The 113,672-nt window shown below is 72.8% G+C and carries 99 protein-coding genes, 2 tRNA genes and 1 riboswitch (1 of these 102 running past the window's edge); of the genes, 59 read left to right on the top strand and 42 right to left on the bottom strand.

From position 1 onward, the window contains the following. The 4 genes from AC07B0_RS08000 to AC07B0_RS07985 form a co-directional block, all read left to right on the top strand. Positions 1-2,188 carry the 3' portion of a UPF0182 family membrane protein gene (locus tag AC07B0_RS08000; protein ID WP_356874663.1) on the top strand. 695 nt of this gene lie to the left of the window's left edge, so only the last 2,188 of its 2,883 coding nucleotides appear in the window; its start codon lies beyond the left edge, outside the window; it ends in the stop codon at positions 2,186-2,188. Positions 2,189-2,240: 52 nt separating this feature from the next. Continuing rightward, positions 2,241-2,314 (top strand) — tRNA-Met (locus AC07B0_RS07995). A 246-nt stretch (positions 2,315-2,560) separates the two neighbouring features. After that, positions 2,561-4,408, top strand: coding sequence for a sel1 repeat family protein (locus AC07B0_RS07990; RefSeq protein ID WP_478897305.1), 1,848 nt, complete (start codon positions 2,561-2,563; stop codon positions 4,406-4,408). Between the two features lie 85 nt (positions 4,409-4,493). Continuing rightward, positions 4,494-4,567: transfer RNA gene (locus AC07B0_RS07985), tRNA-Met, on the top strand. Positions 4,568-4,693: 126 nt separating this feature from the next. Here AC07B0_RS07985 and AC07B0_RS07980 read toward each other — a convergent pair. Next, entirely contained in the window at positions 4,694-5,110 is a 417-nt protein-coding gene (locus AC07B0_RS07980; RefSeq protein WP_356874502.1) for a Fur family transcriptional regulator, read from the bottom strand. Positions 5,111-5,240: 130 nt separating this feature from the next. Between AC07B0_RS07980 and AC07B0_RS07975 the strand changes: the two genes are divergently transcribed. Continuing rightward, positions 5,241-6,710, top strand: a complete 1,470-nt coding sequence (locus AC07B0_RS07975; RefSeq protein WP_469376769.1) for a catalase — start codon at positions 5,241-5,243, stop codon at positions 6,708-6,710. A gap of 85 nt (positions 6,711-6,795) precedes the next feature. Here AC07B0_RS07975 and AC07B0_RS07970 read toward each other — a convergent pair whose 3' ends face one another. Together AC07B0_RS07970 and hisN are read right to left on the bottom strand one after the other, a co-directional pair. Next, complete coding sequence (locus AC07B0_RS07970; RefSeq protein WP_281210524.1) at positions 6,796-7,188, bottom strand: CBS domain-containing protein; 393 nt, start codon at positions 7,186-7,188, stop codon at positions 6,796-6,798. Positions 7,189-7,355: 167 nt separating this feature from the next. Then, positions 7,356-8,159, bottom strand: coding sequence for a histidinol-phosphatase (gene hisN, locus AC07B0_RS07965; RefSeq protein ID WP_469376771.1), 804 nt, complete (start codon positions 8,157-8,159; stop codon positions 7,356-7,358). Positions 8,160-8,282: 123 nt separating this feature from the next. On the opposite strand from hisN, the gene AC07B0_RS07960 reads away from it, so the two are divergent. Then, positions 8,283-8,879 (top strand): TetR/AcrR family transcriptional regulator, encoded by a 597-nt coding sequence (locus AC07B0_RS07960; RefSeq protein WP_467290367.1) that lies wholly within the window; start codon positions 8,283-8,285, stop codon positions 8,877-8,879. Here the strand turns inward: AC07B0_RS07960 and AC07B0_RS07955 are convergent. The 4 genes from AC07B0_RS07955 to AC07B0_RS07940 form a co-directional block, all read right to left on the bottom strand. Further along, positions 8,845-9,168 (bottom strand): DMT family transporter, encoded by a 324-nt coding sequence (locus AC07B0_RS07955; protein WP_030011402.1) that lies wholly within the window; start codon positions 9,166-9,168, stop codon positions 8,845-8,847. The genes AC07B0_RS07960 and AC07B0_RS07955 overlap by 35 nt on opposite strands. A gap of 103 nt (positions 9,169-9,271) precedes the next feature. Further along, positions 9,272-10,282, bottom strand: a complete 1,011-nt coding sequence (rsgA, locus tag AC07B0_RS07950; RefSeq protein ID WP_356874492.1) for a ribosome small subunit-dependent GTPase A — start codon at positions 10,280-10,282, stop codon at positions 9,272-9,274. 8 nt (positions 10,283-10,290) lie between these two features. Beyond that, a complete protein-coding gene (gene aroA, locus AC07B0_RS07945) occupies positions 10,291-11,634 on the bottom strand; it encodes a 3-phosphoshikimate 1-carboxyvinyltransferase (RefSeq protein WP_356874490.1) in 1,344 nt (447 codons plus the stop codon). Between the two features lie 53 nt (positions 11,635-11,687). After that, complete coding sequence (locus AC07B0_RS07940) at positions 11,688-12,401, bottom strand: M50 family metallopeptidase (RefSeq protein ID WP_467290370.1); 714 nt, start codon at positions 12,399-12,401, stop codon at positions 11,688-11,690. A 53-nt stretch (positions 12,402-12,454) separates the two neighbouring features. Here AC07B0_RS07940 and AC07B0_RS07935 point away from each other — a divergent pair, with 53 nt between their 5' ends. The 8 genes from AC07B0_RS07935 to def all read left to right on the top strand — a co-directional run bounded on the left by AC07B0_RS07935 (position 12,455) and on the right by def (position 20,123). Beyond that, the gene (locus tag AC07B0_RS07935) at positions 12,455-13,270 is read left to right on the top strand and encodes an SOS response-associated peptidase (protein WP_356874486.1); all 816 of its coding nucleotides are present in this window, start codon (positions 12,455-12,457) and stop codon (positions 13,268-13,270) included. A 72-nt stretch (positions 13,271-13,342) separates the two neighbouring features. Continuing rightward, positions 13,343-14,005: an alpha/beta hydrolase family protein gene (locus tag AC07B0_RS07930; RefSeq protein WP_467290373.1), complete on the top strand. Its 663-nt coding sequence runs from the start codon at positions 13,343-13,345 to the stop codon at positions 14,003-14,005. Positions 14,006-14,331: 326 nt separating this feature from the next. Then, on the top strand, positions 14,332-14,976 hold the full coding sequence (locus AC07B0_RS07925) for a sigma-70 family RNA polymerase sigma factor (protein WP_266576354.1): 645 nt from the start codon (positions 14,332-14,334) through the stop codon (positions 14,974-14,976). Continuing rightward, positions 14,973-15,275 (top strand): mycothiol system anti-sigma-R factor, encoded by a 303-nt coding sequence (gene rsrA, locus AC07B0_RS07920; RefSeq protein ID WP_030225838.1) that lies wholly within the window; start codon positions 14,973-14,975, stop codon positions 15,273-15,275. The genes AC07B0_RS07925 and rsrA overlap by 4 nt, the downstream gene beginning before the upstream one ends. Before the next feature lie 173 nt (positions 15,276-15,448). Continuing rightward, positions 15,449-17,041, top strand: a complete 1,593-nt coding sequence (locus AC07B0_RS07915; protein ID WP_469376777.1) for an HD-GYP domain-containing protein — start codon at positions 15,449-15,451, stop codon at positions 17,039-17,041. Beyond that, entirely contained in the window at positions 17,038-18,330 is a 1,293-nt protein-coding gene (locus AC07B0_RS07910) for an HD-GYP domain-containing protein (protein WP_469376779.1), read from the top strand. Before AC07B0_RS07915 ends, AC07B0_RS07910 begins: the two co-directional genes overlap by 4 nt. 104 nt (positions 18,331-18,434) lie before the next feature. Then, entirely contained in the window at positions 18,435-19,430 is a 996-nt protein-coding gene (locus AC07B0_RS07905; protein WP_356874477.1) for a tetratricopeptide repeat protein, read from the top strand. A 57-nt stretch (positions 19,431-19,487) separates the two neighbouring features. Next, on the top strand, positions 19,488-20,123 hold the full coding sequence (gene def, locus AC07B0_RS07900) for a peptide deformylase (RefSeq protein WP_356874475.1): 636 nt from the start codon (positions 19,488-19,490) through the stop codon (positions 20,121-20,123). Between the two features lie 223 nt (positions 20,124-20,346). On the opposite strand, the gene AC07B0_RS07895 is transcribed toward def, so the two are convergent. After that, on the bottom strand, positions 20,347-21,312 hold the full coding sequence (locus AC07B0_RS07895; protein WP_356874473.1) for a helix-turn-helix domain-containing protein: 966 nt from the start codon (positions 21,310-21,312) through the stop codon (positions 20,347-20,349). 82 nt (positions 21,313-21,394) lie between these two features. On the opposite strand from AC07B0_RS07895, the gene AC07B0_RS07890 reads away from it, so the two are divergent. Continuing rightward, positions 21,395-21,619 (top strand): hypothetical protein, encoded by a 225-nt coding sequence (locus AC07B0_RS07890; protein ID WP_356874471.1) that lies wholly within the window; start codon positions 21,395-21,397, stop codon positions 21,617-21,619. Positions 21,620-21,701: 82 nt separating this feature from the next. On the opposite strand, the gene AC07B0_RS07885 is transcribed toward AC07B0_RS07890, so the two are convergent. The 6 genes from AC07B0_RS07885 to AC07B0_RS07860 form a co-directional block, all read right to left on the bottom strand. Further along, positions 21,702-22,718, bottom strand: coding sequence for a ribonucleotide-diphosphate reductase subunit beta (locus AC07B0_RS07885; RefSeq protein ID WP_356874469.1), 1,017 nt, complete (start codon positions 22,716-22,718; stop codon positions 21,702-21,704). Continuing rightward, on the bottom strand, positions 22,718-25,111 hold the full coding sequence (locus AC07B0_RS07880) for a ribonucleoside-diphosphate reductase subunit alpha (RefSeq protein WP_478863320.1): 2,394 nt from the start codon (positions 25,109-25,111) through the stop codon (positions 22,718-22,720). Before AC07B0_RS07880 ends, AC07B0_RS07885 begins: the two co-directional genes overlap by 1 nt. A 163-nt stretch (positions 25,112-25,274) precedes the next feature. Beyond that, a riboswitch (cobalamin riboswitch) is annotated at positions 25,275-25,408 on the bottom strand. A 41-nt stretch (positions 25,409-25,449) separates the two neighbouring features. Next, a complete protein-coding gene (locus tag AC07B0_RS07875) occupies positions 25,450-25,962 on the bottom strand; it encodes a GNAT family N-acetyltransferase (protein WP_469376783.1) in 513 nt (170 codons plus the stop codon). 112 nt (positions 25,963-26,074) lie between these two features. After that, positions 26,075-26,272, bottom strand: coding sequence for a CstA-like transporter-associated (seleno)protein (locus AC07B0_RS07870; RefSeq protein ID WP_469376943.1), 198 nt, complete (start codon positions 26,270-26,272; stop codon positions 26,075-26,077). 23 nt (positions 26,273-26,295) lie between these two features. After that, positions 26,296-28,548, bottom strand: coding sequence for a carbon starvation CstA family protein (locus tag AC07B0_RS07865; RefSeq protein WP_356874461.1), 2,253 nt, complete (start codon positions 28,546-28,548; stop codon positions 26,296-26,298). A 130-nt stretch (positions 28,549-28,678) separates the two neighbouring features. Further along, positions 28,679-29,443, bottom strand: coding sequence for a GntR family transcriptional regulator (locus AC07B0_RS07860; RefSeq protein WP_356874459.1), 765 nt, complete (start codon positions 29,441-29,443; stop codon positions 28,679-28,681). A 289-nt stretch (positions 29,444-29,732) separates the two neighbouring features. Between AC07B0_RS07860 and AC07B0_RS07855 the strand changes: the two genes are divergently transcribed. The 4 genes from AC07B0_RS07855 to AC07B0_RS07840 all read left to right on the top strand — a co-directional run bounded on the left by AC07B0_RS07855 (position 29,733) and on the right by AC07B0_RS07840 (position 34,623). Beyond that, on the top strand, positions 29,733-31,022 hold the full coding sequence (locus AC07B0_RS07855) for an extracellular solute-binding protein (protein WP_356874457.1): 1,290 nt from the start codon (positions 29,733-29,735) through the stop codon (positions 31,020-31,022). A gap of 192 nt (positions 31,023-31,214) precedes the next feature. Continuing rightward, the gene (locus AC07B0_RS07850) at positions 31,215-32,234 is read left to right on the top strand and encodes a carbohydrate ABC transporter permease (protein WP_356874455.1); all 1,020 of its coding nucleotides are present in this window, start codon (positions 31,215-31,217) and stop codon (positions 32,232-32,234) included. A 77-nt stretch (positions 32,235-32,311) separates the two neighbouring features. Next, positions 32,312-33,130, top strand: a complete 819-nt coding sequence (locus tag AC07B0_RS07845; protein WP_356874661.1) for a carbohydrate ABC transporter permease — start codon at positions 32,312-32,314, stop codon at positions 33,128-33,130. Positions 33,131-33,138: 8 nt separating this feature from the next. Beyond that, the gene (locus AC07B0_RS07840) at positions 33,139-34,623 is read left to right on the top strand and encodes a glycoside hydrolase family 3 protein (protein ID WP_469376788.1); all 1,485 of its coding nucleotides are present in this window, start codon (positions 33,139-33,141) and stop codon (positions 34,621-34,623) included. A gap of 124 nt (positions 34,624-34,747) precedes the next feature. Here AC07B0_RS07840 and nagB read toward each other — a convergent pair whose 3' ends face one another. Beyond that, positions 34,748-35,533, bottom strand: a complete 786-nt coding sequence (gene nagB, locus AC07B0_RS07835; protein WP_469376789.1) for a glucosamine-6-phosphate deaminase — start codon at positions 35,531-35,533, stop codon at positions 34,748-34,750. Positions 35,534-35,853: 320 nt separating this feature from the next. Beyond that, the gene (locus AC07B0_RS07830; protein WP_356874449.1) at positions 35,854-36,615 is read right to left on the bottom strand and encodes an SDR family oxidoreductase; all 762 of its coding nucleotides are present in this window, start codon (positions 36,613-36,615) and stop codon (positions 35,854-35,856) included. Positions 36,616-36,700: 85 nt separating this feature from the next. Here AC07B0_RS07830 and AC07B0_RS07825 point away from each other — a divergent pair, with 85 nt between their 5' ends. Together AC07B0_RS07825 and AC07B0_RS07820 are read left to right on the top strand one after the other, a co-directional pair. Further along, positions 36,701-37,294 (top strand): TetR/AcrR family transcriptional regulator, encoded by a 594-nt coding sequence (locus AC07B0_RS07825; RefSeq protein WP_478897299.1) that lies wholly within the window; start codon positions 36,701-36,703, stop codon positions 37,292-37,294. Between the two features lie 480 nt (positions 37,295-37,774). Next, complete coding sequence (locus AC07B0_RS07820) at positions 37,775-39,244, top strand: sensor histidine kinase (protein ID WP_478897297.1); 1,470 nt, start codon at positions 37,775-37,777, stop codon at positions 39,242-39,244. A gap of 218 nt (positions 39,245-39,462) precedes the next feature. Here the strand turns inward: AC07B0_RS07820 and AC07B0_RS07815 are convergent, their stop codons facing one another. Together AC07B0_RS07815 and AC07B0_RS07810 are read right to left on the bottom strand one after the other, a co-directional pair. Further along, positions 39,463-39,720, bottom strand: coding sequence for a WhiB family transcriptional regulator (locus tag AC07B0_RS07815; protein WP_004937597.1), 258 nt, complete (start codon positions 39,718-39,720; stop codon positions 39,463-39,465). Positions 39,721-40,039: 319 nt separating this feature from the next. After that, positions 40,040-41,005, bottom strand: coding sequence for a diacylglycerol/lipid kinase family protein (locus tag AC07B0_RS07810; protein WP_356874442.1), 966 nt, complete (start codon positions 41,003-41,005; stop codon positions 40,040-40,042). An 84-nt stretch (positions 41,006-41,089) separates the two neighbouring features. Here AC07B0_RS07810 and AC07B0_RS07805 point away from each other — a divergent pair, with 84 nt between their 5' ends. Further along, entirely contained in the window at positions 41,090-41,569 is a 480-nt protein-coding gene (locus AC07B0_RS07805) for a hypothetical protein (RefSeq protein ID WP_467290400.1), read from the top strand. A 20-nt stretch (positions 41,570-41,589) separates the two neighbouring features. On the opposite strand, the gene AC07B0_RS07800 is transcribed toward AC07B0_RS07805, so the two are convergent. From AC07B0_RS07800 to AC07B0_RS07790, 3 genes are all read right to left on the bottom strand, one after another. Then, complete coding sequence (locus tag AC07B0_RS07800) at positions 41,590-42,579, bottom strand: RNA polymerase sigma factor SigF (protein ID WP_356874657.1); 990 nt, start codon at positions 42,577-42,579, stop codon at positions 41,590-41,592. Positions 42,580-42,590: 11 nt separating this feature from the next. Next, the gene (locus AC07B0_RS07795; RefSeq protein ID WP_008741530.1) at positions 42,591-43,004 is read right to left on the bottom strand and encodes an ATP-binding protein; all 414 of its coding nucleotides are present in this window, start codon (positions 43,002-43,004) and stop codon (positions 42,591-42,593) included. 214 nt (positions 43,005-43,218) lie between these two features. Next, complete coding sequence (locus AC07B0_RS07790) at positions 43,219-43,479, bottom strand: UBP-type zinc finger domain-containing protein (RefSeq protein WP_469376793.1); 261 nt, start codon at positions 43,477-43,479, stop codon at positions 43,219-43,221. 55 nt (positions 43,480-43,534) lie between these two features. Between AC07B0_RS07790 and AC07B0_RS07785 the strand changes: the two genes are divergently transcribed. Further along, entirely contained in the window at positions 43,535-45,118 is a 1,584-nt protein-coding gene (locus AC07B0_RS07785; RefSeq protein ID WP_478897295.1) for a Na+/H+ antiporter, read from the top strand. Positions 45,119-45,170: 52 nt separating this feature from the next. Here AC07B0_RS07785 and AC07B0_RS07780 read toward each other — a convergent pair whose 3' ends face one another. From AC07B0_RS07780 to AC07B0_RS07765, 4 genes are all read right to left on the bottom strand, one after another. Beyond that, complete coding sequence (locus AC07B0_RS07780; protein WP_467290403.1) at positions 45,171-46,064, bottom strand: 1-aminocyclopropane-1-carboxylate deaminase/D-cysteine desulfhydrase; 894 nt, start codon at positions 46,062-46,064, stop codon at positions 45,171-45,173. Positions 46,065-46,088: 24 nt separating this feature from the next. Further along, positions 46,089-46,679, bottom strand: a complete 591-nt coding sequence (locus AC07B0_RS07775; RefSeq protein ID WP_356874433.1) for an N-acetylmuramoyl-L-alanine amidase — start codon at positions 46,677-46,679, stop codon at positions 46,089-46,091. A gap of 182 nt (positions 46,680-46,861) precedes the next feature. Continuing rightward, entirely contained in the window at positions 46,862-48,058 is a 1,197-nt protein-coding gene (locus tag AC07B0_RS07770; RefSeq protein ID WP_478897293.1) for a globin domain-containing protein, read from the bottom strand. Between the two features lie 170 nt (positions 48,059-48,228). Next, the gene (locus AC07B0_RS07765) at positions 48,229-48,687 is read right to left on the bottom strand and encodes an RrF2 family transcriptional regulator (protein ID WP_478897291.1); all 459 of its coding nucleotides are present in this window, start codon (positions 48,685-48,687) and stop codon (positions 48,229-48,231) included. Positions 48,688-48,923: 236 nt separating this feature from the next. Here AC07B0_RS07765 and AC07B0_RS07760 point away from each other — a divergent pair, with 236 nt between their 5' ends. The 4 genes from AC07B0_RS07760 (at position 48,924) to AC07B0_RS07745 (ending at position 52,776) form a co-directional block, all read left to right on the top strand. Beyond that, positions 48,924-50,330: a family 2B encapsulin nanocompartment shell protein gene (locus tag AC07B0_RS07760; protein ID WP_356874427.1), complete on the top strand. Its 1,407-nt coding sequence runs from the start codon at positions 48,924-48,926 to the stop codon at positions 50,328-50,330. Continuing rightward, positions 50,330-51,376 (top strand): family 2 encapsulin nanocompartment cargo protein polyprenyl transferase, encoded by a 1,047-nt coding sequence (locus AC07B0_RS07755; protein WP_356874425.1) that lies wholly within the window; start codon positions 50,330-50,332, stop codon positions 51,374-51,376. Before AC07B0_RS07760 ends, AC07B0_RS07755 begins: the two co-directional genes overlap by 1 nt. A 119-nt stretch (positions 51,377-51,495) precedes the next feature. Further along, positions 51,496-52,089, top strand: a complete 594-nt coding sequence (locus tag AC07B0_RS07750; RefSeq protein ID WP_467290409.1) for a GNAT family N-acetyltransferase — start codon at positions 51,496-51,498, stop codon at positions 52,087-52,089. Positions 52,090-52,191: 102 nt separating this feature from the next. Continuing rightward, entirely contained in the window at positions 52,192-52,776 is a 585-nt protein-coding gene (locus AC07B0_RS07745) for a dihydrofolate reductase family protein (RefSeq protein ID WP_356874421.1), read from the top strand. 259 nt (positions 52,777-53,035) lie between these two features. On the opposite strand, the gene snpA is transcribed toward AC07B0_RS07745, so the two are convergent. Continuing rightward, positions 53,036-53,701: a snapalysin gene (gene snpA, locus AC07B0_RS07740; RefSeq protein ID WP_356874419.1), complete on the bottom strand. Its 666-nt coding sequence runs from the start codon at positions 53,699-53,701 to the stop codon at positions 53,036-53,038. A gap of 207 nt (positions 53,702-53,908) precedes the next feature. Here snpA and AC07B0_RS07735 point away from each other — a divergent pair, with 207 nt between their 5' ends. The 3 genes from AC07B0_RS07735 (at position 53,909) to AC07B0_RS07725 (ending at position 57,231) form a co-directional block, all read left to right on the top strand. After that, positions 53,909-54,841 carry a LysR family transcriptional regulator gene (locus AC07B0_RS07735; RefSeq protein WP_356874417.1) on the top strand — a complete coding sequence of 311 codons (933 nt, stop codon included), beginning with the start codon at positions 53,909-53,911 and terminating at the stop codon, positions 54,839-54,841. 568 nt (positions 54,842-55,409) lie between these two features. Further along, positions 55,410-56,327: a DUF4097 family beta strand repeat-containing protein gene (locus AC07B0_RS07730; protein WP_356874415.1), complete on the top strand. Its 918-nt coding sequence runs from the start codon at positions 55,410-55,412 to the stop codon at positions 56,325-56,327. A gap of 1 nt (position 56,328) precedes the next feature. Continuing rightward, a complete protein-coding gene (locus tag AC07B0_RS07725) occupies positions 56,329-57,231 on the top strand; it encodes a PadR family transcriptional regulator (RefSeq protein WP_356874413.1) in 903 nt (300 codons plus the stop codon). 10 nt (positions 57,232-57,241) lie between these two features. On the opposite strand, the gene AC07B0_RS07720 is transcribed toward AC07B0_RS07725, so the two are convergent. From AC07B0_RS07720 to AC07B0_RS07705, 4 genes are all read right to left on the bottom strand, one after another. After that, positions 57,242-57,802, bottom strand: coding sequence for a Clp protease N-terminal domain-containing protein (locus AC07B0_RS07720; protein WP_469376798.1), 561 nt, complete (start codon positions 57,800-57,802; stop codon positions 57,242-57,244). Continuing rightward, entirely contained in the window at positions 57,802-58,011 is a 210-nt protein-coding gene (locus tag AC07B0_RS07715; protein WP_042818984.1) for a helix-turn-helix domain-containing protein, read from the bottom strand. The genes AC07B0_RS07720 and AC07B0_RS07715 overlap by 1 nt, the downstream gene beginning before the upstream one ends. A gap of 62 nt (positions 58,012-58,073) precedes the next feature. Further along, on the bottom strand, positions 58,074-59,036 hold the full coding sequence (locus AC07B0_RS07710; RefSeq protein ID WP_356875725.1) for a zinc-binding dehydrogenase: 963 nt from the start codon (positions 59,034-59,036) through the stop codon (positions 58,074-58,076). A gap of 151 nt (positions 59,037-59,187) precedes the next feature. Further along, on the bottom strand, positions 59,188-60,390 hold the full coding sequence (locus tag AC07B0_RS07705; protein ID WP_478897287.1) for an NAD(P)-dependent malic enzyme: 1,203 nt from the start codon (positions 60,388-60,390) through the stop codon (positions 59,188-59,190). 525 nt (positions 60,391-60,915) lie between these two features. Here AC07B0_RS07705 and AC07B0_RS07700 point away from each other — a divergent pair. The 3 genes from AC07B0_RS07700 to AC07B0_RS07690 are packed head-to-tail and all read left to right on the top strand — an operon-like array spanning position 60,916 to position 63,610. Then, complete coding sequence (locus AC07B0_RS07700) at positions 60,916-61,866, top strand: ABC transporter substrate-binding protein (RefSeq protein WP_356875721.1); 951 nt, start codon at positions 60,916-60,918, stop codon at positions 61,864-61,866. Positions 61,867-61,895: 29 nt separating this feature from the next. Next, positions 61,896-62,846: an amino acid ABC transporter permease gene (locus AC07B0_RS07695; protein WP_467290421.1), complete on the top strand. Its 951-nt coding sequence runs from the start codon at positions 61,896-61,898 to the stop codon at positions 62,844-62,846. An 11-nt stretch (positions 62,847-62,857) separates the two neighbouring features. After that, entirely contained in the window at positions 62,858-63,610 is a 753-nt protein-coding gene (locus tag AC07B0_RS07690) for an amino acid ABC transporter ATP-binding protein (RefSeq protein WP_356875750.1), read from the top strand. 129 nt (positions 63,611-63,739) lie between these two features. Here the strand turns inward: AC07B0_RS07690 and AC07B0_RS07685 are convergent, their stop codons facing one another. Beyond that, a complete protein-coding gene (locus AC07B0_RS07685; protein ID WP_478897285.1) occupies positions 63,740-64,510 on the bottom strand; it encodes a class I SAM-dependent methyltransferase in 771 nt (256 codons plus the stop codon). Positions 64,511-64,601: 91 nt separating this feature from the next. Between AC07B0_RS07685 and AC07B0_RS07680 the strand changes: the two genes are divergently transcribed. Then, complete coding sequence (locus AC07B0_RS07680) at positions 64,602-65,231, top strand: CGNR zinc finger domain-containing protein (RefSeq protein ID WP_356875717.1); 630 nt, start codon at positions 64,602-64,604, stop codon at positions 65,229-65,231. Here the strand turns inward: AC07B0_RS07680 and sodX are convergent. Continuing rightward, entirely contained in the window at positions 65,135-65,554 is a 420-nt protein-coding gene (sodX, locus tag AC07B0_RS07675; protein WP_356875715.1) for a nickel-type superoxide dismutase maturation protease, read from the bottom strand. The genes AC07B0_RS07680 and sodX overlap by 97 nt on opposite strands. 173 nt (positions 65,555-65,727) lie before the next feature. Between sodX and sodN the strand changes: the two genes are divergently transcribed. The 3 genes from sodN to AC07B0_RS07660 all read left to right on the top strand — a co-directional run bounded on the left by sodN (position 65,728) and on the right by AC07B0_RS07660 (position 68,176). Continuing rightward, complete coding sequence (gene sodN / locus AC07B0_RS07670; protein ID WP_030709803.1) at positions 65,728-66,123, top strand: superoxide dismutase, Ni; 396 nt, start codon at positions 65,728-65,730, stop codon at positions 66,121-66,123. 172 nt (positions 66,124-66,295) lie between these two features. After that, the gene (locus AC07B0_RS07665) at positions 66,296-67,549 is read left to right on the top strand and encodes a helix-turn-helix domain-containing protein (protein ID WP_478897283.1); all 1,254 of its coding nucleotides are present in this window, start codon (positions 66,296-66,298) and stop codon (positions 67,547-67,549) included. Between the two features lie 126 nt (positions 67,550-67,675). Continuing rightward, positions 67,676-68,176 carry a hypothetical protein gene (locus AC07B0_RS07660; RefSeq protein WP_478897281.1) on the top strand — a complete coding sequence of 167 codons (501 nt, stop codon included), beginning with the start codon at positions 67,676-67,678 and terminating at the stop codon, positions 68,174-68,176. 127 nt (positions 68,177-68,303) lie between these two features. Here AC07B0_RS07660 and AC07B0_RS07655 read toward each other — a convergent pair whose 3' ends face one another. Then, positions 68,304-68,489: a DUF6104 family protein gene (locus AC07B0_RS07655; RefSeq protein WP_030190019.1), complete on the bottom strand. Its 186-nt coding sequence runs from the start codon at positions 68,487-68,489 to the stop codon at positions 68,304-68,306. A gap of 138 nt (positions 68,490-68,627) precedes the next feature. Here AC07B0_RS07655 and AC07B0_RS07650 point away from each other — a divergent pair, with 138 nt between their 5' ends. The 7 genes from AC07B0_RS07650 (at position 68,628) to fxsT (ending at position 83,325) form a co-directional block, all read left to right on the top strand. Beyond that, positions 68,628-70,712: a VMAP-C domain-containing protein gene (locus AC07B0_RS07650; RefSeq protein WP_478897279.1), complete on the top strand. Its 2,085-nt coding sequence runs from the start codon at positions 68,628-68,630 to the stop codon at positions 70,710-70,712. A 106-nt stretch (positions 70,713-70,818) separates the two neighbouring features. After that, a complete protein-coding gene (locus tag AC07B0_RS07645; RefSeq protein ID WP_356875707.1) occupies positions 70,819-71,844 on the top strand; it encodes an AAA family ATPase in 1,026 nt (341 codons plus the stop codon). A gap of 6 nt (positions 71,845-71,850) precedes the next feature. After that, positions 71,851-77,094 (top strand): SAV_2336 N-terminal domain-related protein, encoded by a 5,244-nt coding sequence (locus AC07B0_RS07640; protein ID WP_478897277.1) that lies wholly within the window; start codon positions 71,851-71,853, stop codon positions 77,092-77,094. Positions 77,095-77,168: 74 nt separating this feature from the next. Next, positions 77,169-77,369, top strand: a complete 201-nt coding sequence (fxsA, locus tag AC07B0_RS07635) for an FxSxx-COOH cyclophane-containing RiPP peptide (protein WP_356875702.1) — start codon at positions 77,169-77,171, stop codon at positions 77,367-77,369. A 97-nt stretch (positions 77,370-77,466) separates the two neighbouring features. Then, complete coding sequence (locus tag AC07B0_RS07630) at positions 77,467-78,732, top strand: FxsB family cyclophane-forming radical SAM/SPASM peptide maturase (RefSeq protein WP_469376816.1); 1,266 nt, start codon at positions 77,467-77,469, stop codon at positions 78,730-78,732. After that, complete coding sequence (locus AC07B0_RS07625) at positions 78,729-80,198, top strand: HEXXH motif domain-containing protein (RefSeq protein WP_478897275.1); 1,470 nt, start codon at positions 78,729-78,731, stop codon at positions 80,196-80,198. The genes AC07B0_RS07630 and AC07B0_RS07625 overlap by 4 nt, the downstream gene beginning before the upstream one ends. A gap of 124 nt (positions 80,199-80,322) precedes the next feature. Further along, entirely contained in the window at positions 80,323-83,325 is a 3,003-nt protein-coding gene (fxsT, locus tag AC07B0_RS07620; RefSeq protein WP_356875696.1) for an FxSxx-COOH system tetratricopeptide repeat protein, read from the top strand. A gap of 75 nt (positions 83,326-83,400) precedes the next feature. Here fxsT and AC07B0_RS07615 read toward each other — a convergent pair whose 3' ends face one another. The 4 genes from AC07B0_RS07615 to AC07B0_RS07600 all read right to left on the bottom strand — a co-directional run bounded on the left by AC07B0_RS07615 (position 83,401) and on the right by AC07B0_RS07600 (position 90,003). Then, entirely contained in the window at positions 83,401-87,300 is a 3,900-nt protein-coding gene (locus AC07B0_RS07615) for a multifunctional oxoglutarate decarboxylase/oxoglutarate dehydrogenase thiamine pyrophosphate-binding subunit/dihydrolipoyllysine-residue succinyltransferase subunit (protein ID WP_467290439.1), read from the bottom strand. 258 nt (positions 87,301-87,558) lie between these two features. Beyond that, entirely contained in the window at positions 87,559-88,689 is a 1,131-nt protein-coding gene (locus tag AC07B0_RS07610) for a HAMP domain-containing sensor histidine kinase (RefSeq protein ID WP_467290441.1), read from the bottom strand. Further along, the gene (locus tag AC07B0_RS07605; protein WP_356875690.1) at positions 88,686-89,426 is read right to left on the bottom strand and encodes a response regulator transcription factor; all 741 of its coding nucleotides are present in this window, start codon (positions 89,424-89,426) and stop codon (positions 88,686-88,688) included. Before AC07B0_RS07605 ends, AC07B0_RS07610 begins: the two co-directional genes overlap by 4 nt. Before the next feature lie 214 nt (positions 89,427-89,640). Continuing rightward, positions 89,641-90,003, bottom strand: a complete 363-nt coding sequence (locus tag AC07B0_RS07600) for a hypothetical protein (RefSeq protein WP_469376820.1) — start codon at positions 90,001-90,003, stop codon at positions 89,641-89,643. A 363-nt stretch (positions 90,004-90,366) separates the two neighbouring features. Between AC07B0_RS07600 and AC07B0_RS07595 the strand changes: the two genes are divergently transcribed. The 5 genes from AC07B0_RS07595 to AC07B0_RS07575 all read left to right on the top strand — a co-directional run bounded on the left by AC07B0_RS07595 (position 90,367) and on the right by AC07B0_RS07575 (position 96,677). Beyond that, entirely contained in the window at positions 90,367-91,686 is a 1,320-nt protein-coding gene (locus tag AC07B0_RS07595; protein WP_469376822.1) for a glycosyltransferase family 39 protein, read from the top strand. 113 nt (positions 91,687-91,799) lie between these two features. Beyond that, entirely contained in the window at positions 91,800-92,702 is a 903-nt protein-coding gene (locus tag AC07B0_RS07590; protein ID WP_469376824.1) for a sulfurtransferase, read from the top strand. A 96-nt stretch (positions 92,703-92,798) separates the two neighbouring features. Beyond that, the gene (locus AC07B0_RS07585; RefSeq protein WP_469376826.1) at positions 92,799-93,563 is read left to right on the top strand and encodes a DUF4097 family beta strand repeat-containing protein; all 765 of its coding nucleotides are present in this window, start codon (positions 92,799-92,801) and stop codon (positions 93,561-93,563) included. Positions 93,564-93,701: 138 nt separating this feature from the next. Continuing rightward, positions 93,702-96,098, top strand: a complete 2,397-nt coding sequence (gene lon / locus AC07B0_RS07580; RefSeq protein WP_356875680.1) for an endopeptidase La — start codon at positions 93,702-93,704, stop codon at positions 96,096-96,098. 126 nt (positions 96,099-96,224) lie between these two features. After that, positions 96,225-96,677 (top strand): MarR family winged helix-turn-helix transcriptional regulator, encoded by a 453-nt coding sequence (locus AC07B0_RS07575; protein WP_467290453.1) that lies wholly within the window; start codon positions 96,225-96,227, stop codon positions 96,675-96,677. A 55-nt stretch (positions 96,678-96,732) separates the two neighbouring features. Here the strand turns inward: AC07B0_RS07575 and AC07B0_RS07570 are convergent, their stop codons facing one another. Beyond that, positions 96,733-97,506 carry a protein phosphatase 2C domain-containing protein gene (locus AC07B0_RS07570; RefSeq protein ID WP_469376829.1) on the bottom strand — a complete coding sequence of 258 codons (774 nt, stop codon included), beginning with the start codon at positions 97,504-97,506 and terminating at the stop codon, positions 96,733-96,735. A 377-nt stretch (positions 97,507-97,883) separates the two neighbouring features. On the opposite strand from AC07B0_RS07570, the gene AC07B0_RS07565 reads away from it, so the two are divergent. From AC07B0_RS07565 to AC07B0_RS07545, 5 genes are all read left to right on the top strand, one after another. After that, a complete protein-coding gene (locus AC07B0_RS07565; RefSeq protein WP_469376831.1) occupies positions 97,884-101,114 on the top strand; it encodes a sensor histidine kinase in 3,231 nt (1,076 codons plus the stop codon). Further along, positions 101,111-101,587 carry a roadblock/LC7 domain-containing protein gene (locus tag AC07B0_RS07560; RefSeq protein WP_356875672.1) on the top strand — a complete coding sequence of 159 codons (477 nt, stop codon included), beginning with the start codon at positions 101,111-101,113 and terminating at the stop codon, positions 101,585-101,587. The genes AC07B0_RS07565 and AC07B0_RS07560 overlap by 4 nt, the downstream gene beginning before the upstream one ends. After that, positions 101,584-101,967, top strand: coding sequence for a DUF742 domain-containing protein (locus AC07B0_RS07555; RefSeq protein ID WP_356875670.1), 384 nt, complete (start codon positions 101,584-101,586; stop codon positions 101,965-101,967). Before AC07B0_RS07560 ends, AC07B0_RS07555 begins: the two co-directional genes overlap by 4 nt. Next, a complete protein-coding gene (locus AC07B0_RS07550; protein WP_356875668.1) occupies positions 101,948-102,571 on the top strand; it encodes a GTP-binding protein in 624 nt (207 codons plus the stop codon). The genes AC07B0_RS07555 and AC07B0_RS07550 overlap by 20 nt, the downstream gene beginning before the upstream one ends. A gap of 114 nt (positions 102,572-102,685) precedes the next feature. Continuing rightward, positions 102,686-103,930: a styrene monooxygenase/indole monooxygenase family protein gene (locus AC07B0_RS07545; RefSeq protein ID WP_356875666.1), complete on the top strand. Its 1,245-nt coding sequence runs from the start codon at positions 102,686-102,688 to the stop codon at positions 103,928-103,930. Here the strand turns inward: AC07B0_RS07545 and AC07B0_RS07540 are convergent. From AC07B0_RS07540 to AC07B0_RS07530, 3 genes are all read right to left on the bottom strand, one after another. Further along, positions 103,897-105,135, bottom strand: a complete 1,239-nt coding sequence (locus AC07B0_RS07540; protein ID WP_469376834.1) for a C40 family peptidase — start codon at positions 105,133-105,135, stop codon at positions 103,897-103,899. The two genes, AC07B0_RS07545 and AC07B0_RS07540, sit on opposite strands and share 34 nt — an antisense overlap. Before the next feature lie 1,187 nt (positions 105,136-106,322). Then, positions 106,323-106,769 carry a hypothetical protein gene (locus AC07B0_RS07535; protein ID WP_469376836.1) on the bottom strand — a complete coding sequence of 149 codons (447 nt, stop codon included), beginning with the start codon at positions 106,767-106,769 and terminating at the stop codon, positions 106,323-106,325. Continuing rightward, positions 106,769-107,158 carry a DUF6325 family protein gene (locus AC07B0_RS07530; protein WP_356875660.1) on the bottom strand — a complete coding sequence of 130 codons (390 nt, stop codon included), beginning with the start codon at positions 107,156-107,158 and terminating at the stop codon, positions 106,769-106,771. Before AC07B0_RS07530 ends, AC07B0_RS07535 begins: the two co-directional genes overlap by 1 nt. Positions 107,159-107,271: 113 nt before the next feature. Between AC07B0_RS07530 and AC07B0_RS07525 the strand changes: the two genes are divergently transcribed. Together AC07B0_RS07525 and AC07B0_RS07520 are read left to right on the top strand one after the other, a co-directional pair. Beyond that, positions 107,272-108,639 (top strand): FtsW/RodA/SpoVE family cell cycle protein, encoded by a 1,368-nt coding sequence (locus AC07B0_RS07525; RefSeq protein WP_478897270.1) that lies wholly within the window; start codon positions 107,272-107,274, stop codon positions 108,637-108,639. After that, entirely contained in the window at positions 108,636-110,096 is a 1,461-nt protein-coding gene (locus tag AC07B0_RS07520; RefSeq protein ID WP_478897269.1) for a penicillin-binding transpeptidase domain-containing protein, read from the top strand. The genes AC07B0_RS07525 and AC07B0_RS07520 overlap by 4 nt, the downstream gene beginning before the upstream one ends. Positions 110,097-110,142: 46 nt before the next feature. Here the strand turns inward: AC07B0_RS07520 and AC07B0_RS07515 are convergent, their stop codons facing one another. After that, positions 110,143-111,249 (bottom strand): ferritin-like domain-containing protein, encoded by a 1,107-nt coding sequence (locus tag AC07B0_RS07515; protein WP_478897267.1) that lies wholly within the window; start codon positions 111,247-111,249, stop codon positions 110,143-110,145. A gap of 169 nt (positions 111,250-111,418) precedes the next feature. On the opposite strand from AC07B0_RS07515, the gene AC07B0_RS07510 reads away from it, so the two are divergent. From AC07B0_RS07510 to AC07B0_RS07500, 3 genes are read left to right on the top strand one after another with little or no spacing between them, the layout of a single operon-like run. Continuing rightward, positions 111,419-112,348: an AurF N-oxygenase family protein gene (locus AC07B0_RS07510; RefSeq protein ID WP_356875652.1), complete on the top strand. Its 930-nt coding sequence runs from the start codon at positions 111,419-111,421 to the stop codon at positions 112,346-112,348. Between the two features lie 23 nt (positions 112,349-112,371). Continuing rightward, positions 112,372-113,085 (top strand): TetR/AcrR family transcriptional regulator, encoded by a 714-nt coding sequence (locus AC07B0_RS07505; protein ID WP_356875650.1) that lies wholly within the window; start codon positions 112,372-112,374, stop codon positions 113,083-113,085. 10 nt (positions 113,086-113,095) lie between these two features. Beyond that, the gene (locus tag AC07B0_RS07500; protein WP_356875648.1) at positions 113,096-113,362 is read left to right on the top strand and encodes a hypothetical protein; all 267 of its coding nucleotides are present in this window, start codon (positions 113,096-113,098) and stop codon (positions 113,360-113,362) included. The last annotated feature ends 310 nt before the right edge of the window (positions 113,363-113,672 follow it).

Raw genomic sequence — 113,672 nt, 5'->3', positions numbered from 1 at the left:
CGCGTACTGGCTCGACCGGTACGGCCTCGCGGTGAAGTCCAGCGACTTCAAGGCCGCCGACAACTGGACGGGCCTGCGCTACGTCGACGCGAACGCCTACCTGCCGGCGAAGACCATCCTCGTCGCCATCGCGGCGATCTGCGCGGTGCTCTTCTTCGCCACCCTGTGGCGCCGCACCTGGCAGCTGCCGGTCATCGGCTTCGGCCTGATGGTCCTCTCGGCGATCCTGATCGGCGGGCTGTACCCGGCGATCGTGCAGAAGTTCCAGGTCCAGCCGAACGAGCAGGCCAAGGAATCGCCGTACGTCGAGAAGAACATCAAGGCCACGCGCGACGCCTACGGGATCGCCGGGTCCGAGGTCAAGGACTACCCGGGCGTCCCGCAGACGGACGACCGGACCAAGCTGCGGTCGGTGGCCGACACCACGGCCAGCGTCCGCCTCCTCGACCCGAACATCGTCTCCCCGGCCTTCCAGCAGCTCCAGCAGGTCAAGGGCTACTACGGCTTCCCGTCCACGCTCGCCGTGGACCGGTACAGCGGCCAGGACACGGTCATCGGGCTCCGCGAGCTGAACATCGGCGGCATCCCGAAGAACAACTGGATCAACGACCACTTCAAGTACACGCACGGCTACGGCGTGGTCGCGGCCAAGGGCACCACGGTCAAGGACGGCGCCCCCGACTTCACCCAGGCCGACCTGCCCTCCAAGGGCATGTTCGGCACGGACTTCGAGCAGCGCATCTACTACGGCGAGCAGACGAAGCAGTACTCGATCGTCGGCGGCCCGCAGAAGGAGCTCGACTACTCGGACGACAACGGCGAGAAGGAGACGAGCTACAAGGGCGGCTCCGGCGTCAACCTCGACAACCCGGTCAACCGCGCCGCGTACGCCCTGGCCTTCAACGAGCCGCAGATCCTCTACTCCGGGGCCATCGGTGACGGTTCGAGGATCCTGTACAACCGCACGCCCAAGGAGCGCGTCGAGGCGGTCGCCCCCTGGCTGACCATCGACGGCGCCCCGTACCCGGCCGTCATCGGCAAGCGGGTCGTCTGGATCGTCGACGCGTACACGACCACCAACGGCTACCCGTACGCCTCGCGGACCACGCTGGGCCAGAGCACCGCGGACTCGCTCACCAACAGCCAGCGCGCGGTGGTGGCCCAGGAGAACCAGGTCAACTACATCCGCAACTCGGTGAAGGCCACCGTCGACGCGTACGACGGCACGGTCAGCCTGTACCAGTGGGACACCGAGGACCCGGTCCTCAAGACCTGGATGAAGGCCTTCCCGGGGACGGTCAAGACCAAGAGCGAGATCTCCAAGCCGCTCATGGACCACCTGCGCTACCCGCAGGACCTCTTCAAGGTCCAGCGCGAGCTCCTCACGCGGTACCACGTCACGGACCCGCAGACCTTCCTCAGCGGCAGCGAGGCCTGGGCCGTCCCGGACGACCCGACCACCAAGGCCGGCACGGCGGTTCCGCCGTACTACCTGTCGATGAAGATGCCGGGCCAGCAGGAGAAGGACCAGGTCTTCTCGCTCACCACGACGTTCACGCCGAACGAGCGGCCCAACCTGAGTGCCTTCATGGCGGTCAACGCCGATCCGGGAACCCCGGACTACGGCAAGATCAGAATCCTGAAGATGCCGACGAGCAAGCCGCCGGACGGCCCCGGACAGGTGCAGAGCAAGTTCCAGTCCGAACCGAAGATCGCCGAGTCGATCCGCCTCCTGCGCGGTGGTGACTCGGAGATCGAGTACGGCAACCTGCTCGCGGTGCCCCTCGACGGCGGCATGCTCTACGTGGAGCCCGTCTACGTCCGCAGCTCCGGGCTCAAGTACCCGCTGCTGCGCAAGGTGCTGGTGACCTACGGCGGTCAGACGGCCTTCGAGGACACCCTGGAGAAGGCGCTCAACGTGGTCTTCGGGGCGGCCGCCCCGACCCCGCCGACGACGCCGACGAACCCGACCCAGCCCGGCGACGGCACGGCGCAGCCGCCGGCCGTCACGGACCCGACGGTCAAGGCGGCCCTCTCCGACGCGCAGAAGGCCGTCGAGGAGGCCGACAAGGCCATGAAGGCCGGCGACTGGTCCGCCTACGGCAAGGCCCAGGACGACCTGGAGGCGGCGCTGAAGCGGGCGATCGACGCGGAGGCGAAGCTGACGGCGCCCAAGCCGGGCGGCTGACCCGAACGCGGTAATGGCCCCGTCCCGCGTCGTGATACTGTGGTTTCACCGACGCGGGGTGGAGCAGCTCGGTAGCTCGCTGGGCTCATAACCCAGAGGTCGCAGGTTCAAATCCTGTCCCCGCTACTGAAGACGAAGGCCCGGATCCAATGGGATCCGGGCCTTCGTCGTGTCCGGAGCGGAGTCCGGAGTGGCGTGCGGGGGGCCGTGAGGGGGGACACGGGGGACACGGGGTCACTGGGGCGGGTGAGTTGGGGTAGGAGCGTGTTTGACTTGTCTCTCTGTGGGCATGTCGACAAAACGCTGTAGTGACCTCACTGGCTGCGACATACCAGGTGTACGCGGGTAGCAGGTGATGCGACGATGGGATTTATGGGGGACAGGTCAACTCTGCTGGAGACAGGGCGGTTTGTGAGGGCGGAGACCGAGTCGGTCACGGAAGCCGGTGGGGCGGCTCAGGTCGTTAACGCGCACAACGCACTGACCGATGCGGCGTTCACGGAAGAAGCGTTCGGAGAGGCCGAAGGGGCCACCGACGCCGAGCTCGAGGCACGCCACCGGGTGGCGGCCGACAAGGGCGACCCCGGAGCCATGAGCGTGCTCGGGGCCCTCCTGCTGCGCCGCGGCGACCTGGCCGGGGCGGAACCCTACCTGCGCGGCGCCACCGGGGAAGGGGACCGCGCCGCCGCGAACAACCTCGGAGTCCTCCTGCACCAGCGCGGCCACCCCGACGAGGCCGCCGGCTGGTGGCGCGTCGCCGCCGTCGCCGGATCCGCCCCCGCCGCGCACGCCCTGGGCCGCCACTACCGCGAGCGCGGGGACGAGCCCGCCGCCGAGTACTGGATGCGCCAGGCGGCGGAGTCCGGCCACGCCCTGGGCGCGTACGGGCTGGCCGACCTCCTCGAACACCGCGGGGACAAGGGAGTGGAGCGCTGGTTCCGGGCCGCCGCCGAGCAGGGGCACCGCGAAGCGGCGTACCGGCTGGCGCGCCACCTTCGCAAGGGCGACCCCAAGGAGGCCGAGCAGTGGTACCGCCAGGCCGCCGCGCGCGGCCACCGGCGGGCCGGCCTGCACTTGGGCGCCCTGCTGGAGGCGCGGGGCGAGCTGAAGGAGGCCGGCCGCTGGTACCTGAGCTCGGCGAAGCAGGGCGAGGCCCGGGCGGCCTGCGCCCTCGGCTTCCTGCTGCGCGACGCCGGGGACGAGGAGAACGCGGCGACCTGGTGGCTCCGGGCCGCACAGGACGGCGACGGCAACGCCGCGAACGCGCTGGGCGCGCTGCACGCCGCGCGGGGGGAGACCCAGACCGCGGAACGCTGGTACCGGGCCGCCATGGACGCCGGCGACCAGAACGGGGCGTACAACCTCGCCCTGCTGTGCGCCGCGCAGGAGCGGACCGCGCAGGCCGAGCAGTGGTACCGCCGGGCCGCCTACGCCGGGCACCGGGAGGCGGCCAACGCGCTCGCGATCCTGCTGCTCCAGGGCGGGGACGCGGCCGGGGCCGAGCCCTGGTTCTCGAAGGCGGCCGAGGCCGGCAGCGTGGACGCGGCCTTCAACCTCGGGATCCTCTTCGCGAGCCGGGACGAGGACCGCACCGCGCTGAAGTGGTACGAGCGGGCTGCCGCGGCCGGGCACACCGACGCGGCGCTCCAGGTCGGGATCGCCCTGGTGCGGGACGGCGCCGAGCGGGCCGCCGAGCGGCACCTGCGCTGCGCGGCGGGCGGCGGCAGCGCCGAGGCCGCCTTCCGGCTGGCCTCGCTGCTGGAGTCGCTGGCCCCGCCGCCGGAGCCGGTGGCCCTCGGCGAGCCGGCGGGCGGAGCCGCGCGCACCGAGAGCGAGGAGTGGTACGAGCGGGCCGCCGAGCAGGGCCACCGCCGGGCACAGGTGCGCGTCGGAATGCTGGCCGCCGCCCGGGGCGACCTGGCGGTGGCGGCCCGGTGGTACCGGGAGGCGGCCGAGGCCGGCTCCCGCAACGGCGCCTTCAACCTCGGGCTGCTGCTGGCGCGCGAGGGCAACGAGCCGGAGGCCGCCCTGTGGTGGACCCGCGCCGCGGTGGCCGGCCACGGCCGGGCCGCGCTGCGGCTGGGGCTGCTCGCCGCCCGCCACGGGGACCTCGCCGAGGGGCAGAAGTGGTGCGTGCGGGCCATGGAGCTGGGCCCGGCGGAGGTCTCGGAGCGGGCGGCCCGGCTGCGCGACGCGCTGGCCGAGGAACTCTCCGCCTGACCCGGGCCCGGTCCGGGCCCCCGGGGGGAGCCCGTTAACGGATTTGCATCTGCCGTCGGCCTCCCCGTACAGTGGGGTTTACCGACGCGGGGTGGAGCAGCTCGGTAGCTCGCTGGGCTCATAACCCAGAGGTCGCAGGTTCAAATCCTGTCCCCGCTACTGAAGGCCCGAGGCCCGGATCCCATGGATCCGGGCCTCGAGTCGTTTCCGGATGCCAAGCGGCAAAAAATGACGGCCGGGGGTTCCGCCCCCGGCCCGTCCTCGCGTTCCCGCCCGGTCGCGCGGCTACGCGCCCGCGCAGTTCGGGCACACCCCGCGGTACGTCACCTCGACCGCCGAGACCACGAAGCCGAAGCGCTCGCCGGCCGGCAGGTCGGCCAGCGGGTCGCCCGCCGGGTGGACGTCGCGGATCGCGCCGCACTGGGCGCAGACCAGGTGCTGGTGGGGGCGGTGGGCGTTCGGGTCGTACCTCTTGGCGCGCCGGTCCGTCGACACTTCCAGGACCTCGCCGAGGCTCACGAGCTCGCCCAAGGTGTTGTAGACCGTGGCTCGAGAGATCTCGGGCAGTTTGGTCACGGCGCGCGCGTGCACCTCGTCTGCCGTCAGGTGAACGTGGTCACCGTCGAGCACCTCGGCGACGACACGGCGCTGGGCCGTCATGCGCCAGCCGCGTCCGCGGAGTCGTTCCAGCAGGTCACTCATGGACGCCAGCCTAACAGCGAGGCGCTTCGGTGTAGATCCCGAACCGGTGTGGAATTGGATGCTTACTTGACTTAGACAAAGTCCATCGTAGGATCGTGTACGGCAAACACCAAGGACAGGACCAGCAGTAATGACGCAGGAGGCGCACGTGACGCAGGGACCGCTCACCACGGAGGCCGGGGCTCCGGTCGCCGACAACCAGAACAGTGAGACCGCCGGTATCGGCGGGCCGGTCCTCGTCCAGGACCAGCTGCTGCTGGAGAAGCTCGCCCACTTCAACCGCGAGCGCATCCCGGAGCGCGTGGTGCACGCCCGCGGCGCCGGCGCCTACGGCACCTTCACCCTCACGCGTGACGTCTCCCAGTGGACCCGGGCCAAGTTCCTCTCCGAGGTCGGCAAGGAGACCGAGACCTTCCTGCGCTTCTCCACCGTCGCCGACAGCCTCGGCGGCGCCGACGCCCGCCGTGACCCGCGCGGCTGGGCGCTGAAGTTCTACACCGAAGAGGGCAACTACGACCTCGTCGGCAACAACACCCCGGTCTTCTTCATCCGGGACGCGATCAAGTTCCCCGACTTCATCCACACCCAGAAGCGCGACCCCTACACGGGCTCGCAGGAGCCCGACAACGTCTGGGACTTCTGGGGCCTGTCGCCCGAGTCCACGCACCAGGTGACCTGGCTGTTCGGCGACCGGGGCATACCGGCGTCCTACCGCCACATGAACGGCTACGGCTCGCACACGTTCCAGTGGAACAACGGGGCCGGCGAGGTCTTCTGGGTCAAGTACCACTTCAAGACCGACCAGGGGATCAAGAACCTCACCCAGGCCGAGGCCAACGCCCTCGCCGGTGAGGACCCGGACTCCCACCAGCGCGACCTGCGCGAGTCCATCGAGCGCGGCGACTTCCCGTCCTGGACCGTCCAGGTCCAGATCATGCCGGCGGCCGAGGCGGCGGAGTACCGCTTCAACCCGTTCGACCTCACCAAGGTGTGGCCGCACGAGGACTACCCGCCGATCGAGATCGGCAAGCTGGAGCTCAACCGCAACCCGGAGAACGTCTTCGCCGAGGTCGAGCAGTCCATCTTCAGCCCGGCGCACTTCGTCCCCGGCATCGGTCCCTCCCCGGACAAGATGCTCCAGGGCCGTCTCTTCGCGTACGGCGACGCCCACCGCTACCGGGTCGGCATCAACGCCGACCACCTGCCGGTGAACCGTCCGCACGCCACCGAGGCGCGCACCAACTCCCGCGACGGCTTCCTGTACGACGGCCGTCACAAGGGCGCGAAGAACTACGAGCCCAACAGCTTCGGCGGCCCCTTCCAGACGGACCGCCCGCTGTGGCAGTCCTCCGCCGTCACCGGCGGCACGGGCAACCACGCCACGCCCTCGCACGCCGAGGACAACGACTTCGTCCAGGCGGGCAACCTCTACCGCCTGTACTCCGAGGACGAGAAGACCCGTCTGATCGAGAACCTCTCCGGCTTCATCGCCAAGGTCTCGCGCGACGACATCGCCGAGCGGGCGATCGACAACTTCCGCCAGGCGGACGGTGACTTCGGCAAGCGGCTGGAAGCCGCGGTCCAGGCCCTTCGCGGCTGACTGACCCGCTTGTCGTAGCAGGCCGTCGGGCCGGAACTCCCAGTCGGGGTTCCGGCCCGACGGCCGTTTCGCGTACGGGCGCCGGTCAGGCGGGCACCGTCCGCCGGGCCGGCGCCCAGCAGCGGACGACGTCGCGGACGGACACGATGCCCACCGGGCCGCCGTCCTCCAGCACGATCAGATGGCGGAAACCGCCGTGCACCATGGCCTCGGCCGCTTCCCGCAGGGTGGCGTCCGGGGTGCAGAAGACCACGTTGTTGGTGGTGTGCGCGCCCACGGACTCCCGGTCGGGATCGTGACCGGCGCCGAGGGAGTTGAGGATGTCGCGCTCGGTCAGGATGCCGATGCCGCTGTGGTCGGGATCGAGGACGACGGCCGCGCCGACGCGCCGGCCGGACATCAGGCAGGCCGCCTGACGGAGGGTGTGCGCGGGTCCGAGGGTGAGGATCACGGTGCTCATGGCGTCGCGGACGAGCATGAAGAGAGCCACCTCCTGGGTGAGTCCCCGCGCTTGGGTGGGTGCTCCGGTGAGGCACTCCTAGAGAAATGCTTCACAAGCGCACAAGCGGGGGGATTCTCAGATTCCCACGGGGGCGGGGGCCCAACAAGGGGGCGCGCTCGGCGCACTCACCCGCGCGCGGAAGGTCAGGCGCGCGGCCGGAGCAGGCCCAGCATCTCCTCGTGGAGCAGGCCGTTGGAGGCCGCGGCGTTCCCGCCGTGCACCCCCTCCGCCCCGTCCAGGCTGGTGAAACGCCCGCCCGCCTCCTCGACGACGACCGCGAGGGCGGCCATGTCCCACAGGTTCAGCTCCGGCTCGGCGCACAGGTCCAGCGAGCCCTCCGCGACCATCATGTACGGCCAGAAGTCGCCGTAGCCCCGGGTGCGCCAGCACGCGCGGGTCAGGTCCAGGAAGCCGGGCAGCCGGCCCTGCTCCTCCCAGCCGCTCAGCGAGGAGTAAGCGAAGGAGGCGTCGCCGAGGGTGGCGACCTTCGACACCCCGAGGGGGGTGGTCTCGCCGAGCGCGCCGCCCGCGAAGGCACCCGAACCCTTCGCCGCCCACCAGCGGCGGCCCAGTGCCGGGGCGGAGACCACCCCGACGACCGGCCGGAACACCCCGTCGGCGCCCTCGGTCGTGAGGGAGATCAGCGTCGCCCACACGGGAACCCCGCGCACGTAGTTCTTCGTACCGTCGATCGGGTCGACGACCCAGCGGCGCGGGCCCTCGCCCTTGAGGCCGTACTCCTCGCCCAGGATCGCGTCGGAGGGCCGCGCGGCCAGGATCCCGGCCCGGACGATCTCCTCGGCGGCGGTGTCCGCCTCGCTCACCGGGGTCATGTCGGGCTTCGTCTCGACCGCCAGGTCGAGGGCGCGGAACCGCTCCATCGTGGCCGCGTCGGCCGCGTCGGCGAGTTCGAGGGCGAGGCGCAGGTCATCGTCATACTCGGGCATGCCCGAACAGTATCGACACTCCCGCGGACCGGCGAACGGGTCCCACAGTGCGGCCGGGAGGCGCCCTTGACAGGACCTGGCGCCCCGTCAACTCTGGCGGGAGAGGCCATGGGGGGAGCGACGATGCCGGCAGCCCGGGAGTCCCTGCTGCGAGCGGCCGAAGCCGCCCTGTCCGCGCACCCCTGGCCGGCCGTGCGGATGACCGAGGTCGCGGCCGTCGCCGGGGTGTCCCGGCAGACCCTCTACAACGAGTTCGGCGGCAAGGCCGGCCTCGGCCGCGCCCTGGTGCGCCGCGCCGCCGACCGGTACCTCGACGGCGTGGACCGGGCGCTCGCCCCCGAGGGGCCCACGGCGCCGGCCGCGGAACGGCTCGCGGCGGTCGCGGAGTGGACCGTACGGGAGGCCAGGGCGCAGCCCCTCGTACGGGCCCTGCTGACGGGATGCTGGGACGGGGCCCTGCCGTCGCCGCCCACGATGGGGTTACGGCCGGGGCAGCCGGCGCTCGGGCCCGCCGAGCTGGTCCGTACCGTCCGGGACCGGGCGGCGGCCGCTCTCGCGCCGGAACCGGCGCAGCGGTGCGAGCTCGTCGTACGGCTCGCCCTCTCCTACGTCCTCGCCCCGGGGGAGGACGACGCCGGCCCGGGGCGGCTGCTGCCGCTCCAGGGAGCCGCGCCCGGTACGCCGCTCAGTGGGCCGAACCGGACAGCTGGAGCCCGATGACCCCCAGGATGACCAGCGAGATCGAGACGAGTTTCAGAGTGGAGACCAGGTCCCCGAGGAAGACCATGCCGTAGATCGCGGTCCCGGCCGCACCGATGCCGGTCCACACCGCGTACGCCGGGCCGACGTCCAGCTTCTTGAGCGCGAGCGTCAGCAGGCCGAAGCTGCCGAGCGCGAAGCAGGCGAAGGCGACCGTCGGCCACAGCCGGGTGAACCCGTGGGACAGCTTGAGGCAGACCGCGAAACCGGTCTCCAGGAGTCCGGCGACCACGACCAGCAGCCACGCCATGGCTTGTGCCTCCCCGCGTCACGTGACGTCCTGTCACTTGGTGCGATGAGCATTTATCCCGATGTGACCCCTGGTAAACCAGTGCCGGCCCCGCCGGACGGGGTCAGTCGCCCTCGCGCCGCTCGCGCGTCTGCAGCAGCCGCCGCAGCGAGTACAGGCGTGCCGGGTCGGCGTGGCCGCCCTCCACCCACGCGTCGAGCGCGCAGTCCGGCTCGTCGTGGCTGCACGCCCGCGGGCACTCCTCCGTCCCAGGCACCAGGTCCGGGAAGGCCAGGATCACCCGGGACGGATCCACGTGGTGCAGGCCGAAGGAACGCACGCCCGGGGTGTCGATGACCCAGCCGTCCCCGGAGGGCAGCGGCAGGGCCAGCGCGGAGGTCGTGGTGTGCCGGCCGCGGCCCGTGACCGCGTTGACGCGGCCGGTGGCGCGCTGGCGGCCCTCGGCGACCAGCGAGTTCACCAGGGTGGTCTTGCCGACGCCCGAATGGCCGACGAAGGCGGTGATCCGGCCGTTCAGGCGCTCGCGCACCCGCTCCGCCGCGTCGCCCGTCGCCAGCTCCTCGCGGTTGGTGACGACGTAGTTCAGGCCGAAGGTGGAGTAGATCTCCAGGATCTTGTCGGCGGACGTCAGGTCGGACTTGGTGAGGACGAGCAGCGGCTCCAGCCCGGCGTCGTACGCGGCCACCAGGCAGCGGTCGATCATCCGGGGCCGGGGCTCCGGATCGGCCAGCGCCGTGACGATGGCCAGCTGGTCGGCATTGGCCACGACCACCCGCTCGTACGGGTCGTCGTCGTCCGCGGTGCGCCGCAGGACGGACCTGCGCTCCTCGATCCGCACGATCCGGGCGAGGGTGTCCTTCTTGCCGGACAGGTCGCCGACGATCCAGACCCGGTCCCCCACCACCGCGGCCTTGCGGCCCAGTTCGCGCGACTTCATCGCGTGCACCGTGCGGTCCTCGACCAGGCAGGTCAGCCTGCCCCGGTCGACGGTGAGGACGAAGCCCTCCGAGGCGTCCTCGTGCTTGGGCCTGATGTTCGTCCGCGGCCGGTTGCCCTTGGGGTTCGGGCGCTGGCGGATGTCGTCCTCGTCGGTGTGCTTGCCGTACCTGCGCATGACGGGCCCTACGCTCCCGCACCCGTTCCGGCGAGCATGTCCGTCCACATCTTCGGGAAGTCCGGCAGGGTCTTCGCGGTCGTCGCCACGTTCTCGATCTCCACGCCCTCCACGGCCAGGCCGATCACCGCGCCGGCGGTCGCCATCCGGTGGTCGTCGTAGGTGTGGAAGACGCCGCCGCGCAGCGGACGCGGACGGATGTGCAGGCCGTCGGCGGTCTCGGTGACGTCGCCGCCGAGACCGTTGATCTCGGCCGTCAGGGCCGCCAGCCGGTCCGTCTCGTGCAGGCGCAGGTGCGAGACGCCGCGCAGGACCGACTCGGAGTCGGCCAGCGCCGCGACCGCCGCGATGCCGGGGGTCAGCTCGCCGACCTCGGACAGGTCCACGTCGATGCCGTGGATCTTCCCGGTGCCCGTGAAGACCAGGCCCTCGTCGGTCAGCTCGCAGGAACCGCCCATCTCCGTGAAGATCCGGCGCAGCGCGTCACCGGGCTGGGTGGTGCGGCGCGGCCAGTCGGGGATGGTGACCGTGCCGCCGGTGATCAGGGCCGCGGCCATGAACGGCTGGGCGTTGGACAGGTCGGGCTCCACGACCATGTCGCGGCCGAGCAGTGCGCAGGGCGCGACCCGCCACACGTTCTTCTCGCCCCCGGACTCGGGGGTGTCGACCTGGGCACCGGCGGCGCGCAGCATCTCGACCGTCATCCGGATGTGCGGCATCGACGGCAGGGTCGCACCGGTGTGCCGGACCTCGACGCCCTGGTTGAAGCGCGGGGCGGACAGCAGCAGCGCGGAGACGAACTGGGAGGAGTTGGACGCGTCGATCTCGACCGTGCCGCCCTCCAGCGCCCCGCCGCCCTGGACGGTCAGGGGCAGCGCGCCCCGGCCGTCGTCGTCGATGCGGGCGCCGAGGGCGCGCAGGGCGTTGATGACCTCGCCGAGGGGGCGCTCGTAGGAGCGCGGGTCGCCGTCGAAACGGATGTCACCGGTGGCCAGGGTGGCGACGGGCGGCAGGAAGCGCATGACCGTGCCCGCGTTGCCGACGTCGACGGTGGCCGGGCCGTGCAGGCCGGCCGGGATGATCCGCCAGGCCTCGCCGCTGTCCCCGTCGGCCGAGCTGGAGGCGACGGTCTCCTCGATGCCGACGCCCAGCGCGCGCAGCGCGTCCGACATCAGCTGGGAGTCGCGCGAGCGCAGCGGACGGCGCACCCAGCCCGGCTCGGCGGCGAGCGCGGCGAGGACGAGGGCGCGGTTGGTGACCGATTTGGAGCCCGGCACGGTGACGGTGGCGTGGACGGCCCCGTCCGCGAGGGGAGCGGGCCAGAGGGTGTGGAGCGCGGGGGTCTCGGTCATGGCCTCCACTTTAGTGGCTTCCTCCGGACCCAGATCTTGATCGCGGTCCCGTCTCAGGCGCCGAGGAGCCAGCGCCCGCCGCCGAAGAGCGCGCAGAGCGCGACCACGTGGAAGAACAGGAGCCAGACGACCGGGTGCACGTGCGTGAGCCGCCCCAGCTGGTCCGCGTCCGAATCCGGCGCCCCGCCGTGCCGCCGCTTCGCCTGGAGTTCGAAGACCGGCCGGACGCCGCCCAGCAGCAGGAACCACACCACCGCGTACGCGAACAGGGCCTGTACCTCGGCCGGGGCGAGCCAGGACACCAGGACGAACGCGGCGCCGGTCAGCACCACCGTCAGCACCCCGTACGCGTTGCGGACCATCACCAGCATCAGGACGAGCAGCGCGCTCGCCGCCCACAGCAGCAGGGTGATCCGGTGCGCCGACAGCAGGGCGGCCCCGCCCAGGCCGAGGAGGGACGGCGCGGTGTACCCGGCGGCGGCGGTCAGGATCATGCCGAGCCCGTAGGGCTTGCCGCGGCTGACGGTGAGCCCGCTGGTGTCGGAGTGCAGCGTGATCCCGTCGAGGCGGCGCCCGCACAGCAGGGCGAGCAGTCCGTGGCCGCCCTCGTGCGCGATGGTGATCGCGTTGCGGGCCGGCCGCCACAGCGGGCGGACCGCGACCACGGCCAGTGCGGCCAGGCCCGTGGCGGCCACCAGCCACAGGTCGGGCTCCGGCTGTATCCCGGTGAGCCGGTCCCAGAGGCCGGCCGCAGTGATGCTGTCCATGGGTTGGCGGACTCCTTGCGGTGGTGTGCGGGTGCCATGGCAGTGTGTCAGCCATGTGCGGAAGGTTTGCGGCGAGTCGTACGCCCGAGGAACTGGCGGGGATATTCGGCATCGAGAGGTGGGAGCCGCGGGAGACGCTGGCCCCCGACTGGAACGTGGCTCCGACCAAGGAGGTCCACGTCGTCCTCGACCGTCCCCTCAAAGACGCGCCGGACCCCCGTCCGGTTCGCCAGCTGAGGACGCTGAGGTGGGGGCTCGTGCCGTCCTGGGCGAAGAGCCCCGAGGGCGCCGCCCGGATGATCAACGCGCGGTCCGAGACCCTGCACGAGAAGCCGTCCTTCCGCCGGCCCTTCGCGCAGCGCCGCTGCATCGTCCCCGCCGACGGCTACTACGAGTGGGTCACCGCCCACGACGAACGGCAGCTGGAGGTGGAGGGGAAGAAGAAGCGGGCCCGCAAGCAGCCCTACTTCGTGCTCCCCACCGACGGCTCCGTCTTCGCCATGGCCGGCCTCTACGAGTTCTGGCGCGACCGGACCCTGCCCGACGAGCACCCGCTGGCCTGGTGGGTGACCTGCTCGGTGATCACCGCCGAGGCCGAGACCGCGCCGCTGGGCGCGGGCCCGGCCGAGGGGCCGAAGTCCCTGTCCGACATCCACCCCCGGATGCCGCTCATGCTCACCCCGGACCGCTGGGACGCCTGGCTGGACCCGGCCCGCACCGACGAGACCGAACTGCGGGACCTGCTGGCGCCGCCGCCGGGCGGCCTGATGCGCGCCTACCCGGTGTCCACCGCCGTGAGCAACGTGCGCAACAACGGGCCGGAGCTGCTGGGCGAGCTCGCCGCGCCGGAAGAGGGCACGCTCTTCTGAACCGGCGCGCCCGTCCGAACCGGCACGCCCCCGTGAACCGGAACGGTCGCCCTGACCGGGCATGATCGCCCCATGACAGCGCAGCGAGCCGTGACCACCGAGAGCGTCGACACCCCGGCGGGCGAGGCCCGCATCACCTGGCACCGCGCCCGCGCGGCGCGGCTCGTCCTCGCCGTGAGCCACGGCGCCGGGGGCGGGATCGAGGCCCGGGACCTCCAGGCCCTGGCCGCGGCCCTGCCGCCGCAGGGGGTCACCGTCGCCCTCGTGGAGCAGCCCTGGCGGGTCGCCGGGAAGAAGGTCGCCGCCGCGCCCAAGGTGCTGGACGAGGGCTGGCGGGGCCTGTGGCCCGCCCTGGCGCGGCCCGGGCTGCCGGTGGTCGCGGGCGGGCGCAGCGCCGGGGCCCGGGTGGCCTGCCGGACGGCCGACGCGCTGGGGGCGGCCGGGGTGCTCGCGCTGGCCTTCCCGCTGCACCCGCCGGGCCGGCCCGAGAAGTCCCGGGCGGCGGAGCTGCTGGGCGCCGGGCGGCCCGTCCTCGTGGTCCAGGGCGGCCGGGACCCCTTCGGGCGGCCCGAGGAGTTCCCCGAGCCGGCCGGGCCGGACCCGTACGAGCTGGTCGAGGTGCCGTACGGGGACCACGGCTTCGCGGTGCCGAAGAAGGCCGGCCCGACGCAGGAGGAGACCCTCGCGGTGATCACCGGCGCGGTGGCCCCGTGGCTCGCCCGGCTCAGCGGGTGAGGACGACCTGACACATTTCCGGGTGATCCCGCTCACCCGCCTCCCGCCGCCGCCCGGAACGGCCCGCGACGGCGTGCGGAGCCCGGGAATGCGGGGCCCCGGGGCCCTGTTGTGCGGAGTGTCGGTACGCACGGGAAACACGTCGGAGGAAGAGGGACCGCATGACCCAGGTCATCAGCCAGAACCGTCCGCAGGCCGCTGACCTGGACTGGACCGTTCTGCCCGGGCCGAAGCGCGCTTCGCTTCGGGCGGCGGAAGGCCGGGATGGTCGACTATTCTCCGATTCGAGCGGATCCGCTTTCGGAGCCGCCACGCTGTCGGAGGAGGTGGGTCCTGTCGCTGGGACCGACGAAGGCCAGGCGCAGGAGACGACCCCGGAGCGCAATGCGCGCTTCGAGCGGGACGCCCTCGGCTACCTCGACCAGATGTACTCCGCCGCGCTGCGTATGACGCGTAACCCGGCCGACGCCGAGGACCTGGTCCAGGAGACGTACGCGAAGGCGTACGCGTCCTTCCACCAGTTCCGTGAGGGCACCAATCTCAAGGCGTGGCTGTACCGCATCCTGACCAACACGTTCATCAACTCCTACCGCAAGAAGCAGCGCGAGCCGCAGCGCAGCGCCGCGGAGGAGATCGAGGACTGGCAGCTGGCGCGCGCCGAGTCGCACATGTCGACCGGTTTGCGTTCCGCGGAATCGCAGGCGCTCGACCACCTGCCCGATTCCGATGTGAAGGAAGCGCTCCAGGCCATTCCGGAGGAGTTCCGCATCGCGGTCTATCTTGCCGACGTAGAGGGCTTTGCGTACAAGGAGATCGCGGACATCATGGGTACACCCATCGGTACGGTCATGTCGCGACTGCACCGTGGCCGCCGTCAACTCCGCGGAATGCTGGAGGACTATGCCCGCGAGCGCGGGCTGGTCCCCGCCGGCGCGGGAGAGTCGAACGACCTGAAAGGCTCAGGCTCATGAGCTGCGGAGAGCCGCACGAGACGGAGTGCGCCGAGGTCCTGGACCATCTCTACGAGTTCCTGGACCACGAGATGCCCGACAGTGACTGCACGAAGTTCGAGACCCACTTCGGCGAGTGCAATCCCTGTCTGGAGAAGTACGGCCTGGAACAGGCCGTGAAGAAGCTGGTGAAGCGTTGCTGCGGATCGGACGACGTGCCGTCCGATCTCCGCTCCAAGGTCATGGGCCGGATCGAACTGATCAGATCAGGTCAGGCCGTACCCGATCACGATGTGACGGCCGGTCCGGCGACCGGCTGAACAACCGCCCCCGGAAGGGCACTTCGTTCACCCGAAGGTGCTAATCCGGGGGCGCCCGTACGGCGCAATGCACAAAGGGGCCCCTCTTCACTCGGGGGCCGTCCTATTCTCCCCTCGCGGTACTGGTTTGATTTCGGTATCCGGCCGGTACGGCACAGGGGGAGGAGAACGCCATGCGGGTACTTCCGCCGGCGGCGCGCGCCTGCGTCCTGTGCGCGGTCCTCGCCGCCCTCGCGTGCGTCGCCCCCGCCCTGACCGACCCGGCGACCCCGTGGGCCGCCGTCGCCCTGCTGGCCGTGCTCTACCTCGGCTGCGAACTCGTCCGGATCTGCCCCCTGCTGGGGCAGCGGGTCCCCGAGGGCATCGGCTCGTTCTTCCCCGTCGTCCTGGCCGCCGTCTTCCTGCTGCCGCCCGCCGCCGCCGCGCTCGTCGCGGTGCCCGGCGGGCTGGCCCAGGCCGTGGTCCAACGGCCCGCCGGGGTGCGCCGGGTGTGGCACGCCGCCCAGCAGGCGACGGCGGCGTGGACGGCCGGACAGGCGTTCGGGCTCCTCGGCGGCCGCCGGGCGCTCGCCGGGGCCGACGGCGCCGCGGGCGGCGGCTCCGGACCGCCGGACGGCCACGCGCACGGCGACCCGTCCGCGTGGGTGGCGGACTTCCCGTACGCGATGCTCCCCGCCGCGGCCGCCGCCGTCGCCTTCTGCCTCGTGCTCACCGCCCTCGACGGGCTCGTCCTGGCCGCCGCCGAACGCCGCCCGGCCGCCACCGCCTGGCGCGGCCTGCTCACCCGCTCCCTGCTGCCGCACTGCGTCCACGGCCTCGCCGGGCTGATGATGGCCGTCATGTGGCGCAGTCCGTACGGGCTTCCGGCCGCGCTGCTCGTCCTGCTGCCGATGTACATCTCCTGCTGGGTCTTCGCCCAGTACCACCGCGAGAGCGCCGCCCACCAGGCCACGATCCGGGCCCTCGTCCAGGCCGTCGACATCAAGGACCGCTACACGCGCGGCCACAGCGAGCGGGTCGGCCAGGCCTCCGCGATGATCGCCCGGGAGCTCGGCATGACCGAGGAGCGCCTGGAGACCGTCCGCATCGCCGGGATCCTGCACGACGTCGGCAAGCTCGGCGTACCGACCCGGCTGCTGCGCAAGGACGGCCCGCTGACCCCCGAGGAACGCCGGGTCATCGAGCTGCACCCCGAGTACGGCCACGAGATGGTGCGCGGCATCGGCTTCCTGGGGGAGGCCCGGTCCGCGATCCTGCACCACCACGAGCGGGTCGACGGCACCGGATACCCGTACGGGCTGAACGGCGAGCAGATCCCGGTCCTGGCCCGGGTGGTGGCGGTGGCCGACTCCTTCGACGCGATGACCTCGACCCGCTCCTACAGCCGGGCCCGCCCGGTGGCGGTCGCCCTGGCGGAGCTGGAACGCTGCGCGGGCACCCAGTACGACCCCGCCATGGTCCGGGCCCTGGTGGGCGCCATCGGCCGGCACGGCTGGCACCCGGTGGTCACCTCCGACGACGACCTCCAGGTCATCAGCTCCGCTACCGGGGCACCCGGCCCGGGGACGCAGGCGCCCACGGGCCTGCCGGCGCAGGGCCGCGACACGGGCCCGACGGACGCGGCGGGCGCGGCCGGCCCGCCGGCGACGGCGGACCCGGTGGATTCGGCGCGTCCCGACCCGGGCCCCGAGGCCCGCGGGACGCGGGACCCGCTGAACGGCGGCGCCGCGGCGGCCCGCTCCCGTCCCGTCCGGGGCCCCCGGTGAGGGCCTTCGCCGTACACGCCGTGCGCGGGGCCGCCGTCCTGCTGACCCTGGCCGGGCTCGGCCACACCCTGTGGACCGGCGTCCTCGAACCGGGCGTGGCCCTCGCCTTCGGCACCCTGATCACCGTCGGCGAGCTCGCCCGCCGCGATCCCCGCGCGGGCCGCCCCGGCGCGGGCGCCGGGCACCTGCCGCCCGAGGACCGCCAGCCCGCGCCGCTGGGCTCCGCCGGAGCCCTCGCCTACGCCCTCCTCGGCCAGAACGCCGGGCACCCCACCCACCACGGGGTCCTCCAGACCGTCACGGTCGTCGTCGCGGCCGCGCTCGTCGGAGCCGTCCCGCACGTCGCCCGCGGCCGCGGCCCCGCCCTCGACCACGTGGCCCGGCGGGTCCTCACCGTCGCCTTCGCCGCCGCCTGCTTCCAGCCGCTCTACAACTCCGGGCGGCTGGGGGAGTGGATCGGGCAGGGACCGTACCTCGTCCTGTTCCTGCTGTTCGTGCTCGGCCTCACCGCCCTGTGCGACGCCGTCCTCGCCGCCGTCCTGGCCGGGGCCCGCACCGGGTGGCCCTACGGCCCCCTGCTGTGCGACGAACTGCGCGCGCAGCTCGGCATCGGCTCGGCGATCTGCGCCACGGGCGTGGTGATGGCCCTCGGCGTGGCCGTGGCGGGCCCGTGGGCCCTGCCCGTCTTCAGCGTGCCGCTGCTGCTGACCCAGATGTCCTTCCACCGGATCACCGCCGTGCGCACCACCTACCGCCAGACGATCACCTCCCTGGCCAGGGCCACCGAGATCGCCGGGTACACCCCGCCCGGGCACTCCCGCCGGGTCGCGGCGCTGAGCTGCGCCGTCGGCCGGGAACTCGGTCTTTCGGAGCGGGAGCTCACGGTGCTGGAGTACGCGGCCCTGATGCACGACATCGGCCAGCTGTCGCTCGTCGACCCGGTCCCCTGCGGGGCCACCGCCGAGCTGCCCGCCGCCGAGGCCCGCCGGATCGCCGAGCTCGGCGGCGAGGTGGCGCGGCAGACCGGCGTCCCGGCCGAGGTGGCGGTGATCGTGGAACGCCAGGCGGACCCGTACCGGGAGCAGCCCGTCGCGGCCCGCATCGTGCGCGCGGTCAACGCGTACGACGACCTGGCGGGCGGGACCCGTCACCCGGGCGGCTCACTGGCCGCGCTGGAGCAGCTCCGGCTGGGCACCGGGCGCGACTACCAGCCGGAGGTCGTGGAGTCCTTGGCCAGGGTTCTGGCCAGGGGCGGGCGGGGCAGAGTCGTACCCGTCCCACCGGGGTAACCCATGGGTAATGAGCGGCCGTCCGAGCGGGCATGGTTGGATGCAGTAAGAGTGTCCGTGAGGGTGTCCGCAAGGCTGCACCGTTGGACCGGCAGGCGGGAATCGTGAGGATCTTCGGGAAGGTACGGCATCGGCCCTCCGCCTCGTGGCGGCAGGCCACCGACCGCGCGTTCACGCTGATCGGTGACGGGCGGTACGAGGACGCGGGCGCGCTCCTGACCAGAGCGGCGGACCTGGAGCCCTGGCTGTCGGAGTCCTGGTTCAACCTGGCCCTCCTGCACAAGTTCCGCCACGACTGGGAGCAGGCCCGGTCCGCGGGGCTGCGTGCCGTGGCGCTCCTGGACCGTGAGGCCGGGGCGCCGGACTGGTGGAACGTCGGCATCGCCGCGACCGCGCTCCAGGACTGGCCGCTGGCCCGGCGGGCCTGGCAGGCGTACGGGCTGAAGGTGCCCGGGGACCCCCACAGCAGCGCGGGCACGGGCGAGCCGGTCGGCATGGAACTCGGCAGCGCCGCGGTGCGGCTGTCGCCCGAGGGCGAGGCCGAGGTCGTGTGGGGCCGGAGGCTCGATCCGGCCCGGATGGAGGTCCTCTCGATCCCGCTGCCCTCCTCGGGGCGGCGCTGGGGCGAGGTGGTCCTGCACGACGGGGTCCCGCACGGCGAGCGGGTCACCGCGGCCGGTCCCTCGTACCCGGTCTTCGACGAGATCGAGCTGTGGGCGCCCTCGCCGGTGCCGACCTGGGTGGTGCTGCTGGAAGCGGCCACGGAGGCCGACCGCAACGCGCTGGAGCAGCTGGCCTCGGACGCGGGCTTCGCCGCCGAGGACTGGTCCTCGTCGGTGCGGCTGCTGTGCCGGACCTGTTCGGAGAGCGCGATGCCGAGCGGCGAGGCCGCCGGGGACCACCTGGACCCGCACGACCACAGCGAGCCCGGGCACCCCGGACCGCTGGGCCACCGCACGGCCGGTTCCGGCCCGCTGTGGGTGCCCGAGCGCGAGTGCGGCATCGCGGCGCCGGCCGGTCTGGTGCGCGGGCTGCTCGACGGCTGGGTGGCCGACAGCCCGGACAGCCGCGAGTGGCGGGATCTCGAGGAAGTCTGCTGAGTCCGGGCCGTAGGCTGTACCGGCACATCGGTGACTTACGGAAGGCGTACGGCGGACATGGCGCAGCAGGAGAACCAGATGGTCCCGGTCGACGACGAGGGCTACGTCGTGGACACCGAGGACTGTGAGGCGCGCGAGCTCGCCTACCGCGAGCGGGGCACGTCCCGCCCGATCACGGTGGTCGGCAACCCGGTGCTGCACCGGGAGTGCAAGGACGTCACCGAGTTCGGCGAAGAGCTGGCGCAGCTGATCGACGACATGTTCGCGAGCCAGAAGACCGCCGAGGGCGTGGGCCTGGCCGCGAACCAGATCGGCGTGGACGCGAAGGTCTTCGTCTACGACTGCCCGGACGACGACGGCAAGCGGCACACCGGTGTCGTCGTCAACCCGAAGCTGGTGGAACTGCCGGCCGGCACGCGGGTCCTGGACGACTCGAACGAGGGCTGCCTCTCCGTCCCGACCGCCTACGCCTCGCTGGCCCGCCCGGACTACGCCGAGGTCACCGGCCAGGACGCCCAGGGCAACCCGATCAAGGTCCGCGGCACCGGCTACTTCGCGCGCTGCCTCCAGCACGAGACGGACCACCTGTACGGGTACCTGTACATCGACCGCCTCTCGAAGCGCGACCGCAAGGACGCCCTGCGCCAGATGGCGGAGAACACCCCGCGCTACGAGGTCGTCCCGAACGCGTAGATGCACCGCACCGGACGCCGCGACCCGGCACACCTTCCCGGCCGCGGCACTAGGGCCTGTCGTCAAACTCCCGTCTGCCCCGCGACGCCTGGCACGCGCTCTCGCCGCACCGGGCGAAAGCCAAGTACGTCCAGTACGCGGGCTTCCGCCCGGCGCACCGAGAGCACGCACCAGACGCCGCAGGGCCGCCCTCCGGGCGACGACGGGAGTTTGACGACAGGCCCTAGGCCGCCTGCGGTCCCCGGAAGGCGCGGCGGAAGGCGTTCGGGGTGGTGCCCAGGGTGCGCAGGAAGTGGTGGCGCAGGGCGGCGGCGTTGCCGAACCCGCTGCGGCCCGCGATGGAGTCCACCGTCTCGTCGGTGGACTCCAGCAGCTCCTGCGCGAGCAGCACCCGCTGGCGCAGCACCCACTGGTAGGGGGTGGTCCCGGTCTCCTGGAGGAAGCGCCGTGCGAACGTCCGCGGCGACATGTGCGCCCGCTCCGCGAGCTGCTCGACGGTGATCTCCTCCTCCAGGTGCCGGGCCATCCACCCGATCACCTCGCCCACCGTGTCGCAGGCGGTCCGCGGCAGCGGCCGCCGGACGTACTGGGCCTGCCCGCCGTCCCGGTGCGGCGGTACGACCATCCGCCGGGCGATGGTGTTGGCCACCTCGGCGCCGTGCTCCTGGCGCACCAGGTGCAGGCAGGCGTCGATGCCCGAGGCGGTGCCCGCCCCGGTGATCACCGGGCCCTCGTCCACGTACAGCACGTCGGGGTCGACGAGGGCCTTCGGGTAGCGGCGCGCCAGCGCCGGGGCGTGCATCCAGTGGGTGGTGCAGCGCCGGCCGTCCAGCAGCCCGGCCGCACCGAGCACGAAGGCCCCGCTGCACACGCTGAGCACCCGCGCCCCCCGGTCCACGGCCCGCCGCAGGGCGTCGAGGTACGGCTCGGGGTACTCCCGTACGGGCGCCTGCCGGTCGGCGGGCACACAGATCAGGTCCGCCTCCTCCAGCCGCTCCAGGCCGTGCGCGGGCGCGATGGCGAAGCCGACGTCGGCCATGGTCAGCGGGCCTTCCTCGGCCGCGCACACGGCGAAGTCGTACACCGGCAGCCCCTGCGCGCCGCGGTCGATCCCGAAGACCTCGCAGAAGATCCCGAACTCGAAGGGGGCGACTCCGTCGACGAGGGCCACGGCCACGTTGGTCAGCATGACCCCAGTGTGGCAGTAATTCGTACTTCAGTGACAGTACTGCCACTGTTCGATCATGGCGGATCAGGCGGACAGTGGAGGTATGAGCACCTTCGTGAACTACCTCGTCATCCTGGCCCTCGCCGCCGTCCTGCTCGGGCCCAGCCTGTACGGGACGTGGCGCGACCGCCGGATCGACCGGCAGCTGCGGGCCGTCGAGACCCGGCGGGTCTGGCTGCCGCGCCAGCGGGCGGGCGGTCTGGAACCCACCCCGCGCCGGCGCGGCATCCGGTTCGGCCTCGGACGCCGGGGACGCATGGCCCACTGAGCCCCGGCGCCCGGAAACGCGAGGAGCCGGGACGCGGTCGTTCGCGTTCCGGCTCCCGGCGCACACCTGCGCGGACGGAGGACTAGAAGTCCTCGTCCAGGTCCACCGTGCCCTCGACCGCGACCTGGTAGGCCGACGGACGGCGCTCGAAGAAGTTCGTCAGCTCCTGGACGCCCTGGAGCTCCATGAACGAGAACGGGTTCTGCGAGCCGTACACCGGCGGGAAGCCGAGGCGCACCAGACGCTGGTCCGCGACGCACTCCAGGTACTCGCGCATGGACTCGGTGTTCATGCCCGGCAGGCCGTCGCCGCACAGGTCACGGCCGAACTGCAGCTCCGCCTCCACGGCCTCCTTCAGCATGTCGGTGACCTGCTGCTGGAGCGCGTCGTCGAAGAGCTCCGGCTCCTCCTTGCGGACCGTGTCCACGACCTCGAACGCGAAGTTCATGTGCATGGTCTCGTCGCGGAACACCCAGTTGGTGCCCGTCGCCAGACCGTGCAGCAGACCGCGCGAGCGGAACCAGTACACGTACGCGAAGGCGCCGTAGAAGAACAGGCCCTCGATGCACGCCGCGAAGCAGATCAGGTTCAGCAGGAAGCGACGGCGGTCGGCCTGCGTCTCCAGCCGGTCGATCTTCTCGACCGAGTCCATCCACTTGAAGCAGAACTGAGCCTTCTCGCGGATCGACGGGATCTCCTCGACCGCGTCGAACGCGGCCGCACGGTCGTCCGGGTCGGGCAGGTAGGTGTCCAGCAGCGTCAGGTAGAACTGGACGTGCACGGCCTCCTCGAACAGCTGGCGCGACAGGTACAGGCGCGCCTCCGGGGAGTTGATGTGCTTGTACAGCGTCAGGACCAGGTTGTTCGACACGATCGAGTCGCCCGTCGCGAAGAACGCGACCAGCCGGCCGATCATGTGCTGCTCACCGGGCGTCAGCTTCGCGAGGTCCGCGACGTCCGAGTGGAGGTCGACCTCCTCGACGGTCCAGGTGTTCTTGATCGCGTCCCGGTACCGCTCGTAGAAGTCCGGGTAGCGCATCGGGCGCAGCGTGAGCTCGAAGCCCGGGTCCAGGAGGTTCTTGTTGTCGTTGGAGCTCATTACTGGCAGGCCTCGCACGATTCGGGGTTCTCAAGGGAGCAGGCGAGCGCCTCCGCGTCGGCCACCGCCTGCGGGAGCGCCGCCGGGGCGGCGGCCTGCGCCGCGCGGGCGATCTTCGTCGCCGGGCGCGAGCGCAGGTAGTACGTGGTCTTCAGGCCCTGCTTCCAGGCGTACGAGTACATCGAGCTGAGCTTGCCGATGGTCGGCGTCTCCAGGAACAGGTTCAGCGACTGGGACTGGTCGAGGAACGGCGTACGGGCCGCCGCCATGTCGATCAGGCCGCGCTGCGGGATCTCCCACGCCGTGCGGTACAGCTCGCGCACCTCGGCCGGGATCCAGCCGAAGCCCTGCACGGAACCGCTGGACTCGCGCAGCGCCTCGCGGGTCTGCGCGTCCCACACGCCGAGCTGCTTCAGCTCCTCCACCAGGTACGCGTTGACCTGGAGGAACTCACCGCTGAGGGTCTCGCGCTTGAAGAGGTTGGAGACCTGCGGCTCGATGCACTCGTAGACGCCCGCGATCGAGGCGATCGTCGCCGTCGGCGCGATGGCCAGGAGCAGGGAGTTGCGCATGCCGGTCTTCGCGACGCGGGCGCGCAGGGCGTCCCAGCGCTCCGGCCAGTTCAGCTCGACGCCGTAGTGGTCCGGGTGCAGGACACCGCGGGCGGTACGGGTCTTGTCCCAGGCCGGCAGCGGACCGCTGCGCTCGGCGAGGTCGCAGGAGGCCTCGTACGCGGCCAGCATGATCCGCTCGGAGAGCTTCGTGGACAGCGCCCGCGCCTCGGGGGAGTCGAAGGGCATCTTCAGCTTGAAGAAGACGTCCTGCAGACCCATCGCGCCCAGGCCGACCGGACGCCAGCGGGCGTTGGAACGCCCGGCCTGCTCGGTCGGGTAGAAGTTGATGTCCACCACGCGGTCGAGGAAGGTCACGGCCGTACGGACGGTCTCGTCCAGCCGCTCCCAGTCGATGTCCCCGTCCACGACGAAGGCACCCATGTTGACCGAGCCGAGGTTGCAGACGGCCGTCTCGCCGTCGTCGGTGACCTCGATGATCTCGGTGCACAGGTTGGAGGAGTGGACGACCGAGCCCGGCTCGGCGGTCTGGTTCGCCGTGCGGTTGGAGGCGTCCTTGAAGGTCATCCAGCCCTGGCCGGTCTGCGCGAGGGTGCGCATCATCCGGCCGTACAGGTCACGCGCGGGCATGGTCTTGCGGGCCAGGCCGTCCGCCTCGGCCTTGCGGTAGGCGGCGTCGAACTCGTCGCCCCACAGGTCCACGAGCTCGGGGACGTCGGCCGGGGAGAACAGCGACCACTGCCCGTCGGAGTTCACGCGCCGCATGAACTCGTCCGGCACCCAGTGGGCGAGGTTCAGGTTGTGCGTACGGCGCTGGTCCTCACCGGTGTTGTCGCGGAGCTCCAGGAACTCCTCGATGTCCGCGTGCCAGGTCTCCAGGTAGACGGCGGCGGCACCCTTGCGGCGGCCGCCCTGGTTGACCGCGGCGACGGAGGCGTCGAGGGTCTTCAGGAACGGGACGATGCCGTTGGAGTGGCCGTTGGTGCCGCGGATCAGGGAACCCCGGGCGCGGATGCGGGAGTACGAGAGGCCGATGCCGCCGGCGTGCTTGGACAGGCGCGCGACCTGGTGGTAGCGGTCGTAGATCGAGTCCAGCTCGTCCAGCGGGGAGTCCAGCAGGTAGCAGGAGGACATCTGCGGGTGCCGGGTACCGGAGTTGAAGAGCGTGGGGGACGACGGCAGGTAGTCGAGGCGGCTCATCAGCCGGTAGAGCGAGGCCACTTCCTCGACGGCCTGGACGGTGTCGTTCTCGGCCAGGCCGCAGGCCACCCGCAGCATGAAGTACTGCGGGGTCTCGATGACCTGACGGGTGATCGGGTGGCGCAGCAGGTAGCGGCTGTGCAGGGTGCGCAGGCCGAAGAACCCGAAGCGGTCGTCGGCGCCCTCGGCGAGGGTGTGCTCGACCAGCGCGTCCAGGCGGGCCGCGTGGGTCGTGACGAACTCGGCCGTGCGGTCGGCGATGAGCCCCTCGCGGTGGCCGACGGCGACGGACGCCGAGAAGGACGTGGAGCCCTGGCCCGCGGCCTCGTCGCGGACGGCCAGCGTCAGCAGCCGGGCGGCGAGGCGGGAGTACGCCGGGTCCTCGGAGATCAGACCGGCCGCGGCCTCGGTGGCCAGCCCGCGCAGTTCGGCCTCGTCGGCGACGGAGCTGCGGCCGCGCAGGGCGGCGGCGGCGACCCGGCCGGGGTCGGTGTCGGGGAGGTCGGCCGTAAGCTCGGTGAGGGTACGCAGCAGTGCGGTCCCCGGGCCCTCGGGCGTGAGCGCAGCCTCGGTGTCGGACTGGGCGGACTCGGCGCGCGGTGCGGCAGGCGCGATGGTCACGGGGGGAGCTCTCCCTCGCTCGGCCCGGTCTTCGACGGGGCGGGGCGAGCGGGCGCACGCGGGAAGCCCACGGACCGGCCCGGACAGGGCAGGCGGTACGTGCGCCGCGTGGCGTCCACCGGCCCAACCGCGAGGCCCGGACGTATCGGCACCCGGTTCGGTTGAGCCGGGCGCGCTGTCGGCAGGTCCTCGGACTTCCGGACGCACCAATGGGTGCACTTCATACCGTTGCGGGACAGTTCCGGATTCGCACCGGATTCCCCTGCGACGACAGCAGCCATGAGCATACATGTGGGGGCGGCCCGTTGCGGTAGCCCCCACATGTTGTGTCGGCGTGGCTACTGCTCGGGTGCGTACAGCTCCAGGGCGTAGGTGAGCAGGGGCACCGAGGGGACCGGGGACCAGTCCCGTTCCGGGGTGCGCACGAAGCCCAGGCGCTCGTAGATCCGGTGCGCGGCGGGGCTGCCCGGCTGGGTGGAGAGCACCAGCCGGGACACTCCCGGCAGGGCCCTGGCGCGGTCGGCGCAGGCCCGTACGAGTGCTTCGCCGGCGCCCTTGCCCCGGCCGGCGGCGGCCACGGCGAGCATCCGGAACTCGGCCTCGCCGGGGCCCGCGATGTCGGCGAGGGGGCTGCCCGGAGGGGCGAACGTCACACCGCCCAGCAGGCGTCCGTCCAGTACGGCGACGAGCACCTCGCCGGATCCGGCCCGGCCCGCGACGTCCCGCAGCGTCCGCTCGTACGTGTCGTCGGTGTTGGCGTCGAGGAGCCCGTCCTCCAGGTAGGCCCGCGCGGTGATCCCGCCCAGCTCTTCGTATTCGGCGGGCTGCGCCGCCCTGATCACGATGTCCATGCGTCGAGTGTGCGCGACGGCCGCGGGCGGACGCCCGGATCCCGGCGGTCCGGTGCCGGGCACGCGCGAGGGCCCCGCCGGACGAGGCCGGCGGGGCCCTCGCGCGTGCCGCTCAGCAGCAGCGGAAGCCCTCCCGGGGATCCGCCTCGCGGGCGTCGGTGCGGGCCCGCTCGAAGGCGCGCCGGGTCATGACCTCGGCGTGCGGGTCGTGGGCGCGGGCGTGGGCCACGTAGCGGTCGTACGCGGCCTCGCCGGAGAACTCCCGTACGTAGAACCGGGCCTTCGACAGCGCGCCCCGGACCCCGCTCACCGCGCGCGCGGCGCTCGTGCCGCTCATGCGACGGGGGTCTTCGCCCGGCCGCCGCCCGCGTCGAGGCCGGCCGCCGCGAGCTCGGCCTTCTCCTCGGGCGTGGCGATCAGCCCGGCCGGGGCTACGATCTTCGACTCGGTCCACGGGACCTCGGACAGGCGCACCGTCTCGGGGTGGGCGATGGCCTTGAAGCAGGTCCGGGCCGCGTCCACCAGCACGATGACGATCAGGACCGCGAACAGCACCGACAGCACCCCGTCGACCGTGGCGTTGGTGACGACGGTGTGCATGTCGCCCATGGTCTTGGCGGGCGGCAGGACCTTGTCGGCGTCGATGCCCGCCTGGTACTTGTCGCGCTGGGCGAAGAAGCCGACCTTCACGTCCTCGGAGAAGATCTTCTGGTAGCTGGCGGTGAGGGTGACGGCCACGTCCCACGCCAGCGGAACCCCGGTGACCCAGGCCCACTTGAGCCGGCCCGACTTCACGAGCAGCGTCGTGCAGACCGCCAGGGCCACTGCCGCGAGCAGCTGGTTCGCGATGCCGAACAGCGGGAACAGCTGGTTGATGCCGCCCAGCGGGTCCTTGACGCCGACCCACAGGAAGTAGCCCCAGCCGCCGACCACTATGGCGCTCGCCAGCCACACGCCCGGCTTCCAGCTGACGTCCTTGAAGGACTTGTGCACGTTGCCGAGGGTGTCCTGGAGCATGAACCGGCCCACGCGGGTGCCCGCGTCGACCGTCGTCAGGATGAACAGGGCCTCGAACATGATGGCGAAGTGGTACCAGAAGGCCTTCATGGCGGTGCCACCGATGACGGCCGAGAAGATCTCCGACATTCCGAGTGCGAACGTCGGCGCTCCGCCCGTACGGGAGAGCAGGCTGCTCTCCTCCACATCCTTCGCGGCCTGCGCGAGGGCGTCCGGGCTGATGGCGAAGCCGAAGTTGGTGACGGCCGCGGAGGCGGTGTCGACCGTGGTGCCGATGACCCCGGCGGGGGAGTTCACGGCGAAGAAGAGGCCGGGCTCGATGATGCAGGCGGCGATCACGGCCATGATGGCGACGAAGGACTCGGTGAGCATCGCGCCGTAGCCGATGACCCGGACCTGCGTCTCCTTCTGGATCATCTTCGGGGTGGTGCCCGAGGAGACCAGCGAGTGGAAGCCGGACAGGGCCCCGCACGCGATGGTGATGAAGACGAACGGGAACATCGAGCCGGCGAAGACCGGCCCGTCGCCGCGCGCCGCGAAGTCGGTGACCGAGGGCATCTGGAGGGTCGGCATCGCGATGACGACGCCCACCGCCATCAGCGCGATCGTGCCGACCTTCATGAAGGTGGACAGGTAGTCGCGGGGCGCGAGCAGCAGCCACACCGGCAGCACCGACGCGATGAAGCCGTACACGATCATCCAGACGACCAGCGTCTCCTTCTCCAGGGTGAAGGTGTCCGCCCAGGAGGACTCGGCGACCCAGCCGCCCGCGACGATGGCGAGCAGCAGCAGGGCGACGCCGATGGCCGAGACCTCGGTGACCCGTCCCGGCCGCAGCACGCGCAGGTAGACGCCCATGAAGAGGGCGATCGGGATGGTCATGCCGATGGAGAAGACGCCCCACGGCGAGTGCGCCAGGGCGTTGACGATGACGAGGGCCAGCACCGCCAGCAGGATGATCATGATGGCGAACACGGCGACCAGGGCGGCGGCTCCGCCCACGGGCCCTATCTCGTCCCGGGCCATCTGGCCGAGCGAGCGGCCGTCGCGCCGGGTGGAGAAGAACAGGGTCACCATGTCCTGCACGGCGCCGGCGAAGATGACGCCCGCGACGATCCAGATGGTGCCCGGCAGGTAGCCCATCTGCGCGGCGAGCACGGGACCGACGAGCGGGCCCGCGCCGGCGACGGCGGCGAAGTGGTGGCCGAAGAGCACCCGGCGGTCGGTGGGATGGAAGTCGACACCGTTGTCGAGCCGTTCGGCGGGGGTCGCCCGCGTCTTGTCCACCTTCAGGACACGGTGCGAGATGAAGCGGGCGTAGAAGCGGTATCCGATGGCGTACGAGCCCAGCGCGGCGGCGAGCAGCCAGGCGGCCGAGATCTCCTCGCCCCGCGACAGTGCGAGCACGCCCCAGCCGATGGCCCCGATGAGGGCCACGAGCGCCCACACGGCGATCGACTGCGGAGTGAGGCCGCCCGGCCGGGAGGGCGAGCCGGGTCCGTCACCCGGACCCGCCGCGCCCTCCGGTGATGGAGTCCGGTATGTCCCCGTTGCTTCCGGTTCCGGCATGATCCTCGTCCCCTCGTTGATCAGCTGCGTAAGCGCAGGGAATCTACGGGGGCTTGACCGCTGGACGTAAGCCCCCGTCCGCATAGCGGTACGAGCGTCCACTGAGGATCAAACGGGAGTCAACCGGCCGTCACAATGCGGGCCTCTGGAGACGGGCAACGAACTTGTAACGGTCGCCGCGATACACCGAACGTACCCATTCGACCGGTTCGCCGTCGGCGTCGAGCGAGTGCCGCGAGAGCATCAGCATCGGCAGCCCGACGTCGGTGCCGAGCAGTCCGGCCTCCCTCGGCGTGGCCAGGGAGGTCTCGATGGTCTCCTCGGCCTCGGCGAGACGGACGTCGTACACCTCGGCGAGGGCGGTGTAGAGGGAGGTGTACTTGACCAGCGAACGGCGCAGCGCGGGGAAGCGCTTGGCCGACAGGTGCGTGGTCTCGATGGCCATCGGTTCGCCGCTGGCCAGGCGCAGCCGTTCGATGCGCAGGACCCGGCCGCCGGTGGAGATCTTGAGCAGCCCGGCGAGGGTGTCGTCGGCCGTCACGTAGCCGATGTCGAGCAGCTGGGACGTCGGCTCCAGGCCCTGGGCCCGCATGTCCTCCGTGTACGAGGAGAGTTGCAGGGGCTGGGAGACCTTGGGCTTGGCGACGAAGGTCCCCTTGCCCTGGATCCGTTCCAGCCTGCCCTCGACGACGAGCTCTTGCAGGGCCTGCCGGACGGTGGTCCGGGAGGTGTCGAACTCGGCCGCGAGCGTGCGCTCCGGCGGGACCGGCGTGCCGGGGGGGAGTGTTTCGGTCATGTCGAGCAAGTGCCGCTTGAGTCGGTAGTACTTGGGCACGCGCGCCGTCCGAGTGGCCGGCCCGCCCTCCGGCTCCGTGGTCGCCCCTTCGGTGGACATCGACGCCCGCCTTCCCGACTCCAGTTTCGCTGCCGTCACCGGCTCCTCCGATATGTGCGGTCACATCGTGACACGGGTGGGAGGACAGGCCTCCTCCCTCCCCCAGGTGTCGGTCCGGTAACGGACCGAGCACCCGCTCATTAGACCCTTGACACCCCTAAAGGTCTAGGCCAAGCTCCGGGTACTGGTCTAAACCAATATGGATCGGATCCCGGCCCCACGGGCAGTACTTGGTACGTCACCGCGGTGGGCGAGGGAAGTTGCAGGCAGCATCCCTGAGGAGGGTGGCGTGAAGCGCAAGCTCATCGCGGCGGTCGGAGTCGCGGGCATGGTTATCGGCCTCGCGGCGTGTGGCGACGGTGCCGACGACAAGGCGAAGACCGACGCATCGGGTGGCGCGGCCAAGGAGATCACCGTCTGGGTGATGGACGGTTCCGCACCGAAGGCCTGGATCGACGAGGTCAACAAGGAGTTCTCGGCCAAGCACCCCGGTGTCACGGTCAAGGTCGAGGAGCAGAAGTGGACCGGCATCCAGGAGAAGGTCACCACGGCCCTCTCCGAGAACACCCCGCCGGACGTCCTTGAGCTCGGCAACACCCAGACCGTCGGCTACGCCGTCACCGGTGGCCTCGCCGACCTGTCGGACGACAAGTCCAAGCTCGGCGCCGACGCCTGGTCGAAGGGCATGACGTCCTCCGCCGAGGTCGACGGCAAGCTCTACGCCGCCCCCTGGTACGCCGCCAACCGCGTCGTCATCTACGACAAGAAGGCCTACGAGAAGGCCGGCATCACCGCGCCGAAGACCCGCGACGAGTGGGTGGCCGGCCTGGAGAAGCTGAAGGCGTCCGACCCCGCCTCGCAGCCGATCTACCTCCCCGGCCAGAGCTGGTACATCCTCGCCGGCTTCGTCTGGGACGAGGGCGGCGACCTCGCCGTCAAGGACGGCGGCAAGTGGAAGGGCCAGCTCGGCACCCCGCAGGCCGCCTCCGCGATGGACTTCTACAAGAAGCTCCAGTCCTTCTCCACCGCCCCCAAGGACAAGGACGAGGCCACCCCGCAGCAGTCCACCGACATCATCCCCAAGGGCGGCGTCTCGTCCTGGATCGGTCTCGGCTGGGAGGCCCAGGGCGCCCTGAAGGCCCTGAAGGACGCGGGCAAGGAAGGCGACTTCGGCTACTTCCCGATCCCGGGCAAGACCGCCGACAAGCCGGGCTCCGTCTTCCTGGGCGGCTCGAACCTCGCCGTCGCCGAGCGCTCCAAGAACAAGGAGCTCGCGAAGGAGTGGCTGGCGCTGGCCGCCGGCAAGGACCAGATGACCAAGTACGCCGCCGCCACCGAGGGCGCCCTGCTCCCGAACCAGGCCGCCGCGAACTTCGCCGCCGCCCCGGGCTCCTTCGCCGAGTCGATGGCCAAGGCCTCCGTCTCCGGCAAGATCACCCCGGTCACCGCGGGCTGGGCGAACGTCGAGACCGAGCCGAACCCCATCAAGGAGTTCATGACCAAGGTCCTGAAGGGTGAGGACGCCGCCAAGGCGGGCGCGGACGCGGACAAGGAAATCGCGAGCCGCATCAACAAGTAGTCCCGCCCCGCGGAACCGGCAGCACCCGCAGCACCCGCAGTACGGTCCGTCCGGGCAGTACGGACGGACCGAGCAGCACCCGCACGACCCAGCAGTGTGAACGCACCGGGGGGTGCGGCAGGCGCCCCGCAGCGCCTGCCGCGCCCCCGGTCGCGCATTTGACTCCACAGTCAACCGCGAGGAAGCCCAGACATGACCGTGCACTCCCAGGGAGCGACCACCGACGCTCCACAGGACGCACCACTGAAGTCCGCCGGACGGCCGAAGGTGCCCGGCACCGGTACCGGCCCCAGCCATCCGTCGCCTCGCGGGGGCAGAAAGTCGCTCCCCTCGGGGTGGGCGCCGTATCTGCTCGTCCTGCCCGCGGTCCTCAGCCTCGCGACACTGCTGCTGTATCCGCTGATCAAGAACGTGATCCTGTCCTTCCAGGACATCAACAAGATCGAGTTCATCCAGCGGAAGTACCCGTTCGCGGGATTCGACAACTACACACAGCTGCTCGGCGACTCGGACTTCTGGACCGTCGTCCTGCGCAGCTTCGGCTTCACCTTCGCCAACGTCGCGCTCATCATGGCCGTCGGCTGCCTCATCGGCATCCTGCTCAACAAGCTCGGCAAGTGGATGCGCCTGGTCCTGTCGATGGCGCTGGTGATGGCCTGGGCCATGCCGATCGTCGCCTCCGTGCAGGTCTTCAAGTGGCTGTTCGACGAGCAGTTCGGCGTCATGAACTGGGTCATGCGCACCGCCGGCTTCGCCGGCTACGACCAGCACAACTGGTTCGAGACCGGCCTCTCCACCCTGGTGATCATCACGGTCCTGGTGGTCTGGGGCTCGGTCCCCTTCGTCGCCCTCAACATGTACGCCGGCCTCACCACGGTCGGAGCGGAACTGTACGAGGCCGCGCGGATGGACGGCGCCAACGGCTGGCAGACCTTCTGGAAGGTCGTCTTCCCCCAGCTGAAGCCCTTCTTCCTGATCACCACCTTCCTGGAAGTGATCTGGGTCTTCAAGGCCTTCACCCAGGTCTACGCGATGAACAAGGGCGGCCCCGACCGCGCCTCCGAGATCCTCCCGGTCTTCGCCTACGTCGAGGGCCAGAGCCAGTTCCACTACGGCCTGGCCGCCGCGATCTCCGTCCTGACGATCCTGATCCTCATCATCGTCATGTCCTTCTACTTCCGCCTGATCCTGAAGCAGGAGGAGGAGCAGTGAGCACGACCACCGCCCCGAAGCCGGCGCCGTCCGCACCGTCCGCGAAGCCCGCGCAGAAGCTCCGCACCCGCGGGCCGCTGCGCCCCGCAGCCGTCGCCAAGAACGCCGGCGCCCTCCTGCTGGCCCTCGTCTTCGTCTTCCCGGTCTACTGGATGTTCTCCTCGGCGCTCAAGCCGTCGAGCGAGATGCTCAGCAAGGACCCCGTCTTCGTGTTCACCCCGACGCTGAAGAACTTCGAGAAGGCCACCGGGGTCGAGAACTTCTGGAACTACGTCGGCAACAGCCTGATCGTCACCGTCTGCGCGGTCCTGCTGGCCCTGCTCGTCGCCCTCGCCGCGAGCTTCGCCATCGCCCGCATGAAGTTCAAGGGCCGCAAGGGCCTCGTCCTCGCCGTGATGATGGCGCAGATGGCGCCCTGGGAGGTCATGGTCATCGCGATGTACATGATCGTCCGCGACGCCGAGATGCTGAACAACATCGGCGTGCTGACCGCCATCTACTTCGTGATGGTCCTCCCCTTCACCATCTGGACCCTGCGCGGCTTCATCGCCGCCGTCCCGGTGACCCTGGAGGAGGCCGCCCAGATCGACGGCTGCACCCGCGGCCAGGCCTTCCGCAAGGTGATCTTCCCGCTGCTCGCCCCCGGTCTGATGTCCACCTCGCTCTTCGGCTTCATCACCGCCTGGAACGAGTTCGCGATGGTCCTGATCCTGAACAAGGACAAGACCGCCCAGACCCTCCCCCTGTGGCTGACCGAGTTCCAGACCGCCTTCGGCAGCGACTGGGGCGCCACCATGGCCGCCTCCTCGCTCTTCGCGGTCCCGGTCCTGCTGATCTTCATCTTCCTCCAGCGCAAGGCCGTCGGCGGCATGACCGCCGGCGCCGTGAAGGGATAACGGCCGACATGACTGTCCTTGCGCACCGCACGGATACGGTGACCCGCGACGCCCTCGCCGTCCTCCAGCCCGGCTTCGAGGGCACCACCGCCCCCGCCTGGCTGCTGCGCCGGGTGGGAGAGGGCCTCACCGCCGTCGGCCTCTTCGGCCGCAACATCACCTCCGCCGGACAGCTCTCCGCGCTCACCGCGCAGCTGCGGGCCGAGCGGGACGACGTACTCGTCGCCATCGACGAGGAGGGCGGTGACGTCACGCGCCTGGAGGTGCGCGGCGGTTCGTCCTTCCCCGGCAACCTGGCGCTGGGCGCCGTCGACGACACGGCGCTGACCCGCGACGTGGCCCGCGAGCTCGGCCGCCGGCTCGCCGAGTGCGGCGTCAACCTCAACTGGGCGCCGTCCGCGGACGTCAACTCCAACCCGGACAACCCCGTCATCGGCGTCCGTTCCTTCGGCGCCGACACCGCCCTCGCCGCCCGGCACACCGCCGCGTACGTCGAGGGACTCCAGGCCGCGGGCGTCGCCGCCTGCACCAAGCACTTCCCCGGCCACGGCGACACCAACGTGGACTCGCACCACGCGCTGCCCCGCATCGACGTGGACCTGGACACCCTCCAGGCCCGCGAGCTGATCCCCTTCAAGGCGGCCATCGAGGCCGGCTCCAAGGCGGTCATGAGCGCGCACATCCTGGTGCCCGCCCTCGACCCGACCCGCCCGGCCACGCTCAGCCCGCAGATCCTGACCGGTCTGCTGCGCAAGGAACTCGGCTACGAGGGCCTCATCGTCACCGACGGCATGGAGATGAACGCCATCGCCGGGACGTACGGCATCGAGCGCGGCTCGGTCCTGGCCATCGCGGCCGGCGCCGATGCCATCTGCGTCGGCGGCGGACTCGCCGACGAGGCGACCGTACTGCGTCTGCGGGACGCGCTGGTCGCCGCCGTCCGCGAGGGCGCGCTGCCCGAGGAACGGCTCGCCGACGCCGCCGCCCGGGTGCGCGCCCTCGCGGACTGGACCCGCCGGGCCCGGCCGGACGCGCGGCCGGAGGGGAGCGGCGCGTCCGGCATCGGCCTGACCGCGGCCCGCCGGGCGGTCGTCGTCTCGGGCACCACCACCCCCGTGACCGCCCCCTACGTCGCCACGCTCGCCCCCGTCGCGAACATCGCCGTCGGCGACGAGACCCCGTGGGGCGTGGCCGCGGAACTGGCGGCGCTGGTCCCGGGCACCGAATCGGGCGTCTACCCGCAGGGCTCCGCCGCCGCGGACGTGCTGGCGGCCGCGGGCGGCCGTACGGTCGTCGCGGTGGTCCGCGACGCGCACCGGCACCCGTGGATGACCGAGGTCCTGGACGCGCTGGTCGCCGCCCGGCCGGACACCGTGGTCGTCGAGATGGGCGTGCCGCGCGCCGAGCCGCGCGGGGCGCTGTACCTGGCGACGCACGGCGCCTCCCGCGTCTGCGGCCGCGCGGCCGCCGAGGTCATCGCGGGCGCGCGGTAGGACCACGGCCCCCGGACCGGGGCCGGGTACCCGTCACGGGGGTGCCCGGCTCCGCCGTGGAGGCGGACGCGCGAAAGGGCCGGGCCCCCGAGGAGGGGGGCCCGGCCCTTCGTCGTGCCGGTTCCTACAGGCCCTGCCAGGCGGGCTTGTTGGCGTAGGCGTGGCGGAAGTAGTCGGCCAGCTTCAGCTTCGAGGCGGCGGCCTCGTCGACGACGACCGTGGCGTGCCGGTGCAGCTGGAGCGCGGAGGCCGGGACGAGGGCGGACAGCGGGCCCTCGACGGTCTGCGCGACGGCCTCGGCCTTGCCCTCGCCGGTGGCCAGCAGGACCAGGTGGCGGGCGTCGAGGATGGTGCCGATGCCCTGGGTGATGACGTGGTGCGGCACCTGGTCTATGTCGTCCTCGAAGAAGCGCGCGTTGTCCACGCGGGTCTGCTCCGTCAGCGTCTTGATCCGGGTCCGGGAGGCCAGGGAGGAGCAGGGCTCGTTGAAGCCGATGTGGCCGTCCGTGCCGATGCCCAGCAGCTGGAGGTCCACGCCGCCGGCCTCGGCGAGGGCGCGGTCGTAGGCGTCGCAGGCGCCGACGATGTCCTCGGCGGAGCCGTCCGGGCCCATGAAGGAGGCCTCGGACAGGCCGAGGGGCTCGACGACCTCGCGGAGGACGACGGCGCGGTAGGACTCGGGGTGCCCGGCCGGCAGGCCGACGTACTCGTCGAGCTGGCAGACGCGGGCCTTCGAGGCGTCGACCAGGCCGGCCCTGACCTTGGCGGCGAGGGCCTCGTAGATGGGCAGCGGGGTAGAGCCGGTCGCCACGCCGAGCAGGGCGTCGGGCTTGCGGCGGACCAGGGCGGCCATGGCCTCCGCGATGAGCTCGCCGCCTGCCTTGGCGTCCGGGACGATGACAACTTCCACGCGGGGCCTGCCGATCTGAGAGGGGTGCGGTCACATTGTGGTATAGACCAATCTAGCAGAGCGGGCCCGTCCGTGGCGGGCCTTCGCCCCCATCCATCGTGATCCCGATCGCCCGCCCCGGCCTCCCGGGCGGCGGCCGCGCGCGGGGCGCCGGCCGGACGGCTTCCGGACGTGCGGCGCGGGCGGCCCCGGGGGATTCCGGGACGCGGAGGTGGCGCGTAGCTCCTCGCCCACGAGATCACCGTCGCCCGGGGCCAGGACCCCGACGCGCCCCGCGCCCTGGCCGAGGTGACGGAGACCCGCAGAGGGCCCGGCGGTCCTCAGACCAGGGAGAGCTGGAGCCCGCCCGTGGCGTCCAGGTGCTGGCCGGTGACCCAGCGGGAGTCGGGCGAGGCGAGGAAGGCGACCACGTCCGCCACCTCTTCGGCGGTGCCCACCCGGCGGAAGACCGACCGGGCGGCCAGGTGCTCCCGGGTCGCGGGATCGGAGAGCAGGGCGGCGTTCAGGTCGGTCTCGGTGATGCCGGGGCCGACCGAGTTCACGGTGATCGCGCGCGGGGCGAGTTCGGCGGCGAGGGACACGGTCAGCGCGTTCACGGCGCCCTTGGCCATGACGGTGGCGAGGATCGCGGGCAGCGCGAGGTGGGGGGTGCCGGTGACGTTGACGATCCGGCCCCCGTCCCGCAGCCGCGCCAGTCCGTGCTGGATCACGAAGAACGGCGCCCGGGCGTTGAGGTCCTGGATCCGCCCGAAGGTCTCCTCGTCCGTTTCCGCGATGCCGGCGAAGGCCGCCCCGCCGGCGTTGTTCACCAGGACGTCCACGTGCTCCGTCGCCAGCGGATGGGCCTCGTACGCCGCCCAGAGCGCCTGCGCGTCGCCCGGCACCCCGAGCTCCGCGCGGACCGGGAACGCCGTTCCCCCCGCGGCCCCGATCGCGGCGACGGTCTCCTCCGCCGCCGCCCGGTCGTGTCCGTAGTGCACCGCGACCAGGGCTCCATCGCGGGCCAGCCGCTGCGCGACCGCCCGTCCGATCCCCCTGCTGCCGCCCGTGACCAGTGCCGTCTTCCCCTTGAGCACGCCCATGACGCGCCCCCCTTCAGCATTCTCTAGTGGTCGCTACAGAAAGGGACCGTACCAGATTCTCTAGCGACCGCTATAGAATCTGCGCATGGTGACCGGACAGCGCGGCAGGCCCCGCTCCTTCGACCGCGACGCCGCCCTCGACAAGGCCCTGCTCGCCTTCTGGGAGCGCGGGTACGAGGCGACGTCCATCTCCGACCTGACCGCCTCCCTGGGCATCAGCGCGCCCAGCCTGTACGCGGCCTTCGGTGACAAGCGCAAGCTCTTCGACGAGGTCGTCGTGGTGTACGGGGGCCGCTACGGAGACTTCGCGAACGTGGCCATGGCCGAGGAGCCCACCGCCCGGGACGCGGTGGCGCGGATCCTCTTCGAGGCCGCCGAGGTCTACACGGACCCGGCCCACCCGCCGGGCTGCATGGTGATCAGCGCGGCCGTGAACACCACCAGCGAAGAAGTGGCGGAGGCCCTGCGCCGGCGGCGGAACGCCAACCTGCGGATGTTCGAGAGCCGGATCCGCGCGGACGTCGCCGCCGGGGTGCTCCCCGCCGACACCGACGCGGGGGCGCTGGCGCGCTACGCGGGAGCCGTGATCCAGGGGATGTCCGTGCAGTCGCGCGACGGGGCGAGCAGGGAAGAGCTGGAAGCGGTGGCGGCGCGGGCGATGCTGGCCTGGCCGGCCTGACCCGGACCGCCGCGGGAAAGACCCGCTCCGGGAGGGACGCCGCGGGAGGTCCACCGCGCGAGATCCGCCGCGCAAGATCCCCGCGGAAGATCCACTGGGGGAATTCCTGAATTCGGGCCCGGAATTCGGCCCTGAAATTCCTCTGGGCCACGGTGCAGGACGGGACCCTCAGCCCGTCCGGCACCGTAGCCCGGAGTACTTACGGCCGTCGGGTGTGCGGTTCCCGGCGGCCGGTTGGGAGGTGCCTGCGCGGTCAGGGCAGAGCGCGCGGTTACCTCGATCCGTCCTCCTGTGCGGGGAGGGCGGAAGCCTGAGTCAATTGTGGACTAGACCATTCTGCTCTGTCCATCCAATGACGGGTCTCTTCGCACCGTCACTTCCTCCAACAGTACGCGGACGGACCCCATCCTGGGTACTCCTGAGTATTCGCCGTGGGAAAAGTCATGGCCGTACCCGGGGTACGCTCGCCAGGTGCCCTCCATGAACGACCTCGTACGCCAGCACACCGCTCTCAGTGAAGCCGAACTGGAGTGGCTCCACCTGCTGGTCTCGGAGTGGCAGCTGCTCTCCGACCTGTCCTTCGCCGACCTCGTGCTCTGGGTCCCCACCCTCGACGGCACCCGGTACGTCTCGGTGGCGCAGATGCGCCCCAACACCGGCCCCACCTCGTACCAGGACGACATGGTCGGCCACCTGGTGCCGCGCGGCCGCCGCCCGCTGCTCGACGCCGCCCTCGACGAGGGCCGGATCGTGCGCGAGGGGGACCCGGAGTGGCGCGAGGAGGTGCCGGTCCGCGTCGAGTCGATCCCCGTCCGCCGCGAGGGCCGGGTGCTGGGCGTCATCGCCCGCAACACCAACCTGCTCACTGTGCGTACACCGAGCCGGCTGGAGCTGACCTACCTCCAGTCCGCCTCCGACCTGGCGCAGATGATCGCCGCGGGCTCCTTCCCCTACCCCGGCCAGCAGGTCGACATGGACGCCTCCCCGCGCGTCGGGGACGGCCTGATCCGGCTCGACGCCGAGGGCGTGGTGACGTACGCGTCCCCGAACGCGCTCTCCGCGTACCACCGGCTCGGCCTCGCCGCCGACCTGGTCGGCCAGCACCTGGGCACCACCACCGCCGAACTCGCCCCGTCCCGGGGCCCGGTGGACGAGGCGCTGGTCAAGCTGGCCAGCGGCTGGGCCCCCCGGGAGACCGAGGTCGAGGGCAACGGCGGGGTCATCCAGCTGCGCGCGATCCCGCTCAAGCCCAAGGGGACCCGCATCGGTTCCCTCGTCCTGTGCCGCGACGTAACCGAACTCCGCCGTCGCGAACGCGAACTGATCACCAAGGACGCGACCATCCGGGAGATCCACCACCGGGTGAAGAACAACCTCCAGACGGTGGCCGCGCTCCTGCGGCTCCAGGCCCGCCGGATGGATTCGGAGAACGGCCGCGAGGCGCTTAACGAGGCCGTGCGCCGCGTCGGTTCGATCGCGATCGTGCACGAGACGCTGTCTCAGAACCTCGACGAGCGGGTGGAGTTCGACGAGATCGCCGACCGCGTGATCGCGATGGTCGCCGAGATCTCCCCGGGCAAGGTGCAGTGCCGGCGCACCGGCCGCTTCGGGATCCTGGACGCGGAGGTCGCCACCCCGCTGTCGATGGTGCTGACCGAGGTGCTCCAGAACGCGCTGGAACACGCCTTCACGCAGGGGGAGGGCGGCACGGTCGAGGTGTCCGCGATCCGCTCCGGCAGCGGCCGCGCCGACGCCCGGCTGTTGATCACGGTGCTCGACGACGGCTGCGGCCTGCCCGAGGGCTTCGACCCCCAGCGGGCCGGCAACCTCGGGCTGCAGATCGTACGGACCCTCGTGGAGGGGGAGCTCGGCGGAACGTTCGACATGCTGCGGGCCGAGCCGCGCGGCACGAAGGTCGTCCTCGACATCCCGGCCAGCCCCCAGAAGTAGCCCCCCACCCCGTCACCCAGCGTGACGGGGCGGAAGCGGCGCCACCGGGGCAGGCGCCGCGAAAAGCGCCGGCAAAAGTGGCGGGGAAAGCACTGAGCCCCGGACCAGGGGGCACCCCCAGCGGTAGCTGGGAGGAGTCCCGGTCCGGGGCTCAAGAGCACGTTGCTGAGCGCTGCTATGGGTACTACGCGCTGCGGCTCGAGGCTCGAAAGTCGATGTCAGGCGGTGGCGTTGCGCGCCCGATTGCGAGCGGCGCGGCGCTTCATCGCGCGGCGCTCGTCCTCGCTGAGACCGCCCCAGACGCCGGAGTCCTGACCGGACTCGAGCGCCCACTGCAGGCACTGCTCCATGACGGGGCAGCGGCGGCAGACGGCCTTGGCTTCCTCGATCTGCAGCAGCGCAGGACCGGTGTTGCCGATGGGGAAGAAGAGTTCCGGGTCTTCCTCACGACAAACGGCGTTGTGACGCCAGTCCATGGCTGCTCCATCTCCTTGTATTGCGGGCAGGTTGCTTGTGAATGTGAACGCTTTCACGAATCCCCCCGTGAGGGAAGGGCCGACGCCCAGTTGCCTGGTGCGGTCCGAGATGCGTGGAGGGGTTCTGGCGCTCTGTGTGGGTGCCGGGTGCTGCGGGCTGTCCCGATCGCCATGTAGAGATTCGCAAACCTCGGACGGGGATACAACCCCTTCCGGAAAGTTTTTTTGGATTCGTCGGTGTCTACTAGGTCACAGCCCTAGTTCCTGGGGGTGGACCGGCGTGTAAACGTTCGAGTGAAAGGACTTTTGGCCCTTCCACTCACACAATCACACGCAGTGCACGGCGTACGCCTGTGAACCGAACGCTGGTGCGCAGTCCGAGGTGATCGCCGTCCATCTGGAACGGCAGCGGAACCTTCGAATGCAAGGTGAAGTCGGTCAGATCGTGCAGAGACACCGCGTGCTTGCCGTGCGGGCCGCGCTCAGGAGTCGAGGTCAGGAGCTGTGTCGCGTACCGGGCGACGGCCGGAGTTGACAAACGATTGAGCGCCAATACGTCAAGCGCGGTATCGAACGACGCCTCCGGAGAGGCGTACAGCGGCCGGTTCCCCAGGTACGTCCAGGGGGAGGTGTTGCAGACTATCGACAGCACCAGGTCCGTCACCGGGTCCTGGCCGGGACGCTCCAGCGTGACCGTGCCGTTCCTGCGGTTCGGCTCTTCCCAGAACTGGCGCATGAGCTGTCGCACGTACAGGGCGTGCGTCGAACGCTTGCCGCGTTCCCGCTGCTGCTCGACCCGCCCCACCACACCCGCGTCGAAGCCGAAGCCCGCGCAGAACGTGAACCAGCGGGCCGGAACCGATTCGTCCTCGGTGCCCGGCGAGCCGGCGGCCAGACCCAGACCCACCGTCCGCTCGCGCTGCTCGCGCAGCGCGTCCAGCAGGGCGCCGGTCGCCTCGACCGCGTCGTTGGGCAGCCCCAGCGCACGGGCGAAGACGTTCGTGGAACCACCCGGGACCACCGCCAGCCTCGGCAGCCGCTCCGGATCCGGCCCGTCGTGCAGGAGCCCGTTGACCACCTCGTTGACCGTGCCGTCACCGCCGAGGGCCACCACCAGGTCGAGGCCCTCGTGCGCGGCCTTGCGGCCCAGGTCGCGGGCGTGCCCCCGGTACTCGGTGGTCACCGCCTCCAGCTTCATCTCGCTGGCGAGCGCGTGGGTCAGGACGTCGCGCGTGCGCGCACTGGTGGTCGTCGCTGCTGGGTTGGCCACGAGGAGTGCACGCATGACCGCCAGAGTACCCACCCCTCCCCGAGCATCCCCTACCGACCGTCCCGTCCCGCGCCGACGGCGCGCGGCTACCCTGCTGGGGTGAGTAAGAAGCCGCGCCCGAAGCCGACCGCCAAGCCGACCGCGAAGCGGGCCCCGGAGCCCGCCGCGCCCGCCGCCCCCGCGGCGCTGCCCGGCCGGCTCACCGCCGCCGCCGTGCTCACCGCCCTGGAGGGGCTGGCCCTGGCCGGCCTCGGCGTCTACATGCTGTTCGTCGGCATCGCCGGGGACCCCGACTCCCCGCAGCAGGCCGAGACCGGGGGAGTGACCCTGCTCGCGCTCGCCGCGCTCCCGCTGATCGCCGCGCGCGGACTGCGCCTGGGCCGCCGCTGGAGCCGCGGCCCGGCACTGATCACCCAGCTGATGGCGATGCCGGTGGCGTGGACCCTGTGGACCACCGGCGGTGCGATGACCGCCGCCGCGGTGGCCCTGGCCCTGACCGCCGTCGCCGTCGGCGCCCTGCTCGTGAACCCGACGGCCACCGAGGCGCTCGGCATCGGGCCCGGCGAACAGGCCCGATGACCCCTCCCGCTCCCTGACCCCTACTCCTCGACGAGGAGCTTCTCCCGGAGCTGCGCCAGCGTGCGGGCCAGCAGACGGGACACGTGCATCTGGGAGATGCCGACCTCCTGCGCGATCTGCGACTGGGTCATGTTGCCGAAGAACCGCAGCAGCAGGATCCGCTTCTCCCGCGGCGGCAACCCCTCCAGCAGCGGCTTGAGGGACTCGCGGTACTCGACGCCCTCCAGCGCCTCGTCCTCCGAACCCAGCGTGTCCGCGACCGCCGGGGACTCGTCGTCCGTGTCCGGGACGTCCAGGGAGAGCGTGCTGTAGGCATTGGCCGATTCCAGCCCCTCCAGCACCTCCTCCTCGGAGATCCCGAGCCGTTCGGCCAGCTCGTGGACCGTCGGGGAGCGGCCGTGCTGCTGCGACAGCTCGGCCGTCGCCGTGGTCAGCGACAGCCGCAGCTCCTGCAGCCGCCGGGGGACGCGTACCGCCCAGCCCTTGTCACGGAAGTGCCGCTTGATCTCGCCGACGACCGTGGGCGTGGCGTACGTCGAGAACTCGACCCCGCGGTCCGGGTCGAACCGGTCGACCGACTTGATCAGGCCGATGGTCGCGACCTGCGTCAGGTCGTCCAGCGGCTCCCCGCGGTTGCGGAACCGCCGGGCCAGGTGCTCGACCAGCGGGAGGTGCATCCGGACCAGCCGGTTGCGCAGCTCGGCGCGTTCCGGCGAGCCCTCGGGCAGCTCGCGCAGCTCGAAGAACAGGGCCCGCGCTCCGCTGCGGTCCCGCGGATCCGGCAGCGCCAGCGGCGGAGCCGGTGCCGCCGGGGCCGTGGCAGCGGCCTCCGGTGGCTGTGGTTGGTCGTGCTGGTTCTCGCTCATAGGGCCCGCCCGTCGCTCCGCCGAGTCCAAAAAGCCGTCTTCCGCATCCGCGTCAGCCGGGTGCGGCCGGGCGTGCTGCTGCTCCGGGATGCCGCCGTCGACCTCGTGCCGTACCCGGGGCCGATCCCCGCCCCGCACCGGGATCTCCCCGCCGCTCACGCCGGGCCTGGCCCCGCGCCGCGCTGTTTGTAGAGACTGATGCTCACTGTCCGGTTCTCCTCGACCGTCGCCTCGACCTTGCCGGCCAGGGCCGACAGCACCGTCCACGCGAACGTGTCGCGCTCCGGTGCGCGGCCGTCGGTGGTCGGCGCCGAGACGGTCACCTCCAGCGAATCGTCCACCAGCCGGAAGACGCAGCTGAGGACGGAGCCGGGCACGGCCTGCTGGAGCAGGATCGCGCAGGCCTCGTCCACCGCGATGCGGAGGTCCTCGATCTCGTCGAGAGTGAAGTCCAAACGGGCTGCGAGGCCGGCCGTGGCCGTTCGCAGCACGGACAGGTAGGCACCCGCAGCGGGCAGCCGGACTTCCACGAAGTCCTGGGTCCCGGGCTCGCCTGCGATCTGGGACACCCTCACCTCCAAGGTGGTACGAGCTCTGTTCGCCGGTGACGCTATCGCGATCCGGGTGATCGTGTCGCGGCACCCCTCACGGCACCCCTTTCGGGGCGCCCGGGCCGGCCGGCCGTGCGTCCAGTGACTGATGGTAAGCCCATGGGTACGCACAGTGGCTAGGGGTCTGCGGGCCCAATTCGGGGGAACCGGCGGAGGGTTGACCTACCCCGCTTCAGACGATCGAACCGTCGACAAAACACCACCGCCAGGTCTCCCCCGGCTCGTAGCTCCGCATCACCGGATGGCCGGACTCCTTGTGGTGCGCGGTGGCATGACGGTACGGGGAGGAATCGCAGCACGCCACGTATCCGCACTGGAGACACATCCGCAACTGCACCGGATGGCTGCCGAGCACCTCACATTCCGGGCAGGTCAGCGCATGAGGGACGGGCTCGGGGCGCGGCAGTTCTGCAACGTGGGTGCACTCGCTCATGATGGCCAGCGTACGACCAGGCTGCGGGTGCACGACGCGATGAGGGTGGAACGTCATGGAGGTATTGCCGCTGGTGGCGCTGGTGGCGGCCAGCGCGGCCGTCGCGGGGCTGGCCCGCCGGACGCCGGTGCCGGCGCCGCTGCTGCTGGTCGCGGTCGGACTGGTGGCGGCGTACGTGCCGGGCGTGCCGGCGTACGTCCTCGACCCGCACATCGTGCTGCCCCTGCTGCTGCCGCCGCTGCTGCACACGGCCGCCGTGGACAGTTCGTACCTGGACCTGCGCGCCAACATCAGGCCGGTCGCGCTGCTGTCCGTCGGGTACGTGCTCTTCGCGACGCTGGCCGTCGGGTACGCGGCCTACCTGGTCGTGCCGGGGCTGTCGCTGCCGGTGGCGCTGGTGCTGGGGGCGGTGATCGCGCCGCCGGACGCGGTGGCGGCGACCGCGATCGCCCGCAAGCTCGGGCTGCCGAACCGGATCACGACCATCCTCCAGGGCGAGTCGCTGGTCAACGACGCCACCGCCATCACCGCCTACAAGGTGGCCCTCGCCGCGGCGGTCGGGGTCAGCGCGGGCTGGGCCGGCGCTCTGGCGGAGTTCCTGCTGGCGTCCGTCGGCGGGGTCGGCGTGGGCCTGCTGCTGATGGTGCCGATCCACCAGCTGCGCAAGCGGCTGAAGGAGCCCCTCCTGCAGAACACCCTGTCGCTGCTGATCCCGTTCGTGGCGTACGCGGCGGCCGAGCGGGTGCACGCCTCGGGAGTGCTGGCGGTGGTCGTCGTCGCCCTGTACATCGGCCACCGGAACTGGCAGGTCGACTTCGCGACCCGGCTCCAGGAGGAGGCGGTGTGGAAGGTGGTCGCCTTCGTCCTGGAGTCGGTGGTCTTCGCGCTGATCGGACTCCAGCTGCCGGTGGTCCTCAAGGGGCTGGGGGAGTACCAGGGGCCCTCCGCCGCCTGGTACGCGGTCGTGGTGTTCCTCGTGGTGGTGGTCTCGCGGTTCGTGTGGGTGTTCCCGGCGACGTTCGTACCGCGCTGGCTGTCCGAGCGGATCCGGCGGCGGGAGCCGGAGACCAACTGGAAGGCCCCGGTGGTCGTGGGCTGGGCCGGCATGCGCGGGGTCGTGTCGCTGGCGATCGCCTTCTCCGTGCCGCTGGACGTCCCCCACCGCAACCTCATCCTCTTCCTCACCTTCACGACGGTCATCGGGACCCTGGTCGTCCAGGGCCTGACCCTGCCGCCGCTGATCAAGCTGCTGAAACTGCCTCCCCGCGACGTCCATGCCGAGACCCTCGCCGAGGCGCAGGCGCAGAGCGAGGCCTCGCGGGCGGCCGAGGAACGGCTGGCGGAACTGCTGGAGGACACGGACCACAACGCCCTCCCGTCACCGCTGGTGGACCGGCTGCGCACGGTGCTCGAACGCCGCCGCAACGCGGTGTGGGAGCGCCTCGGCGAGGTCAACCCGCAGACGGGGGAGTCGGCCGACGAGGTCTACCGCAGGCTCGCCCGGGAGATGATCGGGGCCGAGCGGGAGGTGTTCGTGACCCTGCGCGACGCACGGCGGATCGACGACGAGATGCTGCGCGCGCTGCTGCGCCGGCTGGACCTGGAGGAGGCCGCGGCCTACCGGGAGGAGTCGGCCTGACCCCGCGTCCGGGGGAGCCGGGGCCTCCCCCCTCCGCCGCGGACGCGGCGGGTCAGGGCCGGCCCGTGATGACGGCGGCCAGGGTGGTGCCCGGCGGGAAGGCTCCCGACTCGGTGAGGGCGGCCAGGGCCCAGAGCAGTTTGGCCACGTAGATCCGCTCGACCGGGAAGCCGTGGCGGGAGGCGAAGTCGGCGGCGAAGGCGTCCAGCGCGGCCGGGACGCGGGCGTAGCCGCCGTGGTCGAAGCCCTCGGCCAGGCTCCAGTCACCGGCCGGGCCCCCGAAGGCGGCCGCCTGGAGGGAACGTATCTCCGCCCCCAGGAAACCGCCCGCGAGGACCGGTACGCCGAGGGCCCGCTGGCCGGTGCCGAGGCCGGCCGCGAGGCCGGCCAGGGTGCCGCCCGTACCGCAGGCCACGGCCACGACGTCCGCGCGGCCGCGCAGCTCGCGGCCGAGCTCGGCGCAGCCCCGCAGGGCGAGCGCGTTGCTGCCGCCCTCGGGCACGACGTACGCGCCCTCGGCGCCGGCCCGGGCGAGCAGCCGGTCCCGTGTCCCCGGCTCGGTCTTGCGGCGGTAGTCGGAGCGGGTCACGAAGTGCAGGCCCATCCCGTCCGCCGCGCACCGGGCGAGCGAGCCGTTGAGGGGCCGCCCGGCCAGTTCGTCCCCGCGCACGACGCCGGTGGTGCGCAGCCCGAGCAGCCGGCCGGCGGCGGCGGTGGCCCGCAGGTGGTTGGAGTAGGCGCCGCCGAAGGTGACGAGGTGGTCGTGGCCCGCGTCCAGGGCGGCCCGGAGGTTGGGCGCGAGCTTGCGCCACTTGTTGCCGGGCAGCTCCGGGTGCACCAGGTCGTCCCGCTTGAGCAGGAGCCGGACGCCGTGCGCGGCGAAGCGTTCGTCGGGCGCCTCGACCAGCGGGGACGGCGGGCGGGGGCGCAGTTCGGGGTGGGTCACCCGTTCATTGTCGGCCGGGCGGGGTCACTTGAGGCGTTCGGTGACGCGGGCCCGCATCGAGTTCATCGTGAAGCCCTTGGGGTCGATCTTGCCGGGCTGCCATTCGAGGTGGCCGATGACGGAGCGGGCGGTCCAGGCGTGGGCGCGGCAGACGGCGGCCGCCGCGCGGGCGATGGCGTCGAGCTGGACGGCGGGCCAGGGGTCCTCGCCGTCGCCGAGGTTCTCGCACTCGAAGCCGTAGAAGTGGCGGTTGCCGTCGGTGTCCGCGTCGTGGTCGGCGGGCAGCCGCTTCTCGGCGATGACCGCGGCGAGGACGTCGGAGTCGCCGGCTCCGGCGTGGTTGGCCCGGCCGTACCCGACGAGGTGGACCCGGCCGTCCTTGGCGATCACGCCGTGGCACAGCGGGCCCGGGAGGGCCGCGTCGCCGTCGCGGCAGAGGGCGACGGTGTACGGGGTGCCGCGCGTGACGGTGTGGTGGATCATCACGCCGTGCACGGGCCCCCAGGGGCCCTTGTGGTTGCGGTTGTGGGTGCGCCAGGAACCGACCTCGACGACGGTCAGGCCCTCACCCCGGAGGGCGGCGACGAAGCGGTCCGCGGACATGGGTGCGGCCATGGCCGCCTCCTTTGCGGTGCGTGAGGCGGACACCGTGTGTGTGCGCCTCGTTACGTTCCGGTGTAGTGGAGGCGGCCCTTCCGGGGCTAGGGCTCTCGTACGGCGAGCGAGCCGATCCGGCCAGTGGATCAGGCCAGCCGGGCAGGCCGCGCCGCGCGGTCGGCGGTCGGGCGGCCGGACCGTCAGGCCGACGCCAGCCACAGGTCCGGGCCGAACACCTCGTAGTGGATGTCCGAGGCGGGCACGCCCTTGGCGATCAGCTGCCCGCGCACCGCCCGCATGAAGGGCAGCGGCCCGCACAGGTAGGCCCGGGTGCCGGGGGCGACCGGGACGTCCGCCAGGTCGACGCGGCCGGCGCGGTCGCCCGGCTCCGCCTCCTCCTCGTACCAGAACCGGGCCGAGGCGTCGGCGAGCTTGTGGGTGAGGGCGCGGTGGTCGGCGCGCAGCGCGTGATCGGCGGGGGAGCGGTCGGCGTGCAGCACGGTGACCGGCGCGGCGTGCCCGGTGTCGGCCAGGTGTTCCAGCATCGACAGCATCGGGGTGCAGCCGATGCCGGCCGAGGCGAGCAGCACGGGCGCGGAGCCGTCCCGCAGGACGAGGTCGCCGTAGGGGGCGGAGACGCGGAGCCGGTCGCCCGTGCGGACCCGGGCGTGCAGGTGGTTGGATACCTCGCCGTCGGGGCCGCCGGCGGCCGTGCCGTGGACGCGCTTGACGGTGATCGAGCGGACCGGCGAGCCGGGGGCGCTGGAGAGGCTGTACTGGCGGATCTGGCGGGCCCCGTCGGCGAGTTCGACCTGGACGGAGACGTACTGGCCGGGCCGGAAGCCGGGCGCGGGGGCGCCGTCGGCAGGGGTCAGGTGGAAGGTGGTGCAGTCGGCGGTCTCCTCGACCCGCGCGGCGACGGTCCACTCCCGCCACACGTCCCCGGCGAGGACCCGCTGCTCGGCGTAGAGGCGCTCCTCGATGCTGACGAGGGCGTTCGCCATCAGCCAGTAGACCTCGTCCCACGCTTCGGCGACCTCGGGCGTGACGGCCTCGCCGAGGATCTCGGCGATGGCCTCGAAGAGGTGGGTGCGGACGACCGGGTACTGCTCGCGGGTGACGCCGAGGGAGGCGTGCTTGTGGGCGATGCGGCCGAGCATCACGTCGGGGCGGGTGCCGGGGTTCTCGACGAGGTGGGTCGCGAAGGCGGCGATCGAGCCGGCCAGGGCCTGCTTCTGGAGGCCGGCGCTCTGGTTGCCGCGGTTGAACAGGTCGCGGAGCAGCTCCGGGTGGGCCGCGAACAGCTTGGTGTAGAAGAGCTCCGTGATGTCGCCGATCGCCGCCCCGACGGCGGGCAGGGTGGCGCGTACGGTCGCGGTCGACTTCTCGGACAGCATGGGAGCTCCTCGCAGCTAATTGGTATGTGACATGCATATTCAAGCCCCGAAAAAAGGCCCGCAGTAGTGCGGACGTTTGTTCGGGAGACCCTTCGGCCTCAGCCTAGGGCGGCGGAACGGGGGACCGAACCGGCCATCCGGCCCGCACCGGCGGGACTTTCGGCCCGGCCTCAGGCGGGGCCGGCCGCCCCGGCGCCGGATCCGCCCGACAGGCCCAGCAGCAGCGGTCCCGTCGGGGCCGCCACCAGGTCGTTCACCGTCAGCGGGTCCAGCGCGGCGAAGAACGCTTCCTGCGCCCGACGCAGCGCGCCCCGCAGGACGCACGCGTTCCGCAGCGGGCACGGAGTGCTGCCGTCGCAGTCGACGACGTCACCGGCGCCCTCCAGTTCGCGCACCACCCCGCCCACCGACGCGGCGCGTCCGGAGGCGGTGAGCGCGAGCCCGCCGCCCCGGCCCCGCCGGGCCTCGACCAGTCCGAGGTGCTGGAGCCTGGCGACCACCTTGGCGGTGTGCGTGTACGCAACCTCCATGGTCGCCGCCACTTCGCGGGTCGTGGGGAGGTCCGTCTCCTCGACGGCCAGGCGCATCAGCACGCGCAGCGCCAGGTCGGTGAATCGGGTCAGCCGCATGCCCCCAGCCTAGAAACCTTGCATCCGCGATGCAAATTAAAAACAGGTGCGCGTCGGCGGTGCGCGCGAGGTGGCCGGAAACAGTGGGTCCGGGGCGGAGCGCGCGAAGAAACCGACCGCAGAGAATGCCCACACCCACACGGAGTAGTCCCACCCTTTTGTGTAATGGTCCGGCCACGTTGCGTACTGACAGCCTTTCGTACCGCAGATCCATGGAGTGATCGAAAGGGAAAGACATGTCGGTCCAGGCAGGTTCCGAAACCGAAGCCCAGACACCGCAGCGCAGTCTCGGCACTTCGGCCGCACGGAACTTGGCAACCACGACCAAGTCCGCGCCGCAGATGCAGGAGATCACCTCGCGGTGGCTGCTGAAGATGCTCCCGTGGGTCTCGGTCCAGGGCGGCACGTACCGCGTCAACCGCCGGCTGAGCTACTCGGTCGGCGACGGGCGCGTGGAGTTCATCAAGACCGGGACCCAGGTCCAGGTCATCCCGGCCGAACTCGGTGAACTCCCGCTGCTGCGCGACTACGACGACGAGGACGTCCTCACCGAACTCGCCGCCCGGTGCCGGCAGATCGACTTCGCGGCCGGAGAGGAGCTCACCTCCTTCGGCAACACCTCCGACCAGGTGTTCCTCCTCGCCCACGGCCGCGTCGACCAGATCGGCCCCGGCCCCTACGGAGACGACGCGGTGCTGCGCACCGTCGCCGACGGCGCCTACTTCGGCGAGGACTCCCTCACCGACGAGGAGGCGATCTGGGAGTACACCGCCCGCGCCGCCACCTCCGGCACCGCCCTCGTCCTCTCCCGCCAGGACTTCCAGCTCCTCGCCGACCGCGTCGAGTCCCTGCGCGCGCACATCGACCACGTACGGACGATGCCCGAGCAGCGCACCAACAAGTACGGCGAGGCCGCGATCGACCTCTCCGCCGGCCACGAGGGCGAGGCCGTCCTCCCCGGCACCTTCGTCGACTACGACGCCCGGCCCCGCGAGTACGAGCTCTCCATTGCACAAACGGTCCTGCGCGTGCACACCCGCGTCGCCGACCTGTACAACCAGCCGATGAACCAGACCGAGCAGCAGTTGCGGCTCACGGTCGAGGCGCTGCGCGAGCGCCAGGAGCACGAGATGCTCAACAACCGCGACTTCGGCCTGCTCCACAACGCCGACTACGACCAGCGCATCCAGCCCCACGACGGCGCGCCCACCCCCGACGACATGGACCAGCTGCTCAGCATGCGGCGCGGATCCAAGCTGTTCCTCGCCCACCCCAAGGCCATCGCCGCCTTCGGCCGCGAGTGCAACAAGCGCGGCCTGTACCCGGAGTCGGTCGAGATCGGCGGACACCGGGTGCCCTCCTGGCGCGGCGTGCCGATCTTCCCGTCCAACAAGATCCCGGTGAGCGACGCCCGCACGACCTCGATCCTGTGCATGCGCACCGGCCAGGAGGAGCAGGGCGTGATCGGCCTGCACCAGCCCGGGATCCCGGACGAGATCGAGCCGAGCCTGTCGGTGCGCTTCATGGGCATCAGCGAGCAGGCGATCATCTCCTACCTGGTCACCGCCTACTTCTCCGCCGCGGTGCTGGTGCCGGACGCGCTCGGCGTCCTGGAGAACGTCGAGATCGGCCGCTGGCCCTGATGACGGCCAACGCCCTCGCCACGGGTGAGGGGCAGGACGCCGGGGCCCTGCTGGAACGCACGAGAGAAACGGTCAACCCCCGGCTGCGCCGGACGGTCGAGAGCCTGCCCGGCTCCATGCGGAACGTGGCGATGTACCACTTCGGCTGGCAGGACGCGGACGGCACCCCGGCCGAGGGCAACGCGGGCAAGGCCATCCGGCCGGCGCTCGTGCTGGCCTCGGCGCAGGCCCTGGGCGCCGCGCCCGAAGTCGCCGAGGACGCGGTGCGGGCGGCGGTGGCCGTGGAGCTGGCGCACAACTTCACGCTGCTGCACGACGACGTCATCGACAACGATGTCCGGCGGCGCGGGCGTCCCACGGCGTGGACCGTCTTCGGCGTACCGGACGCGATCATCACGGGCGACGCCATGATGGCGCTCGCGCTGCGGCTGCTCGCCGAGGACCCGCACCCGGCCTCGGCGCCGGCCTCGGCCCGGCTCGCGGCCTGCGTCATCGAGCTGTGCGCGGGGCAGCAGGCGGACTGCGCCTTCGAGGAGCGGCCGGACGTCTCCCTCGACGAGTGCCTGACGATGGCGACGGCCAAGACCGGGGCCCTCCTGGGCTGCGCGTGCGCGCTGGGCGCGCTGTACGCGGGGGCCGGGCCGGAGGAGGTCGACGCGATGGACGCCTTCGGCCGGGAGGCCGGGCTGGCCTTCCAGCTGATCGACGACCTGATCGGCATCTGGGGCGACCCGGGGCACACGGGCAAGCCGGCCGGGGCCGACCTGATCGCCCGCAAGAAGTCCCTCCCGGTCGTGGCCGCGCTCACCTCGGGCACCGCGGCGGGGGCCGACCTGGCCGCCCTGTACGCGGGCCCCATGACCGGGGACGACGTGCGCGAGGCGGCCCGGGCGGTGGAGCGGGCCGGCGGCCGTGACTGGGCGCAGGCCCATGCCGCCGACCGGATGGGCCGCGCGGTGCAGGAGCTGTCCCGGGCCGTTCCGGACCTCGGCGCGGCGGGCGGCCTGCTGGCGCTGGCGGAGTTCGTCACGCGCCGCACCAAGTAGCGGGAGTGCGCGCAAGGCCCGTTCCGGTACCTGGGGGTGCCGGAACGGGCCTTACCGTGCCGGTGGGCCAACTCTAGGATCACTCACGGTTGTTGACGCGTGAGTGAAGGGTGCTACCTGTGGTGCTGGAGATACGCCGGGCGGACCGGTCCGACCGGGACGCGGTCGCACGGCTGCTGGACGAGGCCTTCCGTGACGACCCGGTGAGCACGTGGGTCTTCCCCGACCCGGAGCACCGGGCCGCCGTGCACGGCAGGTTCCTCGGGGTGTTCGTGGACGTGGCGCTGGCCGAGGGCCGGATCGACCGTACGGAGGACGGCTCGGCGGCGGCGCTGTGGCTGCGGGTCCCGGCCGGCGAGCCGGAGGGCGAGGACGAGGTCCCGGCGAAGATGCGCGCGGTGGCCGACCCCGGCAACGAGCGCTGCGAACTGGTCGGGCGGCTCACCGGGGAGGTGCACCCGACCGCCGAGGAACACGAGTACCTGCTGATGATCGCCGTCGCGCCGGGCCGCCAGGGCGAGGGGCTGGGCACCGAGCTGATGCGACCGGTACTGGAGCGCTGCGACCGCGAGGGGGTGCCCGCGTACCTGGAGGCGAGCAGCGAGCGCAGCAAGCGGCTGTACGAGCGGCTCGGCTGGGAGTTCACGGGCGAGGCGGTACGGCTGCCCGACGGGCCGCTGATGTGGCCGATGTGGCGCAAGCCACAGGGGTGAGGTGCGCGGCCCCGCGAAATGGCTCTTGGCAAAGTACTTCAGGTGAAGTACTTTCATCGACGTGCCCCGGAGCGGTGGCACCGTCCAACGGAAGAGACTCGCTTGCGCAAGCTCACGTACTTCATCGCCACCACCGTCGACGGGTTCATCGGAGCCCCGGACGGCGATGCCGATTTCCTCTACGCCCACCTCGACCCGGAGTTCATCGCCCACCTGACGGCCGAGTACCCGGAGACGGTCTCCGCCGCAGGACGCGCGCAGCTCGGGATCGAGGACGCGGCCCCGAAGCGCTTCGACGCGGTCCTCATGGGCCGCGGCACCTACGAACCGGGCCTCAAGGCCGGCCTGGCCAGCCCCTACGGGCACATGCGCGAGCAGTACGTCGTCTCGCGCTCCCTCGCCGAGGCGCCCGACCCGCAGGTGCGGCTGATCAGCGGCGACGTCGTCGCCAAGGTCCGTGAGATGAAGGCGCAGGACGGGCTGGGCATCTGGCTGTGCGGCGGGGCGGACCTCGCCGGGCAGCTGGCCGACGAGATCGACGAGTACATCGTCAAGACCTACCCGGTCGTCGTGGGCACGGGCATGCCGATGTCCCGGGCCGGATTCGGCGTGCGCCCGCTGGAGCTGACCGGCGCCACCGTCCTCGGTGGCGGCCAGATCATCAGCAGCTACACCGTCAAGCGCTGACTCGCCGCAAGGGCGAAAACCGGCCTACCGTGGAGGCATGGCCGGTTACCAGGAGCAGCGCGCGCACGAGCGGGCCGCTCCGCAGGCCGGGCACGAGCAGCAGACGTGCCCGGGCTGCGGGAGCCCCGTCGCAACGGTGGTCAGGCGGCACAAGTCCCTCGGGGTCTTCGTACCGCAATGGGGTCCGGGCCCCTGCCGGGACCCGCGGTGCCCGCGCCGCGTCCCCCCGGGGGTCTAGCCCCCGGGAGGACCGGCCGGATCAGCCCTTCGAGCCGAGGCCCGACGCCACCAGGCCGTTCGCCCACAGCTGGTTCACGCGCGCCCGCTCGGCACTGTTCGGGTTGGCGTTCGTGCACGAGGTGCCCGGGCCGCCGCCCGACATCAGCTCGCTGCACGGACCCGAGTAGTGGTCCGGCAGACCCAGCACGTGACCGGTCTCGTGCGCCGTCACCCGGGTGGAGTTGTACTGCTGGTTCTGCCGGTAGTCCAGGAAGATGTAACCCCGCCCGTGCCCGTCCGTGCTCGCGTACGAGCCGCGCGAGTCGTTGCCCTCGTAGTACGAGAAGTTCCCGCCGGAGGACACCTCCTGCAGCTTGACGTTGGCCACCGAGCCGTTCCAGATCCGGGTCGAACTGGCTATCTGCGAACGGAAGCTGGGCGCGTTGCGGGTGTTGTAGGTGACGGTCACCGCGAGGGCGCCCGGGTTCGCCGCGCGCTGCTCGGCGACCGAGCGCTGCACGGCCTCGAAGAAGGCCCGGTTGGCGGCCGAGTTCTCCTGGGACCGCTCGTACGCCGCGTAGCTGGCGGGGCTACCGGCGGGGGAGGCGGGGGTCGCGGCGCTCGCGGAGGGGACGATGCCGCCGAGCGCGGCGGCGACGCCGAGACCGACAGCGGTGGCCAGCGTGGCCTTGCGGGAGTGGCGCATGTGGGGGAGCTCCTACTCATCCGGTGTGGGGGGTGGTCGTTCGGTACCGGAGTCTGCGGGAGCGGAAGGGCCCGGCGGATGATGTCAGAGCCCGATAACGCCGGGCTATCGGGAGGTTTTCGGTAGGCCAACTGGCGTGAGAATGGCGGGATTCGGGGGGCTATCGGCGGCTGGTGCGGCCCACCGGCCCCGCCCTACCCTCGGGGCATGGAGCTCGAGGTGAGGCACCTGCGCGCGCTGTGCGCCATCGCCGACGCCGGCAGCCTGCACAAGGCGGCGCGGCAGCTCGGCGTGAGCCAGCCCTCGCTGACGACCCAGCTGCGGCGGATCGAACGGGCCCTGGACGGCGAGCTGTTCCTGCGCGAACGCACCGGATGCCGGCCAACTCCGTTCGGACGCACGGTACTCGGGCGGGCGCGTCCGCTGCTCGCCGAGATGGCGGCGCTCGTCGCCGAAGCGCGGGCCGCCGCGCACGGGCCGCGGCTGCGGATCGGCTCCACGGCGAGCCGGGCCCTGCCGGGGTGGCTGCGCCGGCTCCACCGAAGACACCCCGACGCGGAAACCTCGCTGGTCGTGGACGTCTCGGCCAATGCGCTGCTGCGGATGGTGGACGCCGGGCAGCTGGACGTGGCGTTCGTCCACGAGGTGGAGGGCAGCCCGCTGCGGGTGCCGGCGGGGCTGCAACTGCACGTCCTGATGGAACGCGAGCCGCAGTTCGTGTCCATGTCCCCGGACCATCCGGCGGCGCGGTCGGCGATCGTCAGGTTAGAGGACCTCGCGCGCGACCGGTGGATGGTCGACCCCTCCGTCGACGGCGAATGGGACGGACTGCGGCGGGTGTTCGCCGGGGCCGGTCTCGACCCGCCGGTCCTGCACGCCGACTACCACACGGCGACCTCGCTGATCGTCTCCGGCGAGGCGGTGGCGCCCTGCCAGCCGACGTCCGGGCCGCGGGAGGACATGGCGATCCGGCCGATCTCGGGGGACCCGCTGGCGGTGCGGCTGCTCCTCGCGACGCGGCCGGGCGCCCATGCGGAGGTCTTCGAGGACCTCCGCGCCGCCTACCGCGAAGTCGCCCTGAGCACCCCGCCGTACCGGGCGTGGCTGCGGTACCACGGGAATTCGCTGCTGGTGGCTTGACCTTGCCCTTGCCCTTGCCCTGGCCGGGCGGAGGGCGGGTGGGGTCTGCCCCGGCTGGGGCGGTGGCTGGGCGGGGCCCCCTCGGGTGGGGGCTTGGGGTGGCTGAGGTGGTGTCCCGCTTGGCCTCGTGGCTGGCCCCCGGTCGTGAGCCCCGCCGGCGTTTGAGGCGGGAACGGTGGAAGGGCGGGTCGGGGACGGGCTGGCGCAGCGGGGGACCCCGGGCCGGGGTCGTGCGGGGGCTGCGGGTGGGGCCGGGGCCGGTGCCGGGGTGGGGTGTCGTCCGGGACGGGCATGATTTATGGCGCCTGCTCCGGGCCCCCTTTGCCGGTGGGACAGGGCGCCAACAAATCACGTTTTAGTCCCGGACGACACCCCACCCCGTCCCCGGCCCCGGCCCGCGCGCGCTCCCGTCCCCGGCCCCGGACTCGGTTGATCCGCGCTCCCGGCCGTGCTTTGCGTCTCGCCCCGGCACGGGGTGGCGGTGCTTGACTTCCCTTGACCGCGATATATCGTGTTCGTACGAGACGCGATATGTTGCGTGCGTCAGCCCACGAGGAGGAGCAGCACCATGACAGAGCAGATGACCTGGTCCGTCGCCGCGCCCCAGAAGCTCACCTTCGAGCAGCCGGTGACGGAGCTGCGCGTCCGCGTGGTCGGCGGCACGGTCAACGTGGTCGCCGCCGACGAGGGTCCGGCCCGGCTGGAGGTGGCCGAGGTGGAGGGGCCGCCGCTGCACGTCGTGCACGAGGACGGCGCGCTCACCCTGTCCTACGAGGACCTCCCCTGGAACGGCACCCAGGGGTTCAAGAAGTGGTTCGAGGGCAAGCCGTGGAAGGCCTGGTCGGGCGCCTCCGAGGACGGCCGCAAGGCCTGGGAGCGCAGCGTCACCGTCACGCTCGCCGTCCCCGCCGGCACCCGCGTCCAGCTGGCCGCCGTCAGCGCCACCGCGTTCGTCTCCGGCATCGCCGGCCCCGTCGACGTCAACGGCGTCTCGGGCGACGCGACCCTCGTCGGGCTCTCCGGCCGGGTCAAGGCGCACACCGTCTCCGGCAGCGTCGAGGCCCAGTCCGTCACGGGTGAGCTCGGTTTCCACTCGGTCTCCGGCGGGCTGACGGTGGTCGACGGTGCGGGCGGCAGCGTACGGGCCGACTCGGTCAGCGGGGACATGCTCATCGACCTGGCCCCCGACGCGGCCGCGCCCAAGCCGGTCGACATCTCCCTCAACTCCGTCTCCGGCGAGGTCGCCATCCGGCTTCCGCACCCCGCCGACGCCAAGGTCGAGGCCAACACCGCCACCGGGGGCGTCTCCAACGCCTTCGAGGACCTGCGCGTCTCCGGCCAGCTCGGCGCGAAGCGGATCACCGGCACCCTCGGTACGGGCGCTGGCACCCTGCGGGCCACCACGGTCTCCGGTTCCATCGCGCTGCTGCGCCGCCCGCAGGCGGAGGCCGACGCCCCCCTCCAGCTCGACAAGAAGGTGCTCTGACATGCCGCCCGTCTTCGCCCACGGCCGCCTCCGCCTCTACCTCCTGAAGCTCCTCGACGAGGCCCCGCGCCACGGGTACGAGGTGATCCGCCTGCTGGAGGAGCGCTTCCAGGGCCTGTACGCGCCCTCCGCGGGCACCGTGTACCCGCGGCTCGCCAAGCTGGAGGCGGAGGGGCTCGTCACCCACGCCACCGAGGGCGGGCGCAAGGTGTACTCGATCACCGAGGCCGGCCGCGCCGAACTCGCCGACCGCGTGGGCGAGCTGGCCGACCTGGAGCTGGAGATCCGCGACTCCGTGTCCGAGCTGGCCGCCGAGATCCGGGACGACGTACGCGGCGCCGCCGGCGACCTGCGGCGCGAAATGCGGGCCGCGGCCTCCGCGACGGCCACCCAGGTCGAGGACGAGTCCTGGAAGGCGGCCAAGGAGGAGCTCCGCAAGGCGAAGGCCGAGTGGAAGGAACAGGCGCGCCGGGCGAAGGACGAGAGCCGCCGGGCCCGCGAGGAGGCCCAGCAGGCCCGCCGCCAGGCCAAGGAGGCGCAGGAGCGGGCCCGCGAGGAGGTCCAGCGGATCGCGGCGCAGCTCCAGGAGCAGTTCACGAAGCCGGGCGGGGTCCTGGGCAGCCTGGCCGGGGCCTGGCTGGGCGGCGGCAACGGCCACGGGAGTGCCGGGCAGGCCGCCGGTTCCGCGGGCGCGCCGCCGGCCCCGGAGTACGGCTGGGCCGAAGACCTGGCGGCCACCGCCGACCCGGCGCGGGACCTGGACCGGCTGCTCGACCGCTTCCGGGACGACGTGCGCGACGCGGCCCGCGACCACGGAGTGACCCCGGCCCAGCTGGCCGAGGCCCGCGCCCACCTCGCGGCGGCCGCCCACCGCATCGCGGCGGGCCTGCGCCCGGGCGCCTAGTCACGGAGGCTCAGGCGGCCAGGCCCCGTTCGGCGGTCGCGTACGTGACGCCGTGGTCCGCGAGGACCTCGGCGACCGTGCCGGGCCGCGAGAGCAGGGCCAGCAGCAGGTGCAGGGTGCCGATGTGCCGGTCCTTGCGGCCCATGGAGATCCTCAGGGACTGCTCCAGCACCTTCTTCGCGCCCCCGGTGAAGGGGACGTGGCGCTGTTCGGGTGCCGGGCGCCCGAGGGCCGACAGGAGGGAGCCCGCGAGGGTCTTGCGGCGCGGGGCCGGAGCGGACAGGGCGCCCGCGCCGTGGGTCTCCTCGAACCGGGACACGATCGCGCCGAGGTCGATGCCGAGCCCGGCCAGCGCCTCCTCGTCGGCCCTCGACATGCCGCCGCGCCGCCGGGACTCGGCGAGGGCCGCGGTGACCGCCTCCCGGTCCACGCCGAGCGGATCCAGGGCGCCCCGGGTCAGCAGGGAGAGCAGCAGGTGTTCCTCGGCCACGGTGGCGGCGCCGGCCTGCCGGGCCTCGGCCACGGCCCCCGACACGGCGTCGCGGGCGTCCCGGGTGAAGCGTTCGAACATCACAGCCTCCCGTGTTTCTTGTGCACGGCCTGCCGGCTGACGCCCAGCTCGGCCGCGATCTCCTGCCAGGACCAGCCCTGCGCCCGGGCGCTGCGTACCTGTACGGCCTCCAGCTGCTCCAGCAGCCGCCGGAGCGCGGCCACGGCACGCAGGCCCACGCGGGGGTCCCGGTCTCCTGCTCGTTCGGCGAGATCGGTGGCTTCCGTCATGCATGTCAATGTAGGTTGACAGGGGAGGGGTGTCAACCCTGATTGACGGACGGCGGGGGAGGTCAGACCGTGAGCACGACCTTTCCGAACAGGTCGCCCGACTCCAGCTTCTCGAAGCCCTCGCGCGCCCGGTCCAGCGGCAGCACCTCGTCGATGACGGGCCGGACACCGGTGGCCGCGCAGAAGGACAGCAGGTCCTCCAGCTCGTCCTTGGTGCCCATGGTCGAACCGACGACCTTCAGCTCCAGGAAGAAGATCCGGGTCAGTTCGGCGTGCGCGGGCCGGTCGCCGCTGGTGGCGCCGGAGATCACCAGGGTCCCGCCGGGGCGCAGGCACTTGACCGAGTGCGACCAGGTGGCCGCCCCCACGGTCTCCATGACCGCGTCCATCCGGTGCGGGAGCCGCGCGCCCGGCTCGAAGGCCTCCACCGCGCCCAGTTCCACGGCCCGCGCGCGCTTGGCCGCGTCCCGGCTGGTGGCGAAGACCCGCAGGCCGGCCGCCTTGCCGAGGACGATCGCGGCGGTGGCGACCCCGCCGCCGGCGCCCTGGACGAGTACGGAGTCCCCGGGGCGGACCCCGGCGTTGGTGAAGAGCATCCGGTAGGCCGTCAGCCAGGCCGTGGGCAGGCAGGCGGCCTCCGCGAAGGACAGTTCGGCGGGCTTGCGCAGGACGTTCCAGGCGGGGACGGTCACCTGCTCGGCGAAGGTGCCCTGGTAGCGCTCGGTCAGGATCGACCGGGGCTCGTCGGGGCCGACTCCGTGGCCGCTCTGGCCGATCACGGAGTGCAGGACGACCTCGTTGCCGTCCTGGTCGGTTCCGGCGGCGTCGCAGCCGAGGATCATGGGGAGCTTGTCCCCGGAGAGTCCCACTCCGCGCAACGACCAAAGGTCGTGGTGGTTGAGCGAGGCGGCGCGGACGTTGACGGTCACCCAGCCCGGGCGGGCCTCGGGAGCCGGGCGTTCGCCCAGTACGAGGCCGCTCAGCGGCTGGTCACGGTCGATTCGGGCGGCGTAGGCAGCGAACATGCGGCGACGCTACCGCTCGGTAGGGCGCGGGTTCCAGAGCTACCGCCGCCGAGGTGGTGAGGCCTTCGTCGCACGGGCGGCGCGTGGAAACGGGCGGGGCCCGGCCGGATCGCTCCGGCCGGGCCCCGCCCGTACTGCTGTGGTGCGCGGATCAGGCCAGGCGGGCCACTCCGTCGGCCTTCGCCGCGGCGGCGACCGCGGCCGAGACGGCCTCGGCGACGCGCGCGTCGAACGGCGAGGGGATCACGTAGTCGGCCGCGAGCTCGTCGCCCACGACGCCGGCGATGGCGTCGGCGGCGGCGATCTTCATGCCTTCGGTGATCCGGGTCGCGCGGACCTTGAGGGCCCCGGCGAAGATGCCCGGGAAGGCCAGCACGTTGTTGATCTGGTTCGGGAAGTCCGAACGGCCCGTCGCCACGACCGCCGCGTACTTGTGCGCGACGTCCGGGTGGACCTCCGGGTTCGGGTTGGCCATGGCGAAGACGAACGCGTCCTTCGCCATCGAGGCCACCGCCGTCTCGGGGACCGTGCCGCCGGAGACGCCGATGAAGACGTCCGCGCCGACGAGAGCCTGCTCCAGCGAGCCGGTCTGGCCGGTGTTGTTCGTCAGGGCCGCGATCTCGGCCTTGACGTCGGTCAGGTCCGAGCGGTCCGCCGAGACGACGCCCTTGCGGTCCGTCACGCAGACGTCGCCGATGCCCGCGTCCACCAGGATCTTGGCGATCGCGATGCCCGCCGCGCCGGCACCCGAGATGACGGCCCGCAGGTCGCCGAGGGTGCGGCCGGTGAGCTTGGCGGCGTTGCGCAGGGCGGCCAGCGTCACGATCGCCGTGCCGTGCTGGTCGTCGTGGAAGATCGGGATGTCGAGCGCCTCCTGGAGGCGCCGCTCGATCTCGAAGCAGCGGGGGGCGGAGATGTCCTCCAGGTTCACCCCGCCGAAGGACGGGGCGAGACGGATGACCGTCTCGATGATCTCGTCCGTGTCCTTGGTGGCGAGCGCGATCGGAACCGCGTCGACACCGCCGAACTGCTTGAAGAGGATGGCCTTGCCCTCCATCACGGGGAGGGAGGCTTCCGGGCCGATGTCACCGAGTCCGAGCACGGCCGTGCCGTCGGTGACGACGGCGACCACGTTGGACTTCCAGGTGTATTCGTTCACCAGGTCCGGCTGCTCGGCGATGGCGCTGCACACCTTCGCCACGCCGGGGGTGTACGCGAGGGACAGGTCGTCCTTGTCGTGGACGGGCACGGTGGCCTGGATGGCCATCTTGCCGCCCCGGTGCAGTGCGAACACCGCGTCGGGGTTGTTGTCCGTCGCGCTGTCACTGCGAGGGTTGACGATCTCCGCTGCCACTGTGTGTGACCCCTTAAGTCCTTTGAATCGTTGAGGGTGGCCACTCCTGGTTAAGGGGTGGGCGGGCACCGCGTCCGGACTCCGCGTCGACGGTTGGCCCGTCTCCGCGGAGGGGAGGTTCGTACGCGCGGGCGCGCCGCACGCGCGCCCTGAGCCCCGGATGAGGGGTGTAAGGATCTGTTCTACCGGAAGAACGCTCGGCCAGACGAGTCGATTCCTGTTCGATCGTAGGCTCGTTGTCCCGGTTTTGGCTAAAAGTCCAAACCTCGCTGTCCAGCAGACGAGACGCGCCGCAAAAACTGAGGTGAAAGTGCCAGGTCACGGGCTTTTGTGCGGCCGTGACGGCCGTTGTCCGCAGTCCTGTTGGGTCTTCGGGGGCGCCCGTTATCTGATTTTGACCTGATGGGCAGCCTGAATGCGTCAGTCCGAATGGCAAGATGCCGTAATCACACAAGGTCGCGACACTCGATGGTGCGTGCCCCGACCGTTCTCGGATGCTTTTCCACCTGCCGGAGGAACCAGCTCATGACCGCAAGCACCACCCGTCGTACGACCGCCGCCCGGTCCCGGATCGCCGCGGTCGGCGCGATCGCGGTCACCGGTGCCCTGATCCTCACGGGCTGTGGCGACCAGACCGACTCTGGCTCCTCGACCCCCTCGGCCAAGACCGACAACAGCGCCCCGCTGTTCTCGAAGCTGCCGAAGAAGATCCAGGACGCCGGTGTCGTCAAGGTCGGCTCCGACACCGCCTACGCCCCGATGGAGTTCGTCGACGGCGGCAAGATCGTCGGTGTCGACCCGGACATCGCCGACGCCCTGGGCAAGCAGCTCGGTGTGAAGTTCCAGTTCACCTCCGGCACCTTCGACGGTCTCATCACCTCGCTGGAGACCGGCCGCCAGGACGTGGCCATGTCGTCGATCACCGACAACAAGAAGCGCCAGGAAGGCCTGGACGACAAGGGCGCCAAGATCGGCAAGGGCGTCGACTTCGTCGACTACTTCTCCTCCGGCGTCTCGCTGCTGGTCAAGAAGGGCAACCCGGACAACATCAAGTCGCTCGACGACCTCTGCGGCAAGACGGTCGCCGTCCAGCGCGGCACCACGTACGAGGACACCTTCAAGGCCCAGGCCGAGAAGTGCGGCGACAAGAAGCTCACCATCGAGGCCTTCGACACCGACGCCGAGGCGCAGACCCGCGTCAAGGCCGGCGGCGCCGTGGCCGACCTGAACGACTTCCCGGTCACCGCGTACACCGCGAAGACCTCGGGCGGCGGCAACGACTTCGAGGTCGCCGGCCAGCAGGCCGACGTCGGCCTCTTCGGCATCGCGGTCTCGAAGGAGAACACCCAGCTCCGCGACGCCATCAAGGAAGCCCTCGACGCCATCATCAAGGACGGCTCCTACGCCAAGGTCCTGGAGAAGTGGAACGTGAAGGACAGCGCGGTTCCGTCCGCCACGATCAACGCCGGCAAGTGATCCGAGCGCTCCACTGAAGGGCAGTCATTGTGACTGACAAGATCGACAAGGGTCCGGCCGCAACCCCGCCGGCCGGGCCCGGCGCCTCGGGCACCACCTACGAGGCCATCAAGGCCATCCCCGTCCGCCACTACGGCCGCTGGATCAGCGCCGTGGTCGTGGCGGTGCTGCTCGCCTGGCTCGTCTACGCCTTCTCCCAGGGCAAGATCATCTGGGCGACGGTCGGCGACAAGCTCTTCGACCCGGCGGTCCTCACGGGCCTCGGCAACACCATCATCATCAGCATCTCCGCCATGGCGCTGGGCCTCGTGCTCGGCATCCTGTTCGCGGTGATGCGGCTCTCGAACAACCCGGTCACGAGCTTCGTGTCCTGGCTCTACATCTGGTTCTTCCGCGGCACCCCGGTCTACGTGCAGCTGCTGGTGTGGTTCAGCCTCCCGCTGATCTTCCAGTACATCAACCTGGGTCCGATCTACAAGAACGAGACCGTCGACGTCATGACGCCGTTCATGGTCGCCCTGCTGGGCCTCGGCCTGAACGAGGGCGCCTACATGGCGGAGATCGTCCGTGCGGGCATCCAGTCCGTCGACGAGGGCCAGAGCGAGGCCTCGCACGCCCTCGGCATGACGCGGACGCAGACCATGCGCCGGGTCGTGCTGCCCCAGGCGATGCGCGTGATCATCCCGCCGACCGGCAACGAGTTCATCAACATGCTGAAGACCTCGTCCCTGGTCTCGGCGGTGCAGTACACCGAACTCCTGCGGGCCAGCTCCAACATCGGCAGCACCGCCGGTGCGGTCATCGAGATGTACTTCGTCGCCTCGATCTGGTACCTCGCCCTGACCAGCGTGTTCAGCGTCGGCCAGTACTACCTGGAGCGCCGCTACGCCCGCGGTTCGCTGCGGAGCCTGCCGCCCACGCCGTTCGAGCGCCTCAAGGCCAACCTGAACATGTTCCGCCGTACGGAGGTGGCGAAGTGACCGCCCAGCCGATGGTCAAGGCAGAAGGCGTCCACAAGTCGTACGGCGCCGCCCACATCCTCCGCGGCATCGACCTGGAGGTCGCGCCCCGGGAGGTCTTCTGCCTGGTCGGCCCGTCCGGCTCCGGCAAGTCGACCTTCCTGCGGTGCATCAACCACCTGGAGCGCATCAACGCCGGCCGGCTCTCGGTCGACGGCCAGCTGGTGGGGTACAAGCAGAAGGGCGACAAGCTCTACGAGCTGAAGGACAGCGAGGTCGCGGCCCAGCGCCGGGACATCGGCATGGTCTTCCAGCGCTTCAACCTCTTCCCGCACATGACGGCCATCGAGAACGTCATGGAAGCCCCGGTCATGGTCAAGGGCGAGTCCAAGGCGGTGGCGCGCGAGCGCGCCGTACGCCTCCTGGACCGTGTGGGCCTCGGCGACAAGGGCGGGAACTACCCCACCCAGCTCTCCGGCGGCCAGCAGCAGCGCGTGGCGATCGCCCGCGCGCTCGCCATGGAGCCGAAGCTGATGCTCTTCGACGAGCCCACCTCGGCGCTCGACCCGGAGCTGGTGGGTGACGTCCTCGACGTCATGCGGGACCTCGCCGACTCGGGCATGACCATGATCGTGGTCACGCACGAGATGGGCTTCGCCCGCGAGGTCGGCGACAACCTCGTGTTCATGGACGGCGGTGTGGTGGTCGAGTCCGGCAACCCGCGCGACGTCCTGGGCAACCCGCAGCACGACCGGACGAAGGCGTTCCTGTCCAAGGTGCTGTAAGCGGCACACAGCGGTACGCGGCAGCACGCAGCAGCGGCCCGCAGCGGTACGCGCACGACGCCGGAGGGGCGGTACGGGATCCCGTACCGCCCCTCCGGCGTTCCCGCCCGATTGCCTCCTTCAGATCTCCTACTTCAGACCTAGGACCAGCGCGTCCGACGGCGAGCGCCAGACGCTGCGGGCCTCCGCGAAGCCCGCCTCGCGCAGGATCCGGGCGTGCCAGGCCTCGTCGGGGGTGTCGCCGTCGGCGTGCTCCCCGTAGATCGCGAACCGGGCCTTCGTCGGCTCCGCCAGGACCGGGTCGGCCGCCGCCAGCTCCCACCACTCGCGCCAGTCCAGGACCCCGGCCGCCTTCTCCCGGTCCATGCCGGCGTGCCGATGGGCGCGCTCGGCGGCGCGGATGCGCGGGGTGGAGGGGTCGGGCATGTGATCGGCGTTCATGAACACCCCGCCCGGGCGGACCAGCGGCGCGATCTGCCCGTACAGCACCGCGAGGTCCGCGCTGTGGAGCCAGTGCAGGGCGGTCGCGGTCAGCACCGCGTCGTAGGAGTCGTAGGGGAGGGCCGCGCGCCAGTCCGGATCCTTGAGGTCGGCGGTGACGAAGGTGACCCGGTCGTCGCCCTCGAAGTGGCCCCGGGCGATCGTCAGCAGCGCCGGGTCGAGATCCAGCCCCGTGCTGACGGCCCGCGGGAACCGCCGGAGGAGCCGGTCCGTGATACTTCCCGTACCGCAGGCGAGATCCAGTACCCGGGGGGAGGGACCCACCAGTGCCTCGACCATGTCCAGCATCACCCGGAACCGCTCCTCGCGGTCGGGCATGTACCACTCCTGCTGCCGGTCCCAGCTGTCCTGCCAGGCCCCCCAGTCCGTACCGATCGCGCCAGTCACCGCGTCCGTCATCCTGAACCCCTCCATACGTAATACCCTCGAAGACGTATCAGCCGTTACAGCAGCTCGCGCTCACCCTAAACCGCAGCCGTAAGGACTACAAGTGGAACTGGCCCATTACTCGGACTACGCCGTGCGCCTGGTCAACACCGAGGAGCCGGCCCGCAACACGGACTCGCTCACCTCGGCGGACGACGTCCGCGCCCTCTTCGGGCCCAGCGTGCAGATGGCCCGCCGGGTCACCGACACCGACGTCACCCGCTTCCGCAACGTCCGCGGCCGGCTGCGCTCCGTCTTCGAAGCCGCCGACGGCGGCGACCACGTACTCGCCGTGGACCTGCTGAACTCCCTGCTCATGGAGTTCCCCGTCAGCCCGCAGGTCTCCGGCCACGAGCTCGTCGGCCCCGACGGACGGCCCGACTGGCACATCCACCTCGCCGACCACCCGTCCAACGCGTCGGCCGGCTACGCCGCCATCGCCTCCATGGGCCTGGCCTTCCACCTCACCGAGCACGGCCCCGACCGCCTCGGCCTGTGCCAGGCACCGCCCTGCCGCAACGCCTACCTCGACACCTCCACCAACCGCTCCCGGCGCTACTGCTCCGACCGCTGCGCCACCCGCGCCAACGTCGCCGCCTACCGCGCCCGCAAGCGGCTCGAAGCCGAGGAATCCGCGCGCAGCACGCGCAGCGCCGAGGCCGCCCAGGACAGCCGGGCCCTCAGCGAGCGCTGATCCGCCGCGCGCGGACGGACCCGCAGCACGGCCGTCGCCAGCACCAGGTCGGCGGGGACCGCCCCGTAGACGGTGCTGTCGCCGGACTCGTTGAACGGGTTGTCGCCGAGCATCCACCAGCCGCCCGGCCGGCGCTCGGCCGCCCGCTTGACCACCAGCAGGTCCTGCTGGAGGGGGTGCCGGAACACCACCACGTCACCCGGCCGGACCAGCGCCCCGTAACGGACCACGAGCCGGTCCCCGTGCAGCAGGGTCGGCACCATCGACGGGCCCGTCACCTCCACGACCTCGAAACGCGCCCGCGAGCGCCTGTTCTCCACCATCCGAGCCCTCCTCGTCCCACCCCGCATGCTGCCGCACGCCGCCGTACGTTCGCTCACCACACCTCGCACGAGCCTGGACTTTTGTCCTAAGCCCATGGGGGCGGCCGCGAATTCCGTTATCTCAGCGAGTAACCTCCCCTCTTGAGAAGACGATCACGAGGAGGACAAACTCCATGCTTTCCCGCCTCTTCGCCCCCAAGGCGAAGGTCTCCGCCCACTGTGACCTGCCCTGCGGCGTGTACGACCCGGCCCAGGCCCGTATCGAGGCCGAGTCCGTCAAGGCCGTCCAGGAGAAGTACCAGGCCAACGACGACGCGGACTTCCGCGCGCGCGCCATCACCATCAAGGAGCAGCGCGCCGAGCTCGCGAAGCACCACGTGTCGGTGCTGTGGAGCGACTACTTCAAGCCCCCGCACTTCGAGAAGTACCCCCAGCTCCACACCCTGGTCAACGACACCCTGAAGGCCCTCTCGGCCGCCAAGGCGTCCAACGACCCGGCGACCGGCGCCAAGGCCCTCGAACTGATCGCCGAGATCGACCGCATCTTCTGGGAGACCAAGGCCGCCTGATCCGGGCGCCCTGGGGACCTTCCCGCGCTGCCGGTCAGAGCGCACGTGACAACGGCCCGACTGCTTCGCGCAGCCGGGCCGTTGTCACGCGGAAGTCCGCTCCGCGCACACGCCGCGGCCCCCGGCCCCTAGCCTGTCGGTGACGAGCCGCGAGGAGAGGGGCAAGGCCGCCATGTCTTCCGAGTCTTCCGATGCCAAGGACCCGTACCGCGAACAGCTGGCCTTCGGCCAGAGAACGCAGATCCTGCGCACCCGGCGCGGCCTCACCCGCGACCAACTCGGCGGCCTCGTCGGCCGGTCCGGATCCTGGGTCAAAGCCGTCGAGACCGGCCGGCTGAAGACTCCGGCACTGCCGATGGTCCTGCGCATCGCCGAGGTGCTGCGCGTCCGGGACCTGTCCGACCTCACGGGCGACCAGTCCCTGCGCGTCAGCCTGTTCGCCGGCCCCGGGCACCCGCGGTTCGCCGCGGTCCGCGAGGCCCTCAACGCCCTCCAGCTCGGCCCCGGCCACGAGGCCCCGCCCGACGCCGAGCACCTGTCGGCCCGCCTCGCGCGGGCCTGGCGGGCCCGCCACTCGGCGCCGAACCACCGCGACGTCATCGGCTCGCTGCTGCCGGACCTGATCCGCGACGCGCGCGACGCGGTACGCCGGGCCGGCACGGTGGCCGACCGCAAGGCCGCCCAAGCCGCCCTGGCCGAGGTGTACTTCCTGGCCCAGTTCTTCTGCGCCTACCAGCCCGACGCCCCGCTCGTCTGGCGCGTGGCCGAGCGCGGCATGACGGCCGCGCAGGACTCCGAGGACCCGCACACGATCGGCCTCGCCGCATGGCTGACCACCCAGGCACACCGCGAGCGCGCGCACCTGGACGCCGCCGACGCCGTCACCCTGGAGACCCTCCGCTACCTGGAACCCATGCTTCCCGACGCCGGCACGGACGTGCGCGCGGTGGCCGGGGCGCTCACCGTCGAGGCCGGGCTGACGGCCGCCCGCCGCGGCGAGACCGGCACGGCCTGGCGGTACTGGGACCAGGCCCGGGCCCTGGCCGAATCCCTGCCCACCGGATACTTCCACCCCGTCACCAGCTTCTCCCGGGCGGTCATGGGCGCCCACGCCGTCACCGTCGCCGTCGAACTGCACGCGGGCGGGGAGTCCGCGCGACAGGCCGCCCGGGCGGAGGCCGACGCGATCCCGTCCCGGCCGCGCCGCGCCCGGCACCGGATCGAGCAGGCCCGCGCCTACCACCTCGACGGACAGCCCGACGCCGCCCTGGCCACCCTCGCGCAGGCCCACGAGGTGGCGCCGGAGACCGTCCAGTACAACGGCTACGCCCGCCGCATCATCCTGGAGGAGGCGGACGCGAAGAGCCCCGCCCGCCGCCGCCGGGCCTCCGAGCTCGCCTCCCGCCTCGGCCTGCTGACCGCCTGAACCGCCCGAACGGCCTGAACCGTCTGAACGGCGGACGAAGGGGCACGATCCGTGCCCGTGCCGCCACGCGAACACCCCTACCGTCGTCCCGACGACCCGTGACGACGGCAGGGAGTGACACCAGCGGTGACCCGGTCCACGATGGCGAGCTGGCTGACCGGCAGCCACGACCAGCCCGAGCAAGTCCGCACGCAATGGCGCGAGCGCGGGATCGTGCTCCTCCCCATCGGCCGGACCTTCGACGCCGTCCGGCTGCCGGAGCGGCTCGTCTTCGCGGCCCTCGGCACGGCAGGGCGCGACTTCGCGCAGACCGACTCCGGGCTGGAGGAGAGCCTCGGCGGCCCCGTCATCCACGACGGCCACGGCCGGAACTACTACGCCCTCGTCCCGCCCGGCACCGTACGAGAGTGGAGCTGCGCCGCCCCGGGCGTCGAGTGCCTCGGCTCCGGCACGTACTTCGGCGTCCCGGACCCCGGCGTACGGGAGTACGGCGCCACCCACCCCGTGTACTGGGCCACCCTCGGCGGCGGCTCCCGGTTCTGCGACCCGGCGTCCGTGGCGCTCCTCGTCCGCGCGGGCGCCGCCCGCCTCGCGGAGGACGAGCACCGTATCCTCCGGGAGCGCTGAATCCCCCGGGCCCCGGCTCGATCAGGCCAGCCGGCGCGCGGCCGCCCGACCGGCGGCCGCGGCCCGCGCGGGGGCGGCGGCCGGAGCCGGCCGGGGGCGGCGGGGACACCTGCGAGGTGCCCCGGGGCTACTCCTCGTCCTCGTCCTCGTCGTCGAGGCGGGCCAGCCAGGTGGCCAGGCGCTCGACCGGGACCTCGAAGTCCGGGTTCAGGTCGACGAAGGTGCGGAGCTGCTCGGCGAGCCACTCGAAGGTGACCTCCTCCTCGCCGCGCCGCTTCTCCAGCTCCTCGATGCCGCGATCGGTGAAGTACAAGTCGGGCTCCGTGCCGTGTCGTGGTGGGGGTGTTTCCCGCCAGGATAATCCGCCTGCCGGCGACACCTCCCGCCGTCCCCCGCCCCGGCGCTAGCCTGGACGTTCTCGGTGGGGCGAGCGGGGGGCGGGGGTCTGGGGATGCCTGATGGGCGCACGGCCGGCTCCGCGCGCGCCTTCGAGCTCCTGGAGCCCCTCGTCCGGGCGGCCACGGTACGCGTCCACGCGCCCCCGGGAGGGTATGAGAACCCCGGCAACGACGGGACCGGACCCACCTGGGGCAGCGGCTTCTTCATCGCCCCCGGCTGGGTCCTGACGTGCGCGCACGTGGTCGGCGAAGGGGGTGCTGCGGTGCGTCTCACGGGGCGTGAGGTCGGCATCACCTTCTTCTCCGGGCCGTCCGCCGGCGGCGCCGGAACCACCGGCACGGTCGCGGGCCGGGTCGAATGCGTCCTGCCGGACCGGCTTGAGGAGCGGCGGCCCGGGCGGCGGGCCCTGTGGGACCTGCCCGACCTGGCCCTCGTACGGGTCCTCTCACCCGTCTCCCACGCCTGCGTCTGGCTGACCGACCGCGCCCGCCCCCGCCTCGACGACGCCGCGTACTTCGGCTGCACCGAGGAACTCGGCATCCGCGAGATCACCGGCCGCACCACCCGCCTGCGCGGCACCGCAGGGAACGGCGCCGCGATCCGCCTCGGCGACGACGACGAGATCGAGGCCGGTATGTCCGGCGGACCCGTCGTCGACCTCGCCCGAGGAGAGGTTGTCGGCGTGGTCAAGGCCCGGCGCAGCGCCGGCGGGGGCGGCCTCGCCGTCTCCGTCTCCCAGTTACGCACCCTGCCCCTCCCGGCCAACGGCCAGACCGGCCTCTACCGCCGGGTCATGCAGGCCCACGACCTGTACCACTACGACCGCCACCACAGCGACCTCGACAGCCGCCGCACCTGGACCGACGTCCACGACGAACTCCCCGACGCCGAAGCCGACCGCTTCGGCGGACGCGGCCGGCTCACCCCCGGCGAGCGCACCACCCTGTGCGGGCTCCTCGCCGAACTCCCGCCGCCCGGCTCCTCCGAAGCCGTCCGGGAACTCGCCGAGCAGGCCCGGGGCGAGGAACCCGACACGGGACTGCCCGCCCCCCTCAGCTGGCGCGACGGACTCGGACTGCTGCACGACCCGCCCGGCGCGGGCGGCGAAGCCGCCGCGATGCTCCGCTACGCCACGGACGTGAGCGTCGCCGACCACCGCGAGCCACCGTCCCCGGGCGCCGACGAGGAACTGTGGGACTGGGTACGGGTCACCGCGGAGCGGCTCTGGCGGCCGCTGCGGCGCGAGCTGGGGGAGCGCCACGACCAGGGCCTTGCCGCGCGGGAACGCCGCCGCAGGGCCCGCGCCGGCCAGGCCGTCCACGGCCCCGCCCGGCGCTCCGGCGGGCTGCCCCCGGGCCCCTCGGTGCTGCTGGAGGTGTGGGCCCACGGCTGGGAGGACGTCTACGACTGGCGGGTCTCGGTACTGGCCGGCCCGGCCCGGCCCGGCCGCGTCACCCCCGTGGCCGCCGGCGTACGGGCCACCCCGGCCGCTCTCCCCGACGCCCTCCGGGCCCCGCTCGCCGAAGGGTTCCGGCGCTGCGACACCCACGAGGCCCCCGCCCTGCTGGAAGTGGCGGTGGCACCCGAACTGTTCGGGCTCCCCGTCGACACGTGGACGGTGGCGGGCGGCGTGCCCCTGGGCGTCCAGCGGCCCGTCGTGCTCCGCCACCCGGCCGGCCCCGACGACACCCCCGCGGCCGCCCGGCGCTGGGCGCGCGTACAGGCCGGGCCCCTGCTGGACCAGCGGGCCGACTGCGCGCGCGGGCGGCCCCGCAGCCCCTCGCCGCAGTGGCTGGCCGGCCTCTTCGACAACACCGTGCCGGTGCTCTGCCGGACCCCGGACGCCGATCCGACCCTGGGCGCGCTGCACTTTGTACACGACGCCGGCTACGGGGTGGCGGTGTGCCGCAGACCCCCCGGGGACCCGGGGGCGTCCTGCGCGCCCTTCCACCGCGGGCTGCGCGAGGAACTGGCCGACGCCGGACGCGGCGCCGTCCTGCCGCTGCGGCTCCAGGCCCTGCGCGCACGGGCCCACGGGGCCGACCCGGACGCGTACTGGGCGGCCGGAACGGCACTCGTCTGGCAGGACCCGGCACGTGCCCTGCCCGAGGACGAGCCACTGCAGGGCGATCTGTGAGCCGGGGGGAACCCGCGCACCGGGGCCGTGCGCGGGCCGGGGGCATCCGCGGGCCGGCCCGGACCGGGCCGGGCGGCCGGTGCGGGCTTCGAGGGAGGGAACAGCCGTGAACGACGAATGGCTCATCTACCGTGGCGTGGGCGAACCCCACGACGGGATCGACGCGCTGCCCGACCCGCCGCCCTGGCGGGACTTCGACGGCGGCCCCGTCACCGAACCCTGCGGGGCGGCCGCCGCCCCCGACGGGAACGTGGCCCGCCGCCTGGGCGCCCACCGGCAGGCCGCCGAACTGCACCGGCCGGAACCGGAGGAACTGGAAGCCGTCAACGCGGCCCTCTACCTGCGCAGGCCGCTCCTCGTCACCGGCTATCCCGGAACCGGCAAGTCCACCCTCGCGCACGCCGTCGCGCACGAGCTGAAACTGGGCCGCGTGCTGCGCTGGCCGGTGGTCTCGCGGACCGTGCTCCAGGAGGGCCTCTACCGCTACGACGCCCTCGCCCGCCTCCAGGACGTCCAGATCGCGGCGGGCGGCGGCACCGGTACGGGCGGCGGCGGGGGCCCCGCCGACGGAATCGGGAAGTACATCCGCCTCGGCCCGCTCGGAACGGCCCTGCTCCCCACCGCGAAACCCCGCGTCCTGCTCATCGACGAGCTCGACAAGAGCGACATCGACCTGCCCAACGACCTCCTGAACGTCCTGGAGGAAGGCGAGTTCACCCTCCCCGAGCTGGAACGCGTCGCCGACACCGAACCCGAGGTACGGGTCCTCACCGACGACGGGGCCCGGGCGACCGTCCGCGACGGCCGGGTCCGCTGCCGGGCCTTCCCGTTCATCATCCTCACCAGCAACGGGGAACGGGACTTCCCCGCCGCCCTGCTGCGCCGCTGCATCCAGCTCAAGCTCGGCCAGCCCGGCGAGAAACGCCTCGCCACCATGGTCCGGGCCCACCTCGGCGAGGAGGCCGCCCAGCTCGGGGCCGACCTGATCCGCGAGTTCCTCAGCCGCTCCCGCACCGAGCTCGTCGCCGCCGACCAGCTCCTCAACGCCATCTACCTCACCCACTACGCCGCCCCGCCCACCCGGGAAGACCTCGCCGACCTGCTCATCCAACGCCTCGACCGTCCGAGGTGAGCGCCCGTGCCCGCAGCCGTACCACCACCCCCCGACCCGGAGGTCCGCGCCCTCGCCGGGCTGCTGCGGGCCGCCGGGCTCGACCCGTCCGCCGAGGAACTCGCCGACGCCCTGTGGCTGGCCGCACGGACCCGCCCGCCCGAGCCGTCCGGGCCCTCCGTACCGTCCGCGCCGGGCGCCGGAGCCCCCGCCCCGGACGCGGGCGCCGGACGGCCACCGGAGGCGGCGGCACCGGAGGCCGGGACGCCCCCGGAGGAGGAGCCGCCGGAGCACGTACCGCCCGACCCGGAAGCCGAGGATCCCGTCAGGCTGTACGCCGCCGGGCCGGGCCTGCCCGCCGACCCCGATGCGGAAGCACGGCTTCCGATCGGCGACGCCCTGCCCGTACGGGTCCCCGGCGCGGCCGCGCTGCCCCGGATCCTCGACATCCAGCGGGCCCTGCGCGCCCTTCAGCGACACCGCCCGCCCGGCCCGCCCACCCGCACCGTCCTCGACGAGGCCGCCACCGCCGAGGCCAGCGCCCGCGCCCTCGGACTGGTCATCCCCGTCTTCCGGCCGGAGAGCCGCCGCGAGGCGACCGTACGCCTGGTCATGGACGCCTCCCCGTCCATGGCGGTCTGGCAGGAGATGTTCGAGGAACTCCGGTCGGTCTGCGAACGGCTGGGCGCCTTCCGCGACGTCCAGGTGCACCGCCTCCACCGCCTCCCGGACGGCACCCCGGCCGTCGGCCGCGGCCCCGCCGCCGGCGTCGGACTCCGCTCCGGGGACCAGCTGCGCGACCCCACCGGACGGGCCCTGACCATGGTGGTGTCCGACTGCGCCGGGCCCCTGTGGCGCGAGGGCGAGGCCCAGCGGCTGCTGTACCGCTGGGCCCAGTGCACCCCCTGCGTGGTCGTCCAGCCGCTGCCGCAACGCCTGTGGAGCCGCAGCTGGCTGCCCACCGAACGCGGGGTGCTGGAGCGCACCGAGGGCGGAACCGGCGGTGCGGGCGGCGGCCAGCGGCTGAGGTTCCGCCCGGACCGGGCGCCGCGCCCCGGCCGCCCCACCGGCGGGCTGACCGTGCCCGTGCTCCCGCCGAACGCGAAGGCCCTCGGCGCCTGGGCCCGGCTCGTCGCCGGGCTCGGTACCGGCCCCGTACCGGCCGAGGTGGGGCGGGTGCTGGCCCGCCATCCCGCCGCCCCCGTCCCGCTGCCCCGGACCGTACGGCCGCCGCGCGAGCTGGTGCGCCGCTTCCGGGCCTCGGCCGGGCCCGGCGCCGTACAGCTCGCCGTGTACCTGTCGGCGGCGCCCCTGACCCTGCCCGTGATGCGGCTCGTGCAGCGCACGATGCTGCCCGACTCCGAGCCCTCCGACCTGGCCGAGGTGCTGTTGAGCGGGCTGCTGCGGCGCAGCGGGGAGGCCCCCGGCCCGTGGTACGAGTTCGTCCCCGGCGTACAGGACGTCCTGCTCGGGCCGCTCGGCCGGGACGAGGCCGCGCTGGTGCTCAAGCACTGCTCCGAGTACGTCCTGGCCCACTTCGGGCGCGGCGTACGGAACTTCCCCGCGCTCGCCGTCTCCCAGCTCACCGGGGTCGCGCCGACGGATCCGGAGCCGGAGGGCAGGCCTGCGGGGAGGCTCCCGCAGGCGTTCGCGCACGTCTCCGCGAAGGTCGTACGCCGCTACCTGCCGGGCCCGCCCGAAGAGGACCCCCCGCCGGGGCCCGGCACCGGCCCCGAGCCCGGGCCCCGGCCCGGCGCGCCCGCGCCGGCGGGGCGGGCCCGGACCGTACGGGCCGCCTACGACCGCCTCGCGGACGGCGACGCCCGGGCCCCCCACGAGGCCGCGGCCCTGCTGCGGCGGGCCGTCGCCGCGCCCGCCGGCCCCGACGACCCGCCGGAGGAGGCGGAGACCGCGCTGGCCGGTGCGCTGCTCGCGCTGTGGACGGCGCAGCGGGACCCCGAACTCCTCGACGAGGCGGAAGGGGCCGTGACCGGGCTGCGCACCCCGCCGGCGCGGTTCCTGCTGGGCCGGGTGCTGTACGAGCGGGCCTTGGCGGGCGGGGGAGACACGGAACTACTGGCCGCCGCCGACCGGGAGTTCGCCACCGCGGCCGCCGCCGCGACGGACCCCGACCTGCGGCGGGACTGCGTGGTGCGCCGCTCGCGCACCCTGATCCGGCTGTCCGCCCTCCACGCCGACCCGGGCCCGCTGAGGGAGGCCCGGACCGCGCTGGAGGCCCTGATCCTGGCGGACGGGAACCCGGGGGCGCCGGCCCAGGACGGCCGGGCCCTGCGGGGCGGGACCCTGCGGGGCGGGGGCGTGGCGGGCGGGGGCGGTGGCGCGGGGGCGTCTTCGGGCGGTTTCGGCGCCGGCGGGGCCTCCACGGACGGGGTCCCCACGGACGGGGACGCCCCGGGTGCGGATCCCGGGGGTGCGGACTCCGAGGCCGGGGCGCCTGCTGTCGAAGGGCCCCGGGGCGGGGAGCCGGCGCCCGCGGAGTCCCCGGGCGGGGCCTCCGAGGCCCGGGAGCCGGCGGCCGGGGGCGCCTCGGGCGGGTCCCCCGCGGAGGGGGAGGCCTCCGCAGGGGCCGCCGTGGCCGGCGAGCGGGCGGCCGAGGAGTCGGTGGTCGGGGGTTCCTCGGGCGGGGCGTCCGCGGGTGGGGACTCCTCCGCCGAGCTCTCCGTGGCCGGGGAGTCGCTGCCCGGAGGCGCCCCGCGCGGCGACTCTGCGGGCGGCGATTCTGCGGGCGGGGGTGCTGCGGTGGGGGCCCTCCCCGGTGCGGCGTTGGTGGCCGGGCCGCCGGACGGAGACGCCGCGCACCCCGAACTGCGCCTGGCCCTGGGCCGGGTACTGCTGGCCCTGCTCCCGCACACCACGGTCCGGAGCGAGCGCACGGCCCTCGCCACCGAGTCCGCCGCGCACCTCGCGGCAGCCCTGAACTGGCTCCTGGCCGGGGCTCCCGCCCGGCGGGATGACGGGGTGGACGCCGGAGGGGAGCTGCCGGGGCGTCCGGGCCGGGGTGGAGCGGTGCCCGGAACGGCGGCGGGCCCGGCCGGTTCGGGTTCGGGGGACGGCGGAGCGGAGGCCGGTCCGGCGGAGGGTCCCGGGGCGGGGGAGGAGCCTTCCTGGAGGCCCCGGACCCAGGCGGCGGGCAACGCCTCCGGGCGACGGGGCGAGCTTCCAGTACCAGGGCCGGTACCGCCGACACGTGAGGGGCTCGGTGACGAAGAGGAGCCGGCGGAACCCGCCCCCGGGGCGGGCTCCGGGGACAGCGGGGCGCTGTCCGGGAGCCCGCAGGACCCGGCGCGCGGCGGGGGCCAGGAGAACGGCCCGCTGGAGGCATCCGGCCCGGGAGCGGCGCCCCCCGGACCGTCGCAGGCTCCGCGGGGTGACTCCGGCGGTACCGGTTCGAGGCGCGGCGGAGCCGGCCCGGCCCCCGATGCCGGAAGGGACCTCTCCGGGCGCCCGCAGGACCCGGCGAACTCCGCTTCACCGGTGGCCCCGGCCATCGGGCCGGGACCCTCGGGGCCAGCGGATCGTCCGGCTCCCTCGGTCCCGGGCGGCGGCGCGGCGGGGGAGCCCGCCGGGCGGTCGCAGGGTCCGGCGGGTGCGGCGGGCTCGGCTGCGCCGGTGGATCCGGCCATCGGGCCGGGACCCTCGGGGTCGGCGGCTCGTCCGGCTCCCTCGGTCCAGGGCGGCAGCGCACCGAGGGAGCCCTCCGGGCGGTCGCAGGGTGCGGCGGGCTCGGCTGCGCCGGTGGGTCCGGCCGGCGGGCCGGGGCCCTCAGGGTCGGCGGCTCGTCCGGCTCCCTCGGTCCCGGGCGGCAGCGCACCGGGGGAGCCCTCCGGGCGGTTGCAGGGTCCGGCGGGTGGGGCGGGCTCGGCTGCGCCGGTGGATCCGGCCGACGGGGCGGGGCTGCCGGGGTCGGCGGATCGTCCGGCTCCCTCGGTCCCGGGCGGCAGCGCGGCGGGGGAGCCTTCCGGGCGGTCGCAGGGTGCGGCGGGTGGGGGTGGGGCGGTGCCCGCCTCCGGGGTGACGGAAGGGGCCGGGGGGTCGGGGGCGCCGGGGCGGGGCGGGGTTCCGGCCGAGGGGCGGCAGCTGGTGGGGGGTCACCGAGGCCCCGGGTTCCTGGGCGCCGGCCTGCGCCTGTTCATGCCCGTGACGCGGATCCGGCCGGCGCGGGTCCGGGTGGAGCTGGCCACCGCGCTGCGGTACCTGCCCGGGCGGCTGGAGGAGGCCGCCGGGCAACTGGCGCGGGCGCTGGAAGAGGCCGCCGGGGACCCCGAACTGCGCCTGGCCGGCCTGCTGTGCCTCGCCCGCGTGCACCGGGCCCGGTACGCCCGAGACGCGGATCCGGCCGCGCTGGAGGCGGCGGCAGAGGTGTACGGGCGGGCCCGCGGGCTCGTCCCCCGGGACGGCGCGGCCTTCGCGGAGCTGCTGCGCGAGTGGGGCGACGTACTCCTGGAGCGGGCGCGGGCCTCGGACGGGCGGCGGTTCGTCTCCACCGCCGTGCGCGTGCTCCGCGAGAGCCGCTCCGCGGTGCCGCAGTCCGACCCGGGATCCGCGCACCGGCTGCTGCGGCTGGCGGCCGGGCTGCGCCTGCGGCACGCCTACGAGGGGGACCTGGTCGACCTCCGGGAGGCGGAGTACCTGCTGGAGCTGGCCGCCCGCCAGGGCCAAGGACCCCTCGACCGGGCCCGCGCCTGGCGGGAGCACGGGGACGTCCAGCAGGAGATCCACGCCCACACCCGTACCGCGGACCGGCTCGACCGGGCCGCGGACTCCTACCGCCGCGCCTGGCGCGCCGCGCTGGAGGCCGACCGGGAGGACCGGGCCGGCATCGCCCTCCAGCTCGCCGTCCGGGTCCAGGAGCTGCGCGGTGAGGTGCTGGAACGGCTGGCCCGGCCCCGGGCCGCCCTGGACGCCTACCGGTCCGCGCTGGAGCTCTGGCAGCGCCTCGACCCGCAGCCGCCGGTCCCCCCGCACGCCCCCGGGCCCGACGGCCCGGAGGACACCCGGCAGGAGCCGCCGCCCGCCACGCGGCCGGACGCGGGGCCCGGCCCCGAGCACGGCGGCCCGCACGCCCCCGCGCAGGACGGCCCGTACGACAGCGAACCCGGCACCGAACCCGGCACCGGCACCGGCACCGGCCCCGCCGCCCCGCCGGGGGACCGGCACACCGACCCGCCCGACGCCCGGCCGGGCCAAGGCGCGAGGGACCGGCGGCGGGCGCTGATCGCGCGGATACGGCTCCTGGAGGGCGGCACGTGAGCCGTTTCCGCCCGGCGGGCGACGGGAAGAGGCAGTGGACCGATCAGAGCCGACAACAGGGGGACGGGCAGCCCATGGTGACCGGACGTCAGGAAATGACGGCAGCGGCTCCGGCCCGGCCGTGTCCCGGCCAGTTGCCGGACCTCTCGGGCCTCGATCTGGCCGCACTGCGCGGGATCGACCATCCGGTGCTCGCCGAGGTGATCGAGGGCATGGTCGAGCGGGTCACGCACCCCGCCGAGATCCTGAACGCATTCGACTCCGGGGTCGTCTGAAGTACCTCGTACCCCAAAGGGAGTTGACCACTTTCCGCCGTTAGCGTGGCCCCTCCGAAGGGCAGGGATGGACCGTCCGCAGCGGGAGGTACAGGCGATGAGCCAAGCGATCACGAGCGGTCTCGTGCTGCCCGCACACCGGACCCCGACCCCCCACGCGCGCCACGCCCCCTGGCCCTACACCCGCCTCGACGTGCCCGCCCTGCGCGCCGCGGGTCACCGCCCGCAGCCGATCCGCCAGTTCGTCCTCAAGACGCACGGCCGCTGCAACCTGGCCTGCACCTACTGCTACGTCTACGAGATGGCCGACCAGGGCTGGCGCACCCGCCCCGCCGTCATGGCCCCCGCCACCGCCCTGCGCGCCGCCGAGCGGATCGCCGAGCACGCCGCAGTCCACGACCTGTCCCGCGTCGACCTCGTCCTGCACGGCGGTGAACCCCTGCTCGGTCCGCCCGCGGCCCTGGCCGCCCCCGTCGACGCGGTACGGGCGGCCCTGGCCCGCCGCTCGCCCCGCACCCGGGTCACCGCGACCGTCCAGACCAACGGCACGCTGCTCACCCGCGGCCGGCTCGCCGCGCTGTCCGCCGCCGGGATCCGGGTCGGCGTGAGCCTCGACGGCGGGCTGCCCGCGCACAACGCCCGCCGCGTGGACCACGCGGGGCGGCCCGGTTTCGGGGCGGCCGCCCGGGGCCTGCGGCTGCTCGCCCGGCATCCCGACAGCTATGCCGGGGTGCTGTGCGTGGTGGACGCGGCCCAGGACCCGGTGGAGACGTACGAGTCCCTGCTGGCCTTCGCCCCGCCCGCGATCGGGCTGCTGCTGCCGCTGGCCAACTGGAGCACCCCGCCGCCCGGCTGGACGCGGCAGGGCAGCCCGTACGCGGACTGGCTGCTGGCCGTCTTCGAACGCTGGTGGCACGACGGGGTGCGGCGCACCCGCATCAGGATCTTCGAGGAGATCATCGCCCTGCTGCTGGGGCTGCCCGCCGCCACCGAGACGCTGGGCCTGGCCCCCGCGACCACCGCCGTCGTCGAGACCGACGGCAGCATCGAGCAGGCCGATTCGCTCAAGTCCGCCTACGAAGGGGCCGCCGCCACCGGGATGACCCTCGACACCCACAGCTTCGACGAACTGCTCGACCATCCCGGGTTCGCGGCCCGCCAGCTCGGCCGGGAGGCCCTCGCCCCCGCCTGCCGGGCCTGCGAACTCGTCGAGGTGTGCGGCGGCGGGCACTACCCGCACCGCTACCGCGAACGGGAGGGCTTCCGCCAGCCGTCCGTGTACTGCGCCGACCTCCAGGCCGTCATCCGGCACGTCGCCCGCGCGCTGCACACGGCCGCCACCACCGGACGGGCCGCCTCATGACCCACCGAACCGAAGCCTCCCGCCGCACCGACCCCGCCGGGTCCGGTACCGCCCGGCCCGATGCCGCCCGCAGCGACCCCGCCCGGTCGGACGTCTCCCGCGCCGAAGCCCCCCGGGACACGGCCCCCCGCACCGGCCCCGCCCGCGCCGCCGGCGTCCCCGCCCAGCACTCCGGTCCCACCGGCCCGACCGGCCCCACCAGTCACACCAGCCCCACCGGCCCGCCCGACCTGGCCCGGTTCGCCGTCAGTTCGCACACCCTGCGCGCCCTCGCCTCCACCGAGCCCTCCGCGGAGGGCACCCGCCTGGTGCGCGACGTGCGCCGCTCCAAGCGCCTCGTCCTGCTGCGCGCCGTACTGGACGCCGCCCCCGGCGACGAGGCCGCCGAGCGCTGGGCCCTGCTGGAGGAGGCCGAACGGCAGGACCCCGACGCCGTGCGCGACGTACTGCACTACCCCGCCACCGGCGTCTGGGCCGAGGAGACCCTGCGCCGCCTGCACGCGCCGGACGGCCCCGCACCCGACCTCGGCCACCTCGGGGCGCTCGCCGTCGCCGCCGCCCTGCGCGCCGGGATCAGCTTCAAGACCACGCTGCGGCCCGTCCACGGCCGCCTCGTACTGCCCACCCTCGGACTGCTGCGCCCCGACCGCCCGGGCCCCCTCGCCCTCACCGAACGCTCCTGGGACGCCGCCGACGCCCTCCCCCTGCACGCCCTCCCCGGCGGCCGCACCGCCCTCGACGACCTCGACCCCTACCGCGCCCCCGCCCCCGACGACGGCCGCCCGGCCGGAGTGCGCCCGGCCCGCCGGCTCACCCCCAAGGGGCACAAGCGCTGGGACATCCAGTGGTCCGGCGCCCTCACCCTCCTGGAGCGCTACGACTCCACCCGCGCCGAGGAGACCGCCCACCTGCTGCGCTCCGTGGTCCCGCTGGCCGGCGGATCCCGCTCCAGCGGCGCCACCCTCCCCGCGGCCGCCGGCTCCGTCCTGGCCCGCGCCCAGGCCCCGCCCGCACTCGCCGCGACCCTGGTCCACGAGGTCCAGCACGGGAAGCTGGCCGCCCTCGCCGACGTCCTGACCCTGCACACCGCCGACCGCACGCCCCGCCACTGGGCCCCCTGGCGCAGCGACCCCCGCCCGCTGGAGGGGCTCCTGCACGGCGCGTACGCCCACCTGGCCCTGGCCGGCTACTGGCAGCGCGCCGCCCTGTACGGGGCCCGCGGCGCCTGGGCCCAGCACGCCCGGATCCGCGCCCAGGTCGCCGCCGTCCTGCCGGCCCTGCGCGCCCACCCCCAACTCACACTCACCGGAAGTGAGTTCGTCGAGGGCATGACCATCGCCGAGCGGGCCATGGACGAACTCCCGCCCCCCGGCGACCAGCACGCCACCGCCCGCCGGACCCTGGAACGCGAACGCCGCGCCTGGTGCGAAGCCCACCCCGAACTCGCCGCGTTCGCCGAGGGATGACGGGACCGGGACGGGAGGAGTCGCAGCGGCCTGACGGCCCGTCCGCTGCGGTACCTTTTCAGTCCCGCCCCACCCCGTGCCAGCCCCACCCCGTCCACCGCCCGGATCCCAGGGAGACGGCCGCATGACCGGTACCGGTACGCGACACGACCGCGACGGAGCCCCCCAGCCGCAGCGCTTCGTCATCAGCTTCGCCGGCTTCAACCGCCCCTGGGCCGTGTGGATCGCCCACCGTCTGGAGGAACACGGCCACCGCGTCGCCCTCCAGCGCTGGGACCCCCAGACCAGCCCCGGCCTGACCGAGGCCCTCGACGACCTGGCCCGGGCCGGCGGCAAGGTCCTCGTCGTCCTCAGCGAACGCTACTTCTCCGCCGGCACCCACACCGACGAGGAGTGGAACGCAGCCCTGCGCACCGTCACCTCCTCCCACCCCGACCGGTTCGCCGCCGTCTGCCTCACCGACTCCCCGCTGCCCAGCGCCGTCGCCGCACTGGAGAAGACCGACCTGTGGGGCCTGGACTCCTACGAGGCCGAGTACCGCGTGCTGCGCCGCCTGGAGCTGCCCACCGACCGGATCGGCACCGAGAGCGGCCGCCGCGGACCCCGCTTCCCCAACGACCCGCCCGAGATCTGGGGCCGGGTCCCGCGCCGCAACCCCCGTTTCACCGGCCGCAACGACGTCATCGGCAAGCTGCGGGCCGCCCTCACCGAGGCCCCGCCCGGCGCCTCCACCGCGACCCTGCTGGGCCTGTCCGGCGTCGGCAAGACGCAGGTCGCCACCGAGTACGCCTACCGCTTCGCCTCCGAGTACGACGTCGTCTGGTGGGTGCCCGCAGAAGACCGGCCCACCCTGCGCGAACGGCTCGCCGACCTCGCCCCGGCGCTCGGCCTGCCGCGCGGCGCGGGCAGCTACGGCGAACAGATCCGGGCCGTACTGGAGGCCCTGCGGCGCGGATCCCCGTACCACCGCTGGCTGCTGGTCTTCGACGGCTGCGACAGTCCCGACGACCTCACCGACCTGCTGCCCTCCGGCGCCGGCGACGTGATCATCACCTCCCGCAACCGCGAATGGGCAGCCCGCCACACCAGCCTCGTCGAAGTCCCCCTCTACGCACGGCCCGAGTCCGTCACCTTCATCCGCCGCCGCGCCGGCCGCCTCACCGGCGACGAGGCCGACCAGCTCGCCGAAGCGCTGGAGGACTACCCCCTCGCCCTCGACCAGACCGCGGGCTGGCTGGCCGACTCGCCCATCGGCGTCGGCGAGTACCTCACCCTCCTCCAGCACCGGCTGGACTCCCACGAGGCCGTCACCCTCTCCGACGACTACCCGCTGCCCTTCCCGACGGCCCTGGCCATACTCCTCAACAACGTCCGCGAGAACTTCCCCGACGCCCTCGCCCTGCTGCGGCTGTTCGTGTTCTTCGCCCCCGGCCGGGTCCCGCTGCGACTGCTGCGCGAGTTCCCCGCCGACGACGTCCCCGAGCACCTCGCCGGGATCGTCAACGACCAGATCCGCTGGAACGCGGCCCTCAACAAGCTCGTCCAGTTCTCCGTCGTCCGCCTGGAGTACTCCGACCTCTCCGTGGAGGAGGGCGGCGGCCTGGAGACCGTCCAACTGCACCGCATGGTCCACAACATCGTCCGCGAGAACCTCGCCGAGGACGAGGCCGAGCAGCTGTCCCGCTCCGTCCGCCAGGTCCTCGCCGCCGCCGACCCCGGCCGGCCCACCGACTCCAGGCTCTGGCCCCGCTACGCCGAACTCGTCCCGCACCTGGAGCCCGCCGGCGTACTGACCAGCACGAACCCCCGCATCCAGAACTTCCTGCTGCACTGCCTGCGCTACCTGATCCTCGCCGGGGAGTACCGCACCTGCCTGCGCCTCGCCGAACAGACCGACGGCATCTGGCGGGCGATGCTCGGCGACGACCACGACCAGGTCCGCGAGCTCAGCTACCACTACGGCGGCGCCCTGCGCATGCTCGGCCACTTCCGCCGCGCCGAGACCCTCGCCCGGACCGTCGCCGACCGGCTCGTCACCGAACGCGGCGACCGCGACCTGGAGACCCTGCGCGCCACCAGCACCTACGCCGGGGTCCTGCTCAGCACCGCCAAGTTCGAGGAAGCCCGCCACCTGCTGGAACACGCCTTCGAAACGTACCGGGAACTCCTCGGCGAGGACGACTCCACCACCCTCAACGCCCAGAACAACGTCGCCGTCGCCCTGCGCCTCCTCGGCCGCTACCAGGAGGCCTACGACACCGACCTGGACACCCTGCGCCGACGCGAACGGGTCCTGCGCGTCCGCCACATCGCCACCCTCTCCTCCGGCATCGGCTGCGCCATGGGCCTGCGCCTCATGGGCCGCTACCGCGAGGCGCTCGCCCGCCAGGAACAGGGCCTCAAGCTCCACATCCAGGTCCTCGGAGCCAACCACCCGCAGACCCTGCGCGCCGAGCACAACCTCGGCCAGTGCCTGCGCCGCTCCGGGGACATCCCCGGCGCCGGAGCCCGCCTGCGCAGCGTCCTGGAACGGTCCACCCGGGTCTTCGGCGCCGAGTTCCCCTGGACCCTGATGGTCGCCTCCGACTACGCGACCTACCTGCGCGAGTACGGGGACATCGAGGAGGCCCGCCGGATCTCCGAGGACGTCGTACGCGGCTACCAGTCCCAGCTCGGGCTCGCCCACCCGTACAGCATCGGCACCGTCGGCAACCTCGGCCTCGTCCTGCGCGCCCAGGGTGAACGCGCCGAGGCCCTCAGCCTCGCCGAACAGGCCCTGGTCGGCATGCGCGGCGCCCTCGGCGACCGGCACCCCTGGACGCTGGGCTGCGCCCTCAACGCCACCGGGCACCGCAACATCACCGGCCGGCTCGACGACGCCCTGGACCTGAGCCGCGAGACCCTGCGCGGCGCGGAACGGGTCCTGGGCCCGGACCACCCGATGACGCTGAGCGCGCAGATCGCCCTCGCCGCCGACCTGAGGGCCGTACGGGAGGACGCGGAGGCCTCCAAACACGAGGACGCCGGCATCAAGGCCCTGACCCGCACCCTGGGCCCCCAGCACGTCCACACCGTCTCGGCCCGCCAGCAGACCCGCCCCTACTGGGACTTCGAACCCCAGCCGTAGCCCCGGCCGCGGTACGCCGGAAGGCCCGGCCCCCCGAGGGGGCCGGGCCTTCCTGGGTACCGCTCGGCGCGGTGACTACGCCTCGAAGACCTCGTTCAGCAGGAGCTGCTGCTCCGCCTGGTGGCGCTTCGCGGAACCGACCGCCGGGGACGAGCCGTGCGGACGGGAGATCCGCCGCAGGCGCTCGCCCGCCGGGACCTCCGCGCCGACCGCCAGGTCGAGGTGGTCGATCAGGTTCAGCGCGATGAACGGCCACGCACCCTGGTTCGCCGGCTCCTCCTGCGCCCAGATGTACTTCGCCGCGTTCGGGAACTTGGCGATCTCGGCCTGGAGCTCAGCGCCGGCCAGCGGGTACAGCCGCTCGATGCGGATGATCGCCGTGTCCGTGATGCCGCGCTTCTCGCGCTCGGCCTCCAGGTCGTAGTAGACCTTGCCCGCGCAGAAGACGACCTTGCGGACCGCGTTCGGGTCCACCGTGCTGTCGCCGATGACCGGACGGAACGAACCGGTCGTGAACTCCTCCGCCTTCGACGCCGCGGCCTTCAGACGCAGCATCGACTTCGGGGTGAAGACGATGAGCGGCTTGTGGTGCGGGTTGTGGACCTGCCAGCGCAGCAGGTGGAAGTAGTTCGACGGCAGGGTCGGCATCGCGACCGTCATGTTGTCCTGCGCGCACATCTGGAGGAACCGCTCGGGACGCGCGGACGAGTGGTCCGGGCCCTGGCCCTCGTAGCCGTGCGGCAGCAGCAGCGTGACGCCGGAGGTCTGGCCCCACTTCTGCTCGGCCGAGGAGATGAACTCGTCGACGACGGTCTGCGCGCCGTTGACGAAGTCACCGAACTGGGCCTCCCAGAGGACCAGTGCGTCCGGACGGGCCAGCGAGTAGCCGTACTCGAAGCCCATCGCCGCGTACTCGGAGAGCAGCGAGTCGTAGACGTTGTAGCGGGCCTGGTCGTCCGACAGGTAGAGCAGCGGGGTGTAGTCCTCGCCGGTCTCCCGGTCGATGAGGACCGCGTGGCGCTGGCCGAAGGTGCCGCGGCGGGAGTCCTGGCCGGACAGCCGGACCGGGGTGCCCTCCATCAGCAGCGAACCGAAGGCGAGGGTCTCGCCCATGCCCCAGTCGATGGTGCCCTCGTCGATCATCGCCGCGCGGCGCTGCAGCTGGGGCAGCAGACGCGGGTGGACGGTGACGTTCTCCGGGATGTTGACCTGGGACTCGGCGATCCGCTTGACCACGTCCTGCGAGATCGCGGTGTTCACGGCGACCGGGAACTCCTGCGCGGTCTGCGCGGGCGTCACCGGGGCGCCGGCGGCCGGAGCCGTCGCGGCCTCGCGGACCTCCGCGAAGACCTTCTCCAGCTGGCCCTGGAAGTCCTGGAGCGCCTGCTCGGCCTCTTCCAGCGTGATGTCGCCGCGACCGATGAGGGACTCGGTGTACAGCTTGCGCACCGAGCGCTTCTTGTCGATCAGGTCGTACATCAGCGGCTGCGTGAACGCCGGGTTGTCCGACTCGTTGTGACCGCGGCGGCGGTAGCAGATGAGGTCGATGACGACGTCCTTGTTGAACGCCTGGCGGAACTCGAAGGCGAGCCGCGCGACGCGGACCACGGCCTCCGGGTCGTCACCGTTCACGTGGAAGATCGGCGCCTCGATCATGCGGGCCACGTCGGTCGCGTACATCGACGAACGCGAGGACTCCGGGGCGGCGGTGAAGCCGACCTGGTTGTTGATGACCACGTGCACGGTGCCGCCGGTGCGGTAGCCGCGCAGCTGCGACATGTTCAGCGTCTCGGCGACCACACCCTGGCCCGCGAAGGCCGCGTCACCGTGCAGGGCCAGCGGAAGGACGGTGAAGTCCGTGCCGCCCTTGTTGATGACGTCCTGCTTGGCGCGGGCGACACCCTCCAGGACCGGGTCGACCGCCTCCAGGTGCGAGGGGTTCGCGACGAGCGAGACCTTGATCTGCTCGCCGTCCAGGCCGGTGAAGGTGCCCTCGGCGCCCAGGTGGTACTTGACGTCGCCGGAGCCGTGCATCGACTTCGGGTCGAGGTTGCCCTCGAACTCGCGGAAGATCTGCGCGTACGACTTCCCGACGATGTTCGCCAGCACGTTCAGGCGGCCGCGGTGGGCCATGCCGATGACGACCTCTTCGAGGCGGGCCTCGGCGGCCGAGTCGATGACGGCGTCGAGCAGCGGGATGACGGACTCGCCGCCCTCCAGCGAGAACCGCTTCTGGCCGACGTACTTCGTCTGCAGGAAGGTCTCGAAGGCCTCCGCCGCGTTCAGACGGCGCAGGATCCGCAGCTGCTCCTCGCGCTCCGGCTTGGAGTGCGGGCGCTCGATGCGGTCCTGGATCCAGCGGCGCTGCTTCGGGTCCTGGATGTGCATGAACTCGACGCCGGTCGTGCGGCAGTACGAGTCGCGCAGCACGCCGAGGATGTCGCGGAGCTTCATCATCGACTTGCCGGAGAAGCCGCCGACCGCGAACTCGCGCTCCAGGTCCCACAGGGTGAGGCCGTGCTCGGTGATGTCGAGGTCGGGGTGCTTGCGCTGCTTGTACTCCAGCGGGTCGGTGTCGGCCATGACGTGGCCGCGGACCCGGTAGGAGTGGATCAGCTCGAAGACGCGGGCGGCCTTCGTGACGTCGTCGTCGTGCGAGGCGTCGATGTCACGGAGCCAGCGGACCGGCTCGTAGGGGATCCGCAGCGCCTCGAAGACGTCGTCGTAGAAGCCGTTCTCGCCGAGCAGCAGGTTCGCGACGATGCGCAGGAACTCGCCGGAGGCCGCGCCCTGGATGACCCGGTGGTCGTAGGTCGAGGTCAAGGTCATGACCTTGGAGATGCCCAGCTTGTTCAGGGTGTCCTGCGAGGTGCCCTGGAACTCGGCGGGGTAGTCCATGGAGCCGACGCCCATGATGACCGACTGTCCGGGCATCAGACGGGGCACGGAGTGCACGGTGCCCAGGCCGCCGGGGTTGGTCAGCGAGACGGTGACGCCGGTGAAGTCGTCCATCGTCAGCTTGCCGACGCGGGCCCGGCGGACGATGTCCTCGTACGCCTGCCAGAACTCGAAGAAGTTGAGGGTCTCGGCCTTCTTGATGCCGGCGACGACGAGCTGGCGGTCGCCGTTGGGCTTCACCAGGTCGATCGCGAGACCGAAGTTGATGTGCTCCGGCTTGACCAGGGTCGGCTTGCCGTCCTTCTCCGCGAAGGAGTGGTTCATGGCCGGCATGGCCTTGATGGCCTGCACCATCGCGTAGCCGATCAGGTGCGTGAAGGAGATCTTCCCGCCCCGGGCGCGCTTGAGGTGGTTGTTGATGACGATGCGGTTGTCGAACAGCAGCTTCACCGGGACGGCGCGGACGGACGTGGCCGTCGGCACTTCCAGGGAGGCGTTCATGTTCTTGGCGACGGCAGCAGCCGGGCCGCGGAGCGTCACCAGTTCGGGGCCCGCGGGGGCCTCGGTGGCGGGCGCGGCCTTCTGGGCGGCTACGGGAGCGGCGGGAGCGGCAGCCGGGGCGGCCGGGGCCTGAGCAGGCGCGGCCGGTGCGGCGGCCGGGGCCTGAGGGGTGACAGTCACAGCAGGGGCACCAGAGGGGGTGGCAGGAGCAGGGGCAGGAGCGGACACAGGCGTGGGCGCGGCGGAGGTCGCGGGCGCGGCGCCCGCCGCCCCCGTGGCGGCGGCGTCGGTGGCCTGCGGGACCCCGGCGGCGGGCGTGGCGGCCTGTGCGGAGGCGCCACCCGTCGTCGCGGGCTTCTCGGGACTGTCCGACTTCACCGGAGCGACAGCGCCCCCCGGCTTGTAGTCGGCGAAGAAGTCCCACCAGGCCCGGTCGACCGAGTTCGGGTCCTGGAGGTACTGCTGATAGATCTCGTCGACGAGCCACTCATTCGCGCCGAAGCCTGAGGCAGGGGTCTTCCCGCCCTCTGCTGCTTCGGTCGTGGTGCTCGGGTTACTGGGGGACTGTGGCGACACGGCGGCAACCGCCCTCTTCCGCTTCACAAGGTATGGACAGCGGGAATAAAGGCTACGCCTCCCTGGCCGCGCAATGCAGGCCGGGCGGGACTTCCGTCGTGCAGGTCACACCGAACGGCGGGTTTCGCCGCCTGGAATGGCGGGAAACAAGCGTGGTTCGGGTAGCCGACAACCAGGTTGCGGCCCCCTTGGCTTCGCACCCCTGACGACCCCGGGCACGTGTGGCCGAGATCATGTCCTTCCCACTCGAACCCTACGTCAAGACGGAGCCGGTGAGCTGCCCGGAAGAGTGACAAGGATTCGGCAACCTCGTGACGATTCGGCCACGCCGATGCCCCCTCCGTGCAGGCCGACGGCCCACTGGGCGATGGCCAGCCCCAGCCCCGTGCCCCCGTCGCCGCCCCGCGCGGCCCCCCGGTTGAACCGCTCGAAGACCCGGTGCCGCTCGGCCTCCGGAATCCCGGGCCCCTCGTCGAGGACCTCCAGCGCCAGGCTCCCGGGGGCCTCCCCGGCCCGGGCCCGCACCGTGACCCGGCCGTGCGGCGGACTGTGCTTGACCGCGTTGTCGATCAGGTTCGCCACCACCTGGTGCAGCCGCTCCGCGTCCGCGTGCGCCGTCAGGTCCGGCGGGAACACGTCCAGGTGGAGGTGCACGTCGTTGCGGGTGTGCCCGCCCGAACCGGTGGTCAGCCCCGGCCGCCCGGCCGCCGCCAGCCCCGACTCCTTCAGCACCCCCGACAGGTACGGCCACACCTCGAAGCGGCGCGCCCGCAGCGGCACCACCCCGTTGTCCACCCGGGACAGGTCCAGCAGCGTCTCCACCAGCCGGCCCAGGCGCTCCGTCTGCTTCAGCATCGTCCGCATGGTCTCCGGATCGGCGGCCGACACCCCGTCCACCACGTTCTCCAGCACCGCCCGCAGCGCCGCGATCGGCGTGCGGAGCTCGTGCGAGACGTTCGCGACCAGTTCTTTACGGTGCCTGTCCACCGCCTCCAGGTCGTCCGCCATCAGGTTGATCGTCGAGGCCAGATCGCCCAGCTCGTCCCGGCGCCCCGCCCCGCGCACCCGGCGCGTGTAGTCCCCTTCGGAGATCGCCCGCGCCACCCGCGTCATGTCGTCCAGCGGCGCCGTCAGACCGTGCGCCACGAACTGGGTGATCAGCATCGACGCGATCACCGAGAAGACCGTGATGAACCGCAGCTCGGTGTCCGTGCGCAACGCCACCAGCAGCAGGCCCGTGGTGATGAACACCGAGACCACGACGAGCGTGCCGAGCTTCGTCTTGATCGAGAACGGCGAGTACGGGCGCAGCCCGCCCGCGGGCCGCTGGGCGGGAACCCGCTGACCCGCACGCCGACCCGGCTCGCGCGGCGAGCTGCCCGCGCTCATGCCTGGGCCGGGGTCTCCAGGGCGTACCCGACGCCGTGGACCGTACGGATCCGCTCCGCCCCGATCTTCCGGCGCAGGGCCTTGATGTGGCTGTCGACCGTACGGGTCCCGGACGCGTCGGCCCAGTCCCACACCTCGGCCAGCAGCTGCTCCCGCGAGAGCACCGCGCGCGGCGTCCCCGCCAGGCACACCAGCAGGTCGAACTCGGTCGGCGTCAGGTGCACGTCCTCCGCCTGCACCCGGACCCGGCGCTGCGCGTGGTCGATCTCCAGGTCGCCGAGGCGCAGGGTGGCCCCGCGCGGGGCGTGCGCGGCCAGCGTGGCCCGCTCCACCCGCCGCAGCAGCACGTGGACCCGCGCGGCCAGCTCCCGCATCGAGAACGGCTTCGTCATGTAGTCGTCGGCGCCGACCCCGAGGCCCACCAGCATGTCGGTCTCGTCGTCACGCGCGGTGAGCATCAGCACCGGGACCGGCCGCTGCGCCTGGACCCGGCGGCACACCTCCAGCCCGTCGAAGCCGGGCAGCATGACGTCCAGTACCAGCAGCTCGGGCAGCCAGCTCTCGGCCGCCGCCACGGCGGCGGGACCGTCGTACGCCGCCTGGACCTGGAAGCCCTCGGCGCGCAGCCGGGCCGCGATGGCGTCGGCGATGGTGCGGTCGTCCTCGACCACGAGCACGCGCCGCTGGGCGCCTGGGGTGGCCGCGGCGCCGCTGTGGGTGGTGTGTGTCTGTTCCATGTCCCGCCCCTGAAGATCCCGCGTGATGGGGTGCAGCGTAGAGGAGCCCACGGCCTGCGGCTATGCGGGGTTCGGACAGGGACCGCCGGGTTCCGCGTCCCGGCGCGGCCCGCCGCGGGCGCGCCCGTGCAGCGCACACCGCCCTTCCGCCCTTCCGCGGGGTCCGGCCCGGCGGGCGGGCTCCGGTGACGCACCTCACCGACCTGTCCGTACGTCAGGTCTCCGGGTCGAAGCGGGGGAGGGCGTCCAGGACCCCCGTCAGGCCCGGAGTCAGCGAGGACTGGTCGCAGGCCACCTCGGTGCCGTCGTGCGTGAAGGAGTACACGAAACCGTCGAAAACGGGCCGGTCGGACATCGTGACCCGGGGCAGGCGGGGCAGTCCGGCCTCGCGGAGCGCGGTGCGCAGCGCCTCCAGCCCCTCCGCCGGCAGCTTCCCGGAGCCCTCGGGGCGGGCCCCGCCGTCCAGCCGGGTCCAGGAGCCGTCGCCCTTGACGATCAGGGTGTGGGTGCGGCCCGCGTAGCCGCCGGTGCGCGACACCCGGACGAGGGTCTCGTCGTCCGCCGGGGGCGTGGGCATGCCGGGGGGAGGGGTCCGGGCCGGTCCGGTCGGGGAAGCCGGTCCGGGGGAGGGCGTCGCCGTGGCCGCCGGGACGCCCGGGCCCGGCGCGGGGCCGGCGCCGTCGGGCGGCCGCCCGCCGCCGGAGCCGCACCCGGCCAGGACCACCGCACCGGCCGCCACGGCCGCCGCGGCCGTCACCGCCGCGCTCGCCGCCCTCGCCCTCGCCCTAGCCCTCGCCGTCGCCGTCGCACGGAACGTTCGCACACCCACCTCCGCGGGGTTCGGGCCGAACCCCGAGTATGGAGTCCCCCGCCCCCCGTCGGAAAGCATCCGGAGGCCGTCATCCGCCGCATCGCCCCCTGGCGCGTCGTCCCCGCGGCCGTGGCCCTGCTCCTCGGTGCGTGGGGCCTGGAACGGGGTCCCGGCGGCGGCAGCATGTGGCGCGACGAATCCGTCACCTGGCAGGTCGCCCACCGTCCCCCGGCCGGGCTGTGGGAACTCCTCGGCCAGGTCGACGCCGTGCACGGCCTCTACTACCTGCTGATGCACGGGGTGTTCGGCCTGTGGGACGGCGGCCTGTGGGCACTGCGGCTCCCCTCCGTCGCCGCGACGGCCCTCGCGGCGGCCGGAGTGGCCGCGGTGGCGCACCGGCTGGCGGGGGAGCGGGCCGCGCTGTGGGCCGGCACCGCCTACGCCGTACTGCCGCCCGTACAGGCGTACGCCCAGGAGGGACGTTCGTACGCACTGGTCGCGGCCGCCGTGGTCTGGGCGACGTACCTGATGCTGCGGGGGCGGTGGGCGGCGTACGCGCCGGTGCTGCTGCTGGGCTGCTGGCTGCACGAGTTCGCCGTACTGGCCCTGCTCGCGCACGCCCCCACCGCGTGGCGCTCGCGCGGCTGGCGGTGGAGCGCCGCGGCGGTCGTGGCCGGGCTGCTGCCGCTCGCGGCGGTGAGCGCCGGGCAGGCGCGGCAGCAACTGGGCTGGCTCGGACGGCCCTCCTGGCAGGACTGGGCGGCCTACGGGGTGGTGGCGGCCGCGGTGCTGCTGCTCGCGCGGCGGCCGCCGGCCGGCGAGCGGGACCTGGTACGGGTCGCCGTGCCGCTCGCCCTGCTGCCGCCCGGGCTGCTGATCGCCGTCTCGCTCGTCCACCCCTGGTACGTCGACCGGTACGTCCTCTACTCCCTCACCGGGCTCGCCCTGCTCGCCGGGGCGCGGCTCGCGCGGGCGCGGGGCCCGTGGCCGTGGCTGCTGGTGGCCGCGCTGCTCGTGCCGTTCGGGACCTGGTCGGCGTGGCTGCGGACCCCGGACAGCCGCAAGGACGACGTGCTCGCGGTGGCCGCCACCGTCCGGGAGCGGGCCCGGCCCGGGGACGCCGTGCTGTTCATGCCCGCCCGGCGGCGGGAGTGGCTGCTGTCCTCGCCCGAGGTGTACGGGGGCCTGCGCGACGTCGCCCTGGACCGTTCCCCGGCGGCTTCGCGCAGCCTCCAGGGCACCGAGCGCACCGCGGACGCCGTCCGGGCGGCGCTGGCCGCCTCCCCGCGGGTCATCGCCCTGCTGGACCCGGCCGGGCAGCCCCTGGACCCGTACCCGCACGAGGCGGCGAAGCGCGAGACCCTGGCCGCCTCCTTCGAACTGTGCTCGGTGACCCCGCTCCGCGGGGCCCGCGTCGCGCTCTACGCCCGGCCGGGCGGCTGCGGCTGAAACCCCGCCGCCCGGGCGGCCGTTGCGTGCGCGAGGATGACCGGACCACGCCACACCACGCAGCGGGCGCCGCGCCGCGACCCGGCCGCCCCGCCGACCCCCTGGAGCCGCTCATGACCGCGCCGCTCGACCCCCCGCCCGGGCCCGCCGCAGGGTCGGCCGCCCCCGTCGGGCCGCGGCCGCCCGGGCCGCTCGTCGGGGCGGGGTGGGTCGCCGAGCGGCTCGGGACGCCCGGGCTGGTGGTGTTCGACGCCTCCGTCGGGGCGCACCGGGGGGCGGAGCGCCGCATTCCGGGAGCCCGGCCCTTCGACCTCGACGGAGCCCTGTCCGACCACACCGCCACCGCCCCGCACACCATGCCCGGCGCCGAGGAGTTCGCCGGGGCGATGCGCGCCCTCGGCGTCGACGACACGGACACCGTGGTCGTCTACGACGCCGCCGGGACCTACTCCAGCGCCCGCGCCTGGTGGATGCTCCGCGCGACGGGCTTCGACCGGGTGGCCGTCCTGGACGGCGGCCTGCCCGCCTGGACCGCCGCCGGCCTGCCCGTCGAGGAGGCCGCCCCCGCCTACGGAGGCCCGTACGGCTCCTTCACCGCCCGGCCGCGCCCCGGACTGCTGGTCGACGCCGACACCGTCTCGGCGGCCCTGGCCGACCCGGCCGCCGCCGTACTCGACGCCCGGACCCGGGAACGCTTCGCCGGCACCGCTCCGGAGCCGCGCCCGGGCCTGCGCGGCGGCCACATGCCGGGCGCGGTGAACCTGCCCTTCGGGGACCTCCGGGGCCCCGACGGTCTGATGCGCCCGGCGGACGAACTCCGCGCGGCCTTCGCACCGCTGACCCGGGGCCGGGAGCGGCTCTACTTCAGCTGCGGTTCCGGGGTCACCGCGTGCGTGCTCGCCCTCGGCGCCACCCTGGCCGGGTACCGGGACCTGGCGGTGTACGACGGCTCGTGGAGCGAATGGGGCGACCCCGCCGCCCGCCGCCCGGTGGAGACCGGCCCGGCCGCGGACTGACCGGCCGGCCCGGGCGTGCCCCCGGGGGATAACCCCACCCCGGGCTCGGGTACCGGCCCCAGCGCGGGGCGGGGCCGGGCTCACCAGACTGGCGACATGGCATCCGACACGACCTCAGCCCTGCTCGCCCGTAAGACGGTTGGCGCCACCGCGGCCGCCGTCCTCCTGCTCCTCGCGGGCTGCGCCGTCGACGGGACGGTGACGCGGATGAAGACCGCCACCGCCGACGCCACCGTGACCGAGGCCGTCACGGCGGTCGAGATCGCGGACGGACGGCACGGCTCCGTCGAGGTGACCCCGGGCACCGGCCCCGGGGTCACGATCCACCGGACCGTGCACTTCCGCGGTGACACCGCGCCCACCCCCACCCAGCGGGTGTCCGGCGGCGTCCTCACCTTCACCGCCGGCTGCGCGGACAGCTGCTACACCGACTACCGCCTGGAGGTCCCCGCCTCCGCGAAGGTCACCGTCGGCAACTCCAGCGGCCGCATCGAGGTCACGGGGGTCGCGGCCGCCGAGCTGACCTCGGACTCCGGGGACGTGCGGGCCCGGCGGATCGCCGGCCCGCTGAAGATCCGTACCTCCTCCGGCACGATCACTGCCGAGGCGCTGTCCGGCCCGGAGGCCGACGTCCGCTCCGACTCGGGCGACGCCCGCCTGGCCTTCGTGACGGCCCCGGCCTCGGTCAGCGCCGTCACCACCTCGGGCGACCTCACCCTGCTGGTCCTGCGGGCCCCGTACCGACTGGACGCGGCGACCCGCTCCGGTGACCGCGACATCACCCTCCCCCTCACCCCCGACGCGCCCTCCCGGCTGCGCCTCGAAACGACCTCGGGCGACATCGAGGCCGCCCTCTCCTGACGGCCCCTGCCTCCGCCCTGCGCCCGTCCGCCACCCGTCCGCCGCCCGTTCGCCCCCGGCGAACGGGCGTTGGGGAACAACAGGGGACTCACGTGCATTGAGTCGGCATAGCTCAAGTTCACTGCCGGAGGGAAGATCATGGCTTCGACGTCCGTATCGCTCACCCTGCCCGTGCTGCCGCTGGACGACGAGGTCGTGCTGCCGGGGATGGTCGTTCCGCTGGACCTGTCCGACGCCGAGGTACGCGCCGCCGTCGAGGCCGCGCAGGCGGCGGCGGGCAGCGGGAAGCCCCGCGTGCTGCTCGTGCCGAGGATCGACGGGACGTACGCGGGCACCGGCGTGCTCGGGACCGTCGAACAGGTCGGCCGGCTCTCCGACGGGGACCCCGGCGCCCTGATCCGCGGCCGCGGCCGTGTCCGCATCGGGGCCGGGACCACCGGCCCCGGCGCCGCCCTGTGGGTGGAGGGCGAGACCGTGGACGAGCACGTGCCCGACCCGCTGCCCGGTGCCGTCGCCGAGCTCGTCACCGAGTACAAGGCGCTGGCCACCAGCTGGCTCAAGAGGCGCGGCGCCTGGCAGGTCGTGGACCGGGTGCAGCAGATCGAGGGCGTCTCCGCGCTCGCCGACAACTCCGGCTACTCCCCCTTCCTGACCGTCGCCCAGAAGGTGGAGCTGCTGGAGACGGCCGACCCCGTCGCCCGGCTCCGCCTCGCCGTCCGCCTCCTCAGCGACCACCTCGCCGAGCAGGACGTCGCCGAGTCCATCGCCAAGGACGTCCAGGACGGGGTCGACAAGCAGCAGCGCGAGTTCCTCCTCAGGCGCCAGCTGGAGGCCGTCCGCAAGGAACTGCGCGAGCTGAACGGAGAGAAGGACGGCGAGGAGTCCGACGACTACCGGGCCCGCGTCGAGGCCGCCGACCTGCCGGAGAAGGTGCGCGAAGCCGCCCTGAAGGAGGTCGAGAAGCTCGAACGGGCCAGCGACCAGAGCCCGGAGGGCTCCTGGATCCGTACCTGGCTGGACACGGTCCTCGAACTGCCCTGGAACGAGCGCACCGAGGACGAGTACGACATCCAGGGCGCCCGGGCGGTCCTCGACGCCGAGCACGCCGGGCTGAGCGACGTGAAGGACCGCATCACGGAGTACCTGGCCGTGCGCAAGCGCCGCGGCGAACGCGGCCTCGGCGTCATCGGCGGCCGCCGCGGCGGCGCCGTACTGGCCCTCGTGGGCCCTCCGGGCGTCGGCAAGACCTCGCTCGGCGAGAGCGTCGCGCACGCCATGGGCCGCAAGTTCGTCCGCGTCGCGCTCGGCGGCGTCCGGGACGAGGCCGAGGTGCGCGGCCACCGCCGCACCTACGTCGGCGCGCTGCCCGGCCGGATCGTCCGCGCCATCAAGGAGGCGGGGTCCATGAACCCGGTCGTCCTCCTCGACGAGATCGACAAGGTCGGCTCCGACTTCCGCGGGGACCCGGCCGCCGCCCTCCTGGAAGTCCTCGACCCGGCGCAGAACCACACCTTCCGGGACCACTACCTGGAGGTCGAACTGGACCTCAGCGACGTGGTCTTCCTGGCCACCGCCAACGTCCTGGAAGCCATCCCCGAGGCCCTGGCCGACCGGATGGAACTGGTCCGCCTCGACGGCTACACCGAGGACGAGAAGGTCGTCATCGCCCGTGACCACCTCCTGCCCCGCCAGCTGGAGCGGACCGGCCTCGGCGCCGACGAGGTCGTCCTGGAAGAAGAGGCCCTGCGCAAGCTCGCGGGCGAGTACACCCGCGAGGCGGGCGTGCGCACCCTGGAGCGGTCCCTCGCCCGGCTGCTGCGCAAGGTGGCCGCCCAGCACGAACTGGGGGAGCGGGAACTGCCGCTGACCATCGGCCCCGACGACCTGCGGACGTTCATCGGCAGGCCGCACCACGTCCCGGAGTCCGCACAGGACCCGGCCGAGCGGCGCACCGCCGTGCCCGGCGTGGCCACCGGCCTGGCCGTGACCGGAGCCGGCGGGGACGTGCTGTTCGTGGAGGCCTCGCTCGCCGACCCCGAGACCGGGGCCGCCGGACTCACCCTCACGGGCCAGCTCGGCGACGTCATGAAGGAATCGGCGCAGATCGCCCTCAGCTTCCTGCGCTCGCACGGAGCGGAACTGGAACTCCCCGTCGCCGACCTCAAGGACCGGGGCGTCCACATCCACTTCCCGGCGGGCGCGGTTCCCAAGGACGGCCCCAGCGCCGGCATCACCATGACGACGGCCCTCGCCTCACTGCTCTCCGGGCGCCAGGTCCGCACCGACGTGGCCATGACCGGCGAGGTCTCCCTGACCGGACGGGTCCTGCCCATCGGCGGGGTCAAGCAGAAGCTCCTCGCCGCGCACCGGGCCGGACTCACCACGGTGATCATCCCCAAGCGGAACGAGGCCGACCTGGACGACGTCCCGGCCGAGGTGCTGGAGGGGCTGGAGGTGCACCCGGTGACGGACGTGCGCCAGGTCCTGGAACTGGCCCTCGCCGGGGCGGAGGTCTCCTTCACCAAGGCCGCCTGACCGGCCACGACTCCGCCCGGGGGCCCGGGAACCCGCTTCGGCGGGGCCCCGGGCCCCCGCCGCGCCCGCTGCGAAATACTGGGCCCCCTGAGAGGTGGCCTCGTACAGAGGTGCCACACACCACCGATGGGAGCGGACGTGCACGGAAGTGAAGACCAGGAGTTCCTCGCCCTGGAGCGGGAGCTGTCCGTCTTCCTCCGGCGTGCCCGGGCCTCCTCCGGGGAGATGGCCCGCGCCCTCCACCCCGAGCTGGAGCCCGCCGCGTACGGGCTCCTCGTCCGGCTGGAGGCGGCGGGCCGGCAGCGGGCCACCGAGCTCGCCGCCTACTTCGGCGTCGGCAAGGCCACCATGAGCCGGCAGCTGAGGGCCCTGGAGGTGCTGGGCCTGGTCGCCCGGGAGCCGGACCCCGCCGACGGCCGCGCCTTCCTCGTCGGGCTCACGGAGGAGGGCCGGGAGCGGTTCCTGCGCGTCCGCGGGGCCCGCCGCGAGCAGTACATGCGCAAGCTCGCCGACTGGGACCGGGGCGAGGTGGCCGAACTCGCCAGGCTCCTGCACCAGCTGAACTCCGGCGAGGAGTGAGCCGGCGAGCGTGCGGGCCGGCCCGGCGGGGCGGGTCCGACCCGGCCGGCACCCCCTACAGCTCCGCGTAGACCGCCGAGGCGTCGTCGTGCCGCTTGTGGCGGGCCGACGGGCGCAGCGGATCCGACTCGATCGCCCGGACCCGCCCGATCAGCCCCTCGGCGCCCTCCTTGCGCAGCACGTCCAGGCAGGCCGCCCAGTCGCCCTCCCCGAACGTGTCCGTCCACCGGCTCGCCCCGTCCGTGAGCGCCGCCACCGCCACCACCTCCCCGCGCGGGGTGCGCCCGGTGACCGCCCGGGCCGCCACCGCCGGGTCCGCGGCCGCCGTGAAGAAGCCGCCCTCCGTGTTGCGCAGGGCGTCCGTCGCCGCGACCGAGCCCAGCACCTCGCCCGGGATCCGGTCGAGGCGGTCGTCGAGCACCGCCGAGACCCGCCCGTCCGCCCCGCGGAGCAGGAGCACGGAGTCCGACAGCACGAGGTGCTCCACCCAGGACGCGTCCCAGCGCACCAGTACGACCGTCGCCTGCGGGGTCCGCACGTGAGAAAGGTCACAGGTTTCGCGGTGGGCGTCGGCGGTGTCGCCGATGGCCCGCGCCAGGATCCGGTCCAGCGGCATGTCCCGCCGCGATCCGGACAGTTCGGTCAATCGGCCGCCGAGCCGCGCCGAGAACCAGGGCACGCCGTGCCCGCACCCGTCCCCGCCGCGCGGCGGGGTGACCCCGTCCAGCACCACCAGGACGCCGCCGCCCGACGCAGGTGCCGACGCCGACACCCAGTCCTCGTTGGGGCGTTCCGGGTTGCCGGGGGCCGTGGCGAGGTCGATGCGCATGCGGACATTCTGCCCGGTACGCCGCTCCCCGCACCGGTAGGTCCGTACCAATCCCGGGTGGGGTGGCGCACCCCCGCACGGCCCGCCCGCCGGACCCCCGCCGGGATGTGGGCGGGCATAGTGCCAAAGCCCGGCTCGATCTTTCAACCACCCGTCCACGAGCGGCCCCTGACACGGGGTGCCCGAGTTGGTCGCCCACTCCTCCGTGATGTTCACTCCTTCGAGTGGCCGGGTGGGCGATGTGCGGCTCTCTTCCCATCACACTGCAAAGGTCTGAGGCGGTACGAGGGGGCAGGGGGCGTTTACTTGTTGACCGGCCGTTACCTCGGCCACACGAGTAGACGAGCACGAGCACACGTACAGGATTGCGAGCACCGGTGCAGAAGAAGCGGTCTCGGAAGAACGGCACCGCCAGCGCCGACGGACCCGCCAACGCAGGACGGCGCGTCCGCGTCCGCCGCAGGCTGGTCATCGGTGTGGCAGTCGCCGGACTCACCGTCCTCGCGGCCGGCGCACCCGCCGTCGTGTCCGCCACGAGGGAACTGAACGACTCACAGCGCCTGGTCACCCTCGCGGAACAGACGCAGCACACCCTCACCCTCACCCACCTCCTCGGCGACGAGCGCGACGCCGTCGTCGAATACGTGGCCAAGGGCCGGCCCGGAGCCGCCAAGGCCCCCGTCGACGAGCGCACCGCCCGCACCGACCGGCAGATCGCCGAAGTACGGGCCGAAGCCGACGAGGAACTCGCCCGCGCCCTCGCCAAGGTCCAGACGGTCCGCGCCGAGGCCGTCGACGGCAAGGGCACCGCCCTCGCCGCCCACCAGGCCTACGCCGGCGTCCTCGGCGAACTCTTCGCGCCGGGAGACCGGCTCGTCGAACTCACCCCGCCGCGCGCGGAGGCCGCCCTGGCCACCACGCGCCCCCTGGCCCCCCTCGGCCAGGCCGTGGAACAGGCCTCCGCCACCCGCGGACTGCTGCTCGCCGCGCTGGCCGTCCCCCGCGGCGAGCAGCCCCCCAACTCGGCCCTCGCGGACGAACTCACCGCCGCCTCGCAGCGCTCCCGCGTCCGCGAACAGGCCGCCCTCGACGACTTCGCGCGCATCGCCCGGCCCGACGTACGGCAGACCCTCGCCGTCACCGTCACCGGCCCCGAGGTCAAGACCGCCGACGACTTCCTCAAGCGGCTCACCGACCGGCCGACGCTGACCCCGGCCGACCGCAAGGTCGACGCCGGCGCCGTCGGCACCGCCCTCACCGCGCGCATCGACCGCATGCGCTCGGTGGAGTCCACCCTCGCCGGCACCCGCGCCGCCGCCCTCGCCGCCCAGCGCGACGACGACGTCACCCGCCTGGAACTCGTCGTCGCCGGACTCGGGGTGCTCTTCCTCTTCGTCGTCGGCTTCTCCACGGCCGTCGCCCGCTCCCTGACCCGGCCGCTGTCCGTGCTGCGCCGCGGCGCGGAACGGCTGACGACCGCCGAGGGCTCGACCGAGCCCGTGCGCTTCACCGGCCGCAACGACGAGTTCGCCGAGGTCGTCCGCCACCTCAACGCGGTGCGCGACCAGACGGTCTCCCTCCACACCCGGATCGCCGGACTCGACGCCGACCGCCGCCGCCTCATCGGCCGCAACGAGGCCCTCGCCTCCGGCCGCGAGGAACTGGAGAAGGAACTCACCGCGCTGCGCGCCGGCCTCGAAGAACACCGCCGCGTCATGTCGACCACCTCGGTCTCCCTGTCCCTGCGGACCCTCGGCCTCGTCGAGCGCCAGCTCGCGGTCATCGAGGAACTGGAATCCAAGGAAGGCGACCCGGACCGGCTCGCCACCCTCTTCAAGCTGGACCACCTCGCGACGGTCATGCGCCGCCACAACGAGAACCTGCTGGTCCTGGCCGGGCAGGAACACGGGCACGGACAGACCCTGCCCGTCCCGCTCGTCGACGTCATGCGCGCGGCGGTCAGCGAGATCGAACGCTACGAACGCGTCGACCTCGCCACCCTCCCCTCGTACACGCAGATCGCCGGACACGCCGCCGACGACATCTCGCACGTCATCGCCGAACTGCTGGAGAACGCGACGACGTTCTCGCCCCCGGACGCCAAGGTGAAGGTCTCCGGCTGGCTCCAGGACTCCGGCGACGTGGTGCTGTCCGTCGTCGACTCCGGCATCGGGGTCACCGGCGACCGCCTGGAATCCCTCAACGCCCGCCTGTCCACCCCCGAGGCCTACGACGAGGAACCGGAATCCGAGCACGGCCTCGGCCTCGGCCTGTACGTCGCCGGACGGCTCGCCGCCCGCCACGGCGTCACCGCCGAGCTGCGCGCCGCGCGCCACGGCGGTACCGAGGCCCTGGTCGTCGTCCCCGCGACCCTGCTGCCGACCGCCCCGCCGGCCACCCCGGTGCACACCCTGGCCTCGCCGGACCTGCCCGCGTACCAGCTCCCCGGCGCCGTCGCCGAGGCGAACGAGAACACCCTGCCGCCCCGCCTGCGGCCCCAGGCCGAACCGGACGGGGCCGACGCGGTCGACGCGCCCGCCCAGGTGACCGGTGCCGACGCGGTGACCGGTGCCGACACCGTGGCGGGACCCGACGCGGTGGCCGCCGACGAGGCGCCCGCCCGGGTGGTGTCGCTGGCCGAGGCCTTCGACACCGAGACCCCGGCCCCCGCCGCCGAACCGGCCACCCCCGACGAGGAACTCCTCGCCCGGGTCGTGCCCGACGCCGACACGATCGAGGGCTTCGAGGGCTTCGAGGGCTTCGAGGGCTTCGACGCCGGTGAACCGCACCCGGCCGATCAGCTCACCACCGCCTCCGCGCCGGAGCCCGACGCGGCCCCCGGGAGCGGGGCCCCGGCCAACGCCGAGTTCGAGCCCGCGAGCACCGAGACCGCGTCCGCCGAGCCCGCCCCGGCGTCCGCCGACGGGGACACCCCGGTCCGGGTCGTCCCGCTCGCCGAGGCCTTTGACCCCGACGCCCCCGCGGACCTGCCCCCGGCCGAGCAGGTCTTCACCGTGCCCGCCCCGGCAGCCGAGGCCCCGGACGCGCCCGGAGCCGGCGAGGAGCTCCTCGCCCGGGTCGCCGCCGACGCGGCCCCGGACGCCTTCGCGGAGGCGGACCCCGGCCCCGAGGACACCGGGACGGAACCGGACGCCGCCGCGCGGGTCTCCGTACCGGACGAAGGACTGTCGCTCCTCGCACAGCCCTACACCGTCCCCGCCCCCGACACCGAACAGCCCGCCCACCGGCGGGCCGACGCCGACGACCACTTCGTCCCCCGCCAGGGCAGCCACCCCGGACACGACGCCGAGACCGCCCCCCGGCGCCCCGTGACCGAGGCCGTCACCGACAAGGGACTCCCCAAGCGCACCCCGCGCGCCTCGGCCGGCCCCGCCCGCCCCGCGAGCCCCGCCGAGACCCGCCCCGAACCGCGCCGGGTGGACGCCGAGGAACTGCGCCGCCGCCTCGGCGGCTTCTACCAGGGCGCCCAGGACGGGCGGCGCGTCGTCGCCGCCGAACTCGCCCAGGACCAGGACCAGGACCGGGACCAGGACCGGGGGCAGGGTCACACCGACCAGGGGGACACCGCACAGGAGGCACGCACATGACCGCGCCCAGTACGTACGGACTGAGCACCCAGGCCCGTAACCTGCAGTGGCTGCTGACCGACCTCGTCGAGGAGGTGCCCGGCGTCAACTCCGTCGCCGTCGTCTCCTCGGACGGCCTCCTGCTGCTCTCCTCCGAGCCAGGAACGGACACCGCCCCGCAGGACCGCCCCAAGGGCCCCCGCGGCGCCTCCGCCGACCTCGCCACCATCGTCTCCGGACTCGGCAGCCTCACCACCGGCGCGGCCGCTCTCATGGAGTGCGGCTCCGTCAAGCAGACGATGGTCGCCATGGAGAACGGCTCCGTCTTCGTCATGGCCATCAGCGACGGCTCCCTGCTCGGCGTGCACGCCACACCCGACTGCGACATGAGCGTCGTCGCCTACCACATGGCCCTGTTCGTCGGCCGCGCCGGCCACGTCCTGACCCCCGAAGTCCGCAGCGAGCTGCGCCAGTCGATGGAGAAGACCCCGTGAGGAGTACGGCCTCCGACCGGCTGCCGATACGCGGCGCCGACCGCCGCCCCGCCCGCGTCCGCCCGTACTCCCTCACGGGCGGCCGGACCCGCTTCACACAGGTCCTGCTCGTGGAGACCTTCGTCGCCGCCCTGGACACCAGCACCCCCCAGACGGCCGACCGCATGCCCGAGATGCGCGCCATCGTCGAGGTGTGCCGCCGCATGCGCACGATCGCCGAGATCTCCGCCCTGCTGAAGCTCCCGCTCGGCGTGGTCCGCGTCCTCGTCAGCGACCTCGCCGACCAGGGCCGGATACGCGTCTACGGCACGGGCCACGGCACCGGCCGCCCCGAACGCGCGCTGCTCGAAAGGGTGCTCAGTGGTCTTCGCCGTCTCTGACCCGGCCGCCCTGGTGGACGACGAACCCGTCCAGCCCTGGCAGTACGACCGCTCCCGCGCGCCCGTCGCCGTCAAGGTGCTCGTCGCCGGCGGCTTCGGCGTCGGCAAGACCACCTTCGTGTCCTCCCTCTCCGAGATCACCCCGCTGCGCACCGAAGCGGTGATGACCCAGGCCGGCGTGCCCACCGACGACCTGACCGGCACCCCGGACAAGAGCACCACGACCGTCGCCATGGACTTCGGCCGCGTCACCCTCGCAGACGACCTCGTGCTCTACGTGTACGGGACGCCGGGCCAGGAACGGTTCTGGTTCATGTGGGACGACCTGGTGCGCGGCGCCATCGGCGGCCTCGTGCTCGCCGACACGCGCCGCCTGCGCGACTGCTTCCCCGCCCTCGACTACTTCGAGAGCTGCGGCCTGCCGTACGCCGTCGCCGTCAACCACTTCGAGGGCTCCCGCTCGTACGAGCCGGAGGACGTCCGCGAGGCGCTCACCATCCCCGACGACGTCCCCGTCGTGATCATGGACGCGCGGCGCCGGGCCACGGTCGTCGAGTCGCTGCTGACCCTGGTGGGCCACGCACTGGACACGACGCCCGCATAGGGCCGCCCGCCTGCCCGCCTGCCTGCCCGGTCGGCGTCGGCATCACCGCCGGTGCCGGCATCACCGTCATGCCGGGGAACCTGCCCTCCGCACAGCACGAATGGAGAACGTGAGATGCGCAAGATACTTGTCGTCGGGGCCGGCCAGTCCGGTCTCCAGCTCGCCCTCGGCCTCCAGGCGAAGGGGTACGAGGTCACCCTCATGTCCAACCGGACCGCGGACGAGATCCGCACCGGACGGGTCATGTCCACGCAGTGCATGTTCGACACCGCCCTCCAGCACGAGCGGGACCTCCAGATCAACTTCTGGGAGCAGCAGGCCCCCAAGATCCGCGGCCTCGGCGTCTCGGTCGCCGCCCCCGACGGCTCCCGCCCCATCGACTGGCTCGGCCGCCTCAAGGGCCACGCCCAGTCCGTCGACCAGCGCGTGAAGATGGCCGGCTGGCTCGACACCTTCACGCAGCGCGGCGGGCAGCTGGTCATCCACGGGGCGTCCGTCGCCGACCTCGACTTCTTCTCCCGCACCTACGACCTCGTGCTCGTCGCCGCCGGCAAGGGCGAACTCGTCTCGATGTTCGGGCGGGACGCCGCGCGTTCCCCCTACGACGCCCCGCAGCGCGCCCTCGCCGTCTCCTACGTCCACGGGCTCGGCCCGCGCCCTGAGCACCCGGACACCGAGGCCGTCCGCTGCAACCTGGTCCCGGGCGTCGGCGAACTCTTCGTCATGCCGACCCTCACCACCACCGGCCGCGCCGACATCCTCTTCTGGGAGGGCCTCCCCGGCGGCCCCCTCGACGTCTTCAAGGGCGTCAACGACCCCGGCGAGCACCTGGCACTGACGCTGGAGCTCATGGAGAAGTACACGCCCTGGGAGCACGCCCGGACCAAGGACGTCGAACTGACCGACGCCGGCGGCACCCTCGCCGGACGCTACGCGCCCGTGGTCCGCAACCCGATCGGCCGCCTCCCCGGCGGCGGCCTCGTCCTCGGCGTCGCGGACGTCGTCGTGGCGAACGACCCGATCACCGGCCAGGGCTCCAACTCGGCAGCCAAGTGCGCCGCCTCGTACCTGTCCTCGATCCTCATGCACGGGGACAACCCGTTCGACGAGGCCTGGATGAAGGCGACCTTCGACAAGTACTGGTTCACCACCGGCAAGCCCGTGACCCAGTGGACGAACGCCATGCTGGGCGTCCCGCCGGAGCACGTCCTGAACCTGATCGGCGCGGCCGGGCAGCTCCAGCCCGTGGCGGATCGTTTCGCCAACGGCTTCGACAACCCGGCCGACTTCGACTCCTACTTCTACGACCCCGAGGACACCGCCGACTACCTCGCCGAGGTCACGGCCGCTGCGGTCTGAAGCCCCGGCCCCGAGCCGGGAACGGCGTCCGGTTCGCTGTCGGGCTCGGCATCCGATTCCGAGTCCGGTTCCGCGTCCGGTTCCGCACCGCGCCCGGCGGCCGGAGCCACCTCGGCCGAGTAACCGGAATCGTCCCCCGCCGTCGCGCCCCCGGGCAGCGGCGGCGGGGTGAACTCCGCCAGCGGACTCCCCTCCGGATCCGGCCGCACCGCCCCCAGCAGCGGGTTCGCCGCGATCGGCGACACCTTCACCCTCGCCCCCGGCCGCGGCGCCTGGATCACCTTGCCGTCCCCGATGTACAACGCCACGTGCGTCGCCTTCGGGAAGTACACCACCAGGTCCCCGGGCCGCAGCCGGTCCAGCGGCACCCGCGGCAGCTGCGCCCACTGCTCCTGACTGGTCCGGGGGATCGACCGGCCGGCGTGCTCCCACGCCTTCGAAGTCAGCCCGGAACAGTCGAACGACCCCGGCCCCTCGGCCCCCCACACGTACGGCTTCCCGATCTGCGCCGTCGCGTACCCGAGCGCCGCGCCACCCGCCGCCGTCGGCGTACCCGTACGGGCGGGCAGCCGGCCCGAACCGACCAGCTCCCGCTGCGCCCCGGCCGTCACGGCCTCCTCCCGGTCCCCCAACCGGGCCAGCTCCTCGGGCGTGAGCGCCGCCAGCAGCCGCTCCACCTCCTTGAGCCGGCCCGCGACGTCCTCCTGGTGCCGCTTCTGCTCCGCGGCGAGGGCCCGCTGCGCCTCCAGCGCCTTGCGCGCCCCGGCGGCGAGCGCCCCGGCCCGCTGCTCACCCCGCTCCAGCCGCGCCACGACCCCGGCCCGCCGGGCCCCTTCACGGGCGGCGAAGTGCCGCTGGTCGACGGCCTGCTGGGGGTCACCGGAGAGCAGCAGCCGCAGGTACGGGGAGAACTCCCGCGAGCCCTGGTACTGCTCCCGGGCCAGCCGCCCGGCGGCGGCCTTCTCGGCACCGAGGGCGGACCGGGTCCGGCCCAGCTCGGCGGCCAGACGCCGCTCCTCGTCCTGGCGGGCCTTGAGGGCGACCTCGGTGGCGTTGTAGGCCTCGCTGGCCTCCTCGGCCTTCTGGTACAGCCCCTGCAACCGGACCAGCAACTCACCGACGGGCTCGGCCCGAGCCGCGGGCGGAGCGCTCACGGTGGCCAACACGGCACCGACGCACGCGAGACGAAGCAGTCGTTTTGTCATGAAATCACCTCCGAGACCCCCGATGCTGCCACGCCCGGTACGACGAATCCCCCACTGGAGTCGGCCGAGTCCAGGCCGGTCATCCGTTCGGCGGGGGTGGGGGCGGGGCGGGGTCGGGGGGCGGCGGGGTTCTAGCTGGTCCGTATCGGGGAGGGTTTGGTGGTTTCCCGTCAGTCTCATCGTCTCTCCGGGGTGGACCGGTCCCTCAAGGGCGCTCCCTGCGGTCGCGTCGCTTCGCGATGGCCTTCGGCCACCCTTGACCGACCGCCCCACCCCGGAAAGCCGAAGACAGCCGGGAACCCCCCAAAAGAACGGTCACGGGGACGGATAAACAGGAGCGGCCCCGTCAGCGATGAGCCGAGGGGCCGGGGGTCGGCCGACCGGGCACACGGCCCCCTCGCGCCCCCTTCCGGGACCAAACCCGAGCCCTACCCACCCGAAATGACGACCAGGACGTCCTGGGGTGCAGTCAGGCGCATCTGATCGCTACGCGCTCCTCATTGCTTAGCGTCAGCGGTCCGTCTAGGGCTGGACATAGACCGCAGGAGGCATCTGTTCCCCCGGTGTCGTCTCAGCGGCTGACGACCGGCCGTGGTCACTTTCACGGGCAGTCTGGGGTCTTTTCTGCCGGGGGGTTGTCGCCACAGGAGTACAGGCGGGCGGTAGCCGCACGTCAAGGGTGATGGGTGGGGCGTGTGGGCGGTCTATGTCCAGCCCCAGACGGTCGTCGGACGCTAAGCCGAGAGGAGCGCGTAGCGATCCGATGCGCCTGACTGCACGCCAGGCTGATGTGGTCGTCATTTCGGGTGGGTAAGCCAGGAGCCCGGTCCCGGAAGGGGCCGCGAGGGGGCCGAATGCCCGGTCGGCCGACCCCCGGCCCGTCGCCTCATCGCTGAGAGACCCGCTGCTCTGACTCTTCCCCGTGACCGTTCTTTTGGGGGGTTCCCGTCGGTCTTCGGCTTTCCGGGGTGGGGCGGTCGGTCAAGGGTGGCCGAAGGCCATCGCGTAGCGACGCGACCGCAGGGAGCGCCCTTGAGGGACCGGTCCACCCCGGAGAGACGATGAGACTGACGGGAAACCACCAAACCCTCCCTGATCCGGCTGAGGGGAAACCCGGCCCCCCTTCACCCCGCCCGGCCTCCTCCGGCCGCCCATGTGGGACCCCGCCCGCCGACCCCGCCCGCCCCCTATCCCCTCAGCAGGCGCGACTTCGCCGACGTGAACTCCTCCGGGGTGAGTAGCCCTTCCCGGGTCAGGGCCGCCAGCTGCATGAGTTCCGCCGCCAGGCCCGAGCCCGCTGGGGGGAGTTCGGACGGGGCCTGCGGGGTGTCCGGGGTGCTGCTCGGGGCCGTCTCCGGGGCCTTGCGCCGCTCCGCTTCCGCAGCCCCCGCCCCCTCCGCAGCCGCCTCCGCTGCCTCCCCCTCTTCCTCCTCCGGCTCCGGCTCCGGCTCCGGCTCCCCCCAGACCCCCCGGTCCTCCTCCATCCATTCGGCGGGGCCTTCCCCCGCCTCCGCCGCCTCGCCCTGGGTCCACTCCGCGGCGCCCGCCGCGCGGCGCAGGAGGCCGCGGAGCAGGGGGTGGCCCGCCGGGCGGGATGCCGCCGACACCTTCACGCCGACCGGTCTGATGAACATCACGCGACCTCCACCCGCTCCGCCGGGATCCGGACCGAGCCGACGATCCGCCCGCCCGCGGCGCGTACGGCCACCGCCGCGTCCTGCGCCCACACGTGCTCGACGACCAGGAGCAGCGCGCAGCTGCCCCGTTCCAGGAGCTCGGCGGCCTCCCGTACGTCCTCGGGTCCGATCAGGCGGGCGACGTCCCGGCCGGCGAGCAGGCCGCGGAGTTCGACGAACTCGTCGAACTCCGCGGCCAGGACCTCTCCCGCGGCCGTCTTCGTCGTGACGAGCCCGTCGATCAGGCGTACGACGCCGGTCTTGCGCAGCCCCGTCACGGCCTCGACGGCGGAGACCCGGAGCTGCTCCTCCGGGAAGGCGAGGACGATGAATTCCACAGGTCCCATGGCGCGGCGGCCCTTCTTCGCTGACTGACGCCGTCCTGACCGTTTCTGACGACTCTTCGGCACACTATGACATAAGCGGACATACCATCCGCTCCCTTGCTACGTTTCCCGGTATGACCGCTCTGACGGCGAAGGTGACGGAGCCCGCTCCGCCCCCGCCCCCCGACGCCCGCGCCCCCAAGGGCCGGGGCATCGAGCTCACCCTCCTCGCCGGCGCGGTCCTGATCTCCGTACTGGGCTACCTCTCCGTCGGCGTCGCGGCCACCGGCCGCCTCCCCCGTCCCGCCGGCCAGTACGCCGCCGGCCTCGGCGGGGCCGCCCTGCTCGCGCACGTCGCCGTCCGGCTCAGGGCCCCGTACGCCGATCCGCTCCTGCTGCCGATCGTCACGCTCCTCAACGGTCTCGGCCTGGTCCTCATCCAGCGGCTCGACCTGAGCACCCCCGGGGAGCAGGCCGCCGGGGACCAGTTGCGCTGGTCGGGGCTCGGAGTGGTGCTGTTCGTGCTGGTGGTCGTGCTGCTCCGCGACCACCGGGTGCTGCAGAGGTACGCGTACCTCTCCGTCGCCGCAGCGCTCGCGCTGATGCTCGTCCCGGTGTTCTTCCCGGCCGTCAACGGCGCCCACATCTGGATCCGGTTCGCGGGACTGTCGTTCCAGCCGGGGGAGTTCGCCAAGATCCTGCTCGCCGTGTTCTTCGCGGCCTACCTCGCCGCGAACCGCACCGCGCTCGCGCTCACCGGCCGCCGCCTCTTCTGGAAGCTGCGCCTGCTGCCCGGGCGGGTGCTTGGGCCGATCCTGGCGATCTGGCTGCTGAGCGTGGGACTGCTGGTGCTGGAGCGGGACCTCGGCACCTCGCTGCTCTTCTTCGGGCTCTTCGTGATCATGCTGTTCACCGCCACCGGGCGGATCGGCTGGATCGCCATCGGCCTGCTCCTGGCCGCCCTCGGCGCCTACGCCGTCGGGACGTTCGAACCGCACGTGCACAGCCGCGTCGACGACTGGCTGAATCCTTTCGCCTCGATCGAACGCGGCGACGGCCCCGGCCAGCTCGCCCAGTCCCTCTTCGCCTTCGGGGCCGGCGGACTGCTCGGCGCGGGCCTCGGGCACGGCCAGTCCTTCCTCATCGGCTTCGCCGCCAAGTCGGACTTCGTCCTCGCCACCGCCGGGGAGGAGCTCGGGCTCGTCGGGCTCACCGCGATCCTGCTCCTGTACGGGCTCCTGGTGTCCCGGGGCTTCCGGGCCGGGCTGGCCCTGCGCGACCCCTTCGGCAGGCTGCTCGCGACGGGACTGGCCTCGATCGTCGCCCTCCAGGTGTTCGTCATCGCGGGCGGCGTCACCGGTCTGATCCCGCTCACGGGCATGGCGATGCCCTTCCTGGCGCAGGGCGGCTCCTCCGTCGTCACCAACTGGATCATCGTCGCCCTGCTGGTCCGGCTCAGTGACAGCGCCCGCAGGCCCGAGCCGCAGGAGGCCCCCGCGTGATCCGCTACATCCGCTGGTGCGCGTACTTCTGCGCGCTGCTGCTGGTCGCCCTGCTGGTGAACATCGCCCGGGTGCAGGTCTGGGAAGCCGCCGCCTACGGGGCGAACCCGGCCAACAAGCGCCCCGCCATCGGGCGGTACGCCGAACCGCGCGGGGACATCCTCGTCGACGGCCGCCCCGTCACCGGCTCCCGCGACAGCCGCCAGGTGCTGCGCTACGAGCGGACCTACACCGACGGCCCCCTCTACGCGCCCGTCACCGGCTTCTCCTCCCAGGCGTACGGGACCAGCTTCGTGGAGCGCGCCGAGGACCCCGTCCTGTCGGGCACCGACCCGGCCCTCTCCGCCTTCCCCCTCTGGTACGAGCTCTCGCGCGGGCGCCCCGGCGGCGGGAACGCCGCCACCACCGTCCGGGCCGCCCTCCAGCGGGCGGCGTACCGGGGCCTCGCGGGCAAGCGGGGCGCGGTGGCCGCCCTCGAACCGGGGACGGGGAAGATCCTCGCGCTGGTCAGCAGCCCCTCGTACGATCCGGCGCTGCTCTCGGGCACGGGCCGGCGGGTCGAGGAGGCCTGGGCGCGGCTGAACGGGGACCCGGCCCGGCCGATGCTCAACCGGGCGCTGCGCGAGACGTACCCGCCCGGATCCACCTTCAAGATCGTGACGGCCGCCGCCGCGCTGGACGCGGGGGTGGTCACCGACGTGGACGCGCCGACGCGGACGCCGGACCCGTACCCGCTGCCCGGCACGCACACGCTGCTGCCGAACGCGGGGACGGGCTGTGAGGACGCCTCGATGGCGGAGGCGGTGCAGTGGTCCTGCAACACGGTGATGGCGAAGATCGGGGTCCAGGTGGGGCTGCGGCGGATGGCCGAGGCGGCGGACCGGTTCGGTTTCAACGACGCGGGGCTGCGGGTCCCGTCGTGGGTGTCGCGGTCGAACTTCGACACGGACATGAGCCAGGACCAGCTGGCGCTGTCCTCGATCGGCCAGTTCAACACGAGGGCGACGCCGCTGCAGATGGCGATGGTGGCGGCGGCGGTCGCGAACGGCGGGGAGCTCAAGTCCCCGTACCTGGTGGAGCGTACGACCCAGGACGACGGTTCCCAGGTCAGGCGCGGGGATCCGCGCACGCTGGGGCGGGCGATGAGTCCGGCGACGGCGCTGCGGATGCAGGAGCTGATGGTCAAGGTGGTGGAGGACGGCACGGGCCGCAATGCCGCGATCAAGGGGGCGCGGGTCGGCGGGAAGACGGGTACGGCGCAGCACGGCGTCGGCAACGCGGGTACCCCGTACGCCTGGTTCATCGCCTGGGCCCGGGCCGAGGGCGCGCCGCAGCCGGCGGTGGCGGTCGCGGTGGTGGTCGAGGACGCGGCGGCGGACCGCGGGGGCATCAGCGGCAACGGCGCGGCGGCCCCGATCGCGCGGGCCGTGATGGAGGCGGCGCTGTCCACGGGGTGAACGGTGGCGCGGGGCCGGGAACTCCCGCGCGCCGGACGGGGCGCCCCTACCCTTCGGCGCCCTCCTCGACGGTGGCTTCGACCTCCGCCACCCGCTCGCGTTCCTCGGCCGCGAAGCGCTCGCGGTCGAGGGCTTCGGCGATCTCCTCGTCCTGGTTCATCAGGAGGTCCAGGTTGGAGTCGCCCATGTCGAAGACGCCCATGTCCAGATAGGCCTTCTGGAGGCGTTCGCCCCACAGCCCGATGTCCTTGACGCAGGGCACGATCCGGCTGAACAGCAGTCTGCGGAACAGGTGCAGGAACTCCGACTGCTCGCTGAACTCCTCCGCCTCGTGCCGCGGGACGCCGAAGTTCTCCAGTACCTCGACGCCGCGGAGCCGGTCCCGCATCAGGTAGCAGCCCTCGATCACGAACTCCTCGCGCTCGCGCAGTTCGGCGTCGGTGAGCTGCTTGTAGTAGTCGCGCAGGGCCATCCGCCCGAAGGCGACGTGGCGGGCCTCGTCCTGCATGACGTAGGCGAGGATCTGCTTGGGCAGCGGCTTGTCCGTCGTGTCGCGGATCATGCCGAAGGCGGCCAGCGCCAGTCCCTCGATCAGCACTTGCATGCCCAGGTAGGGCATGTCCCAGCGGGAGTCGCGCAGGGTGTCGCCGAGCAGCCCCTGGAGGCTGTCGTTGACCGGGTAGAGCATGCCGACCTTCTCGTGCAGGAAGCGTCCGAAGATCTCCGCGTGGCGTGCCTCGTCCATGGTCTGGGTGGCGGAGTAGAACTTCGCGTCGAGGTCGGGCACCGATTCCACGATGCGGGCCGCGCACACCATGGCGCCCTGCTCGCCGTGCAGGAACTGGCTGAAGTTCCAGGCGCTGTAGTGCCGGCGCAGTTCGCCCTTGTCGCGGTCGGTCATCTTGGCCCAGTGGCGGGTTCCGTACAGGGTCAGGACCTCGTCGGGGGTGCCGAGCGGGTCGTACGGGTCCACCTCGATGTCCCAGTCGATGCGCTTGGCGCCGTCCCACTGCTTGTCCTTGCCCTTCTGGTAGAGCGCGAGGAGCCGTTCCCGGCCGCCGTCGTACTCCCAGCTGAAGCGGGCCGAACCGGAGGCGGGGATCTGCCAGACACCCTCGCCCGGGTCCTTCGTGTAGAGCTCGTGCGTCGACACTGACGCCTCCTCGTCTCACGTACTTCCGTACAGGACTGGACGGTTGGAGCGTCACACGTTGGTAGACGCGGGGTCAACAAGTCGTGCGCGGGGGATTGACGACCTTGCTGACAGGCAGTCTCATAAGGGGAGACCGCCGGTAACCCCCGACCACGAGGTGCCCGAAGCCATGACCACCGTGACGCAGCGAGCCGCGCTGAGGGACGCCCTCGGCGAGCTGAAGGACCGCGAGCAGATCGCCGAGCGCCTGCTCGAATCCTCGGCCAAGCACTCCTTCGACCCCGACAAGGAACTCGACTGGGACGCCCCGACGGTCGAGGGCAAGTACTACTGGCCGCCCGAACTGCTCTCCCTCTACGACACCCCGTTGTGGAAGAAGATGGGAGAGGAGCAGCGCATCGAACTCTCCCGGCACGAAGCCGCGGCCCTCGCCTCGCTCGGCATCTGGTTCGAGATCATCCTCATGCAGCTGCTCGTCCGGCACATCTACGACAAGTCGCTGACCAGCAACCACGTCCGCTACGCCCTCACCGAGATAGCCGACGAATGCCGGCACTCGATGATGTTCGCCCGCATGATCCAGAAGGGCGGAGCCCCCGCCTACCCCGTCTCCCGCGCGAACCACAACCTCGCCCGGATCCTCAAGACGGTCTCCACCACCCCCGGTTCCTTCGCCTGCACCCTCCTCGGCGAGGAGATCCTCGACTGGATGCAGCGCCTCACCTTCCCGGACGAGCGCATCCAGCCCCTCGTGCGCGGCGTGACCCGCATCCACGTCATCGAGGAGGCCCGGCACGTCCGTTACGCCCGCGAGGAACTGCGCCGCCAGATGCTCACGGCCCCGCGCTGGGAGCAGGAACTCACCCGCGTCAGCTGCGGCGAGGCCGCCCGCGTCTTCTCCCTCGCCTTCGTCAACCCGGCCGTCTACGACAACATCGGCCTCGACCGCCGCGAAGCCGTCGCCCAGGTCAAGGCCAGCGGCCACCGCAGGGAAGTGATGCAGACCGGCGCCAAGCGCCTCACCGACTTCCTCGACGACATCGGCATCCTGCGCGGAGTCGGCCGGAAACTGTGGAAGAGCTCCGGCCTCCTGGCCTGAGGGGCGTCGTCTACGCTGCGGGCATGACCGTACGCGCCTACCGCAGACTGAGCGTCGAGGAGCGGCGTGCCCAGCTCCTCGACGCGGCCCTGTCGCTGTTCGCGCACCGGGCGCCGGAAGAGATCTCCCTCGACGACGTCGCCGAAGCCGCCGGAGTCTCCCGCCCGCTCGTCTACCGCTACTTCCCCGGCGGCAAGCAGCAGCTCTACGAAGCCGCCCTGCGCTCCGCGGCCGACCTCCTCCAGCTGTGCTTCGCCGAACCCCAGGCCGGCCCGCTGACCCAGCGCCTGTCCCGGGCCCTCGACCGCTACCTCGCCTTCGTCGACGAACACGACGCCGGCTTCGCCGCCCTCCTCCAGGGCGGCAGCGTCGTCGAAACCTCCCGCACCACCGCCACGGTCGACGGCATCCGCCGCGCCGCGGCCGAGCAGATCCTCCTCCACCTCGCGGTCCCCGACCCGGGACCGCGGCTGCGCATGATGGTCCGCACCTGGATCACCGCCGTCGAAGCGGCCTCCCTCATCTGGATCGACGAGGGCAAACAGCCGGAGGTCGCCACCCTCCGAGACTGGCTCGTCGACCAGTTCATCGCCCTGCTCACCGCGACCGCCGCCACCGACCCGGAGACGGCCGCCGCCGCGCGGGCCGCGCTCGCCCTGGAGTCGGCGGACGGCCCGGTCGGGGTCCTCGCCCGCCGCGTGATCCCCGTGGTCTCCGAGGCCGCGCACCTGCTGTGACACTGGAGGGGTGAGAAGCGAACCCACCCCGTTCGAGGGCGGCCCGATGGACGGCCGGGTCCTCCCGATCCTCGTCGGCCCGACCGGCCACCCGCCGAAGTGGTACGAGATCCCCGTCCCCGACGCGGACGGCGGCCCCCCGACGGTCCTGCTCTACGAACGCGTCCCGGCGGGCTACTCCAAGCGCCTGGGCCTCCAGAAGGGCTGGAAGTACGCCTTCACCCCGACAGGCATCAAACCCAAACCCCGCTGGCCCTGGACCAAACCCACCCCTTGACCCCGGCCTCAAGGCCGACCATCTCTCGGCGGATGCCGGGGTCGGGGCCGGGGTGGGGTGTCGTCCGGGACTAAAACGTGATTTGTTGGCGCCCTGCCCCGACCACCAAGGCACTCCGGACAAGGCGCCATAAATCATGCCCGTCCCGGACGACACCCCACCCCCGCCCCCGCCCCCCCCCCCCCCCCCCCCCCCCCCCCCCCCCCCCCCCCCCCCCCCCCCCCCCCCCCCCCCCCCCCCCCCCCCCCCCCCCCCCCCCCCCCCCCCCCCCCCCCCCCCCCCCCCCCCCCCCCCCCCCCCCCCCCCCCCC

The sequence above is a fragment of the Streptomyces sp. NPDC044704 genome, from assembly GCF_056433525.1.
This window is presented reverse-complemented; position numbering and strand designations above follow the sequence as displayed.

What these genes read in the sequence shown, in the direction of transcription:
- snpA (WP_356874419.1), bottom strand. Translation starts at nt 53,701, where the DNA reads ATGCGCCACTCCCGCAAGGCCACGCTGGCCACCGCTGTCGGTCTCGGC.
- AC07B0_RS07630 (WP_469376816.1), top strand. Translation starts at nt 77,467, where the DNA reads ATGAGCCAAGCGATCACGAGCGGTCTCGTGCTGCCCGCACACCGGACC.
- AC07B0_RS07970 (WP_281210524.1), bottom strand. Translation starts at nt 7,188, where the DNA reads ATGCTCGTCCGCGACGCCATGAGCACCGTGATCCTCACCCTCGGACCC.
- rsrA (WP_030225838.1), top strand. Translation starts at nt 14,973, where the DNA reads ATGAGCTGCGGAGAGCCGCACGAGACGGAGTGCGCCGAGGTCCTGGAC.
- AC07B0_RS07665 (WP_478897283.1), top strand. Translation starts at nt 66,296, where the DNA reads ATGTCTTCCGAGTCTTCCGATGCCAAGGACCCGTACCGCGAACAGCTG.
- AC07B0_RS07865 (WP_356874461.1), bottom strand. Translation starts at nt 28,548, where the DNA reads ATGCCGGAACCGGAAGCAACGGGGACATACCGGACTCCATCACCGGAG.
- AC07B0_RS07975 (WP_469376769.1), top strand. Translation starts at nt 5,241, where the DNA reads ATGACGCAGGAGGCGCACGTGACGCAGGGACCGCTCACCACGGAGGCC.
- AC07B0_RS07785 (WP_478897295.1), top strand. Translation starts at nt 43,535, where the DNA reads ATGGAGGTATTGCCGCTGGTGGCGCTGGTGGCGGCCAGCGCGGCCGTC.
- AC07B0_RS07735 (WP_356874417.1), top strand. Translation starts at nt 53,909, where the DNA reads ATGGAGCTCGAGGTGAGGCACCTGCGCGCGCTGTGCGCCATCGCCGAC.
- AC07B0_RS07765 (WP_478897291.1), bottom strand. Translation starts at nt 48,687, where the DNA reads ATGCGGCTGACCCGATTCACCGACCTGGCGCTGCGCGTGCTGATGCGC.
- AC07B0_RS07825 (WP_478897299.1), top strand. Translation starts at nt 36,701, where the DNA reads ATGGTGACCGGACAGCGCGGCAGGCCCCGCTCCTTCGACCGCGACGCC.
- AC07B0_RS07535 (WP_469376836.1), bottom strand. Translation starts at nt 106,769, where the DNA reads ATGTTCATCAGACCGGTCGGCGTGAAGGTGTCGGCGGCATCCCGCCCG.
- AC07B0_RS07775 (WP_356874433.1), bottom strand. Translation starts at nt 46,679, where the DNA reads ATGGCCGCACCCATGTCCGCGGACCGCTTCGTCGCCGCCCTCCGGGGT.
- AC07B0_RS07585 (WP_469376826.1), top strand. Translation starts at nt 92,799, where the DNA reads ATGGCATCCGACACGACCTCAGCCCTGCTCGCCCGTAAGACGGTTGGC.
- AC07B0_RS07755 (WP_356874425.1), top strand. Translation starts at nt 50,330, where the DNA reads ATGACGGCCAACGCCCTCGCCACGGGTGAGGGGCAGGACGCCGGGGCC.
- AC07B0_RS07830 (WP_356874449.1), bottom strand. Translation starts at nt 36,615, where the DNA reads ATGGGCGTGCTCAAGGGGAAGACGGCACTGGTCACGGGCGGCAGCAGG.
- AC07B0_RS07890 (WP_356874471.1), top strand. Translation starts at nt 21,395, where the DNA reads ATGAGCACCTTCGTGAACTACCTCGTCATCCTGGCCCTCGCCGCCGTC.
- AC07B0_RS07510 (WP_356875652.1), top strand. Translation starts at nt 111,419, where the DNA reads ATGACCACCGTGACGCAGCGAGCCGCGCTGAGGGACGCCCTCGGCGAG.
- AC07B0_RS07610 (WP_467290441.1), bottom strand. Translation starts at nt 88,689, where the DNA reads ATGAGCGCGGGCAGCTCGCCGCGCGAGCCGGGTCGGCGTGCGGGTCAG.
- sodX (WP_356875715.1), bottom strand. Translation starts at nt 65,554, where the DNA reads ATGGTGGAGAACAGGCGCTCGCGGGCGCGTTTCGAGGTCGTGGAGGTG.
- AC07B0_RS07560 (WP_356875672.1), top strand. Translation starts at nt 101,111, where the DNA reads ATGACCGCGCCCAGTACGTACGGACTGAGCACCCAGGCCCGTAACCTG.
- AC07B0_RS07570 (WP_469376829.1), bottom strand. Translation starts at nt 97,506, where the DNA reads ATGCGCATCGACCTCGCCACGGCCCCCGGCAACCCGGAACGCCCCAAC.
- AC07B0_RS07915 (WP_469376777.1), top strand. Translation starts at nt 15,449, where the DNA reads ATGCGGGTACTTCCGCCGGCGGCGCGCGCCTGCGTCCTGTGCGCGGTC.
- AC07B0_RS07685 (WP_478897285.1), bottom strand. Translation starts at nt 64,510, where the DNA reads ATGACGGACGCGGTGACTGGCGCGATCGGTACGGACTGGGGGGCCTGG.
- def (WP_356874475.1), top strand. Translation starts at nt 19,488, where the DNA reads ATGGCGCAGCAGGAGAACCAGATGGTCCCGGTCGACGACGAGGGCTAC.
- AC07B0_RS07960 (WP_467290367.1), top strand. Translation starts at nt 8,283, where the DNA reads ATGCCGGCAGCCCGGGAGTCCCTGCTGCGAGCGGCCGAAGCCGCCCTG.
- AC07B0_RS07790 (WP_469376793.1), bottom strand. Translation starts at nt 43,479, where the DNA reads ATGAGCGAGTGCACCCACGTTGCAGAACTGCCGCGCCCCGAGCCCGTC.
- AC07B0_RS07540 (WP_469376834.1), bottom strand. Translation starts at nt 105,135, where the DNA reads ATGACAAAACGACTGCTTCGTCTCGCGTGCGTCGGTGCCGTGTTGGCC.
- AC07B0_RS07895 (WP_356874473.1), bottom strand. Translation starts at nt 21,312, where the DNA reads ATGCTGACCAACGTGGCCGTGGCCCTCGTCGACGGAGTCGCCCCCTTC.
- AC07B0_RS07700 (WP_356875721.1), top strand. Translation starts at nt 60,916, where the DNA reads ATGACCGCAAGCACCACCCGTCGTACGACCGCCGCCCGGTCCCGGATC.
- AC07B0_RS07525 (WP_478897270.1), top strand. Translation starts at nt 107,272, where the DNA reads ATGACCGCTCTGACGGCGAAGGTGACGGAGCCCGCTCCGCCCCCGCCC.
- AC07B0_RS07840 (WP_469376788.1), top strand. Translation starts at nt 33,139, where the DNA reads ATGACTGTCCTTGCGCACCGCACGGATACGGTGACCCGCGACGCCCTC.
- AC07B0_RS07955 (WP_030011402.1), bottom strand. Translation starts at nt 9,168, where the DNA reads ATGGCGTGGCTGCTGGTCGTGGTCGCCGGACTCCTGGAGACCGGTTTC.
- AC07B0_RS07875 (WP_469376783.1), bottom strand. Translation starts at nt 25,962, where the DNA reads ATGGACATCGTGATCAGGGCGGCGCAGCCCGCCGAATACGAAGAGCTG.
- fxsA (WP_356875702.1), top strand. Translation starts at nt 77,169, where the DNA reads ATGGTGACCGGACGTCAGGAAATGACGGCAGCGGCTCCGGCCCGGCCG.
- AC07B0_RS07650 (WP_478897279.1), top strand. Translation starts at nt 68,628, where the DNA reads ATGCCTGATGGGCGCACGGCCGGCTCCGCGCGCGCCTTCGAGCTCCTG.
- aroA (WP_356874490.1), bottom strand. Translation starts at nt 11,634, where the DNA reads ATGACCGAGACCCCCGCGCTCCACACCCTCTGGCCCGCTCCCCTCGCG.
- AC07B0_RS07545 (WP_356875666.1), top strand. Translation starts at nt 102,686, where the DNA reads ATGCGCAAGATACTTGTCGTCGGGGCCGGCCAGTCCGGTCTCCAGCTC.
- AC07B0_RS07625 (WP_478897275.1), top strand. Translation starts at nt 78,729, where the DNA reads ATGACCCACCGAACCGAAGCCTCCCGCCGCACCGACCCCGCCGGGTCC.
- AC07B0_RS07605 (WP_356875690.1), bottom strand. Translation starts at nt 89,426, where the DNA reads ATGGAACAGACACACACCACCCACAGCGGCGCCGCGGCCACCCCAGGC.
- AC07B0_RS07575 (WP_467290453.1), top strand. Translation starts at nt 96,225, where the DNA reads ATGGGAGCGGACGTGCACGGAAGTGAAGACCAGGAGTTCCTCGCCCTG.
- AC07B0_RS07710 (WP_356875725.1), bottom strand. Translation starts at nt 59,036, where the DNA reads ATGTTCGCTGCCTACGCCGCCCGAATCGACCGTGACCAGCCGCTGAGC.
- AC07B0_RS07935 (WP_356874486.1), top strand. Translation starts at nt 12,455, where the DNA reads ATGTGCGGAAGGTTTGCGGCGAGTCGTACGCCCGAGGAACTGGCGGGG.
- AC07B0_RS07815 (WP_004937597.1), bottom strand. Translation starts at nt 39,720, where the DNA reads ATGGACTGGCGTCACAACGCCGTTTGTCGTGAGGAAGACCCGGAACTC.
- AC07B0_RS07770 (WP_478897293.1), bottom strand. Translation starts at nt 48,058, where the DNA reads ATGCTGTCCGAGAAGTCGACCGCGACCGTACGCGCCACCCTGCCCGCC.
- AC07B0_RS07600 (WP_469376820.1), bottom strand. Translation starts at nt 90,003, where the DNA reads ATGCCCACGCCCCCGGCGGACGACGAGACCCTCGTCCGGGTGTCGCGC.
- rsgA (WP_356874492.1), bottom strand. Translation starts at nt 10,282, where the DNA reads ATGCGCAGGTACGGCAAGCACACCGACGAGGACGACATCCGCCAGCGC.
- AC07B0_RS07760 (WP_356874427.1), top strand. Translation starts at nt 48,924, where the DNA reads ATGTCGGTCCAGGCAGGTTCCGAAACCGAAGCCCAGACACCGCAGCGC.
- fxsT (WP_356875696.1), top strand. Translation starts at nt 80,323, where the DNA reads ATGACCGGTACCGGTACGCGACACGACCGCGACGGAGCCCCCCAGCCG.
- sodN (WP_030709803.1), top strand. Translation starts at nt 65,728, where the DNA reads ATGCTTTCCCGCCTCTTCGCCCCCAAGGCGAAGGTCTCCGCCCACTGT.
- AC07B0_RS07725 (WP_356874413.1), top strand. Translation starts at nt 56,329, where the DNA reads ATGCCGCCCGTCTTCGCCCACGGCCGCCTCCGCCTCTACCTCCTGAAG.
- hisN (WP_469376771.1), bottom strand. Translation starts at nt 8,159, where the DNA reads ATGCCCGAGTATGACGATGACCTGCGCCTCGCCCTCGAACTCGCCGAC.
- AC07B0_RS07690 (WP_356875750.1), top strand. Translation starts at nt 62,858, where the DNA reads ATGGTCAAGGCAGAAGGCGTCCACAAGTCGTACGGCGCCGCCCACATC.
- AC07B0_RS07885 (WP_356874469.1), bottom strand. Translation starts at nt 22,718, where the DNA reads ATGAGCTCCAACGACAACAAGAACCTCCTGGACCCGGGCTTCGAGCTC.
- AC07B0_RS07930 (WP_467290373.1), top strand. Translation starts at nt 13,343, where the DNA reads ATGACAGCGCAGCGAGCCGTGACCACCGAGAGCGTCGACACCCCGGCG.
- AC07B0_RS07940 (WP_467290370.1), bottom strand. Translation starts at nt 12,401, where the DNA reads ATGGACAGCATCACTGCGGCCGGCCTCTGGGACCGGCTCACCGGGATA.
- AC07B0_RS07810 (WP_356874442.1), bottom strand. Translation starts at nt 41,005, where the DNA reads ATGCGTGCACTCCTCGTGGCCAACCCAGCAGCGACGACCACCAGTGCG.
- AC07B0_RS07590 (WP_469376824.1), top strand. Translation starts at nt 91,800, where the DNA reads ATGACCGCGCCGCTCGACCCCCCGCCCGGGCCCGCCGCAGGGTCGGCC.
- AC07B0_RS07505 (WP_356875650.1), top strand. Translation starts at nt 112,372, where the DNA reads ATGACCGTACGCGCCTACCGCAGACTGAGCGTCGAGGAGCGGCGTGCC.
- AC07B0_RS07530 (WP_356875660.1), bottom strand. Translation starts at nt 107,158, where the DNA reads ATGGGACCTGTGGAATTCATCGTCCTCGCCTTCCCGGAGGAGCAGCTC.
- AC07B0_RS07990 (WP_478897305.1), top strand. Translation starts at nt 2,561, where the DNA reads ATGGGGGACAGGTCAACTCTGCTGGAGACAGGGCGGTTTGTGAGGGCG.
- AC07B0_RS07730 (WP_356874415.1), top strand. Translation starts at nt 55,410, where the DNA reads ATGACAGAGCAGATGACCTGGTCCGTCGCCGCGCCCCAGAAGCTCACC.
- AC07B0_RS07715 (WP_042818984.1), bottom strand. Translation starts at nt 58,011, where the DNA reads ATGACGGAAGCCACCGATCTCGCCGAACGAGCAGGAGACCGGGACCCC.
- AC07B0_RS07980 (WP_356874502.1), bottom strand. Translation starts at nt 5,110, where the DNA reads ATGAGTGACCTGCTGGAACGACTCCGCGGACGCGGCTGGCGCATGACG.
- AC07B0_RS07850 (WP_356874455.1), top strand. Translation starts at nt 31,215, where the DNA reads ATGACCGTGCACTCCCAGGGAGCGACCACCGACGCTCCACAGGACGCA.
- AC07B0_RS07820 (WP_478897297.1), top strand. Translation starts at nt 37,775, where the DNA reads ATGAACGACCTCGTACGCCAGCACACCGCTCTCAGTGAAGCCGAACTG.
- AC07B0_RS07860 (WP_356874459.1), bottom strand. Translation starts at nt 29,443, where the DNA reads ATGTCCACCGAAGGGGCGACCACGGAGCCGGAGGGCGGGCCGGCCACT.
- AC07B0_RS07720 (WP_469376798.1), bottom strand. Translation starts at nt 57,802, where the DNA reads ATGTTCGAACGCTTCACCCGGGACGCCCGCGACGCCGTGTCGGGGGCC.
- lon (WP_356875680.1), top strand. Translation starts at nt 93,702, where the DNA reads ATGGCTTCGACGTCCGTATCGCTCACCCTGCCCGTGCTGCCGCTGGAC.